Here is a 115343-nt window from a genome sequence, read left to right as displayed (position 1 = left end):
GATATACTTGCTATCTGTAACAGCCTGGCTTGCCTTGACGGTACCGTTTTGCCCGGTAATGGTCAACAGGATAGATGCTGTACGACCTTTGGCCACCACGTCTGCCTGCACACAGAGTACATCATCCTCGATATTTGCCTCGTTGATGGTGATCTCTGGAGCCGGCAACTTATCGTCGTCGTCATCGTCGCAAGCGGTAAAACTGAGAGAGAGAACACACAGGAGAGCCATCATCAGGCTCATATATATATACTTTTTCATAATTGTCTTTTTGTTTTTAATATATTATCATTATTTCAGAACTCCACCCCTATCATCATCGAGAAGTTACGTCCCGGCTCGGGCACGTCTATCAGCCGATAATAGCTGGTGTGGTCGAAGTAACGCTTATTCAACAGGTTGTCTGCATGAAGCGCAATCTTCAGGACACTACCACCCAACGGGAATTGCTTTCCTGCCGAGAAATTAAGTGTCCAATGCCCGTCTGTGGGCTTTTCCGGTGGTACAATCTCATTCTGTTTTCCAACGACGTGGGCGTTCAGACTAGCAAAGCCCTTACCATGGTAGTCGAAGGAATACTTGATGGTGGCATCAGTAGACCATGGTGTAGAGAACGGTAAGGTGTAACCTTTCTTCTCACCCGACTTCTGTTCGGCATACAGATATTCACCTTTCAGCTCCGCCTCCCAATGGGATGTCATCATCCAGTTCATCTGTGCCTCCACACCATAGCGCAGCACCTCGGCCTGCGTGTAGTGATAGAGTTGCAGTCCCTCGACATACTGTGCCGTCGGGTTCAGATAGATGTAGTTAGGGAAGTAGTTCAGATAAGGATCCACCTGCACACACAACACCTCATTATCCCAATGCAAACCCAGGTCGACCTGATACGACTCCTCAGGCGCCAAATCGCTGTTGCCTCGCTCATAGCGGAAGATATGATAGTTGATACCATCGGCGCCCAACTCCTTCGGAATAGGTACTCGGAAACTCTTTCCGATATTCGCTTTGAGCACCCAACCACCGGTGGTGTAGTTCACACCTGCTGACCACGTAACACTATTGAAATGCCGACGGAGGTTGGCTGAACGCTGTACATAGGCCGAATCACCATTGAACGTAGGCGTCAGGAACCAGTCGTTGTAACTATCAATATGTGTATAGGCATGATCATATCGAATACCCGCATTCAACTTCAGATGCTCGTTTACGGTATAACGGTCAAAGGCATAAGCGCCCAGACTCCACGTCGAGAAATCAGGGATGATGAATCCCCAACCAGCACGACGATTATACTGATATTCGCCGTTGATGCCGGTACTCAACTCGTGATGTTCACCTAATGCCAGGCGCAGTCCGAGGTTAGCCGTGTAAGTGCTCTTGTTGAAGCGACGCTCCAACGGACTGTCGGGCTTGGGCATATAACCATGACTGACGGGTTCCGACCGTTCCTCACGCAGGTTATTCTGATACGCGAGTTTGGCCTCTACCATCAGAGACTCACTACGCCATGTCGTATGACTAAGCACCTTCAGATGGTTTACCCATTGATATGGTAGGTCGATATCACGACGATGACGGTCGTAGTCGATATCGCTTAACCGTACTTCCAGTCCATGAGCATTGGCGAAGAAGCCACTCTTCGAATATGAGTCGGATACGCGTAAGTCGGTATGGAAATTATAACCAGCATAGCCCAGCATCACGCTCCCATCACGCTCCAGACCAGCGGTGTTACGCAACCGTCTATCCTTCAGCTTAATATAATAGGAGTAATACTGGATACTATCCGTCGGCACCTGATAGTCGGCATAGTCGATGAGTGTCATGATGGCACGGTAGAACCAGTTGCCGGACCGTCCACCAACCTTCGCCGACATCCCTAACTGTTCGTTATTTGAACGACTGAACAGTTGGACAGCCCCTTCCGTCTTCTTTGTCGGGATATGATTAGCATAGAGGTTCAACACGCCACCGATGGCATCACTACCATAGAGCAGTGCTGCCGGTCCTTTGATGACCTCTGCACGATCCACGGCAAACTGGTCGATCTCCAGTCCGTGGTCGTCGCCCCATTGTTGTCCCTCGTGCTTGATACCGTCCTCGGTAACAGCCAACCGATTGAAGCCCAAGCCACGAATCGTTGGCTTCGACTGTCCGGAACCTATGGCCATCGCCTTGATGCCTGGGACACCCTCAAGTGTCTGCATCAGGCTTCCCGCAAAATTCTGCTGCAGATAATCATGGCTGATCTGCACAGCCGACTGCGACGTACGCATCTGGAAGTCACGCTGCCGTTGACCAGTCACAGTCACCCCGTCAAGGGCGATTGTGCTGTCGGCCGGTGCACAGGTCCACATCGCCGCAGCCAATAAAGCTATGATCATATTGGTTGTTTATTTGAAAAAATGAGATTGTACCTTATTCTTTCAAACAAACGGAGGAGCACGGAGGCTGACCACACCGTACACCCGAGGGGTATATCGGCATATGAAACTGGCAAACGCCTGTTCGCCATACTTATTAATAAACAGCACGACCACCGTTGCAGCAGCCAGCATAGACAATGTCAAGAACTGACAGAGTACGCACTGGTGCATCTGCCCATCATACTGCGTCATGTGTCCGCCGCAGTGATGATGCACGCAAGCAGCACATTTCGTATCTGTGGTCTGAGTGGTCTCGTGAATATGGAGAGACGACAAAACAACCATTGGCAGGAACGCTGCCAACAGTATCCAAGATGCAATATATCGCTTCATCCTTAGATTCACGCTTGCAAAGGTACAAAGAAGCAAGAGAAAAACCAAATTTATTTGTGTTTTTCCGAGCAGGCGTACTTCAAGCGAAGTCCTAAATAACAAAAAGTTGAGCTAAAACAAAGAAACACGTTTCTTTTTTTTGCCGAGACGGAGTATTTATTAATTAATATTACTACCTTTGCAGAAAAATAATGAAATATGCGTAAATGTCTATTTATATTGTTCGGCCCATGCCTCTTCACTGCCTGTCATCATCACGACGACCATCCGGTCGATGAACAGTCAGAGCGTACTGTTCTTGTATATATGGCGGCAGAGAATAATCTCAACTCGTTTGCCGCAAGTGATCTGGAAGAAATGAAAACCGGCTCAAAATCGCTTGACAAACGTCAGAATCTTATCGTCTATGTCGATCAGGCCGAAACAACCCCTCCATATATCGCAAGAATCAAGAATGGTGTTCTAGTCGACTCCGTCAGCATGGAAGAGAGTATCACAGCCGATCCTGCCGTAATGGAGAAAGTTCTGTCTTATACCAGACAAAACTATCCGGCTGCCTCCTACGGACTGGTGCTCTGGGGACATGCATCGGGTTGGCTTGTCAGCAACGACTCCATCCCCTATGCCGCCAGTCGTGCCTACGGCGGAGACACGGGTAGAAATACCTCTTCAAGTTCCGGCAAATACTGGATGAATATCCCGTCGATGAGTCGGGCTATTGCCAGGGCCATGGGCGACAAGGCCTTGAAGTTCGTGTTTGCCGACTGTTGTAATTTCAGTTGTGTAGAAGTGGCCTATGAGTTACGTCATGTGACGGACTATGTGATCGGTTCGCCGGCAGAGATTCCCGACAAGGGGGCTCCATATGACATTATCGTACCCGATCTGTTCAATTCCAATGAACTTTTCTACCGTACTCTAACAGACCATTATTATAATTATTATCTGGAGGAATACAAGAGCCATTCCGATAAGTATTACAACTATATCCCTGGCGACCTGAAAGGCTATAGTGTCCCGCTGTCAACCTTCAAGACGTCCGAATTGGAAGAGTTGGCACAGGCTACGGCGACCATCCTTCATACAATAGCAGACAGACTGGATGTTCAAGAACAGAACCCTCTTGACTTTGAGGGTATGACCTATTATGGCGTCTACAGTAACAACCGCTATGCGTATGACATGCGACAGATGCTGTTAGAGAATACAGCGGATAAAGACTTTAACGTATGGAAAAAGGCCTTCGAGAAGGCCGTCCCCTATGCCATCTTCTCGGCACGTTGGATGACAAACAGTTCCTTGCTGAGTGCGAACATGGAACAATTCGATATAAAAGCATCTGAGAATGGATGCGTCAGCATGTTTTTCCCAAGAAATACCTACCGATTGACCTCTCCTATATGGAACACCACCATCCAGAGCTATCAATGGAACAATGTCATCAGGTGGCAACAGTACGGATGGTAGACTATAGAAAGACTACGCTTCTGCTGAATCGTGGATAATGACTTTCACCTTTGAGATACGATGACCATCGAGTTCCGTTACCTCAAAGGTGAAATTCTTATAATCTATACGCTCATGAAGGTCCGGGAAATCACCTTTGATCTCCAGAAGCAATCCTGCTAGCGAGTCGGCATCACCCTCCACCTCCTCGAAAGTCTCATCGTCAATATCCAAGATCTTAAATAGATCACTCAGCAACGTCTTACCTTCAAAAATATAGGTATTGGCATTCAACCGTACATAACTTTTCTCCTCGTCATCGTACTCGTCATTGATCTCACCGACGATTTCTTCAAGTACATCCTCAAGGGTGATGATACCACTGGTACCACCAAACTCATCGACCACAATAGCAATGTGCACCTTGTTTTCCTGAAACTCACGGAGCAAGTCATCGATCTTCTTCGTCTCAGGAACAAAATAAGGCGGTCTGATGAGCGACTGCCAACGGAAAGAGGCAGGTTTCGACAGATGAGGCAATAGATCCTTAATATATAAGATTCCACGGATATTATCGATGGAGCCCTGATAGACAGGGATTCGGGAGTAATTGTTCTCCACGATACATTTCAGTACATCAGAAAAAGAAGACCGGAAATCCAAGTCCACGACATCCTGACGACTAGTCATCACCTCTTTGGCTGTCTCGTCACCAAAGCGAACAATACCCTCAAGCATATTCTTCTCTCCTCTCAATTCATTCTCATCGGTCAACTCGAGTGCTTGCTCCAAATCGTCGACACTCAACACATGACTCTCCTTCTGAACCACTTTCTCTGCCAACATACCCGAGCGAATCAGTATTGATGATAAAGGATAGAATAGTTTGCGAAGATGAATAATCCCACTAGCAGAGAAACGACAGAATGCCAAAGCATGCTGACCGGCATAGACCTTCGGCATAATCTCACCGAAAAGCAAGAGAAGGAATGTCAATAGGACCGTTATCACCAGGAACTGCAACCAATAGGCAATACCAAAATCAATGACATGATCAAAGAAATAGTTACAGAGCATGATGATGGTAACATTGACCAAATTGTTGGTAATGAGAATGGTAGCTAGTGTACGCTCTGAATCTGCGCGCAGAGCGCTAATCTGCTTATCATGCTCATTTTTCTCCTCGTCAAGGTCGTTTAGATCCTTTGGAGATAATGAAAAGAAGGCAATCTCTGAACCAGAGGCATAACCTGAGAATACGAGAAGCAGACAGGCCAACAACCCTGCCACGACTGCTCCCATGGTGGGGTCTAGAAAATGAACGTCACTGAGTATCTGTTGAAGATAATCCATGCTTAGAATGGCAGATCCTTCTCAGGATGATTGTCAGGCTGGGGCGCCTCCATAGACTCATTCACCGTGGCACCTGTTGCTGTGGCAGGTTTCGGACTTAACAACTCAATATTGTCGGCCCATATCTCAGTCACGAAACGACGCTGCCCCTGCTTATCATCATACGAAGTGTAGCGAACACGACCCTCAACATAAAGTTTGTCTCCTTTATGTACATATTTCTCAACAATCTCAGCCAGCCGACGCCACAGAATCACATTATGCCAGTCGGTATGATCCGGCACTTGCGTTCCGTTCTGAAGTGTATAACCACGCTCCGTCGTTGCCAAACGCAAACGGGCAACAGCGACCCCCTGATCAACATAACGTACTTCAGGATCCTGGCCAACATTACCAATAAGCATTACCTTATTCATAGACTCCTCCTTTCTTAATTATGCTCGTGCCTTTCCAAGATAACGGAACTTGAAATTCTTTCCTTTCGCAGAAGGGAACTGACTACGTTCGTCGACACGGTCACGAAGATGCTCGATGATACGCTCATAGCAGTCCATGCCAGAATTGGCCTTCAGTTGAGCGACAAATTGCGTATCACGGTACTGAAACTTACCTGTTCCAGGTATCAAAAGTACACGCTTGAAATCGAGCATGCCTTCATACCATCCCGGTCTGATCTCATTCAGTCGTGCCACTGCTGACGTCACAGGTTTCGCTGGTACACCATCACTGGCAGAATGCACAGCCTTCTTATCTTTGAAATCCTGCATGGTAGCAGCCTCCGTCTTTATAATGATAAAATAGACACGGGGATGAATCTTATATCTTTTAGGATAGAACACATCACTCGCAGCATATTCACGGATATCTGCCTCTAACATGGGGTCCATTTCTATCTCGTCAATGGAACGTAGGAAATCGATAGCTTCATCAACTGTGGAAACTAACGTTTCACGGTCAAAATATCTTAAATATAAATTCATCTAAAATTGTTGTTTTCCTAATATAAGAGCGGAAAACGGGACTCGGACCCGCGACCCCAACCTTGGCAAGGTTGTGCTCTACCAACTGAGCTATTTCCGCCTGTCTGCGACAGTCAAGATTTTCGGCGGCACCTCTGTATAAAAGTAAGTTCTATACGGTCGGCTTGCGCGAAAATTCTGCTATGTGAAGAGGAGGAGACTCGAACTCCCACGTCGCAATTGACACTACCCCCTCAAAGTAGCGCGTCTACCAATTCCGCCACCTCTCCAACAAACACGTTGAATAAAAAGAGTGCCCAGAACAGGACTCGAACCTGCACGCCTCGCGGCACACGCACCTGAAACGTGCGCGTCTACCAATTCCGCCACCTGGGCATTTTTACATTAAAGCCAATCTCTAATGCCTCTTTTTGTTCAAGATGTGAGCGGAAAACGGGACTCGGACCCGCGACCCCAACCTTGGCAAGGTTGTGCTCTACCAACTGAGCTATTTCCGCTTATTTTCTTCTGAAAACAATCAGCATTCTCAACAGCGCTTCAGCATAAAAACTTATTGTTCTGCTCTCGGCTTGCGGGAGAATTCCGCGCTTTCTAAAAGGCATTTCTCTAAATGCGAGTGCAAAGGTAATGCTTTTTTCGGAACTGGCAAAACTTTTCAGACATTTTTTTCTAAAAAAGTTCTAATCCATCCGATTTTTGTAATCCTGATAGCCAAACTCACGCAAAATCTCCAACTTCCCGTCCATATGAAGCATAGCAATGGCCGGATGAGAAATGCCATTAAACATATTTGTCTTCACCGTTGTATAATGAATCATATCTTCAAATATCACCTCTTCACCGATCTGCAACTCATGATTAAACTGCCAGAATCCCATATAGTCGCCACTCAGACAACTGTTGCCACCTAATCTATAGAGATGGCGGTTGGCTGTCGATGATAGTGTATTGTCATCAACGTGGATGGCATAGCGGACATCAGGGAAATAAGGCATCTCGAGACAGTCGGGCATATGACAAGTGAAACTGACATCCAAAATGGCGGTCCTGATACCTTTATCCTCCACGACATCCACCACATGAGATACCAGAGGTCCGGTCTGCCATGCGAAAGCACTGCCAGGTTCCAGTATCACCTTCAGCCACGGATAGCGTTCATGGAAACCGCGCATCAAAGAGATTAACCGTTCCACATCATAATCCCGACGTGTCATCAGGTGGCCACCTCCGAAATTAATCCATTTCAACTGAGGGAACCAACGCGAGAACTTCTCTTCGATATGTACCAGCGTGCGCTCGAATACATCTGCCCCACTCTCACAATGGCAGTGACAATGAAACCCATCAATGTCCGTCGGTAGACGCTCAGGCAACTTATCCGCGGTAACACCGAAACGTGTCCCAGGTGCACAGGGATTATACAACATGGTGCCCACTTCAGAATACTCTGGGTTAATACGGAGACCAAGCGACACATCCTTGACACGGTGATGGTAGCGCTCATACTGTGAGAGCGAATTGAAAGTCAGATGCGAAGAGCGACGTGCAATCTCATCAATCTCATCATCCGTATAAGCTGGCGAAAAGGTATGAGCAGGTGCCCCGAATTCCTCATATGCCAAACGAGCTTCCGAGAGTGAGCTTGCCGTGGTGGCATGAATATACTCACGAATAATTGGGAACGTCTTCCACAAGGCAAAAGCCTTAAAGGCTAGGATAATCTCTATATCTGCTTTCGCCGCAACACCAGCGATAAGCTTGAGATTGCGGCGAAGTTTCGTTTCTTCTATTATATAAATAGGTGTGGACATTATTCTTTCTTTAGTGGGATAAGAACATTGAACGTACTCCCCTGTCCTTCGACGGATTCTACTGTACACATACCACCATTCTTCTGGGCAAAGTCCTGACACAACAGAAGTCCGAGACCGGACCCCTCCTCACCACCGGTACCATAGGTTGTCTCACCCTTACGGAAAATCGAATCAAGACGGTTAGCTGCGATACCAACACCATGATCCCGTACGCTCACCTTGGCATAATCACCTTCCTGCCGAACTACGATGTCGATAGAAGAGTCCTCTGGGGAGAACTTAATAGCATTGGAAATAAAATTCCGGACTACGGTCTTCAACATATCATTGTCGGCCCTGACCACCAGATGTGTGTCCGACCCTTGCAGGTTCAGTTTGATTCGCTTGGTTTGTGCGATTATCTCGAAGATATCGACAACTCCAGGAATGATGTCGTTTAAGTCAAGATCTTGTTCAACAACGTTCAGTCGACCGGTCTGACTCTTCGTCCACTTCAGAAGGTTATCCAAGAGATCATGCACCTCCTCCGACTCTCTATTGGCCTTGTCCAGCAACTCATACAATTCCGGTCCAACAAGTTCCGGTGTCGTGGAGGCAACTACCAAGTTCAGTACCATACGTATACTGGCCATAGGTGAACGTAGATCATGCGCAATGACAGAATACATCTTATCACGGTTGTTAAGCGTAGCACGAAGTTCTTCGTTCTGATGTTCGATGATACGCTTTGCAGCCACAAGTGATATCTGCTGTGTGACACGCATGACCAGCTCCTCCTTATTGAACGGCTTTGTCAGAAAGTCACTTGCACCCACCTGGAAACCATGCACAAGGTCTGTCGGCGTGTTCAGTGCCGTCAGGAAGATAATAGGTATATCCTTAGTTTCCTCGTCTTTCTTCAGGATAACAGCAGTATCAAAACCACTGATGTCTGGCATCATCACATCCAGAAGAATCAAGTCCGGATGCTCTTTCTTGGCCATCTCAATGCACATGTTTCCATTATTGGCCGTACAGACTTGGAATTTCTCATTCGTCAATAGGATCTTTAGCAGCAGCACGTTACTGACTACATCGTCGACGATAAGTATTTTATACTCACTACGGTTGATTTTAGACTCTAAGCTTTCTCCAGCATCCATTTTGGGTCAGTATTACATATGTGTTTGCAAAAATAATGCAATAATTTGACATAGCCAAATTATTGCACTATTTTTTCGTCTTTTGTATACCTGCTATTTATACTCAGCCCACGACTTGATGCCGATTTCGTCAAGATTAATAGTACAGAATGCATTGATGAACGCGCTGGCCAGTCGACTGTTTGTAATCAACGGAACATTCAGGTCGATAGCAGCACGACGGATCTTGTATCCATTCGTTAACTCACCTTCCGATAGGTTCTTCGGAACATTGACCACCATGTCGATCTCGTGTTGATGAAGCATATCCAGCGCCTGTGGCTGTTTGTCGGGCTCTGAAGGCCAGAACACCATGGTATTCTCTACACCATTATCCGACAGGTACCTCGATGTACCACCTGTAGCATAAAGCTTATAGCCATGAGCCACCAGCATCCGTGCAGCGTCAAGCATATCGGCTTTCTGTTTGGCTGTTCCTGTAGAAAGGAGGACGCTCTTCTTAGGGATACGATGCCCGACAGACAGCATGGCCTTCAACAAGGCCGTGCTTGAGTTATCACCCAAGCAACCCACCTCACCCGTCGAGGCCATGTCCACACCCAACACAGGGTCGGCCTTTTGCAGACGGTTGAACGAGAACTGACTTGCCTTGATACCCACATAGTCGAGGTCAAACAGGTTCTTATGAGGCTTCTCCACCGGCAGTCCCAGCATCACCTTCGTGGCCAAGTCAATCAGATTGAGTTTCAACACCTTCGAAACAAAGGGGAAGGATCGTGAGGCACGGAGATTACACTCGATAACCAGGATATCGTTCTCCCTTGCCATATATTGGATATTGAAAGGACCGTTGATATGGAGTGCCTTAGCAATCTGACGACTGATACGTTTAATGCGGCGTACCGTCTCCACATAGAGTTTCTGCGGAGGGAACTGGATGGTGGCATCACCGGAATGGACACCGGCAAACTCAATATGTTCGGAGATGGCATAGGCCAGAATCTCGCCATCCTTTGCCACAGCGTCCATCTCGATCTCCTTGGCATTCTCAATGAACTTCGACACCACGACTGGATGATCTTCCGAGACATTGGCTGCCAGTTGCAGGAAATGTCCCAGTTCTTCTTTGTTCGAACAGACATTCATGGCGGCGCCGGAGAGCACGTACGACGGACGAACCAGCACCGGGAAGCCCACTCTGTTTACAAACTGGTCGATATCCTCCATGGAGGTCAATGCACTCCACTCTGGTTGATTGACCCCAATCTCATTGAGCATCTGCGAGAATTTAGCACGATCCTCGGCACCGTCAATATCCTGCGCACTCGTACCAAGGATGGGCACATGCTGCTCATCAAGATACATCGCGAGGTTATTGGGAATCTGACCACCTGTCGAAACAATCACACCATACGGCTCTTCCATATCGATGATATCCAGCACCCTCTCAAAGGTAAGCTCATCGAAATACAGGCGGTCACACATATCATAGTCGGTAGAGACTGTCTCCGGATTATAGTTAATCATGACAGAGCGCCAGCCTTCTCTTCTGATGGTGTTAAGAGCCTGCACCCCACACCAGTCGAACTCTACCGAGGAACCGATACGATAGGCACCGCTTCCCAACACAATAATACTCTTCTTGTCTTTCTCATACTGAATATCGCTGTCCACACCTGAATAAGTGACATACAGATAGTTTGTCTGTGCCGGATATTCGGCTGCCAGAGTATCGATCTGCTTCACGACGGGCAGGATTCCATACTGTTTTCTACGGTTACGCACCAGTAACGACGCATGGTGCATGTTTTCAATCTCTTTCTCCAGACCGATGGCACGTGCAATCTGGAAGTCCGTAAAGCCATAGACCTTCGCCTCATGGAGCAGATCTTTCTCAAGCGTGTTGATATTCTGTTTCTTCAGTTGCTCATCGATATCAATGATATGTTTTAACTTCTGCAGGAACCACTTGTCGATCTTCGTCAATTCATGAATCTTATCGATATCATATTCCGGCAGGTGCATAGCCTTCGAGATGATAAACACACGCTTATCTGTCGGCTCACGCAAGGCCGCATCAATATCCGGTATCTGCAACTCTTTATTCTCCACAAAACCATGCATACCCTGTCCAATCATACGGAGACCTTTTTGTATAGCTTCCTCAAAAGTTCTGCCGATAGCCATCACCTCACCGACCGACTTCATGGATGAACCGAGCTCCTTGTCTACACCACGAAACTTTGAAAGATCCCAACGTGGGATCTTACACACCACATAGTCGAGGGCGGGTTCGAAGAAGGCCGTCGTCGTCTTCGTCACGGAGTTCTTCAACTCAAAGAGTCCGTATCCCATACCAAGTTTGGCAGCTACGAAAGCCAGAGGATAGCCTGTCGCCTTCGATGCCAACGCAGAAGAGCGCGACAGACGGGCGTTGACCTCAATGACACGGTAGTCCTCCGAACTTGGGTCGAAGGCATACTGTACATTACATTCTCCGACGATACCGATATGACGGATGATCTTGATGGCCAAGGCACGAAGCTTATGATATTCAGAATTGGTCAGCGTCTGCGACGGAGCCACCACGATCGACTCACCAGTATGGATGCCGAGTGGGTCGAAGTTCTCCATGTTACAAACGGTGATACAGTTGTCGTAACGGTCACGAACCACCTCATATTCGATTTCCTTCCAACCCTTCAGCGATTTCTCCACAAGCACCTGCGGCGAGAAAGCAAAGGCTTTCTCAGCCAGACGATTCAATTCTTCTTCGTTGTCGCAGAATCCACTACCAAGTCCGCCGAGGGCATAAGCCGCACGAAGGATCACAGGATAACCGAGTTCCTTGGCTGCCTTGCGTGCCTGTTCGATCGTCTCACAAGCCTCACTCTTAATGGTCTTCACCCCTATCTCATCGAGTTTTTTCACGAAGAGTTCACGGTCCTCCGTATCCATAATGGCCTGTACTGGTGTTCCCAACACCTTTACACCGTACTTCTCCAATACCCCACTCTTATACAGTTCTACACCACAGTTCAAAGCCGTCTGTCCACCGAACGCCAGCAGGATGCCGTCGGGACGCTCCTTCTGGATGACACGTTCCACGAAGTAGGGCTGTACCGGGAGGAAATAGATCTCGTCGGCTACTCCTTCCGAGGTCTGCACGGTGGCGATGTTCGGATTAATGAGAACCGTTTTTACGCCCTCCTCTCTCAATGCTTTCAGTGCTTGTGATCCGGAGTAGTCGAACTCACCAGCCTCACCGATCTTCAATGCGCCTGAGCCAAGCAACAGGACTTTCTGTATATTCTCGTATCTCATAATGTTTCAATAAAACGGTCGAACATAAATTCTGTATCTACGGGACCCGAACAAGCCTCGGGGTGGAACTGACTGGAGAACCAAGGATGCGACAAATGGCGTATTCCCTCGTTACTACCGTCGTTCATATTCACGAAGAGTTCTCTCCAGTCGTTACCAAGTGTCGATGCATCAACGGCATAACCATGATTCTGTGAGGTGACATAGCAGCGGTTCGTGCCCACCTCACGCACAGGTTGGTTATGTGAACGATGACCATATTTCAGTTTGTATATCGTGGCACCACCAGCCTTAGCAAGCAATTGATTTCCCATGCAGATACCACAGATAGGTTTACGTGAGAGAGACATCTGTTTCTTCAGTATATCCACGGCCTCGACACACATATCAGGGTCACCAGGACCGTTGGCGAGGAACAGACCGTCGAAGTCCATGTCGGTATAGTCGTAGTTCCATGGCACGCGGATCACCTCAACACCGCGGTTGATCAGACAACGGATGATGTTGTTCTTCACACCGCAGTCAACAAGCACCACTTTCCGACCGGCTCCCTCGTTATACCGGATGATATCCTTGCACGACACACGCTCCACCCAGTTGATGCTGCCGTAGTCAGTGAAATCCTGAGTCTCTGGCATATCGTCAAACACCAGACGTCCCATCATCACACCATGCTCCCTGAGCACCTTCGTCAACTGTCGGGTGTCTATGCCCGTGATGCCAGGCACCTTCTCCCGTTTCAGCCAGTCGGCCAGACTCTCCGAGGCATTCCAGTGTGAATACTCCTCGCTATAATCGCTCACGATGATAGCAGAAGCATAGATTCTGTCGCTCTCCATGAAGGTGGCGATACCGTTAGGCTCTGTGGTAAACGGGGGCACACCGTAGTTACCTACCAACGGATAGGTGAGCGTCATCAGCTGTCCTGCATAACTGGGATCCGTCAGACTTTCAGGATAGCCCATCATCGCCGTGTTAAACACCACCTCTCCAGATACGGGCGCCTCAAAGCCGAAGCTCTTCCCGTGAAATTTTGTTCCGTCCGACAGGACGAGTGTTACATCTCTCATAACGTAAGTATCATTTTCTATAAAAAAGGCGAAACGTTAAAAAACGAATCGCCCTTGTTTCTATTCTACTGTCACCGACTTTGCCAGATTTCTTGGTTGGTCGACATCTTTTCCTTTACAAACAGCAACATGATATGCCAACAACTGTAGGGGGATTGTAGCCACCAACGGTTCTAGACATTCCAGGACGTCGGGTAGTTCTATAACCTCGTCGGCAATCTTGGAGATGGTATCGTCGCCCTTCGACACAAGGGCGATAACCCTACCCTGACGAGCCTTGATCTCCTGAATGTTCGACAGTACCTTCTCGTACATTGCATTATGTGTGGCTATCACAACCACCGGCATATCCGAATCGATCAGCGCAATCGGTCCATGCTTCATCTCTGCAGCGGGATAGCCCTCCGCATGGATATAGGAAATCTCTTTCAGCTTCAACGCTCCTTCCAATGCCACCGGATAACTGAATCCGCGTCCGAGATAGAGGAAATTATGCGCATAAGTAAAGGTACGCGCAAGATCTGCCACCTTCTCGTTGGTCTTCAGAACCTCCCGTATCTTATCAGGAATCTCACTAAGTCCCTTGACAATCTTCAGGTATTCCTCACGCTTAACCGTCCCCTTAGCCTCTGCCAAAGCCAGAGCAATCATCGTCAGGACAGTCACCTGTCCCGTGAAGGCCTTTGTCGATGCGACACCGATTTCTGGTCCCACGTGTATATAGGTACCCGTATCTGTTGCCCTTGGGATAGAAGAGCCGATAGCATTACATACGCCATAAATGAAAGCACCCCTCTCCTTGGCAAGCTGCACGGCCGCCAATGTATCAGCCGTCTCACCGCTCTGTGAGATTGCAATTACCACATCATCTTTATTAACAACCGGATTCCTGTATCTGAATTCACTGGCATACTCCACCTCCACGGGGATACGCACCAGCGTCTCAAACATCTGCTTGCCAATCAGTCCTGCATGCCATGAAGTACCGCAGGCCACTATCACTACACGTTTTGCGTTCAACAACTGACGACGATAATCGATTAGTGCGGATAATGTTACATGATTTGCCTCAACATTAACACGACCTCTCATACAGTTCGTCAAGCACTCCGGCTGCTCGAAGATCTCTTTCAGCATAAAATGCGGATAACCACCTTTCTCTATCTGCCCGAGATCAATATCAACCGTCTTCACGGTCAATTCTTGTTCTTCACCAAGAATACTGACAACATGCAATTCCTCGCCACGACGTATCATCGCGATATTACCGTCCTCGAGATATACTACCTTATCAGTATATTCAACGATCGGACTGGCATCTGAACCGAGGAAGAATTCATCATCGCCGATACCAACCACCAGTGGGCTCTGTTTCCGAGCAGCAATAATCTGATCAGGATCACGTTTGTCGAGAATGGCGATGGCATAGGCGCCAATCACCTGATAGAGAGCCACTTGGACGGCAGTAAGCAAATCCAATTGCTTATGTTCCTTGATATACTCGATCAGTTGCACAAGCACCTCTGTGTCAGTATCCGAAACAAACTGAACACCCTTGGCCTTCAACTTCTCTTTCAGTTCGGCATAGTTTTCGATGATGCCATTATGAATGATGGCTAAGTTATGACTCTCTGAATAGTGTGGATGAGCGTTGACAGAAGAAGGCTCACCATGAGTAGCCCAACGAGTATGAGCAATACCGACAGTACCACTCACATTCTTATCACTACAATATTCAACTAAAGCATCGACTTTTCCTTTCGTCTTACAGACATTCAGTTTACCGTCGTTATTGATCAGCGCCACACCGGCACTATCGTAGCCGCGATATTCTAATCTCCTAAGACCTTTAATCAATATAGGAAAGGCATCCTTCTTCCCGATGTATCCTACGATTCCACACATAATATCACTCTAACAATATGCTGTTTGTGTTATTTTGGCTGCAAAATTACAAAAAATGTCGCACAAACGCAAACTTTTATAGACTTTTGTTAGTAAAAACACGAAAAAAGTAACAAAACGCCATCAGACAGACAAAAAGAAAGACTCATCTGGCAAACCAGATGAGTCTTTGCGGTGCGTACGAGATTCGAACTCGTGACCTCCTGCGTGACAGGCAGGCATTCTAACCTACTGAACTAACGCACCAGAGTGCTATGTTCTTATTTTGAAAAGTGCGGTGCGTACGAGATTCGAACTCGTGACCTCCTGCGTGACAGGCAGGCATTCTAACCTACTGAACTAACGCACCAGAAAGCACTCTTTCTTATTAGCGGGTGCAAAGGTATGAATAAAATCCGAATTGACAAAACATTTTTCGGATTTTTTTCTCTTTCATCCGGAAAAAAACTAAAAAACGAGCTGCATCATCTTAGCATCGCTGTATTCCGTCCCATCGTACAGCCAGTCACGTATCACGACCGATGCCTGATAGCCCATTTTCTGGAACAGACAGAGCGAGGCATCGTTTCTCACATCAACGAAGGCGAACAACTGGTGCAGATGGAGTACCTTCAGGGCATAATCAGAGATCTGGCGCAGCGTACTAGCAGCATAGCCCTGTCGACGGTGGGCATTAAGAATGATCAGTCCCACCTCTGCCCGTCGGTTGGCAGGATCGAAGTTGACGATATCCACGATACCGACCACCTCACCATTCTCATTCTCGATCATCATCCTCACCTGCCGGTCCACATAGATATCGTCCGAGGCGTTAGCCACGTAGTCGTGCAGTGTATATCTTGAATACGGCACATTACTGGTGCCCACATTCCATAGTCTCACATCATTCTCTATCCGGTAGAGCAGATCCAGGTCTTCTGGTTCGATAGCCCGCAGGCGGATGGTCGGTTCTTTGCAGTTCATAAATGGAGTTTTTTACGGAGTATATCGGTCAGTGCGATAGCCGCACGGAAATAGATGGCAGTCTTCACAGGGACGGTATAGAAGACACTGAGATGGCCGTAGTGTTTGCGGAAGAAGATGAGCATGGCCTGATAGAAGATATGCACGTAGCGGAAGTCGGTCTTCTGGGTCGATTTCCCTTTAAAGTGGATGATATCATACGGCAGATACCAATTCTCCCAACCACCCTTCAGCAGACGGTACGACAGATCAATATCCTCGCCATACATGAAGAAGTCTTCGTCGAGCAGTCCCACCGCGTCGAGGGCTTGTCGGCGCAGCATACAGAAAGCGCCGCTGATCACCTCAATCCGCCCCGGTTCATCCCACGACAGATCACTCATATAATAACGCCTCGTCAATCCCAACATCTTCAGGCATGCCACCCAGGGCGTCGGTAAGGCACGTCGTGATTCCGGGGCGACCGTTCCGTCTCCAAGACGCATCCTCACCCCTGCTCCACCAGCTTTCGGGTGACTGTCCATGAAGTTGATGACACCCTGCAGTGTACCATCTCCGACGACGGTGTCAGGATTCAGCAACAGGACATACTCCCCAACAGTCTGACGAATGGCGATATTATTCGCTTTCGAGAAACCTAAGTTCTCCGTGTTCGTAATCAGTCGCACCCACGGATAGTCTTTCCGTATCATCTCCACGCTATCGTCCTGCGAAGCGTTATCGACGACAAACACCTCACCACCAATCTCCTCAAGAGACCGTCGTATACTATCCAGACTCTGCCTGAGATAGTCGCGCACGTTATAGTTGACGATGACGACGCTCAGTTTCATTCCTCGGTCTCAGCGATGCAGCGGTTCATGCTGGGATAGATAAACGGCAGGCAGAGTAACTGGATGATGGCCATATAACCGAATGCCGGGTTCATGAACATATAATAGAAAAAGGTATTAGAGACCATCGGCAACTCCAACAGTGCCAGTCGCATCAGTCCCCACTTGAGGAGAGCAGGTGCCTTCTGTGTCACCAGCTCGTTATGGATGCACTTGAACTTAAACAGTCGTAATGCAAGCACCACACCGGCCAGCGAAGCCAACTCCAGGATGGTCAGAGCGAAGAACTCATCCTGTTTCTTGTCAGCCATCTTACCGGCCTCCATGATATCATTCTCATAGAGCACCACCAAAAGCAGTGCCATAGTCAGGATGGCGATGAACACCACCATCAGGATCCTCTGGGTCTTTTTCATGTCTATTTCTCTTCAAATAATATACGGTTGGTAATAGAGCGCCCGAGCGTGACCTCATCGGTATATTCCAGTTCGTTGCCCACAGAAACGCCTCGTGCGATCACACTGATCTTCACGTCATAGGCGGCCAACTTACGGTACAGGTAGAAGTTGGTGGTGTCACCCTCCATCGTCGGACTCAATGCCAGAATCACCTCCTGCACACCACCGTCCTTCACCCGTTGTACCAGCGACTCCACCTCAATATCACTCGGTCCGATGCCATCCATCGGTGAGATAATACCTCCCAGCACATGGTATAAGCCATTGAATTGTTGGGTGTTCTCTATGGCCATCACATCCTGAATATTCTCTACGACACAGATGAGCGATGCATCACGACGCGGATCAGAACAGATTGGACAGGTATCCGTATCACTGATATTATGACAAGTGTGGCAGTATTTCACCTCCCGTTTCAGAAGTCTGACGGCCTCGGCGAACTGTTCCACGTCGGCATCGTCCTGACGGAGCATCCACAACACCAGCCGGAGCGCAGTCTTGCGCCCGATACCGGGTAGTTTGGAAAATTCCGATACTGCCCTCTCTAACAATTGCGACGGATATTGTTGTTGTATCATTTCTTTATTAATTTTGCTTAGACAAGCCTGACATACGCACAGCCCTCACGGTCCCTGAGCCTGTCGAAGGGTTATTTCTCTATCTCACTCAGTTCCAGCCACCGCATAGACTTCTCGTCGAGCTCGTCCTTCAGCAGTGGCAGCCGTTTGCTTTTCTCTGTCAGCTCCTCTACAGAGAGCGTCCCACTACAGAGCGCCTCTTCCAACTGATGCTGTTCTTTCTCCAAGGCAGCTATCTCCTTCTCGAGCTGTTCGAACTCCCGTTTCTCCTTGAAACTCATCTTACGTCTTTCCTGGACCTGACCGTCTCTGCGCCCCTTCTGTTCCTTGACAGGAGTCGAAACTTTCTGCTGTGCCATCTCCTGAGGTTGAAGGACCTGCCACTGGCGGTATTGAGTATAGTTGCCGGGGAAATCCTGGATGTCGCCTTCACCTTTGAACACCAGCAGATGATCCACCACCTTATCCATGAAATAACGGTCATGACTGACCACGATCACACAACCGGGGAAGTCCTGCAGATATTCCTCCAGTATCTGAAGCGTCACGATATCAAGATCGTTCGTCGGCTCGTCAAGCACCAGGAAGTTCGGGTTTCTCATCAGCACCGTACAGAGATAGAGCTTGCGCCTTTCACCGCCCGAGAGCTTATAGACGTAATTATGCTGTTGTTCGGGAGTGAACAGGAAATACTGCAAGAACTGCGACGCCGTCAGGTGCTTGCCGCCTCCCATGTCTATGTATTCGGCAATATCCTTCACGACATCGATCACCTTCTGCTCGTTGTCGAACTGCAATCCTTCCTGTGAGAAATAGCCGAACCGTACGGTATCGCCTATATCGAACTTACCGCTGTCGGGCGGAACCATTCCCAGAAGCATTTTGATAAATGTCGACTTTCCCGTGCCGTTGTTGCCGATGATGCCCATCTTCTCAAAGCGCGAGAAATTATAGTAGAAATCCTTCAGGATTACCAGCGGCTCCCCCTGTCCCTCTTTGTCAGGACGAGGCGGGAAAATCTTACTCACATATTGGCACTCAAAGATCTTCGAACCAATATAAACGTTACGTGATTTCAGTCGCAGCTGTCTTTCCTCCATCCGTTGCTTAGCCACCTTCTCTAGTTCGTAGAAGGCCTCCTCACGGTAACGCGCCTTATGCCCTCGGGCCTGCGGCATACGTCGCATCCACTCCAATTCCGTGCGATACAGGTTGTTGGCCCGGGCAATCTCCGCCCGACGGTTGTCGATACGCTCCTGTCGTTTCTCCAGATAATAGCTGTAGTTACCGCGATAGGTATAGATGGTGCGGTCGTCGAGTTCGAGGATCACCGAACAGACCCTGTCCAGGAAGAAACGGTCGTGGGTCACCATCAGCAGAGTCTTATTGCCCCGATTCAGAAAACCCTCCAACCACTCAATCATCTCTAGATCCAGATGGTTGGTCGGCTCGTCAAGGATGAGCAGGTCGGGCTCGGTGATAAGCACGTTGGCTAGTGCCACACGTTTCTGCTGGCCGCCACTAAGCTGTCCCATTGGCTGTTGCAGGTCACGGATCTTCAGTTGTGTCAGAATCTGTTTGGCCTTCAGCACCTTCTCCGGATCACCCTGATGATTGAAGCAGGCATCGAGCACGCTCTCTGTCGGGTCGAAGGCAGGTGTCTGTTCCAACATACCCACCTTCAAGTCGCGCCGGAAGATGATCTCGCCCGAGTCATAACCTTCCTTACCGGAAAGTATGGAGAGGAGTGTCGACTTTCCCGTACCGTTTTTCGCTATCAGTCCCACTTTCTGTCCCTCGGCAACGGAAAAACTGATGTTCTCAAAAAGCACCAGCGAGCCGAACGACTTCGTCAACTGTTGTACGTCAAGGTATGGTGTATCTTTCGCCATATTCTCTGCATCGGCAGTTCTTCGACAAGTTCAGACACCCGTATTCCGGAGATACTATCTGAGCTTGTCGAAGGACTACCCCTTCAATTCTTTATTAATGTTTTCAATATAATCCAGGATCTCGTCGCGTCCTTGTTTCTTCTCTGCCGACGTAACGAACATCGGAGGCATCTCCTCCCAAGTCTCGCTCAGCACCTTTTTATAGGCTTCCACGTTCTGACTCACCTTCGTTGCCGACAACTTGTCGGCCTTCGTGAAGACAATAGCGAAAGGAACGCTACTAGCCCCAAGCCACTGTATGAAATCCAAGTCAATCTTCTGTGCCTCCAATCGGATGTCCACCAACAGGAACACGTTCACCAACTGTTCCCGTTGCAAGATATAACCATTGATCATCTGATCTAGTTTCTGCACATCTTTCTTCGATCGTTTGGCATATCCATAACCAGGCAGGTCGACGAGATACCACTCATTATTAATAATGAAATGATTAATCAGCATGGTCTTACCAGGAGTGGCCGAGGTCTTAGCCAACTTCTTGTTGTTTGTCAACATATTAATCAGGCTCGACTTCCCCACATTCGACCGACCGATAAACGCGTACTCAGGCTTCGTGTCCTTAGGACACATCGACTCCATGGGAGCACTCAGTGTGAATTCGGCTTTCTTGATTTCCATACTCCTTATATTTTTGCCGACAAAGGTACGAATAAGTGAGCGAAATGCAAAAGGAAAACTTGTTTTTCTTTTCATTTCCGAACGGAAGTACTTTAGACATGGAGTGTCAAAGGTACGAATAAGTGAGCGAAATGCAAAAGGAAAACTTGTTTTTCTTTTCATTTCCGAACGGAAGTACTTTAGACATGGAGTGTCAGAGGTACGAATAAGTGAGCGAAATGCAATTTTTTAAAAGAAAATTTGGTGAATTCGGAAATAATCCGTACCTTTGCATCGTTTTCAAAACAAATGTTTCCGTCCGTGAAGCATTTCCCAATCACAACATTTAAATTCCCAATCAGAATTTATACCCATTTTAGTATATGTATACGAAAGAAGAATTAGAATCAATGGAGATACCCCAGTTGATGGATATCGCCAACCAATTAGGTATTAAAGTATCACAGGACAGCGCGTTGGATGATGTCATCTATGCCATCATCGACAAGGCCGCTGAAAACAGCGCCAGCTCTGAGCCTGCAGAAGACTCTCCCAAGAGGAAGAGAACCCGTATTGTCAAGAAAGACTCCAATCATGTATATTCCGTGAAAGGTAAGGACGGTGAGAATCTGGATGCCAAGAACAAACGCATCCCGAAGAAGACCGAGAGTCCCTCATTGTTCAGCGATGCCCCCGTCAGCGCCCCCGCTCCTGAGGCAGCCGCTAAGGCCACAGAAGAGGAGCCCGCCAAGACCCCTAAGCGTCGTGGCAGAAAGTCAAAGGCAGAACTTGAAAAGGAGGCAGCCGCTAAGGCTGCTATAGAGGCCGTATCTCCGGATACAGCCACCGGCACAGCAGAGATCGGTGGAATCACCGACGTGGTTCCCGAGGCTGCTGATTTCGCTGCCGGCGAGCAGGAGGATCCAGAGACCGCCAACCGCATTGCCGAGTTGCAGGAGAAGATGAGCCATCATGAGGAACTGCCGAAGTCGGATGCCATGGAATATAGCGACGATGACATCTGGGAAGGTGATCCGGGCGACGGCACCGATTTCATCACCGTGCTCGACATCCCCATCGAGGATCAGGCTGCCATCCCGACGCTCGACATGTTCGACCGTCCCGTCGTTCAGCAGCAGAACGACGACCCCATTATCTCTAAGTCACAGAGCGCTCCGAAGTACGACTTCTCCGATATCATCACTGGTAACGGTGTACTCGAGTGCCTGTCCGACGGCTATGGTTTCCTCCGTAGCTCCGACTACAACTATCTGTCGTCGCCCGACGATATCTATGTGTCTCAGCAGCAGATTAAGAAATACGGTCTGAAGACCGGTGACGTGGTAGAATGCACCGTCCGTCCTCCTCACGACAGTGAGAAGTATTTCGCCCTCTCTACGGTGAAACTCATCAACGGCCGTGAGCCGTCTGAAGTGCGCGACCGTGTGGCCTTCGAGCACCTCACCCCACTCTTCCCCGACGAGAAGTTCACCCTCTGTGGCGATAAGGGTACCACCAATCCGAGCGTACGTATTGTCGACCTCTTCTCACCGATCGGTAAAGGTCAGCGTGCCCTGATCGTGGCCCAGCCCAAGACCGGTAAGACCATCCTCATGAAGGATATCGCCAATGCCATCGCTGCCAACCATCCCGAGGCTTATATCATGATGCTGCTCATTGACGAGCGTCCTGAGGAGGTTACCGACATGGCCCGCACCGTCGATGCCGAGGTTATCGCCTCTACCTTCGACGAGCCAGCCGACCGTCATGTGAAGATCGCCGGTATCGTACTCGAGAAAGCCAAGCGCATGGTAGAGTGCGGTCACGATGTGGTCATCTTCCTCGACTCTATCACTCGTCTGGCCCGCGCCTATAACACCGTGGCCCCTGCCTCTGGTAAGGTGCTCACCGGTGGTGTCGACGCCAACGCCCTACAGAAGCCCAAGCGCTTCTTCGGTGCTGCCCGTAATATCGAGGGAGGCGGTTCGCTCACGATCATCGCCACTGCCCTGGTAGATACCGGTTCTAAGATGGACGAGGTGATCTTCGAGGAGTTCAAGGGTACAGGTAACTCCGAGATCCAGCTCAACCGTTCACTCTCCAACAAGCGTATCTTCCCGGCTATCGACCTGGTACAGTCGTCTACACGTCGCGACGATCTGTTGCACGACGACACCACGCTCAACCGCATGTGGATCATCCGCAAGTTCATTGCCGAGATGAACCCCATCGAGGCCATGAACACCATCCGCGACCGACTGGTCACCACGCGGAACAACGAGGAGTTCCTCCTCTCGATGAACGGATAATCAATATAAAAAGTCACATCTCACAAGATGTGACTTTTTTCTTTCCTTACCTTTCCCCTTACTTCCTTTCTATAGCACGAGATTCGAGGAACTGACGGAAAGCCTGCAAGTAACCGTCAGGCACATGTATCACCTCGTCACCGATATAGATACAGTCGTTACGGTCTACCTTGCGGATCTTATCGACAGCGACGATATACGACCGGTGAACACGGAGGAATTTGTCTTTAGGTAACATGTCCTCTACGGCTTTCATCGTCAGATGAGTGACCAGCGGTCTGGGCAGGTTGTCGAGACAGAAAAGCACATAGTCTTTCATCCCATTCACATAGACGATCTGCTCTATAGGAATGTTCCTCCATTCACCATCCACACGGATGAAGATGGTATTGGGATGCTGGGGCGTGGACAGAGCCGTTGCCTGAGACATATCGAGTGCCTTTCGTGCCTTTTCGACCGAGGCCAGGAATTTATTGTATCTGACAGGCTTCAACAGGAAGTCGAGCGCATTCACCTCGTAGCTCTCAAAGGCATATTCCTTGAAAGCGGTAGTAAACACCACACGAGTATCCTCTGGCAGGATATGAGCCAGTTCCATACCGTCGATGTTAGGCATCTGAATATCGAGGAACAACAATTCCGGTTTCTGTGCCTTGATGGCGTTGATGGCAGTGATGGAGTCTGTATACGAAGCCATCAGTTGCAGCTCAGGCGTCCTCTCTACGTAAGACTCCAGCAGGCGCACTGCCAAGGGCTCGTCATCGACAATCATGCAGGTTATAGGTCTCATAGTTGCAGAGTGATCTTTACATGATAGATATTCTCCGGCGTGATGGTCTGTTCCCACTGGTAGTGCCCCTGATACAGCAGCTCCAGACGACGACGGGTGTTCTCCAGTCCGATACCCGAACCACTACGGTCTTTGGTTGGCTTGGGATTGTTGGTGTTATCGCAGGAGAAGACCAGCGTGTCGCCTTTCTGTACCAGACTGATCTTGATGACCGCCGGTGCATTACTGTTCATGCCATGCTTGAAAGCGTTCTCGACAAGTGAGATGAAGAGCAGCGGAGCCACCTCCAGGCTGCCATCCTCCATCTCTATTTCTTCGCCGACAGTCGTCATCTCATTGGTGCGTAGCTTCATCAGGTCGATATAATTACGCATAAACTCCACCTCCCCCTCCAGCGGCACCTTCGGCTTATTGGTCTCATACATCGCATAGCGCAGCAGGTCGCTCAGCTGCATCACGGCATCCTGGGCCTCATCGGCATCGATATGCGTCAGACTAGAGATGTTATTGAGGGTATTAAAGAGGAAATGCGGATTGATCTGGTTCTTCAGCCATGCCAGCTCAGACTCCACAGCCTTTTGCTTCTTTTCGGTCTGTCGTATCACATAATGGATAGTCAGGGCCATGAATATAGCCAGCAGATTGATCAGCAATGATATGATCATAAACGAGATAAAGCCAGCACGTGCGATCTCGGGCAGGTTGCTGATATCATAGAACAGAATCGGCGAGTTGAGGACAACCACCAACAGCACGTTGGCAAGACCAAATAGCAAGTAGTGCTGGCGGAACCAGAGCCATCGAGAAAACAGATAGAAATTCACCAGGTAGACAACCACGATAGGAGCCAGGAAGTAGAACGAGATCGAAAGCGCGTCGAACACCTGCTTAGAGTCCCTGCTAGTGATGAAGCTGACAAGCCCTGGCGATAGCACGATCAGCGAAAGCAGCAGGACCTGCGCCATAAACAGCCATATGTCTTTCTTCTGTATTCTTCTCATTTGTCTGCAAAGATAATTATTCTTTCCGAATTACCAAAATCTCTCCCACATATTCTTTACGTAGGAGAGACGAAAAAACTTAAGTATGAATCCATTAGGATCATTGTGGCATTATCTGCATCTCCTGCACCCGCACCATCGTATTCTTCGCTGTCAGATCGAACATCTTCTCGTACTTCTCATACTGCTTCTCAGTCAACAACTGCTTCATCGTCTCCTTATGCTTAGCTTCAATCTTCTCCCATGCCCCTGTAGGATCCTGCGCCTGGAAGAGCGATGCCAATGAGACTCTAAGTTGTTCGATGGCTGTCATCACGGGCTTAATCTGATCTGTTGTGAGCTCGAGATAAGAAGCCATGCGGTCAAAGACCTCCGGACTTTCGTGACTGAACTGCTGTTGTGCACTGGCACTCATTGCCATCATAACCATTGCCACGAGGGCTAAAATCTTCTTTTTCATATTCTCCTTTGCTTTATAAGTTAATAACATGTTTTCGTCTTCCGACCTGTTATTGTCTTCCGACGATGCAAAGGTATGAAGTACATCTTCTGCCACAAAATCAGTTTCGACGTTTGCCCCTCTGCGTTTCGACGTTTAAGTTCCGCCGCCGACACCTATCACCTTGATGATGCCCTGCATGGTATCTTTTACAGAGCCAAAATCCAACAGCTTATTTTGATCTTCTCCCATACTTCATGAGTTTGCCGACAAAGGTACGAAACAAATTCCAATCCTCAAAATCTTCGCAAGGCTTGTGAGAGTTGAAAAAAAACTTTCAGTCTATGATTACAAGTTTTTGTCATGAAAAAGTGCCTAAAAAAGTGAAGGGATAAAGGTATGAAAGAGAGAAGACGGAGGGGATGAAAAAGGCCTTTTTAGCCTGGTTTTGACAGGGAAAAGGGCCAGGTACGACATACCTTGGCCTTATCGTCGACAGACCCGGCATCTTACGGTTAAAGAGATTATCTCCACGACTGTAAGGAATGGCACTTACGAGTGAAAGGGATGATCTCTATACCCTATAAGGGATTATCTCTTTCACTCGTAAAGCCTATCTGAATGACTCATAGGGCCTATCTCTTCGAACGAAAGATGCCACCTCTTTCATACACCACCTTAACACGCTTATTATCAGATAAATACAAAAATACGTCAAAACTCACGTATATGAGGGTCGATTGGCGGTTCCTGACTGCCACGAGAGTTATGAGAGGTCGTTTGTCAAAATAAAACAAACCAGCGAAAAGAGATATTTCCCCAAATGTGACCGTTGTTTGAAAAGAAAATGGTATCTTTGCAACCGACAAGAAGTAACTGTACGACCATGATATTCTATTTCTCCGGTACTGGTAATACACGATGGGTGGCCGAGCAGATCGGCCAGGCTCTGAAAGAAGAACTGTTGTTTATCCCGGACATGATCCGTGAGCAACGGTATTCGTTCACGCTCCACGAGGGTGAGCGTATCGGCTTCTGTTTCCCGACACACGGTTGGCAGCCACCAAGGATCGTGCGCGACTTCATCAGGAGCCTGCGCTTCAGCGAGAGACCGTCGGCCGATGCCCATTTCTGTTGGGCACTGACGACATGCGGCGACAATATGGGTGAGGCGATGACCATCCTGAACAAGGAACTGGCTGCGAACCCTCATCTGCGTGATGCCGAGGGCCGGTCGCTCACGGCCGAGACACAGTTCTCTGTGATCATGCCGGAATCGTATGTCTGTCTGCCGTTCATGTATACCGACACCGAGGAGAAAGAGGCCATGAAGATCGAGAACGCCCAGCGACAGCTGCACCATATCATCAGCATACTGAAAGACCAGAAGCGCGGCATCGTGGAGCTGGAGAAAGGGGCCACTCCCCGACTCTACTCGTACGTGATCGGCGGTTACTTCAACCAACGGATGATCACGGACAGGAAGTTCACCGTGGATGCCGACAAGTGCATCGGCTGCGGCAAGTGCAAGAAGGTGTGTCCTGTGGACAATATAGAAGGTACACCCCCCGTATGGCTACATAACGGAAAGTGTACCTGTTGTCTGGCATGCTACCACCACTGTCCCGTGCATGCCGTCAACTACGGCAAGATCACCAGGAAGCGGGGCCAGTATTTCTTTGGCCATTAGCCTTTAATAGACCCGGGGACCGAAGATCGTGGTGCCGATACGCACCATCGTACTACGGGTGTCCAGGGCAATGAGATAGTCGTCGCTCATGCCCCATGAGCGTTCACAGAAGGCCTCGTCATCCGCAAAATATTTCGCTTTGACCTCGTCGAAGAAGTCGGCGGCCGTCTGCATCTCACGACGTATCTGCTGCTGGTCGTCCACGAACGAGGCCATCATCATCAGTCCACAGATCTGCACATGCTTCATCTCGCGCCACTCACCGTCTTCGAGCAGCTCGCGACAAGCGTCGAGGGTGAGTCCGTACTTCGTGGACTCCTCGGCGATATGCAGTTCCAGAAGTACCTTGATGACCCGGTCGCAACGCTCCGCCTGACGGTTAATCTCTTTCAGGAGCTTCAATGAGTCAACAGCCTCGACCATTGACACATACGGTGCGATATATTTCACCTTATTGGTCTGCAGATGACCGATAAAATGCCACTCGATATCCTGGGGCAACTGTTCGTGCTTCTGACGGAGTTCCTGTTCATGGCTCTCGCCGAAAACACGCTGTCCCTCCTCATAAGCCGCCTCAATATATTCGTTGGGGTGGTACTTGGAAATTGCCACAAGGCGTACACCCTGTGGCAATGTGTCTAGAATCTGATGCAAATGACCTTTTACGTCGTAGTCCATCTTATTGCTCGTATTCCGGTTTGTCGTCTTTTTTATCAGTCTTCTTATACTCGAAGACATCCATCAGCGTGGTCTCAGCCACCGAAGCAATGACATAGTCGATCATCGTGCCACCCATCACCTCGTCGATATTCTTCACAGCCCCGTTGAACGAGCCTGCCTGCACCAGATAGGTGACGCTGGAGCGCTTCTCCTTCTCGGTCTTCTCGTCGATGGTGATAAACTGTATCTTGGCCTTGTACCATTTGTCGGCCATATCGGAGTCGTCGAAGAAGATCTCCTTATAGGCAGCCTTCTTGATATCGGCCACGTCGAACTCTCCGCTGATATATGAGGACATCTCCTCGATAATACGCTCTTCGGCCTCACTGAAGCTCAGGGCGTCAACCACATAACTCTCGTTTACTTTTTTCTGCAAGCCGTCTTCCATCACCTTCTCGTAACGGATCTTGCACTCAAACCAATTTGCTGTTCTGCTTCTCATTTTGTAATTGATGTTTTTCTCTATTCTTTGAATCTCTATTTCTTGTTATCACCGGGCACTCTCCTGGCAGACGACTCCTGTTCGTCTTTCTGCTTCTTGATACCCATATAATCCTTGTCGAGCGCCTCACGCTTCTTCTGCGTGATCTGCTCGATGATCTCTGAGGCCACACGCTGTGTATGCTCGGAACTGAGTCCTGAGAGCTCCATCAGCTCCTTCTGTTTCTTCGCGAGCTCCTCCGTCATCCACGAGTTTTTGGCGGCAAAGGCATTGGCTGAGCCACTCATGTTCGACGGGGTATATACACTTGAGATGATGGCGTCGGCAGCCTTGGAGAACTGCTTACGGAAGATGGCCTCCGCCTTGGCATTATACTCACGCATCTTTCCTTCGCTATAACCCAGTGAGTCGTTCTTAAGCTGTTCCTTCACGACGATACCCGCCAGGGCTGCCGAGTCGGCATCGGCACCAATACCCAACAGGGCCTCCATGTCCTCCTCGAGCATCTCGTCGGGAATGGGTTCATCGACAGGCTGCACGTACTCCACCGGATCGGGACTTGGCAATAGGTAGAAGAACAAGCCCACGATAATCAGGGCGACAGTCAGGGCGACAGCCGCCATCACACCGGAGCGACGCATGTTACGACGGGCGTTGATGGCATGGCGCATGGCCTCGACAGTGGCATAGCGCTTCTCGGGATCCTCTGCCGTGGCTTTCTCCACGACGCCCTTCAGTTCCATGGGCAGGCCCGACGACTCATAGAGCCAGGCGATGAACTTTCCAAGGGAATACACATCGGTACGTGCATCGATGGCACCACCCTCGAACACCTCGGGGGCCACATAATCCTCGACACCGTCGTACAGCACATCCTGATCCAGTCGCTGGTAGAACGAACCGTGACAGAGCAAGCACACCTGTTGGTCTTTCTTCCGTACCAGGATATTCGACGGGGCGTAACAGACATGATAGATCTCCTGCTCATGCAAAAGGGCAGTCAAATCAAACAGGTCGCGCAGCGTACCACTGATAAAGTCTTTTCTGGCGACGACCGAGGGCTCCTCGTTCAACAGTTGCTCCATGGTGATGAAATGACCCACCTCGACGGCAATGGCATAGATGCCACCCTCACCGACGTTCGGCGTAAAACGGAGCTGTCCTGCATGGGCGATCTTCTCCACAGCCTCACACTCACGCTTCACACAACTGCTGAAAGCGATGTTGTCAGCCACATCATCATGAAACTCCACGAAATTAGAATACTTCCCGTCGATAAGACGCTTGTAGAAATAGCCATAGGGCAAGCGCACCTTCGTGGTCTTACGAATGTCACGTGTGTTTAATAATTCCTCGAAATTCATCGTACAGAATTGTCTTTTGTTTGATTTTGTCGGGCAAAAGTACATATAAAATCTGAGAAACACAAATTTTTGAAGACAGATTGCAGAGATTTACGATAAATTGTGTTACCTTTGCAGCGACTTTTACATATAAGATAAAAGCTAGAAGCGAAATAAAAACTAAAGAAGATGCCTGAAATTTCAGTACGCGGCCTTGAGATGCCCGAGTCACCTATCAGGAAACTCGCCCCTCTGGCCGTTGCCGCCAAGAAAAGAGGAACAAAGGTGTATCACCTGAACATCGGTCAACCAGACCTGCCCACACCGCAGGTAGGACTTGATGCACTCAAGCAGATCGACCGTGAGATTCTGGAATACTCACCGTCGCAAGGCTATCAGAGCTACCGCGAGAAACTGGTGGACTATTACGCCAAGTACAATATCAATGTCACCGCTGATGACATCATCATCACCTCAGGAGGAAGTGAGGCGGTACTCTTCGCCTTCCTGTCCTGTCTGAACCCGGGCGATGAGATCATCGTGCCAGAACCAGCATATGCCAACTATATGGCTTTCGCCATCTCGGCGGGCGCCAAGATCCGTACCATCGCCACCACCATCGAGGAAGGTTTCTCGTTGCCGAAGGTGGAGAAGTTCGAGGAGCTGATCAACGAGCGCACCCGTGCCATCATGATCTGCAACCCGAACAACCCGACAGGTTATCTCTATACCCGCCGCGAGATGAACCAGATCCGTGACCTGGTCAAGAAATACGATCTGTACCTCTTCTCCGATGAGGTGTACCGCGAATATATCTACACAGGATCGCCCTATATCTCGGCCTGCCATCTGGAAGGTATCGAGCAGAACGTGATCCTGATCGACTCCGTATCGAAACGCTATTCTGAGTGCGGCATCCGCATCGGTGCGCTGATCACGAAGAACGCAGAGGTCAGAAAGGCCGTGATGAAGTTCTGTCAGGCCCGTCTCTCTCCTCCCCTCATCGGACAGATTGTCGCTGAGGCCTCTTTGGATGCTCCGGAGGAGTATTACCGTGACGTGTACGATGAGTATGTGGAGCGTCGTAAATGTCTGATCGATGGTCTGAACCGCATCCCCGGTGTCTACTCACCAATTCCCATGGGTGCCTTCTATACCGTAGCGAAGCTGCCCGTCGACGATGCCGAGGCTTTCTGCCGCTGGTGTCTGTCGGAGTTCGAGTACGAGGGCGAGACGGTGATGATGGCTCCTGCCGCAGGCTTCTATACCACTCCCGGTGCCGGCATCAATCAGGTACGTATCGCCTACGTGCTGAAGAAGAAAGATCTGGAGCGGGCACTCGTCGTTCTGCGGAAGGCACTGGAGGCCTATCCGGGAAGAACAGAGGATGCTGGTTATTAGTCTTTGCTGATGACCGTTAGCTGTTCGACATGAACCTACCCTTATTCATAGCCAGGCGCATATACAGTGACGAGGGCGACAAGCGGAAAGTGAGTCGTCCGGCTATCCGTATCGCTACCGTCGGTGTAGCCATCGGACTGGCCGTCATGATCGTCACGGTATCCGTCATCCTGGGCTTCAAGCATACCATACGCGACAAAGTGGTAGGGTTCGGCGGTCATATACAGGTACATAATATCCTCAGCTACAACACATCCGATCCTTATGTCATCTGTGCCGACGACAGTGTCATGAACGTCCTTCAGCATATTGAAGGTGTCAGGCATGCTGAGCGGTACTCTTATACACAAGGACTTCTGAAGACCGACGACGACTTCCTGGGTATCGTGTTCAAGGGCATCGGACAAGAATACGACACACAGTTCCTGAAATCCAATCTGGTATCGGGCGACATCCCACAGTTCAGCGACTCTACCAGCCGCTACCAACTGCTTCTCTCAAAGATGATTGCCGACAAGCTGAGGCTGAAGAGCGGAGATAAGGTGTTTGCCTATTTCTTCGACGGCGATGATGTGAGGACGCGCAGATACACGGTATGTGGCATCTACCAGACCAACATGACGCGCTTCGATGAGAACCTGTGCTTCACGGACCTACATACTGTCAACCGCATCAACGGTTGGGAGAAAGACATCTGCTCGGGCATCGAGGTCAGCGTGGACAATCTGGAGACGCTGGACCAGACAGAAGACCGATTCATCGAACAGGTGAACCGTAGCAGCGACCGCATCGGTAACACCTTCACCACACAAACCATCTACGAGGTGTACCCTCAGGTATTCTCTTGGCTTGAACTGCTCGACATCAACGTCTGGATCATCCTGTTCCTGATGGTATGCGTGGCAGGCTTCACGATGATCAGCGGTTTGCTCATCATCATCCTCGAACGCACGCAGATGATCGGTATCCTCAAGGCGGTAGGTGCCAGGAACGACACCATCAGACATACCTTCCTCTGGTTCTCCGTCTTCATCATCGGACAGGGGTTGTTCTGGGGTAATATAATAGGTGTCGGCATCGTACTGTTACAAAACTATACAGGCATCATCGCCCTGGATCCGCAGACCTATTATGTCAGTAAGGCGCCCATGGAACTGAACATCCTTCTGATATTGCTCATCAACGTCGCCACCCTACTGATATGCGTGTTCGTGCTCATCGCTCCGAGCTATCTGATCTCTCATATCCACCCGGCCAAATCGATGAGGTACGAATAATAGCTGTCCGATTCATCACCTATATTGTTTTTTTTCTCCTACCGACTAAAATATTGCACATTTTTTTTTGAAATGTGCAGATAATTGTATACCTTTGCACAAAATTTCAAAATTTGTGCAATTTCAATGGAAAACTTTAGCAGTTTTAATGCATATATACAAAGAGCAATCATAGACAACTGGAATCAGGATGCGTTGACAGACTACCAGGGTATTACCCTCCAATTTCACGATGTAGCACGTAAAATCGAAAAATTACATATTCTCTTTGAGAACAGCGGTGTTCAGAAAGGTGATAAGATCGCTCTCTGCGGACGTAACTCAGCCCATTGGGCCGTCGCCTTCCTTGCCACACTCACCTATGGCGCCGTCGCCGTGCCGATCCTGCACGAGTTCAACGGAGAACAAATCCAGAATATCGTCAACCATTCCGAGTCAAAGTTATTGTTCATTGGCGACTTTGCCGTGAAGACCATCGATCCAGAAGCGATGCCGGCATTGGAGGCTATCATCAATATCCCCGACTTCTCACTGATGATCTCTCGCTCGGAGAAGGTCACCTATGCCCGTGAACATCTGAACATGATGTTCGGCAGTAAGTACCCGAGAGCCTTCCGTGCAGAGCATGTGAGCTACCATGTGGATGAGGCCGAGGAACTGGCACTGATCAACTATACCAGTGGTACCACAGGCTTCTCGAAGGGTGTCATGCTGCCTTATCGCACACTGTGGGGAAACATCGAGTTTGTGATACGTGTGCTGGGCAAGAACGTGAAGCGGGGCGATAACATGCTCAGCATCCTGCCCATGGCTCACATGTATGGTATGGCCATCGAGTTCCTGTTCGGATTCTGCAACGGCTGTCACCTGTTCTTCCTGACCCGTCTGCCGTCACCGGCCATCATCGCAGAGGCCTTTGCCACGGTGAAGCCATCGGTCATCATCACCGTGCCACTGATCATCGAGAAGATCATCCGTAAAAAGGTGTTCCCGAAGATACAAGACAACCGCGTCAGACTGCTGCTTGCCATGCCGGTGGTCAGCAAGAAAGTCAAGAAACATATCTGTCAGGAGGTGTATAATGCCTTCGGCGGCAACCTCTATGAGGTCATCGTCGGTGGTGCGCCCTTATCAAAAGAGGTGGAGGAGTTCCTCCTCTCCATCGGCTTCCCCATCACCGTCGGTTACGGTACGACCGAATGTGCGCCTCTGATCTCGTTCAGCGACTATAAGGAATTCATCAGCGGTTCATGCGGTACACCTGTTGACCGTATGGAGGTGCGCATCCTAAGCAACGATCCACAGAACATTCCCGGTGAGATTGTTACCCGAGGTACGAACCTCATGACTGGCTACTTCAAGAACCAGGAGGCTACGGATGCCGCCATCGACGAAGAGGGCTGGTATCACACCGGTGACCTCGGAACGATGTCGGAAGACGGACATATCTTCATCCGGGGACGTATCAAGAACATGCTGCTCGGCGCCAATGGACAGAACGTGTATCCCGAGGAGATCGAGGATAAGCTCAACGCGATGGTCATGGTATCTGAGAGTCTTGTCATACAGCGTGGCGACAAGCTAGTGGCACTGGTCTATCCCGACAAAGACGAGGTGGTCAGCTTCAGCAAGAAGGAACTGGCGAACATCATGGAGCAGAACCGTCAGGAGCTGAACAATACGCTACCTGTCTACAGCCGTATCTCTGCTATTGAACTCCAAGAACAGGAGTTTGAGAAGACACCAAAGAAGAGTATCAAACGCTACCTATATAAGAATAACTAATCACATATGGAACAAATACCTAGCTTCAACGCTCTCATCCAGAAGAGTATCATCGACAATTGGGATCGTGACGCACTGACCGACTTCAAAGGACAGACGCTACAGTTCCATGATGTAGCAAGAAAAATCGAGAAACTACACATTCTCTTTGAAAACAGTGGCATCCAGAAGGGCGACAAGATCGCGCTCTGCGGCCGTAACTCCTCACAATGGGCTGTGGCCTTCATCGCCACGCTCACCTATGGAGCCGTGGCTGTGCCTATCCTACATGAGTTCAATGCCGAGCAGATTCATAATATCGTGAACCACTCGGAGGCCAGACTGCTGTTCGTGGGCGACCATGTGGCGACGATCATCGATCCGCAGGCCATGCCGACCCTGGAGGGTATCATCAACAACCCCGACTACTCACTGATGATCAGTCGTACGGATAAGTTGACTTATGCACGTGAGCATCTGAACGAACTCTATGGAAAGAAATTCCCGAAATATTTCCGTAAGCAGCATGTCAGCTATTACGTAGAACAGAGTCCCGAGGAACTGGCGGTGATCAACTACACCTCCGGTACTACCGGGTTCTCCAAGGGTGTGATGATTCCATACCGTGCCCTCTGGTCGAACTATGCCTTCGCTGTCAACGTACTTGGGAAGCAGCTCAAGCCTGGTGACCGTATCATATCCATGCTGCCGATGGCTCACATGTACGGCATGGCTTTCGAGTTCCTCTTCGAGTTCAACTACGGTTGTCATGTCTACTACCTGAACCGTATCCCCTCGCCTGCCATCATTGCACAGGCACTGGCAGAGATCAAGCCGGTCATCGTCATCGCCGTACCGCTGATCATTGAGAAGATCATCCGCAAGAAGGTGTTCCCGAAGATCCAGAACAACCGCATGCGCCTGCTGCTGCAGATGCCGGTTATCTCCAAGAAGGTGCGCGAGAAGATCTGTCAAGAAGTGCTCAAGGCCTTTGGCGGAAGACTGTATGAGGTCATCATCGGCGGCGCTGCCCTGAACCAAGAGGTGGAACAGTTCTTGAAACGGATAGACTTCCCCTATACCGTCGGTTACGGTGCTACGGAGTGTGCTCCGATCATCTGCTACCGTGACTGGAAGACCTTTGCGCCCGGCTCTTGCGGGCGTGCAGCCCTGCATCAGGAGGTGAAGATCGCATCGCCCGACCCACAGCGTGTGCCCGGTGAGATCCTGACGAAAGGACCGAACGTGATGCTGGGTTATTACAAGAACCCGGAAGCTACGGCCGAGACCATCGATCGTGACGGATGGTACCACACGGGAGATCTTGGCACCATGGATGCCGACGGAAACGTGTTCATCAACGGTCGGTCGAAGAACATGCTCCTTGGTCCAAACGGCCAGAACATCTATCCCGAGGAGATCGAGGATAAGCTGAACTCGATGACCATGGTCGTAGAGAGCATCGTCGTACAGAGAGACAACAAACTGGTGGCTCTCGTACATCCTGACATGGAAGAAGCCAAGAATATGGGATTCTCAGAGGAAGATCTCAAGAATATTATGGAACAGAACCGTAATGGATTGAACGAGATGATTCCCGCCTACGAGAAGATCACCGAGATCGAGATTCACGAACAGGAGTTTGAAAAGACACCGAAGAGGTCTATCAAACGTTACCTCTACAAGTAAAGACAAGCACTTTCAATACATGAATAAATGCCTTCCGAATGGAGGGCATTTATTATTCGTACCAATAATAATACCAATAGGTACCGCGGTAGTGCTCTTCAACCTTCCCCTTCCGCTCTGTCTGGTTTGGATAACCTTTCTCCAGTTCCTGGAGATTGTCGTAGTCTTCATCCATCACAGGATGGTGGTAGACCACCACCGGCTTGGAACGCAGACGGGAATAAAGGATCAGCGCCTCACGGTAATGCTTAGGAAGACTGTCGTTGACCGTATAATAGTCTTGAATATCCTTGGCAAAACGGTCCAGGTCCTTGTCAATCAGATCGCCACAAAGGAGATAATCGGCCAGCACCTTCCGAGGGACGGCGTCTCTCCGCTGCAACAGTTTCAGATAGCGTACCGGCTCTATCTGTCCAACAGGACGAGCCCCCAAGAACCGATAGAGACTGTCGACAGGACAGACCAACATCTTGGTTTTCCCATTAGAAGGGAGCATCAGACTGCTACTGCCTGCGACCGGATACTCAAAGAGATGCTCTCCCAAACCATCTGTCCGTGCCAGCGCATACATACGGAGCATGAACAGATGATCGTCGCTCTCCAACGATTTCTTCCCCACAGCCAAGGCGTGCCCATAGTTGCCCTGAGACAGGAGGTTCTCCATCTTCATACGATAATGGAACACAGCATCGGTATTCCCGATCCATGCCACCCACATCATCATCAACGACATCGTCAGCATGTTGATCCACATCGGACGGGAGAACAGAGCGTAAGGAGTATCATCTTCAAACTCTTGCAACTTAAGGGCGATACAGACAATGAAGACCCATACGATAAAGGCAACCAGCATCACATGCCACGATGCCACGATATCAACACCGGTATCCAACTTCTGTCCGATATCGGTCAACATCGATAATAACAGCACCGACGGCCCATAGGTCAACGCATGGCCAAGGCGCTTCAGGTGAGCTATTCTGTATACCAGAAGCTGCACGAGATAGAGCGTTATGGTAATGATAACCGCTCCCCAGAAACGATGATAATGTGTCAGACCACCACTCAGCACATGTTGGGTCATCGTCAGGATGTCGGCCTGAAAGAAGTAAAGCCAGACAAACGAGAAGATGATGAAGACCACCGCACACATCACACGGACGGAGATGGGGTTACTGCCTTTCGAAGAGCGATTATAATTCATAGATTTCAAACAGATATTACACCTTCTTCAATACCACGGCAGAGCGTGCCGGAATATAGAGCTTCAGCCACTCCTTATGCTCGTTCACATAAAGAGGATCATAGTTCGTGAAGTGGGTGATCGTGTCATCAGCGAACCCATTGCCTCCAAACGCCTTGGCATCGGTGTTCAGAACCACCTCGTACGATCCTGTCGGGACCAGGAAGCCATAGTCGGTATAGGAACGCGTGGGTGAGAAGTTGAAAACAAAAACAAGATCGCCACGCATGAAGCAGAGCACCTGATCGCCATCGTCGTGCCAGATCTCTGCCACAGGCTTATCCTGGAAATTACGGACAGACTTGATGACCTTCAGCATCTCACGGTCGAAATCGCCAAGCCAGTGATAACAGAGATCCTTGTTATCCACGAGGTTCCACTGCCGACGGGCATACTTATGCGACCAGCCATTGCCTTCACGCGGGAAGTCTATCCATTCCGGATGACCGAACTCATTACCCATGAAGTTCAGATATCCGCCATTGATGGCGGCCACCGTCACCAATCGGATCATCTTATGCAGGGCGATGCCGCGCTGGGCGATATCATTCACATCCTTCTTTGCAAAGTGCCAGTACATATCGGCATCAACCAGTCGGAAGATAATCGTCTTATCACCCACAAGGGCCTGATCATGACTCTCGCAGTATGAGATGGTCTTCTCGTCGGGACGACGGTTCTTAACCTCCCAGAAGATGGAGCATACGTTGATATCCTCATCGCGCACCTCCTTGATGGTCTTAATCCAGTAGTCTGGGATATTCATGGCCATACGGTAGTCAAAACCATAACCGCCATCCTCAAACTTGGCGGCCAGTCCGGGCATACCCGATACCTCCTCCGCAATCGTGATGGCATGAGGGTTCACCTCATGGATGAGTTTGTTGGCCAATGTCAGATAACAGATGGCGTTATCGTCTTCATGACCGTTGAAATAGTCGCCATAGCCCCCGAAAGCCTCACCAAGTCCATGCGAGTAGTAAAGCATGGAGGTGACACCGTCGAAGCGGAAGCCATCGAACTTAAACTCGTCGAGCCAGTACTTGCAGTTGGATAGCAGGAAATGGAGCACCTCATCCTTACCGTAGTCGAAACAGAGCGAGTCCCAGGCGGGATGCTCATGACGGTCACCGGGATAAAAGAACTGGTTCGGATCACCGGCCAGGTTTCCGAGTCCCTCAACCTCGTTCTTCACAGCATGGGAGTGAACGATGTCCATGATGACAGCAATACCGTTCTTATGAGCTGTATCAATAAGTTCCTTCAGCTCCTCTGGTGTACCGAAACGGCTGGATGGAGCGAAGAACGACGAGACATGATAGCCGAACGACCCGTAATAGGGATGTTCCTGAATGGCCATCACCTGGATACAGTTATAACCATCCTTGATGATTCGCGGCAGTACGTTGTCCTTGAACTCGGTATATGTGCCTACCTTCTCGGCATCCTGTCCCATTCCGACATGACACTCGTAAATGAGCAGCGGGTTCTTCTTGGGCTTGAAATTCTGTTTCTTGAACTCATATCTTTTCTCAGGATTCCAGACCTGAGCAGAGAAGATCTTCGTTTGCTCATCCTGTACCACACGACGGCACCAGGCCGGGATACGCTCGCCTTCACCTCCGTTCCACCTGACCTTCATCTTATAAAGATCACCGTGCTTCAGTGCTTTCTCCGAGAGTTTCAATTCCCAGTTTCCTGTACCCTCGATACGCTTACAACGGTATTTCTCGTCCTCTGCCCAGTTGTTGAAGTCACCAATCAGGTAGATATCCGTCGCATTCGGTGCCCACTCACGGAATACCCAACCTCTTGACAATTTATGAAGTCCATAATAAAGATGTCCTGTAGCAAAGTCGGAGATCTTCTTCTTACCATTCTGCGTCAACTGGTTCAGTTTCCATAACGCATGGTCATGACGACCGCGGATGGCCTCTTCATACGGTTCCAGCCAGGGGTCGTTCTCCACGAGACCGATATGTGCGAGTTCCTTGACGACAGTCTTTTTAGCTTTCTCTTTCTTCGTAGCCATAGTCAATAAGTTTTTACCTTAAAGATTGCTTTCTTGATCTCTGCATTCTCAGAGATACAGGGAGCATGACCGTCCTGGGGAAAGAAGATAACCATCTGTCCTGGTTTCAGCGTCACATACGTCTGAGGCTTCACCTCCCCATATAAGACAAGATCCTTTTCCGCATGATACTCCCTCTCTGGCAGATCCTGAAGCGGAGAATAGCCGTAGGTCTCCTCGCATGAGAGTGGAATCTGGATATCTATCATCTCCACATGCGTCTCTAATACAGCAGCCTCCTCTGTCCTTCCACTCGCAACAGCAAGATTCAGGAACAGATCATCACCTTTGATCGGGTACTTTCCCGCCTCAAGGGCATGGAGATCATGTGTCTTAAGAAAATCTATCACATCGGCAAACAACGGGTTCAATACCACATATTTGCCCAGATTGTCAAGCGTATCAATGATCATAACGAAAGATATTTAGTAGTTTATCGAAGCTGACGATGCCCACGGGTATAAGAGCCCTGAGCCGTGATATTTCCATTGCGGTCTTTCTCAACGAAGTTGCCATCACGTTTATCGTCAACATATGTTCCCTCGAAACGGTTACCGTCCTTATCCTCCTCAATAGCAGCGCCATGACGCTTGCCATCCTTATACTGGCCCTTAAACTTCGAGCCGTCAGAGAAACGGATCACACACTCACCATGGGGCTGTCCTTTCCGGAACGAGCCTTCAATCACGTCACCGCCTTTCTTGGTGAGTTTACCCTTTCCTTCCTGTTTGTCTGCCTTCCACTGGCCGACATAGGTATCGCCATTCTTCCAAGCGAAGGTGCCTTGTCCTTGTTTGTCACCTTTATAGAACTGTCCGGTATACTTGTCGCCATTGGCATACTTAAAGACACCAGTACCAGTACGTGCGCCATGCTCGTAGTCGCCCTCATATACATCACCGTTCTGGAACTTGTATACGCCACGACCGTTCATCTCGTCATTAAGCCATTGACCAACATACACATCGCCGTCGGCATATTTGAATGTCCCCTTTCCCGAGCGCATATTATCTTTCCAGTCGCCGTCATAGGAAGAGCCATCCCCCCAGTCGTAGAAACCTCGACCGTTCTTCTTATCGTTCAGCCAATCGCCTTTATAGTAAGCGCCGCTAGCGAATGTATACTGACCCTTTCCCGAACGCTGATCCTGTCGCCAGTCTCCCTCATATCTATCGCCATTGAAGTAGTACATCACCCCATGACCATGCTGATAATCACGAAACCAAAGACCATCATACTTGTTATTGTTGGAAAAATAATATACACCTCTGCCGTGCTGTTGATCCTGGAACCATTCACCTTCATATTTCTCTCCATCAAAAAAGGTGTAGATGCCATAACCCTGACGTTTGCCTTTCACATACTCGCCCTCATAGCAATTGCCATCCTTATAAACTGCCTTGCCCTTACCATGAGGCTTACCCATTACCATCTCTCCTTGATACTGTCCTCCGTCCTTCGTTACAGCCGAGCCGAGCGTAATCTTCTGAGCTCCTGCAACTACGGGCAACACCATCATATATATACAGATAATACTCTTTTTCACAACCACAGAATCCATATTAATCATTTTGCAAATTTATGTATTTTTTCGGAGACCGCCAAATTTCATTGTTGATTATTAACGTTTATTGCCGAATATTTATTACCTTTGCCGACGTTATGAAATTTATCGCAATTATCCCTGCCCGCTACGCCTCGACGCGCTTCCCGGGCAAACCGCTTGCCATGTTGGGCGGTAAGACTGTGATACAGAGAGTATACGAGCAAGTAAAGAACGTGCTCGATGATGCTTATGTGGCCACTGATGACGAACGGATATATGCCGCTGTAGAGTCCTTCGGAGGAAAGGTGGTCATGACAAGAACAGACCATCAAAGCGGTACCGACCGTATTCAAGAGGCAGTAGAGAAGATTACCTCACCAGAATATATGGGAGAGGCAGGGAAGCAGAATGTGCCTGATGTCATCATTAATGTACAAGGGGACGAGCCCTTCATCCAGCCCTCACAGATAGAGACCCTGATGCGCCTCTTCGATGAACCGGAGACACAGATCGGTACATTAGGAAAGCCCTTTGAATCGATAGAGGCTGTTGAGAACCCGAACTCTCCGAAGATTATTACAGACAACCGTGGTTTCGCCCTATACTTCAGTAGAAGTGTTATTCCATACATCAGGGGTAAGGAACGCGAGGAGTGGCTCGGACAGTATCCATTCTTGAAACATCTCGGCATCTATGCCTACCGGCGTGAGGTACTGGCAGAGATTACGAAACTGCCCCAGAGCAGTCTGGAGAAAGCAGAGAGTCTGGAGCAGTTGCGCTGGCTTCAAAATGGTTATCGTATCCGCGTAGGACTAACAGACGTCGAGACCGTCGGCATTGACACGCCCGAAGATCTGCGTCGTGCAGAGGCCTTTATCTAAATCAGGCATTGCGCATCTGTCGAAGTAGCTCCTTCTGTCGCTCGGAAAGCTGTTGCGGTAGTTTCACCTGATAGGTTATAATCAAGTCGCCAAAGGTACCATCTCCCCGGTCATACCCCTTGCCACGAAGACGGACCTTTGTACCCGGCTGCGTCTCGGGTTTGATTTTCATCTTCACCTTCTGTCCATTTGACAGGGTTATCACCACCTCACCGCCCAACAGAGCTGTATAGAGGTCGATGGAGACCGTCGCGTTCATCTCACCGGAGTGGGCACGATGGCTACCTCCTCCTGAGAAGCCTGAGAAGGCATTTCCGCCACCTCCAGAAAAGCCCTGGAAGCCACCGAAACCGCCTCCCTGCTGTCCTTTCCGACCAAAGAGCGTCTCAAAAAAATCGCTGAAACCTCCTCCGCCAGAGAAACTGGAGAAGTCAAAACCTCCAAACGGATTACCGCCACCGGCACCACCGCCATAGCCACCAAACTGCTCAGCCTCTTTCCACTGCTGACCATACTGGTCGTATTTGGCACGTTTTGCCGGATCACCGATGACATCATAGGCCTCCGCCAAAGCCTGGAACTTCGCCTTTGCCTTAGGATCATCGGGATGCAGATCCGGATGAAACTGCTTGGCACGCTTCAGATATGCCTTCTTGACATCCTTCTGCGGGATATTCTTGTCAACACCTAATATCTTGTAATAATCAATAAATGCCATGTCTCTTTTCTCCTTCTCAATTTTACTCTATACAGCAAACAGCAAAAAGTATGCCTAAAAAGAATATTTTATTTGGCGATATCGGATTTCTTTCGTAATTTTGCAACTAAATTTATGAGTATGAAGAAAGTCTTATTGATAGCCGCCATGGTTGCATCCGTACTTCCCACCCTGGGACAAGCAACGAAGACCGTTCGTCTGAAAGTTGTTGAGACCAGTGATGTCCACGGTCATTTTTTCCCTTATGACTTCATGGAGAGAAAAGCACTTAAAGGGACTCTAGTACGGGTGAACACCTATGTAGAGAAACAGCGTAAGCAATACGGGAAAGACCACTTGTTACTGATTGATAACGGTGATATCCTCCAAGGACAGCCATGCGTCTATTGGTCGAACTACGTGATGCCGGAGAACGTGAACCTTGCCGCACGAGTCATCAACTACATGCAATATGATGCTGAGACCGTCGGCAACCATGACATTGAACCTGGTCACAAGGTCTACGACAAGTGGATTCGTGAGGTACGCTGTCCACTGTTGGGAGCGAACATCATCAAGACCGGCTCTGATAAGAGTGCTAATCCCAAAAACATCTATAATGGGCTACAGCCCTACTCCATTCATTACGTTGACGGTGTAAAGATTGCCGTCATCGGTATGCTGACACCGGCCATCCCGAACTGGTTGAATGAGAGCACATACAAAGGAATTGAATTCGAGGAGATGGTCTCTTGTGCCAAGAAATGGGTCAAATACCTGAAGTATGTTGAACGCCCAGACCTTATCTTCGGTCTTTTCCATTCTGGTAAGGATGGTGGCATCGTAACGCCAGACTATGAGGAGAATGCGACGGCTGCCGTTGCCCGTGAGGTCCCCGGCTTTGACATCATCTTCTTCGGGCACGACCATCAGGTACACAACGAGTGGATCACCAATAAAGAAGGCCAACAGGTTCTTATCATTGACCCCTCTTGTTGGGCACAGAATATTGCGGAAGCGGACATTGAACTAACATATGAGAAAGGCAGACTTGTCAAGAAGAACATTTCCGGGGAGATTGTCAGCGTCAGAGACGAGGAAGTAGATGAACAGATGGTTGACTATTTCCAGAAAGATATCGATGCCGTGAAGGATTACGTCAGTCAGAAAATCGGCTCATTTGAGACACCAGTCTATACGCGCGACTGTTACTTCGGCAACTCGGCCTTTACCGACCTGATTCATAACTTGCAGTTACAGATCACCAAGGCTGACATATCGTTCAATGCTCCACTCTCATTTGACACGACCATCAAGGCTGGTGAAGTTACCATGGCAGATATGTTTAAATTGTATCGTTTCGAGAATCTTCTTTTCGTGCTCAAGATGACGGGAGAAGAGATACGCAAACATCTGGAGTACAGCTATGACATGTGGACAAATACCATGAAGAGTCCTGATGATCATGCGCTCCGTCTCAACGATGCATCAAAGGACGATCAGCAGCGCACAGGGTTCCAGTACTACACCTTCAACTTCGATTCCGCCTGCGGAATCGACTATGAGGTTGATCTGACCAAACCCGACGGAGAGAAGGTTCGTATCCTTCGTATGTCGAACGGCGAGCCCTTTGACGAGAAGAAATGGTATCGCGTAGCCATGAACAGTTACCGTGCCAACGGCGGTGGAGAACTACTAACCCACGGAGCGGGTATTCCCAGAGACTCCATCGGGGCACGTGTTATCTATCATTCTGACCGTGACCAGCGCCATTATCTCACAGAGGAGATCAGACGGATGGGAAATGTCAATCCCAAACCAAACCACAACTGGAAATTCGTACCAGAGGAATGGGTGAAGCCCGCCTTAGAGCGTGACCGTATCATCCTTTTCGGAAAATAACAAATATCACCAACGATGGAGAAACTTTATTTCGTATTCTGTAAAGACGAACTCTTACTAAAGAAAACAGTAGACAATTCCTATACAATCCCTCGTGGCGAAGAACCACCAACGGATGTAAAGCCATGGACAAACACACTTAGCATCACTCCCATGAGTGACGGTACAGAGGTGATGACCTATCGTATCGAGGAACCTGTCACAGACAAGGAAGGCTACGAGATGTGCGGTCTTCGAAAGAGTTTCTATAAGCTCCCCAAAGAATTATACCTAAAGGCCGGAAAATGCCAGGAGCTGCTTTATTGGGATCAGAACACTAAATTCTGTGGCGTATGCGGGGCTCCGATGAAGATGGCCACGGATATCTCGAAGAAATGTACAGAATGCGGAAAAGAAGTGTGGCCGCAACTGGCCACTGCGGTTATCGTACTGATACATCGAGGCGATGAGGTCCTTCTCGTCAGAGCCAAGAACTTCAGAACAGACTTCTATGGTCTGGTAGCAGGCTTCGTGGAGACAGGTGAGACATTGGAAGAGGCTGTCGCCCGGGAAGCATTCGAGGAGACTGGCGTCACAATCTCTAATATCCGTTATTTTGCCTCGCAACCATGGCCATATCCCTGTGGACTCATGGTAGGCTTCAACGCTGACTATGTCGGTGGGGAGATTCACCTGCAAGAGAGTGAGATTGCCAAAGGAGGATGGTTCAGAAAAGACAACCTGCCCACGATTCCTGAAAAGCTATCTATAGCCCGTAGGCTTCTGGACGCCTGGATTGAAGGGAAATAAACAAAAAAATAAGAAAGGAGAGCCTGACCGCTCTCCTTTTTTAATATTCTACTGTGCGCATCGTCATCTGACCCATGTAATTGACAAGCGTCTCTATCATATAACAACTTGCCCCATCCGGAATACAGAGAGTGGCATAGAAATGAAGTCCTTTGGCATCTGCATGGCCATACTCCATCTTACCAAGTATCGCTTCCTTTAAGAAACTCGCCGGCACCATCTTGCTATACATCTGTTTACGGAAATCCTGTGAGAAGAGTTTCCTTGTACCCTGGAATACGCTGACATGCATGATGTTGTCATAATAGACGTTCTCCACCTCCATACCATCGTCGTTAAAGACATGTCTCGTCACCTTATATTTTGTCGGATTAACAGCAATATACCAGTGGTATCGTTCACCATTAAACACAACCACTGAGTCTGTCTTAACCTGATGCGTATAGATCATAGCTTCCGGAGTGTCGTGTACAAACTCAGAAACATCTGTCTGATTCTCACTCTTTCTGAGCTTCATCACGTCACCGTTCTGATTGACAAACCAGAACACGTTCGGGGTTTGTTTCACGATACCGTATTTCGTTCCGGATGCAAGTTCCAGCGAATCACCAACAATCCGGAAATAGGCCGGCATACTTGTCGAGTCTGCATAAAAGATCGTGTCACCTTTCACTCGAAAAGAAAGGTCCTCACTCTCCTCTTCGACCCAGATGCCCTGCAACAAGGCCTTCGCCTCCTGGTCTTCCGGAACAGAACCAGACTTTCCACCCTGACGACCACAAGCCGTCATAAAGGCTACCAATACTAATATGATAATCTGTCTGTTCATTTTCCAATACAATGGTACTCGAAACCATTCTCCTCAAGCTCTTCCGTGTCAAAGATGTTTCTACCATCGATGACAAGCGGGCGTCTCATCGCTTTCTTGATGACACCCCATCCCGGCAGGCGGAATTCCTTCCACTCTGTGAGCAACAATAAAGCATCAGCATCAAGGACGACATCATACATATCGGCGGAATATGTCACGACATCGCCAATACGACGCCTGCACTCATTCATGGCGATAGGATCATAGACGCGGACCTTACAACCTGCATCCAACAACTTTCCTATCATCACCAAGGCAGTTGACTCACGCATATCGTCGGTCTCTGGTTTGAACGAGAGTCCCCACATGGCTATGGTCTTACCTTTAAGGGCCTCCTCACTTCCGAAAGCCTTCACAAGCTTTTCATAAAGCACGCCCTTCTGCCGCTCATTGACACGTTCAACAGCCTTGAGAACTTCCATGGAATAGCCATTCTGATCGGCCGTCTTGATAAGTGCCTTCACATCTTTCGGGAAACAACTGCCACCATAGCCACAGCCTGCATACAGGAATTTCCGTCCAATACGAGTATCAGAGCCAATACCGGCACGTACCATATTCACATCCGCCCCCACCCGTTCGCAGAGATTCGCAATATCATTCATAAACGAGATACGTGTAGCCAACATAGAGTTCGCTGCATACTTGGTCATCTCGGCAGAAGGGATATCCATGAATATCACACGGAAATTGTTGATCAGGAACGGCTTATAGAGCTTTGAAAGCACTTTCTTGGCATGTTCACTCTCCACACCTACCACCACACGATCGGGCGACATGAAATCCTTGATGGCATTTCCCTCTTTTAAGAACTCTGGATTAGAAGCAACGTCAAACTCGATATTCATGCCACGTTTCTTCAACTCGTCCTCAATAGTCTGACGCACCTTCTTGGCTGTACCAACCGGCACCGTCGACTTAGTGACCACCACCACATATTTTTTCAGGTTCTCTCCTATAGTCTTGGCTACCTGTAACACATATTTCAAATCGGCACTTCCATCTTCGTCTGGAGGTGTACCAACAGCAGAGAAGACAATCTCCACGTCATCAAGCACAGACGCCAAGTCTGTCGTGAACTTCAGACGTCCTGCTACTACATTCTTCTTAACAAGTTCATCCAGTCCTGGTTCGTAGATAGGAATATCTCCGTTCTTCAGTCGCTCAATCTTCTGCTCGTCGACATCAACACAGGTAACATTCGCACCCGTATCCGCAAAACATGTTCCAGATACCAGTCCGACATAACCAGTCCCTACAATTGCTATATTCATCTTGTCAACAAATAGTTGTCAGTCAAACATTTCTGCATCTTTAAACGAGGGAAGCTTTAAATCCTTCTCACTCGTGATAACCTTCATCTGGGCAACGGGCCATTCTATGTTCAGATCCGTATCATCCCATCTGACTCCGGCCTCTGTCTGGGGAGAATAAGGAGCATCCACCTTATATACAAAGATGGCCTCATCACTTAAAACCAGGAAGCCATGCGCGAAGCCACGAGGTATAAACAGCTGACGTTTATTCTCTTCACTCAACTCAACCATGACATGGCGACCGAACGTAGGACTTGATCGTCGAAGATCTACCGCGACATCTATCACTTTACCTTTGACTACACGCACCAGTTTTGCCTGAGAAGTAGTCCCTTTCTGATAGTGAAGACCACGAAGAACACCGTATGATGATTTCGACTCATTCTCCTGTATAAAGTCTACCTTTCCTACATATTTATTGAACTCCTCCTGCTTCCATGCCTCCATAAAATAGCCGCGGCCATCCTTAATTACCATCGGCTCTATGATACAGACATCCTTAATCTCCGTATTAATGTATTTCATGAGTTCGTATTTTGCTGCAAAGATAATGGAAAAAAATTATTTTGCACACATTTTAAGTTTCTTTTATTTGTTTATATCACAAAAAACGCGTATCTTTGCACTCGTGATAGAGCTAGAAAGGCATATTGAAATACTTCTGCTGAATAACGACTGTGTCATCGTTCCCAACCTCGGAGGATTCATGACACATCATATTGATGCACGCTATGACGAAGGAGACTACACGTTTCTTCCGCCATTACGTACGCTTGGATTCAACCCACAGCTGAAGATCAACGATTCCCTATTGGCGCAGTCCTATGTTGAAGCATACGACATCAGCTATCCTGAAGCATTACAGCGCATTGAAGACGAGGTCAACGAATTAAGAATGCATCTTCAAAACGAGGGAACATACGAGCTGAATGATATTGGTACGCTCTCTCTCAATGAAGATGGGAAATACATGTTTACCCCTTGTGAGGCCGGCATTCTGACTCCGACCCTTTACGGCCTGGGAGCTTTTGAATTCCACAAAATAGGGGAAAGTACGCCAAATATTGTTCCGTCTCTTGAACAGCAGATCGGAAAAGATGAACCTGCGAGCCATGAAACGACAGCAAGAATCATTCCCGTTGACAGCCTACAAGAAACAGTGGCCGAGGAGGATGATAGCGAAGATGTGGTAAAGATCAAATTCTCATGGATACGCAATGCGGTGGCTATTGCCGCTGTTCTGATTGCCGTTTTTCTGGTTGCACTACCCACAGGCAAGACAGAGATGATGACGCGCACCATTAGCAATCTGAATAACAGTCTGCTTTTTGGCATGATGACAAAGGACACAAACACCAGTTCTATCGAAATCAAGAAGTCCGACATCATAAAGCCCACAACGAAAACGGGGACTTGTTCCAACAGCACTTCCATAAGACCTGACGCAAAGACAGAATGCGACAACAAAGAGGTCGTTAGTGAAAAGAAAACCGGTTATTGTATTGTATTGGCCAGCTGCGTTACACAGCAGAACGCTAAAATCTTTGTAGAAGAATTACAGAAAAAAGGCTATAACGATACAGAAGTATATACCCATCGCAATATAACTCGCGTTATTCTGGGGCATTACGACACACAAAACGAGGCTTATAATGCCCTAAAGAGAATCCACAAGAACGAAGAACTTGCGGAGGCTTGGGTATACAAATTCCAGGAGAGGCCATGAAACGAGTACGCTGTCCGAAATGTGACCATTACATTACTTTCGATGAGAGTAAGTATTCGAGTGGACAATCCTTGGTTTTCAAGTGTCCAGAATGCGGAAAGGAATTCGGCATTCGAATCGGCGTATCCAAGCTTCGTGACCGTCAAAAGGACGAACAGCCTGATGAGCAGGCCAACGAGGAAGGCTGCGGTTCTATTGTCATTATTGAGAATGTTTTCCATTTCAAACAAGTCATCCCACTCCACATGGGAAGCAATGTTATTGGAAGATATCAAAAGGGGAACCGTGCCAATGCCGTTTTCGAGACTGTAGACCCCAGCGTTGACCTCAACCACTGCACCATTACTGTCGGACGCAACAAAAAAGGGAAGCTAACATATACCCTACAAGACAACAACAGCAATACTGGTACCTTTGTCGATAATGTTGAACTTGCTCCGCGTGAGCGACGCGTCATCGAAGACGGATGCTTATTCACAATCGGCGCCACCAGCATCATTTTACGAGGCGCAGACAGCAAAGACGAATAAAAATACACTATTTCCGAAGAAATTAAACCTTTAGTTGCAATTTCTTCCATTTATGTCACGTTTTACCATTATTTTTCGTAACTTTGCGCCTTGATATTTCAATGAACAAAGATATAGATGGAAACGACTGCGATTTTGCTGCTTCATTGCCCTGACCAACAGGGTATCATCACTGAGGTGACCAAGTTTATTACAGACAACAAGGGTAATATCGTATACCTGGATCAGTATGTTGACAAGCAGGACGGCATGTTCTTCATGCGTATAGAATGGGAGCTGGAAGGCTTCATGATTCCACGTGACAAGATATATGATTATATCACCACGCTCTATGCGCAGCGCTACAAGATGAAGTTCAGTCTATATTACAGTGACAAACGGCCACGCATGGCCATCTTTGTCAGTAAAATGAGCCACTGTCTATACGATCTGCTGGCACGATGGAAAGCCGGAGAGTTTGCCTGTGATATTCCGTGCATCATATCAAATCATGAGGACCTGCGGTATGTGGCGGATCAGTTTGGTATTCCTTATTATGTCTGGAGCATCAAGAAAGACCATTCCAACAAAGCCGAAGTGGAAAAAGCAGAAATGGACCTCCTGAAGAAGGAAGACATCTCGTTTATTGTCCTGGCTCGTTATATGCAGATTATCTCGGATGATATGATTGCGGCATATCCACACCACATCATCAACATCCATCACTCGTTCCTACCCGCCTTCATCGGTGCAAAACCCTACCATCAGGCATGGGAACGTGGTGTAAAGATTATCGGAGCAACAAGCCACTACGTGACGGCTGAACTTGATGCCGGGCCCATCATCGAACAAGATGTGACACGCATCACACACAAAGATACCCCAGAAAGCCTTGTTCTGAAAGGTAAGGATCTGGAGAAGATCGTGTTGTCGCACGCTGTATCAAAACATATCCAACGTAAGATCCTCACTTATAAGAACAAAACCATTATCTTCAGTTGATCGTCCATAATCATGCAGGTAGCAATCGTAAAATATAATGCAGGAAACATCTATTCTGTGGTGAATGCTCTCCGCAGAATGGGTATCGAACCTGTACTCACTGACGACGCAGAAGCCCTCAAGAAAGCCGACCGGGTACTGTTCCCTGGACAAGGACACGCGGCAGAGGCAATGGAGTACTTGAGAGCAAGGCATCTTGACAAAGTCATCCGAGATCTTAAGCAACCTGTCTTTGGCATCTGCGTTGGACAACAGTTGCTTTGCAAGCACTCGGAAGAAGGAGACGTAGACTGTATCGGAATCTTTGATGCTGAGGTCAAGCGATTCAAGCCTCAGAAACATGAAGAAAAAGTTCCTTGTATGGGTTGGAACTGTCTGAGTCTTCCTCAAGCCTTTCAAGAGAAAAACGATGTGGATCCGCTATATAAAGGCATACTTTCACCTGTCTCGTTTAAGGAACACGAGAACGCCCCGTATGTCTATTTCGTTCACAGCTATTATGTACCGTTGTGTCATGAAACCATTGCGGTAGCAGACTACATCCAACCCTATAGTGCTTCCATGCACAAGGACAATTTCTACACCTGCCAATTCCATCCCGAGAAAAGTGGTGTTGTGGGTGAACGGATACTGAGGAATTTCCTCGAGATAAATGATGAACGTAAATAGTCTTTTTAGAAGAATGAACGCGATAGAACTGATACCCGCCATAGATATCATCAACGGACAATGCGTCCGACTGACGAAAGGCGACTACGATCAAAAGACCATCTATCACAACTCTCCTGCTGAGGTTGCCAAAGAATTTGAGGGTCTGGGATTCAAGCGCCTGCATGTGGTCGACCTTGATGGAGCCAAATCGAAGCATGTCGTTAACGATGGGGTACTGAAAGCCATCACGACAGAGACTCAGATGACCGTAGATTTTGGAGGAGGTATTAAAACCGATGAGGATATCCAGAAAGCGTTCGCATCGGGCGCTTCAATGGTGACCATCGGCTCCATCGCCGTCACTCAGCCAGATCTGTTCATGGGTTGGTTGGAGAGATACGGATCAGAACATATCATACTGGGAGCTGATGTACGCCATGGTAAGGTAAGCATTAACGGTTGGAAAGAGGATTCTGACGAGGATCTACTTCCCTTCCTCCAGAAATATGTTGATGCAGGTATACGAAACGTATTGTGTACGGAGATTTCCAAAGACGGAACGTTGACCGGACCAGCAATCGACCTGTATAAGCAAGTCATGGACGCATACCCACAACTACATCTGATAGCTAGTGGCGGTGTTTCTTCTATCAATGACATCAAAGCCCTCCATGCGGCCGGCATCCCTGCCGTCGTCTTTGGAAAGGCCATTTATGAAGGTAAGATAAATCTCAGGGAACTATGGGACTGGCAAAACGAATCATACCCTGTTTAGACGTAAAGGACGGAGAGACTGTCAAAGGCACGAACTTCGTGAACCTGCGCTCAGCTGGTGATCCTGTTGAGCTCGGGAAGGCCTATAGTGAGCAAGGAGCCGACGAACTGGTCTTCCTTGACATTACGGCCTCTTTCGAGGGACGCAAGACCTTTACAGAGATGGTGACTCGTGTAGCACAGGAGATAAATATTCCTTTCACTGTCGGCGGAGGCATTAATGAATTGGAAGATGTCGAGCGGCTGCTATATGCCGGTGCTGATAAAGTAAGCGTCAACAGCGCAGCTATCCGTCAACCACAACTCATTGACAAGATAACCAACCGATTCGGGTCACAAGTCTGCGTCTGCGCTATTGACGCAAGATACGACGAAGACGGTTGGCATTGCTACCTTAAAGGGGGGCGTGAACGTACAGAACGAGGTCTCTTTGAATGGGCACATGAGGTCCAGGAGCGCGGCGCAGGAGAGATTCTCTTTACAAGTATGGATCATGATGGTGTCAAGGCCGGTTATGCCAATCAGGCACTCCGGGAGTTGGCCGACAACCTCTCTATTCCCATCATTGCCAGTGGTGGTGCCGGAAAGAAAGAACATTTCCGTGAAACATTCATTGAGGGGCATTCCGATGCTGCTCTTGCTGCTAGTGTCTTCCATTTCGGGGAAATCCCCATCCCAGAACTTAAATTATATCTAAGAAACGAAGGAATAAACGTACGTATATGATAATAGATTTTGAAAAAAGCGGTGGACTGGTCCCCGCCATCATACAAGATGCCGTCACCAAGAATGTGCTGATGCTTGGTTACATGAACCAAGAGGCCTATGAGAAGACGATGGCCACAAAGAAAGTGACGTTCTGGAGCCGTTCACGTAACTGTCTGTGGACAAAAGGTGAAACCAGCGGCAACTTTCTGAACCTCGTGAGCGTAAATGTAGACTGTGACAACGATACCCTCCTTGTAAAAGTGATTCCGGATGGGCCGACCTGTCATACAGGTACAGATACCTGCTGGGGGGAGGAGAATACCAGTAATCCCCTACTCTTCCTTACGGAGCTACAGGATTTCATCAACCGTCGCCACGAAGAAATGCCAGAAGGCAGTTACACGACCAAGCTCTTTAAAGATGGCATCAAACGTATATCACAGAAGGTCGGTGAAGAAGCGCTGGAAGCAGTCATCGAAGCCTGCACAGGCACAAATGAGCAGTTGAGCTATGAGGTGTCAGACATGCTCTATCACCTGATTGTACTCCTGACCAGTAAAGGCATGCGCATCGAGGATATCGCGGCAGAACTCCAGAAGCGCCATGATCCTAACTGGGATAAGAAACGTCGTGAGGCTAAGGCCCAAGGAACGATGAAATAAAGACCGTAAACCGGATTGTGTAATGTGAATGCAAGACAGATATGCTGATCAGTTATAAGAACGTAAATATCTACCAGCACCAGGGCGTCCAAGTGCTGAGCAACGTGAACCTACAGGTAGACAACGGTGAGTTTGTCTACATCATTGGACGTGTAGGGTCAGGTAAAAGCACATTACTTAATACGTTGTACTGCGAACTTGACATTGACGAAGCAGAAGAAGCAACAGTGCTTGACTATGACCTAAAGACGATTCGCCGTAAGGAGATACCTGCACTGCGCAAAGATCTCGGTATCGTTTTTCAGGACTTTCAGCTATTAAGTGACCGTACGATATATAAGAACCTCCATTTCGTACTAAAAGCTACGGGATGGAAAGACAAAGAAGAGATTGACCAGCGTATTCATGAGGTGTTGACAGAGATAGGGCTTTCAGATAAACATGATAAGATGCCCAATGAATTATCCGGCGGAGAACAACAACGCATTGCCATTGCCCGTGCTATTCTCAATCGTCCAAAACTCATTATCGCTGATGAGCCAACCGGGAATCTGGACAAAGACACTGCAGATGACATCATGCAGTTACTCTATAACATCTCAAAAAGTGGCACTGCTGTTGTCATGTCAACACATAATATCTCACTCTTGAGCAAATACCCTGGAAAAGCTTTCCAGTGCCAGGATGGCAGAATGGAACAGGTGACCATAAGAAAGGCGTAGAATTCAATTAAAAAATCAAAGCATATGAAAGTGATGAAATTCGGCGGAACATCCGTCGGCACCCCACAAAGGATGAAAGAAGTGACCGAACTGGTCACAAAGTCTGGCGACCCCGTTTTCGTGGTACTCTCCGCCATGTCGGGCACCACTAACTCTCTCGTTGAGATCTCCGACTATCTTTACAAAAAGAATCCTGATGGAGCCAATGAGGTTATCAACCGTCTTGAGCAGAAATATGCCAAGCATGTAGACGAACTCTACAGCAAAGAAGAAACAAAGACCGTGACACGCGAGTTCCTACGTGGTGAGTTCGACTATCTTCGTTCGTTCACGAAAGAGCTCTTCACCAGCTTCGAGGAGAAAAGCATCATTGCACAGGGTGAGATGATGTCGACAAACATGGTCGTGAACTACATGAAAGAGCAAGGAATCAATGCCGTACTGCTTAATGCTCTTGATTTTATGCGTACAGACAAGAATTCCGAGCCAGATCCTGTTTATATCAAAGAGAAGCTCAATGCCATTCTTGAAGAGAACGACGGTGCACAAGTATACCTGACACAAGGCTTCATTTGTCGTAATGCATATGGAGAGGTTGACAACCTGCAGCGTGGAGGTAGCGATTACACGGCATCACTTATCGGTGCAGCCATTAATGCCGAAGAGATCCAGATATGGACTGATATTGACGGTATGCATAATAATGATCCACGTGTGGTTGACAAAACCGAGCCTGTTCATCAGCTTCATTTTGAAGAGGCTGCTGAGTTGGCTTACTTCGGCGCAAAGATCCTTCACCCCACCTGTGTTCAACCAGCCAAATATGCAGGTATTCCCGTACGTCTGCTTAACACCATGGATCCAGATGCAGAAGGAACGACCATCAGTAACGCTACAGAATACGGAAAGATCAAGGCTGTTGCCGCCAAGGACAACATCACAGCGATAAAAATCAAGTCGTCGCGTATGTTGCTTGCCACTGGCTTCCTTCGTAAGGTCTTTGAGATTTTCGAGAGCTACCAAACCCCTATTGACATGGTTTGTACATCTGAGGTCGGTGTATCCATGAGCATAGACAACTCAGCCCATCTGGGAGAGATTGTTGACGAACTGAAGAAATACGGAACAGTGACCGTAGACACCAATATGTGCATCATCTGTGTCGTAGGAGATCTCGATTGGTCAAACATCGGCTTCGAGGCATTAGCTCTTGATGCGATGAAAGACGTCCCCGTCCGTATGGTCAGCTATGGAGGATCTAATTACAACATCTCATTCCTGATCCGCGAAGAAGATAAGAAACGTGCTTTGCAGAACTTAAGCGACACGATTTTCAACAAATAACATTCCACACAACCAAACACAAAACGAACAGAGAGGAAAAGAATATGGCAAAAGGTATATTTCCCGTAGAAAAAATGCAGTCGGTCGAGACGCCTTTCTACTATTACGACACGGAAGTGTTGCGTCAGACATTGCGCGCCATTAACGAGGAAGCCAACAAACATAAGGGATTCGTTGTACACTACGCTATAAAGGCAAACGCGAACCCTAAGATTCTCCGCTTCATCCGTGAAGCCGGACTGGGAGCAGATTGCGTCAGTGGCGGTGAGATCGTTGCCTCTATCAAATCCGGATTTCCCAGTAACAAGATTGTTTTTGCCGGTGTAGGTAAGAGCGACTGGGAGATAAACATAGGTCTCGACAATGATATCTTCTGCTTTAATGTAGAGAGTATTCCGGAGTTGGAAGTCATCAACTCGTTAGCTGCCGCAAAAGGAAAGATCGCGCCCGTAGCCTTCAGACTCAATCCGAATGTTGGAGCACACACCCATGCGAACATCACGACAGGTCTGGCAGAGAACAAGTTCGGTATTGCCATGCGAGACATGGAAACGGTAATCGCAGAAGCCGAGAAACTGAGTAATGTCAAGTTCGTCGGCCTACACTTCCATATTGGATCACAGATTCTGGACATGGGTGATTTCGAGGCCCTCTGCAACCGTATAAATGAGTTACAGGACCAATTGGAAAACCACCACATTCATGTTGAGCATATCAATGTCGGAGGAGGGCTTGGTGTCGACTACGCACACCCGAACCGTGTTCCCATTCCCGACTTCAAGGCATATTTCGATACATATGCCAAGAAACTGAAACTCCGTTCGTGGCAAACACTACACTTTGAATTGGGGCGTGCCGTGGTTGCACAATGTGGCTCACTTATCACGCGCACCTTATATATTAAGGAAGGCGCCACCAAGAAGTTTGCGATCGTCGATGCCGGTTTCACAGACCTCATCCGTCCTGCGCTATATCAGGCATATCACAAAATAGAGAATATAACCAGTAATGAGCCCATGAGCAGCTATGACGTTGTTGGCCCCATCTGTGAGTCAACCGACGTTTTTGCCAAACAAATAGACTTAAACCAGACAAAACGTGGAGATCTGTTGGCAATTCGCTCTGCTGGAGCATATGGAGAAATCATGGCATCACAGTACAATTGTCGTAGACTACCTATAGGATACACTAGTGACGAGTTGTAAGAACAAGATAATAATACAGACAAAATGAGTCGTTGTTTCTCCATTATAATGACTGTCTATGACCAGGCTTATGAACTGGAAGAGAACCTGCCTGCCTTTCTCACGCAGGTCTACGAGCCAGGATATGAAGTGATCGTTGTCGACGAGTCGTCGACCGACAATACCGAGGATGTATTGAAGCTCGCGAAGAACAACTATCCACAGCTCTACACCACCTTCCTTCCACGTCCTAACAGGCTCGTGTCTCGCCCGAAGCTGTCCTTTACTATTGGCGTAAAAGCCGCTAAGAACGAATGGATTATCATTGCCGACATCAAGAAGAAGCCAGCGGCACCTGACGTGCTTCAGGCCATCGAGAACTCGATGAGCGACAATGCCGTACTATATCTCGGCTACCTTACAGGCAAAGGATTGCGGCTACAACCATTTGATGATGTAACAGAAGTTCATCGACAGATTGTCAAAGCGGAGCGTAAGAAGAGTAACGGTCACCAGGGGAAGCGTATGAGATATATACGGGGCAAATACGACTTTATCATTGTGCACAAGGACTACGCGCATGATCTTCTGAAATTTTTTGAAGAAAGACCTAGTCGTCTTCAACTCTTAGGACTACGCTTAGGTATTCTGTGGCAGAACCTCTGCAAGCGATCCTCGACAACCCTTCTCACAATAGAGTGAATATTATCAAGGGAGGAAGGATAGAACATGAAAATCCTGCACGTCTATCAAAAAAACGAAGAACTCATTCAGCGGCATGTTACTATGCTGACAGACGGCATGCAGCAGAATGTGGACGTACGAGTTGCAGACAATTTTCCAACCTTCCGGCAGATGCTTCATGAGATACATCCCGACATCGTACATGTTCATGGTTGTTGGCAAGGATTCTTGTTACGCGCAGCAAATCGTGCATACCGTTCCGGGGCCCGTATCGTCATAACACTCCACGGCCAACTGGAATCCTGGAATGTCAGTCAGCAGAAGCTGCAGGATAAAATGGGAAGGGCTCTTTTCGAACAGAGAAAAACAATTGAACGAGCCTATGCCGTTATCTGTTTAGGGAAGCTTGAACACTCCTACTTTGAGAAACTGGAGTGGAATCACCGCATTGAAGATATCCGTAATGCTGTTATCACAAATTCCATCACCCCTGCGGAAATGTGTGCAAAGACTTATGCTGTCTATCAGAAGGTCATCGACTCCAACACGTTGGAACAGATGGATGACATGAGTATCAAGGCATTGCATACCATTATCAAAACGGGCATTATGGGTGATCGTCGATGGTACAGTAAAAACGATACCATCATTCATCCAGAGAGTATAGACTGGCGTCGTCTGCTTATCTATGCTGAGCATGAGAATATCCGCAACTACGTCGACTATGGCATAAGTATTCTCGGTCTTTCGATACCCATTATTGACACTACGAACATCTGCGCCTACTTTCCTGAAGGCTACACACGCCCACAAAGCATAAAACAGATCATCGGTGACTATCAAGGTGACGAAAATGATTATTTGATACGAATGATCAGACAGATAGAAAGGAAGCCACAACTTCTCCACCTGATTGAGATAACCCGTGAATTATATCGCGATACCATCAACGATGACCGACTCGTCCAAGCCCTCGAGGAAAAAGACTTAAAAGAAGCCACAGGTAGTCTGATGCAGATATTAAGTGAACAGACAGGCCTTGACGAGGGCTATATGCCACTTCCTCCAGTGAATAACCGGAAGACCAGACAAATCCGTCAACTAATAGCCTATCATCTGAAAATATGAAGAGTACTATATTGAACAGACTTTGGGTTAAGATCAATACTCGGATGATGTCCGTGGTATTCTTGTTACTTCCATTCCTTGCAATGGCAGAGAACAGGATTTATGTTCCACAAGTTAAATCCCTGCAAGCAGTAGTCAATCAGGATTGGCTTTCGCCTGCCGTCATGCGGCTTCACAGCGATGACCAATTACATGTAAGTTTTGACGAGTTGTCGCACGATCACCACCGGTATCTCTATCGTATTGAACGATGTGAAGCCGACTGGTCGGCAGCAGAAGAGGTGTTTGAGAGCGACTGGCTCGAGGGATTTAACGACAATATCGTTGAAGACTATCAACACTCTATCAACACCGTTGTTCCCTATACCCATTATAGCATCATCTTCCCCAACGAGAGATGTCAGTTAAAGATGAGCGGCAACTATCGTATACATGTCTATGAAGAAGATGAAGAGGAGGACATCCTGACTGTTGAGTTTATGGTAACCGAACAATCGATGTCTCTCTCCCTTCATGCCACAACCAACACGGACATCGATGTCAATCAAACCCATCAACAATTGACTATGGGATTGAGATTTTGTGATTTAGTGGTGTCGAATCCCGAGGAACAACTGCAGATGGTCATCACACAAAACGGACAGAGATTCAATAAACGTCAGAATATAAGACCAACATCAGTCAATCATCATGGACTAGAATGGCAGCATTGCAGGGATCTTATTTTCGATGCCGGCAATGAGTACCGCAAATATGAGATCCTAGACACCAGTCACCCGACCATGGGCATCGAGCACATCACGTGGGACGGGACGCACTATCAGGCATTCCCATTCATAGATGAACCCAGGCCATATTACATCTACGACCAAGATGCGGACGGTGCTTTCTATATCCGTAACAGCGACAACAGGGAGAATGACATCACAAGTGACTATGTATGGGTTAACTATCGCCTGAAAAGCAACCTACCGTCAAAAGACGGTTGTATTATCATTGATGGACATTGGACAACAGAGGATCCGGAGACATACATCATGGACTATGACGAGAGTAGTGACACATACACCGCGCAAATCATGCAGAAACAGGGATACTATTCCTATCATTATCTCTGGATGACAAATAACGGCGATACGCAACTCCTTCCTTCAGAAGGCAGTTTCTACCAAACAGAGAACCGCTACTGTGCTTATATATACTATAAGGGGACAGGAGAGCGCACGTGGCGGTTGGTTGCCTACAGACAACTTATTTCAGACTAACCTATACCTTTCTTATGACGGAACTGGTCTGGTGTCTGTTTCATATGATGGAAGAAAGTAGCTATAAAAAAGTTGACAGAAACGAATCCGCACTCCTCTGAGATATCCGGAATATCCTTACCAGTTGTCTCCAACATCTCTATGGCACGCTGTAGCATCACCTGGACAGCCAGTCCTCTGGGACTCTTATAGATATTTGCAGTGATCAGCTGATAAAACTCCTGCACATCCATCCCTGCTGCGTTACTCAGATCGCGCATCGAGATCTGCGAGCCTTCTTTTGACAGAATCTGTGGCATGATCTTTATCATGGTTTCATTAAACTCTGGCGAGAGTTCATTCTGAGGATTAGTACCATAGCCATACACCTCTTCAGGTGTCGGTTCCAACAACTCACTTCCACGATTACAACACCTCTCGGCAAAGATCCTGATTCGATTGATAATGCCCTGCTCTTCACTATTACGCATCACTCTCATGTTAGCGTTCCTTAGATAGCAGTAGGCATTAATGCCCAACAAGACAAGCAGTAACGAACCCAACAAGACGAACATCCCCGTCGTCCGCCACCATGGCTGGTGGATCCTGACAATCCATTCATCCGGTTTAGTATCCCATTGGTTTGGGAGCATTGAAGCTTGAATTTCAACCACATAGAGTCCCGGGCGGAGTGATTCCAGTAACAGACGCAGTCTACCATTCTTATCTACCTTTCCTTCTGAATCGTAACTGGTGTAGATATGCCATCTGTCATCCAGGCCCTTCACCCTAACCCGATAGTAGGTATGCTGAGGACGGAAATAGTTGAGTGCCGAATAAATTAGCATCAAAGAATTCTGATTGTAGTTAAGATCGATCTCCGATGTACGACTAAGAGCCTTTTCAAGGATAATCTTTCCGTCATGTTCCATCCCAGTCTCAACATTATTACCATTCACAAGCAGTTGGATCAACTTGGGATAGATCTCATACGCGTACTTGCCCTTAAGCGTTTCCATCGACTGAGGATTAAAGACCATCATATGATCAAGCGACTGCATCACGATACGTCCATCAGGCAGGCAGGCAGCCCCCCCGTTAACAAACGCCTCATTCGGCACACAGTCATGCTCATTATAACTGCAGACATAGTCTATCTCACGATCTTTTATAAACACACAGGAGACGCCATATGTAGTACTGACCCATATCCGTTTCTCATGATCCTCCACAATGGCATGAATCACATTATTGAGGAGACCATCATTTTTTGTGATAATCTGCGGCAGATGGTCGGACGTATGACGATAGAGATGCAAGCCCTGGGATGTACCAACCCACGTCCATCCTCGAGAGTCACGATAGGTGCAATTGACAGTCCGTCCTCGAAAGGTCGTAGAAGATTTGGAATACTGTGACATATACCCATAGTATACCATAGCCTGCTTATCATTCCAGTCATAGATGGTAAACGGAGGGTCGAATGGACGAGAATAAAGCAAACCCCGTTTTTCCGTTCCTACCCATAACCCGCCTTGTTTGTCGAAAGCCAGCACATTGATGTCTGTGTTAAGCAACTGTCCATTCTGAAGTAGCAGGTTTTCAACATGGTTGAGATGGCCGTTACTAGCATCATATACCCAATAGCCATACTCTGATGACAGATAGAAGAGAGAGTCTTTCTTCGCCATATTATTCAAGTGATAAGGCGTCTTGAAAATCGTTCTCCATTCTCTTTTGGCAACATCAAAACGCTGGAATATGGCTTGTTTCTTACCATTTCGTATCTGATAGAACAGATTGTGGTCTTTGAGTAATACCGAAGACGATTCATAAGTCTCCTTCTCTGTATTGTTATAGGCGGCACTTAACAAAATTCTCTTTCCTGTTGCCAGATCCACCATATCCATCTGCCCATCCTCGTAGAACAGCAGAAGATATTTATCCTGGCTGGTCTCAACATCCTGCAGGTTATGTCCCTTTCGTAATGGATATAACCGCTTAGATTCAACACTATAGAGTCCGTCTGCGACAGACAACCACACGATACCATCTGCATCGACAAACATGTCTCTCACCTGCTTGTCCATACCAAATTTAGCAAACTCTTCTTTGATAGAAACTGCAAACTTCTCGGTTTGCAGATCCACGCAAGTCACATTATGCGTGTTTTTCAACCACATGTGATGATATCGGTCAAAATATAAATGGTAGTTCCCTGCATAATCTACCAATGGATAAAGGTTCTCTTCTGTTGGATCTATATAGGAAAATTTTTGACCATCAAAGAAATTAATCTGTCCCATCGTTGTGATCACCATACGTCCCTCTTTTGTACAATATATGGTCTGGGCACTGTTATCTGCTAAACCGTCAGAGGCATTATATTTCTCAAAACGACGATCTGAAGTCTCCGCCATCACAAAAGCAGACATAAACGCCAATAGGCTTAGTGTCAATAATCTGGTTATAGATAGCACTTTCATATCATTAGGTTATTAGATGTTTCTGCAAAGATAGGCAGAAAAACGATTAGTTCCAAATATTTCTTGGAAAATATCTGATGATGACTCATAAAAACGGTTCATGAGCCCGTCAAAGGGAGCCAGTACAGCCAATTCTCTTCCCAGACTGACAGATTAGCCGAGGCCCCCTTATACTTAAGCCCCCTAATGGGGGCCAGTATAAAGGGGGACACCTCAAGCTTGTTCTGTCAGGCCGCCGTCGCCAACGGTTATCTCACCAACCAAATGTCTCTGTAAGAACCCTGTCCCTTCTATACCCCTTTGACAGGCTCAGGGACCGCAGAAAGTAAGGGGTCACGGTTGCTGAGCAACCCTCTTGCGGTCCCTGAGCCTGTCGAAGGGTAAACCGCAGGGAATACCGCAGGGCCACTACCTTGCTTCGACAAGCCCTTCGACAGGCTCAGGGACCGCTCAGCAACCGTGACCCTTCTGCGACCAAGTAAGGAAAAGTAAGTCCTTCTGCGTCCTACTACGCCCTACTACGGAAAAACACTCTTTGAAATGTTGTACCTTTGCAAACGATAATGCCAGCGGGCCGAGCACCCCCCAAGTAAGGGTGAAAGAGATAATCCCTTTCGGTGAAAGAGACGTCATCTACGACTCATGGAGATAATCCCTATAGGGGTATAGACCCTATCTCCATGACCCATAGAGCCTATCCGGATAGCTCATAGAAGGCATCTCCTTAAGCCAAAGATCCCCCCTCGGCACCAACGGCCTATGTTTAACTAAATCACTTACACAAATGGCACAAAAGTTGATCAAGACGCAGAACAAGAACCCCGAGTCGGCCGCGATAATGACCATTGCTGATGGTATACTTTTACGTTATCCTCTACAATCATAAACTATCCTAAATGTCGATGCAAAGATGGCGAAAATACTCCGATAATTTGTACCTTTGCCACATTGTTTAAGATAAAAAGTATGGATTATCTACCCAAAGACCCTGCCATTCTAGTTTCGAGCGTCAACATGCTCTTAAGAGACGAGGAGTTTGACACGCTGGAATCGCTATGCTTCGCCTTCAGCAGAACCCCCAAGGATATAAAGGATTATCTCATGAAGTACGGTTTCGTATGGAGTGAGCGGCAGAAACAGTTCAGACCCATCGGCTACGACCAATGATTACGAAAGACAGCGTAGAGACCGCATATAGCTTTCTACATCAGAAACGAAATGTCTATATCCATTCTACCCTCGATTGGCAGATGGATGACATAGAACTGGCCATTGGCAGCTACGTGGATGACATGAGCCAGGAACTTTATGAGGTCATATCCGACGGTAGGGTCGATTTCCTGAGAGACCACAAGCGGTTTAGAGAGGACATGACTCAGGCGGTTGACAAATTAGAAGAAATGCTATAAAGAAAAAGGTATGTTAGAACATCTTGTTGAATTCACGGCTTGGCCGATACTGACAGGCATCCTCATTGGATATGTTGCCAATCGCATCATGAGTGGCAAAGGTAAAGGATGCTGCTTGAACCTTATCATTGGCATCGTTGGTAGCTATGCCGGTACTTTCATCAGCCACTTGCTGAATATAGAACTGCTTGGCAAAGGCTATCTCACCAACTTTGTCTTCTGCGTTGTTGGTGCAGTAACAATATTGTGGCTCTGGAAAAAACTGTTTTGATTGAGTATGAACAGCAAGATGAAACAGTAGTTTTACATATATGACAATAGAAGAGTATTTGAATAAGCCATATTGGGTGATTGACATACTGCCCAAGCAAGTGCCCGCCGATGGCAAAGGACAGTACTTCAGGATAGAGATATGGCAACCCAATAACATATAAGTAATAGCATCCTCAATATGGCAGTGATGGCCGTTGTGGCCTCGCTCTTCTATATCTTCGGCATCGAAGGACCCAAGCATCTGGAAGAACAACAATAAAAAAACCGCTGACTCGTGATGAATCAGCGGCTTTTTAAGAAAGTCGAGGTGACAGGACTCGAACCTGCGACAGCCTGGTCCCAAACCAGGAACGCTACCAACTGCGCTACACCTCGCTGTTTTGCGGCTGCAAAGGTACTAAATAAAAATGAAATAACGAAAGAATGAGAGAATGAAATGACAAACCTTGTCGTTTTTTAACGTTTCAGAGTTCATCCATCATCTTTTCATTCTCTCATTCGCACTTTCTATTATTATTTTATGATACCCTGCTCCTGGAAGATCTTCTTCAAGGCAACTACCGAACGGTCCACTTGTTCCTCGGTATGAGTAGCCATCAATGCATAACGCACCAGTGTATCTTGCGGAGCACATGCCGGTGGGATAACGGGGTTGATGAACACGCCTGCCTTGAAGGCGAGTGCAGTCACCAAGAATGTTTTCTCCACGTCACGCACATAAAGTGGGATAATCGGACTCTCTGTATCGCCAATCTCAAAACCTTCCTCACGGAAACGTTTTAAAGCATAATTAGTCACTTTCCAGAGCTTTTCAATACGCTCGGGTTCCTGCTGGATGATGTGCAGAGCCTCCATCGCTGCTGCCGTTGCCGCAGGGGTGTTGGAAGCAGAGAAGATATACGTACGACATGTATGACGCAGGAAATTGATGGTATCCCAGTCTGATGCAATAAATCCGCCAATACTAGCAAGCGACTTCGAGAAGGTACCCATAATCAGATCCACCTCATCGGTGAGACCAAAATGATCACACACACCACGTCCCTGACGACCAAAGACGCCAAGACCATGAGCCTCATCCACCATAATCGAGCAGTTATATTTATGCTTTAACGCAACAATCTCTGGCAATTTGGCAAGGTCGCCCTCCATAGAGAACACACCATCAACGACAATCAGTTTGATAGCATCATAAGGCAGTTTCTGAAGCACACGCTCCAGATCGTCCATGTCGTTATGCTTGTAATGTAACTGCTTGGCAAAAGAAAGACGTCGACCATCAACGATACTGGCATGGTCACGATCATCACAGATGATATAATCATCCTTTCCAACGACCATAGCAAGTACACCTTGATTCACAGAGAAACCTGTTGAAAAGCACAAACAGTCATCTTTTCCTATAAACTCGGAGATCTCCTTTTCAAGTTGTACATGAAGATCAAGTGTACCATTGAGAAAACGACTTCCTGCGCAGCCTGAACCATACTTGTCAAGCGCAGCCTTTGCGGCATCGATAATGCGCTGATCACCTGTCAGACCTGTATAAGCATTTGAACCGAACATCAGAACCTTATGTCCACCCATCTCAACTTCCGTTCCTTGCTTTCCTTCTATAGCACGGAAATAAGGATAAACGTCAGCCTCCATGAACTTCTGCGGCTCACGATAATTCTTGTATTTTTCCTGTAACTGTCCCATTCTGGTATAGGTAAGTTCTATTAATTTTTATTTTCAGGCTGCAAAGTTACACATTTTTTATCAATTCGTGCAAGTTTTTATCAAGATATTGTCCGTTTTGGATTATTTTGTTATACAAAAGCCCGATTTTTCAGTCTAATTTTGTACTTTTGCATATGAATATGACTAAGAAAAAGGAAATTGTCTTCATCGTAAATCCGATATCAGGTACTCATTCCAAAGATGAGGTACCCTCATTGATTGAGGAGAATCTTGAGAAGGATCACTTTGACTATCAGATATGCTTTACAGAATATGCGGGTCATGCGGCAGAAATTGCCAAAGCCTGCGCAGAACGGCAGACAGACATCGTAGTGGCTGTCGGAGGTGATGGAACAGTCAACGAGGTGGCACGTTCCCTCACCCACTCTTTTACGGCCTTAGGGATTATCCCCTGCGGATCCGGCAACGGACTAGCCAGGCATCTCTGTATTCCACTAGACATCAAGAAGGCCATCCAAATCATCAATGCCTGTAAGATTGAGACTTTCGACTATGGCATGATCAACGAGCTGCCGTTCTTCTGTACCTGTGGAATGGGCTTCGATGCTTTTATTTCGCTGAAGTTCGCAGAAGCTGGCAAACGCGGCCCTATCACCTACGTGGAGAATGTACTCAAGGAGGGGCTGAAATATAAACCAGAGACTTACGAAGTGTCCGATGACACAGGAAAGAAACGCTATAAAGCATTTCTCATCGCTTGTGCGAATGCCTCACAGTACGGCAATAACGCTTATATTGCCCCTGGAGCCACGATGAAAGACGGTGAGATGGACGTTATCATCATGGAACCCTTTGATGCCCTGGAAGCGCCCCAAATTGCAGCAGACCTTTTCATGAAGACGATAACAAACAACTCAAAAATCAAAACCTTCCGCACAAAGAGTCTGCATATCAAACGAAAAGGTCCTGGTGCCATACACTACGATGGCGATCCGATTATGACTGGTGAGGAGATTGAGGTGCATATTGAGCATGAGGGTATCAGGATTCTAACCAATCCTGAGGTCATTGAAGATAGCGGGCAGCCCAATTTCCTGTTGAATGCCTTCAGCGACTTTTTCAATAATATTAATAATGTACGTGAGGATATTGGAAAGACAGGACACAGGATTCTGGTGATTAACAAAGTCCTCCTAAGAAAACTGTCTAAGATCTGACGCGAGTGTACCCATGCAGACTGTTCTTGTCATCCTCATCCTCATCGGCGCTACCTGCTATGGAACATGGTGGGTCTACAACTTGGTTAGACAAGCCTCAGATCCATGCTATGGGTGTAAGGGCTGCGCACTGAAAGAGCTGAAACAAGTACAGAAAAAGAAAAAAGCCGATTGCTGGCATAAAAAATAGGTCAAAAATTTGGTCATGTCGAATAATATGCCTACCTTTGCATCCGCATTCAAGAAAAGGTGCCTTGGATGAGTGGCTTAGTCAACGGTCTGCAAAACCGTCTACGGCGGTTCGAATCCGCCAGGCACCTCCAAAGAAAATCCGGAAACCTCAATAAACAAAAGGTTTCCGGATTCTTTTTATTTATTCATGTGGTTTCGTGCAATTGTCACACGTCCTGTCGTGAACCACTAGAAAAAAGGAGTATCATTGCGACTACTCATCCTCCTTGAAGAGGTCCTTAATCTCGTTGATTTCCTCGTCATCAAACCACTTAGACAACTTGCCTTTAGCCTGTTCGACAATAGCAGGATCAATATCCGTCCATACTTTCTTCAGGACATACAGCAGGACAGCCAAGTCATCAGTGAGTCCCGCAATGGGAATAGCATCTGGTATCACATCCAGTGGACTGATCATGTAACCCAAAGCGCCAATGATGATAGCCTTGTCAGTCTTACTGACATGGTCACTCTGCAGTGTGTAATAGAGTATCAAAGCCGCATAGACCAGTTTCGCACCAGCTCGCTTAGCAATACGCGAAATCTTCTCAACAAATTCAGACTGAGAGAATTTGTTGGCATAGCTCATAAAATCAGGTAATTCCATTTTCATATCGGGTTAAGTTTATTTGTTGATTCTGATAATTCTGATTCCTGTATGGGATGGATGCTTTTGAAGATACTGGTACAGAGTCATCGGCTCCTCCACCACCTTCTTGTGAACTGATGAAGCATTCAGCAGATGGAGTCCATCCTTGCGCCAAACCGCGAACCCCAGATGGGCAATATCCAGTCCCACCTTCTTACTGGTAATAGCAATGATATCACCATCATGAATGGCACGCCGCAAGACTCTGCTGTTCTTCACCTCGCTCTTAGGAATATAACGGAAATGCCCACCTGTGACACGTTCCTCCATCTGCCGGATATCCTCCACATACTCCGGATGCTGCGACAGAGCTTTATAGCTTTCCGGATGCTGACTCATATAGTTTACACAAACAGTCTGCACATGACTAAAAGGAGGATCAGGAGTCTGGATCTCCTTGACCATCTCCGTTGCCGTATTAGCGGTGATCCACTCCGTGAAATAGTGAATGCGACTTGGATAACGATCTATAAGCCCATGGCGGTAACGCATAGCCACCAACGCATTCAGATAGTCATGCCATGAGTACAGATTACGATAGACACAAAGAGTGAGTGCCGTCACGTTCTCAACCAACGTCGTGCAATCCAACTGACGGGTATTCACCACCAGCCGTTCCTCATCGTTAAGGTCTAGTGTATGCGCCACATATGGTTTCCCCAAGAATTTCCGTGCAAAGAACAATGGGAAATTAGTGGTACGAGGCATGTGCCGCGCCTCTTCCAGAAAACGACACACGTCGATGCTATCTGTCGGAAGTGCAGCATACATCGTCTTCCCCTCTGCCTTACAAAGGATACAAGGGAACAGCACCATCATCATTCCAATTATTCCTTTCAATCTATCCATTTCTTTTCCTGTACTTTTTCTTTAACATGAAATTATAGCCGATATAGGCATTGAACGATCCGAAGATATTATTAGCCGTAAAGCGTGACCCCCGATAATTGTTCGTACGCAGGATGGCACTCAATCCGGCATACCATCTCGTATTATTATAGACAAGTCCAAACCGCCCTAGCATATCTACGTTCACTTTTGAGAAATCAAAGCCCTTTTTCTCATTCGACATATCACCATAGCTCGTTTTGTAGGCCAAAGCCAACTGGCCGCTCGCACAGAAGAGCCAATCCTTGGCAAACACCCAGTTATATGCGTAGCCACCCGAGAGACTATAGTCAGTATACTTGATGTGACTGAACATCAGACCGCTGTCGAGTTTCACTTCCTGATCCTTCCCTGCCCTCTCATTGAACAACTCCTCCAACTTCTCGAAATCAAAATCGAGCGTATTTCGCATATACCCTGCTCCTGCCATCCACGAGCCACAACTCACTTTCTGACAGGTACTCTGACTGAAGGCCGCTGGATATGAGAAACGACCGTGATTGAAGATGTAGTAGGCATTCAAGCCTGTTATCCCTACACTGATGCCATCGAACGGCATGTCCTCGAACTCATCACCATTAATGCCATAGCCTAACTTGACATCACGCACCTTATAGTCATGCCCAGTCCGTCTGTAATGCAGATCCACACCCACCTGTGAGGTATAAATACTAAAGTCAAACTCTTTTCTGATACCGTTGCTACCAAATCCAAGATGGCTCAGGTCGAAAGTATAACCGAAAAACACCCATCTCCAGCCGAAATACGGCCCTACCTTCGTCAGCTCGTCTGGCGCCAATAAGATGCTTTGTCCATTACTTCCCAGCATGAAACTCTCATAGGTACGCGTCAACTGCATCATCACCGTAAACTCATAATGCTGAGGCTCTATATACTCATTGTGCAGTTGGTCAAGCCCCCGGATAGTACGTCGGAGCGGACTGAGTTCCTTGGATTTGGGTAGAGAATCTCTCATCACAGAGAGACTATCCATCTCTTCTACACGGTCGGCCATCATAGGCGCAGCCGTCAGCAGGAGCCATATCATCAATAGTCCCTTCAACGTCTTCAGAACTTATTTAAGATACGATCCATGGCCCAGTTTACTGGCGTTGCCGAAACGCTGGTACACGTGCATACACCCAGCCCCTGCAGATGCTCAATCACATTCTTAATGAGTGGATATTGCACATAAGGCGGATTAGGCACTGTGATATTCTCGTCTCCGTCGCTAGTCTGCAGACGAATAGGTTTATAGTCAAAGACGGAGAAGCTGACTTGTCCTTCCGTACCAATAATCTCAATACAGTCCTCCCTTGCACTCTCATGGGCAACATAACACCAAGAACCACTACCAGGCAGGCCGTTCTCAAAACGGAAAGAGGCACTTACCGAGTCCTCCGCCTCATAGTAGCCCCCACGGTTAGCACATATGCCACGAGCTTCCAGGATTACGCCAAACATATCCTGCAGAAGATCCAGCTGATGAGGTGCCATATCATAGAAATAGCCACCACCTGCGATTTCCGGCTGTAGTCGCCACGGCAACGGTTGACCGTTCTTTATGGCTTCCGCATCAGTAGCACGTAATGGTTCTGTATATCTCACCTGTACATTTATGATTTTACCTATTCTTCCGTTGCAGACGATATCCTTCACCTTCTGGAAATAAGGAAGATACCGACGGTAATACGCCACGAAACAAGGCACCCCTGTCTGTTCTGAGATACGATTGATACGTGCACAATCTTCATAACTGGCAGCCAAAGGCTTCTCAACATATACAGGTTTACCGGCTTTCATTGCCATGATAGCATAAGTAGCATGGCTTGACGGTGGAGTAGCCACATAAACAGCATTGACGTCTGGATCATCTATCAGTTCCTGCGCATCAGTATACCATTTTCGGATACCATGCTGGACAGCATAAGTACGGGCCCGTTGCTCCGTACGGCTCATCACCGCCTCTACACTTGAGCCTTCTACCTCACTGAAAGCTGGACCGCTTTTCTTCTCGGTCACCTCGCCACAGCCGATAAATCCCCACTTTAATATTTTCATAAAATGCCTCAATAACTACTAACAATGGTGCAAAGTTACTAAAAAGTCGAGAGCAGAACAAAAGATTTCAATCTTTTTTATGCCGAGACGGAGTAAGTTCGCCATCTCTGATGGCAAAGTTACTAAAAGTAGAGCGCAAAACAAAGAAACTCGTTTCTTTTTTTATGCCATCAGAAAGATTTCGATCTTGGGTCGCATGCTTTTTTGCACGAAAATCATCATCAAAGATGATAAAGTTACGAAAAAATGATGTACCTTTGCACAACATAGTGAAAATATCATTTTATATGGAAAAAGACAAAGACGATGCACTCTTGAAAGTCCGCAGCAGCCGGGTCTGCATAGCAGCCGGATACAAGCTCTATACCGGCAATTTCAGAACCATCTTCCGTCGCACATGGGTGATGGCCTTGCTCTACGCTTTACTCTATGGTTTCTGTACCAGTGTGATGATGAAAGAGTTTCCTCGCTTTTTCATCGCCATAACAACAGGACATTTATATGTTCCAGACTATACCGTCGAGAATGTCTTCGTTTCTATAGCTTTGATTCTCACACTGATCGTAGCCATCTGGCTTTACTCGCAGTTCTTTTCCATGCTATACCAACATCGCACGCAAGGGATTATCGCGGCTGCCCCCCGCTTCTTTTGTATCAATACAGACAAGCGTATCTTGTGCCATACCATTATCTGTGCACTCGCCTGTCTGCTGCTGAATATCATCATCTTCACGATCATCAGCGTAGGAGCGGCATACGCAATCATCAAACAGTCGCTGGCAGGACTAGGTCTTGTGGCCCTGCTCTGTTTGTTCTTCCTAATACTGGCAGTGCCGTTGTCCTACCCGCTTATGCGCTACTTGACCACACGAGACGCTCGTTTCTTAAAAATCCTGAGTCATGACTACCGTGTGGGATTCCGCCAGTGGGGGCTGCTCTTCACTGTAGCCATCATCACCATCATTCTTAGTGTGGCTTTTCTGGCACTGACGACCCTGCCTGCCAACATCCTTCTCCTTGCCAACTTTAAGGCTCTGACAGGTGTACTGATGGGCGACCCGCTGGGGATGCCAGCATACATCACAAAACTGACTTTCCTGGTATTCACACTGGCCAGTTTTATACAAGCATATGTGATTCCCAGTATCTTCTTCCCAGCATACTATGCCGCTGGCTCCATAGAAGCACAAGAAAAAGAACGGCAAAACATAAATGAAAAATCATGAAAAGATTATTATTTATAGATCGTGACGGAACACTCATAGAAGAGCCTGCTGACGAACAGATCGACAGTTTCAGCAAGCTAAAGTTTACACCAGGCGTTTTCCGTAATCTAAGCTTCATCCGCGAAAAACTCGACTTTGAGTTCGTGATGGTTAGCAATCAGGATGGTCTGGGCACCGAATCTTTCCCAGAAGACACCTTCTGGCCTGTACACAACTTCATTCTCCAGACACTAGAGGGCGAAGGCATTCGCTTCGATGACATCCTCATTGACCCGCACTTTCCAGAGGATCATGCGCCGACCCGCAAGCCCAACACAGGACTGGTGGAGAAGTACATGAACAATCCCGAGTACGACATAGCCAATTCGTACGTCATCGGTGATCGAGAAACAGACCGAACCTTTGCTCAAAACATCGGATGCAAGTCGTTGATCCTTAGCGATGAAGGAATCACATGGGAAAAGATTTCAGAGATCCTTTTTGCAGGCGAACGCATCGCAGAAGTCAAGCGGGTTACCAAGGAGACCGACATCCATGTCCGCGTCAATCTCGACGGCACTGGCAAGTGCGATATCAGCACTGGCCTCGGATTCTTTGACCATATGTTGGAGCAAATCGGCAAACACGGCATGATGGACCTTACCATCCACACAAAGGGCGATCTGGAAGTAGATGAGCACCACACCATTGAAGATACCGCTATTGCTCTTGGTGAGTGTATCCTCAATGCCCTTGGCAACAAACGCGGTATCGAGCGCTATGGATACGCTCTGCCCATGGACGATTGCCTGTGCGCCGTCTGCCTCGATTTCGGCGGACGTCCTTGGCTAGTCTGGGATGCGGAATTCAAACGTGAGAAGATTGGGGAGATGCCAACTGAAATGTTCTTACATTTCTTTAAATCGCTGAGTGATGCGGCTAAGATGAACCTGAACATCAAAGCCGAAGGGCAGAATGAACACCATAAGATTGAAGGCATTTTCAAGGCTCTCGCCAGAGCCCTGAAAATGGCAGTACGCCGCGACATCTATCACTACGAGCTTCCTTCAACCAAAGGAACCCTCTGAGCAAACTGGGAGTTTCCTCCGGGGAAAGTGTGGGTTTCCCCTAACTAAACCAGCTATCGGATAACAAAAGAGGAGAAAAGCGGAAAAATCGTTGCAAATCAGGGGATTGGGAAGGAAACTGCGGAATGATGAGAACAGTGGACTGCAACTTGAGTACGGTATGAAGGAAAGATTTAAGTATCTAATTCGTAACTTGTTTCTGAAATTGTGAAAATCGAGGAGAACAGGTTACTTTCAGACACTGAAACGGTTGATATTCAACGAGTTTGAGAAATTGAACCGACTTTGGTACGAGTTGCCGAAATTTGAATAGATTTGCGTAGAAATCGGATGCTCGGCATTGACTAATTTTGCAAACTGAAAGTTAAACGTAAAATTAGTGTAAAAATGAAGAGTACCTACAGTATCATTTTCTACCTCAAGAGGGAGAAGTTAAAGAAGGATGGAACGTACCCCGTAATGGGTCGCATCACAGTGGATGGAACACAGTGCCAGTTCAGTTGCAAGGTGGACTGCAAGCCTGACCTCTGGGAAACCAAAGGCGGTCGTGCCACTGGCAAAAGCGTCATGGCCCGCAATGTCAACATGGAACTTGACAAGATCAAGGCCCGTATCGACAAGTATTACAAGGAGATTGTTGACCGCGACAACTTCGTGACGGCAGAGAAGGTGAAGAATGCCTTCCTCGGTCTGGAGTATCGTCAGCAAACTTTGATGACGATGTTTGCCCAATGGAATGCTGAGTATCAGCGCATGTATGAGGGCGGTCTGCGATCGAAAGCCTCGCTGCACAAGTACCAGGCCGTCTATAAGCATGTCGGGGAGTTCTTGCGCCAACACTATAGAGTGTCGGATATGGCGTTAAAGGAAATCCAACCCTCCTTCGTCTCGGACTTCGAAGTCTATCTGAAAACAGAGAGGAACATCTCGCACAACACCTGCATCCTCTACAACAATGCCATTATGATGCTGATGCACCGTGCCCATGAGAACGGTTGGGTGTCGCGTTATCCATTCAGTGACTACCACATCCAAAAGGAGGAAACCGAAAAGGGATTTCTGACCAAGGAAGAGTTGAACGCCTTAATGAACAATCCGAGGCTCACACCGCGACGTGCCTACATCCGCGACCTCTTCATCTTCTGCTGCTTCACAGGCTTGGCTCATGCCGACTTGAAGAACCTGAAGAACGAGAACATCGTGAAGAATCCCGCTGATGGCAGTTTGTGGATTCACACTCACCGCCAGAAGACAGGCGTGGCTGAGAACGTGAAACTGCTGCCTATCCCGCTGGCAATCCTCAAGAAGTACAAGGGACTATGCACAGACGGGCATGTCTTCGATGTGCCTAACCACAAATCCTGTTGCAAGAGAATCCGTTTTGTTGCCAAGTTGTGTGGAATTACCAAAAATCTGACCTGGCACATGGCCCGTCACACGATGGCAACGGTTGTCTGCCTGTCGAACGGGATGCCTTTGGAGGTCGTCGGCTCCGTATTGGGTCACAAGTGCATCGAGAGCACTCAGGTTTATGCGAAGATTACGCAAGAGAAGTTGGGCTGCGAGATTGATACGCTGGCCACGAAACTGGCAAAGATCCAGCAGTTCTCGCCTAACATCGGTATGGTAATATAAATAAGGTGAAGGGACTGAACTATGATGAAGAGAGACCTCATCGTGTTTGAGCACGAACGCTTTGAGCTGACGGGCTACGACGTCTGGATGACTGCGGGCGAGATAGCCAGTCTGCTCGGCGTCACCATCATGAAGGTGCGTTGCATCATCAACAGGATGCGTAGTCAACTGGCCGTCAACCTCGATTTAATCAGCAAGTACGACCTCCTGGAAAGCGGTTACAAAGACGAACTTTACAACCTTGAGTGCGTCATCGCCATCTCCTACCACGTCCACACCGGGCTCGCCTCCGAGTTCCGCCGTTGGATATGCGACAGGGTGACGAGACGCAAGGAGCGTGCAATGATAGTCTATCTCTGAGAAAGTCGAAGCCTCGGGCGACTCACATCGTTCGGGGCTTCTGAATATCGTATGAACAGATACTTTTTTATTTCCTTCTCAGCGAGATATGTATGTCCTGGTCAATCCGTTCCTCCAGCATGTTCCGCATCCTGCTGAGGAAATACGTGCGGTTGCCGTTCTTCGTGGCCCGCTGCTTGATGTCGATATAGATACGCGAATAGATCCTCGGCTGAAGCCCGAACAGGGGGAATATGCGATTGCCGAGTTCCTCAATGGGCAGTTTCCCGTCGTTCAGGCATTGCATCTCCTGTAGCCCATACATCAGTTCCACAAGGTTCACGATGTCACCAGTCCAGTTCAGCCCCGTCTTGGCCGATTCCGCTATCTCCGAAGCGGGCATCTGCTCCACCACCTTCTGCATCTCGCCGATGAACGTCACAGCCTTTTCCACCATCCGATTCCCCTTGCCCATTGCCTTCAGTTCTATCCCTGCGAACAGCAGAGTGGCAACGGCCGTTGTCTTGCCATTCTTGCAACCGCACACGTCCACAACCCTTTCGATAAACTCACCATAACAGGCAGTCATATCTTCGAGGCTTCCGTTTTGGGCGGCACGGAAGAAAGCCGTTTCAGTCAGAATATTGCATTTCATCTTTTGTCCTTTTTACTTGTTACTAAATGCGTTTGTTTGCGATCGCACTTGTAACATAAGCAGGGGTGCAAGCAAAAAGAATTCGTTTTCAGATCGTAATTTTACAACTATCTGAAAACGAGTGCGATTAAAAGATGTTAATGAAAATAAGACTAAAAATGACTCTAACAATTTGGGCAAATTTTGCCCAAATGCCCAAAATTTGCCCAAGAAATTACCAATTTGAAGATAAAACAGCAGTTCCTTTAACTATCATTGCGATGCTTAGGATTCAAAGAGCTGTAGTACTTCAGTTAATGAGCATCAAGGACATACAGGGGCTCCGCTTTACGAAAGGATGGGCTTCACTTCAAGGGTTCACAGATTAAGCGCGACCTTTCATTCGCTAATATCGTCAGGTATTTGGATGGAAACGCGATGAAAGAACAGAATACCAAGACCGCTTTCAGCAGCAGACAAGGCAGAACCACCAGTATAGACAAGAGCCCAATCCTAGACAGGAAGAGCATCATGAGGAATCACATCACTACCCATCTGAATCATCTATCAATATTTCGTCATTGGGCTTGTTCGACACTTCCAACCTTGTCTATGACCCAGAAGATGAAGCATTCCATCGTCGGTTGCAACAGAAGAAAAAAAGAAACGGGGACAAAGGCTTTAATTCGGAAGCCGTGCTGCAAATTATAAACAAAGCCACAAGTACAACTTGTTATTTACGAGGCTACCGATTGTTAATCTCGGTAGCCTCGTATAGTTTAAAGGAACCAACAATTTCTCTACTCCTTTTTTGTTTGAGAGATTACTTTTATCAGTTCATATTTTACATTTCCTGCATCTTGAGGTGGATTGGCAACTATTATCTTATTCACTAGCAGTTCGTACTCATAGCCGTTCTCAAAAGTAAAGCCTGAGATTTCTTGGAAAGATACACATATCCATTGAGACTCTCCTTTTTCTTTAATTCGCATGCCTTCAACATAATTATTGTCTGGAACATTCTGATAGGTTCCAGTTTCTGCAGAAACATAGAGTATAATTTGCTCAGTTTTATCAATGACCTCGTCATTACTATCACATGCTACAAAAGACAGTAGTGCAAAGAACAAGATTACAATTCTCGCTGTTTTCATTTCCATGTATTTGTGTACTCGAAGTTTTGTTACTAAAAATCATTTGCTATCCTACCATTTGAGGGAGGGGTTGGATTGCCATTGTTGAGTTGGGCTTGAATTTGTAGTATCTGGGCCTGGGTCAGCCTATTGTTGTTGCTGTCATACATTATCGTGTCCAATTCTGCATACGTGTCAGAACGGGCAATATACGGTAGATAGAAATAGTTTGGAAAACGCCGGTCGCCATCACTAAGGCCAATTCTTTGTCCCGTAAACGTAGAGCCGTCCTTTTTTGTCATAGTTGGAATAGTAGGATCTATAGCAAAAGCATCCGAAGAATACAACATGATAGACGAGAAATCAAATGCCCCCATATTGTAATAGTTTGATGTAACCTTATCAAAATTACCTTTCTTGCTGGGTTGTATGTTGCTATAATTAACTGTAATGTAATTGTCTCTGTCATGTCTGGACTGCTCATGATAGAGGCCTATTGCGTGCCCAATCTCATGGGCTGCATTTCCCATTGATGCAAAATAATTCAGATGCAATACTTGTTTTCCGCCTATACGTCCTACACTAGAATTGTTACCTGAGCCGTTGCAGAAATAAATGTAAGGATAATCAAAGTTGTAAGTGTCATCATGTGTTGGTTGTCCCGTCGCATTATAGAATCTAACATTGGTAGTTGCTTCCCAATGTCTCAGAGCAGCTTGGATTGTAGCCTTCGTAGATGGTGCCAGTTGAGTTTCAAAGTCATAGCCATTTGGGGCATATACAAAACGTACCATAGCCCACAGATTTGCGTTTGGATACACCGCACATGATCTTGTTGTAGATTCTTTCTTGCCTCCGCCAAACGCAGCAGGAAGTTCTAATGGCCCATTCTGTGGCTCTGACATAGGCACAAACGGCGAACCAGTTGAAGCCAATAGTTCAAGTTGCTGTTCAGTTAGCAATATGTCCTCCTGCCAAGTGTACTGTTCACCACTGCGAGCAACTGTCGCGCCTGATGGTAGTTCCACCAAAGTCTTGTCAGAGGTCTTAGTCTCTTTGTTCGATGCCACATCAGAGTAATCATCTGATTGACATGAGAAACATACTACAAAGCCAAATAAGTATGGCCGAAAGTTTTGATAAGAACTTAACTGTTTTCATTTTATCAATATTAAATTTTGCATACTCATATAGCTTTTCTGCTTTCGCTCCTGTTTACCAGTTTGGTCTGGATTTGATCTTTTTTGTGCAAAATTATATCATTTCCTTGTTCTGTGCAAATGAATGTTGCACCCTTTAGAACGAAACTAATTGAATAACAGATGGTTATATTGCATTGTGCGTGTTGTTTGCAACAAATTTCTTGACCTCCCGACACAAGTTATTGGAATGAGGCTACAATTACGACCTTGTTTTACTAAGGGTGAATCATTGTCATATTGTGTCACATTCATACTGGAATAACTAGTCTGTTCTATTGTTGTATATTACACGTTTCTTGCGTTTCCATTTGGTGGCATCAAGCATGAAACTGTCGGCACGGCTGATACCTGTGCGCTGATCCTCGAACACCTGCCAGTCGTCGATTTCCTTGAAGAGTCTGCCGAGGTGATTGTGATAGCGGTCTGGATAAACCATCGTATAGACAAACCAAAGTTTGCCCCGACTGACTAATCGCGAATAATAGCTATAGTCATCTATACGACTATCATTTTCGTACTGTGGGCCAGAGAGGATGAAGTAATCGCTGCCGAGTTTGCAGTCTGTCGCATGAAGCACCTGTGCAAGCGAGTCCATCCCGCTTTTGAGCGACTGGCCATAGTTGCGCAGGGCATAACATTCGAGCACGACAGTTGCCCACTCGTTATCATAACTGAATCGGACATGGCCTGTGTATTCATCGAGCGAGTCGGGCTGTACGGCGAAAAACGACGGGTATCTAACCGTGAAGCCCAAATCAGGGTCTTGGTATGTCTGCATCTCAGCAGTATTCAAGCCTTGTTCAAACACGTCTTCATCTGTCCTTTCCGTGGTGAAAGGCCAGATGAAGTCGATGCTTGCCAGGATAACAAGGAGTGCGATAAATAGCAGAGCGGTCTTCTTCATTCGTTTAGAGTCGTTTCATTTCGTCGTTGGCGGCTCCCTCGCCCTTATACTTGCTCTTCTTGGGGTTGAAGATGTAGGAAACGGTGAGCATCAGGCGTCGGGTGTCGGCATCGGAGTCTTTGTAAAGGCTCACGTCCTTGACGTTCATCCACCAGCTTTGGTTGCGGGTGTGAAAGATGTCGTTGGCGGCAAGGGCTATCTGCAAGCGCTTCTGCATGAAGTAGCGGCGCACGGAGAGGTCGATGCCCCACTGTGAGCGCATTTCGTTGGTCATCGTGTGGCCGCGTGTCGAGCCTGTCACGTCAAAGGTCATCATCCAGTTCTTCGAGGGCGTGAAGATGTTCTTCAGCATATAGCGGAAGATGGGCTTGTTGTACTTCTCGCCGTAGAGCGTGAGCCACTGCTGGTCGAAGCCGACGGTGAAGTTGGGCTTCCAGAACTTGACCACGGGGGCGTAAGACAGGTAGGCGTTCAGCGTGTTGATGTCGGCCTGACGGGGACTGAACACGAGCAGGGGCCTTGCATCGGAATAGTGTTCTTTGGTATAGACGTAGGTGTCGGCCAGATGGCTGTAGGTCAGTTCCAGCATCAGGTCTTTCCAGCCGAACATGTAGTTCAGATTGTCGGTCTTGCAGTCGGCCAGCGTGGGATTACCACCCTCCACCTCGTAGGGGCCGACATATAATAGGGAACTGCGCAACTGCTTGTAAGGCGGACGAGTGATGGAGTGCGAATAGTCGAGCGACATGAAGGTGGTCTCGTTGAAGTTGTACGAGAGCGAGAGATTGGGCGACAGACTGTTGTCGGTGCGGCTCACCTCATCGTCACGGATGCCGTCACGCTTGTAGTCGAACTTCACGTATTCGTAGCGCAAACCCAACTGGAGTGACAGGGCATTCCAATCCTTCTGCCATGTGGCGAAGGCTGCGCAATCGGTCTGGCGGCTCTCGTTCTCGGTCGAGGGAATGTAAGTGCCGACGGCAACGTTCTGCATCGTGTACTGTTGATGGTTATAGGTGTAACTGTCCTCAGTGCCAATGTTCAGTTTACCCGTGGCAAATGGAAACTCGTAGTAGAGTTTGCCCGCCCAGAGGTCGGAGTTCATGCCCGTCTGCGAGGGAACAATCTCGCTGGTCGTGGGCGAAACGGTCTGCGTCAGGTTGTTATCGGTGTACCATGTGTGGATGTAGTTGCCGTCGAAGTGCAGGTGCGCCTCGTTCTCGAACGTGTTGTCATAGTAGGCCGACGCCAAATGCTTCTCCTGCTTTGAATCGATGTCGATGAGTTTGCCGATGCTCTGCTCCTTGATGCCCAGCACGTCGTCATCCTCCGTGCCGCGGCTTTTGAAGTGAGTAGGCTGGTTGGTGTACTGGTAGTAGGCACCGAGCGACTGCCCGCCTCTGTTCCAGTTGAAGCCGCCCTTTGCGGTCGTGGCCTCAGACTTGTTGCGCTTCGTAGCCGTGTTTACAAGCTGGTTTTGCTGACCGTTGAAAAGGAAGTCGGTAGTGCTCACGTCATAGTTCTTGCGTCCGCCGTTGTTATACATCACTTGTCCGAACACCTGCCAGTTCGTCCAGTTGTAGCTCAGGTCGGCCATCGCCATTTCCTCCCAGATGCGCTTGGCAGACGTCTGCGAGGTCAATTTTCCGCTCAGTCCCTTGATGAACGGCTGGCGCGTCTGTATCTTGATGACGGCCTTCACGTCCGAAGCGTATTCCGCGCCTGGCGAAGTGATAATCTGGATGTTCTTTATGTTCTCGCTACGGAGCATCTGTAGTTCCGACTCGTCGCGCACGGGGCGATTGTCAATGAACACTGCGGGCTTGCCCTTTCCGACGATGCTGATTTCGTCGCCGTCCATATTGATGAATGGCAGACGCGACAGTACATCATTGGCTGTGCCCAGATTGGCCAGTTCCGTGTTAGCCACCTGTGCAACGAGCGTATTGCCCTTCATCCTGACGATGTGGCGGTGTCCCGTCACGGAGATTTCGCTGAGCATCTTATCCCATGCCACGGAATCGTTCTCCGCTGTAGTCTCATTCTGTGCCTGTGTTATTGTGGTCATCAGGCAAACCATTGAAAATAGAATCAGTCTTCTCATTTTATTTGTTTTGTTTAGAGGTTCCGTTATAGGCATACACATGAAAACGGAAATCGTTCACGTTTTAACATTATTTGCGGCTGCAAAATTACAGCGATTTGACCGTAAACGACGAATTTTTTTCCTGACATTTGTCTGACATTCTTTTATTATGCTATAATTCTCCTTAATTCAATTTGATTAGGAATATTTTCGATGTATGCATCCTCCAATTTCTTCATCACTTGAAGCATCCCCATAAACGAAGGATGCTTCTCCCCGAAACGATCCCAGTCATTGTTGCTAAAACTTGCATATGGCACATATTTTAAGACTTCTTTCCCTTGAATAAAGTTCCCAACAGTTTCTATTGTTAATCTGTCATACAACAAATTCATACTTTCTGCGCTATAACCTTCTTTCTTACATAACAGCATATCGCTAAGTGCAGAGAAAAACAGTTTTTCTTTTGGCGTTCCTGAAAAGTTGTCACTATACTTCTTTATATGAATGTATGCTTTGCTATAATTCTCTGACGCTATATACAATACTCCTTTAATCAAATCTTTGTCATATCGTATAAGAAAGCTATCGGAATCATATTCCATTACTTGCTCTATAAACTTTTTCTCGTTCTCTATATAGGTAGCAAGTGCCTCCATTTCTTCTTTAGAAGCTAAATATAAGTTAAGGGCAGCTGATACTGCCAAAGGTTTTAAATCAGCATGAGCCTTCCTTTGATTATCCTTAATGATATTTCGGAATTCAGTAATACCAGGAACATAGATGCAATAAGAGGGAAATCCGAGAAAAGAAACATCCCTAATAAATATCTCATGGCCTTCTCCTTCAATTAAACGAATGAGTTTTTTCAGGTCTTTATCATCAGAAATACCCCAAGAATCATCAAAACCGAAGAAATTAGAATCTTCTGGTTCATCTAAAATCGTGATGGGATAATGGCCACTCCCCGTTGTACATGTTTTGTAGAATTCTGCATCCATGATATTTGGATCATACAGCATGCCATTCTGAACAGAGTAATCCATATCTAAGATAGCAGCTATTTCTCTGCCTTGGAATATTTCTGTAAGTGAACGTTCTAAGGCGGTTATGGGCGAAGGATCTACTCCTAAATGGAAAAGGTATTTACGTTCTACATGGTTTAGCATTAATATACCAATAGCAGGATATCCTTTGCATAATGAACAGTCTTTTATTTGGAATTTCCAATTCTCGCCATATTTTTCTTTTAACAAATTGATTTTATCCAGTATTTCCGTACCAGAAAAATAGCAATCAGGAATTGTTGGTAAAGAAAGCCCCTTCATATAGATTTCTCTTACAACATACCGTTCAATGATTTCGGAAAGCCCTTGAATAATTGCTTCTTTTGGAGTGTTTCCTGCACACATTCCATTTGAAGTACAATTGTTGAATACAATTTCATAGGGTAAAAGCTCTATAGCTTTTTTTGTAACATTATAAAACGGTAACATACTCAATTTTCTACCCTGATAATTATCAAATAATAGTTTTCTATCTGGAAAACCAATATTTTTTAATATATCTTCATAGTTGTTGGTTGTCACTATAACATATTCCTCGTCAGGAGCATACTGATAATTCAACAACATATTGTTCTTCTTCAAGAATGATATGTATTCTGAATTATCACGTATGAATTTACTATCTTTATACGCTAAAGAATTGGAACGAATTATAGCCAAGTTCTGCATCCTCTCCATAAACTCTCCATGGGCACTTGCCAAGGCATAAGAGAATGTCATTCCTTTGCCATTAGTTCCATAGTCTAAGTCTGAAAGATTGTAATTTCCGATCTTAATCCTTGTAGAGTAAAAGCCACCCTCGCTTTTGAAATCTGCTTCTTCAAGAATGATACCTAACTTTTCGCATAGGATGGTTCGGATGTTTGTAACTGTTTTTTCAGGCAACTCTGCCTTATACTTTTTTATTCTTTTTAATGTTTTCATCTTATTAATTTTTAAATTTCCAAAAAACTTGATCGATTAAATGCATGTAGTTCAAGTGAATTTTCAATTGCATATTTCATTTTTTCTGCCATTGATTTCTTTTCCGGGATACATCCCGCATTTTCGTCAGATGGAGACAATATGCGTTGCATAAAACATTCTCCGTTACATATAGGTAATACTTTACATCTCCTGCATTTGCTATGTTCATCGTATGGGGAATTCTTAAATCCAATAGAGAACTCTTTTATATTAGTAATCTTCATATTACCATCTTTATCGATATATCCAACAGAGTGTCTCTTGTCATAATCAATATACATCGGGCATTTATATAGTAGCAAATCAGGAGATATATAGAATCCTTCTACAGCATTCATGCAGCATCGGAAGGATCTGTTTCCCATTCCACGGTGAAATGAATATTGTAAATCTCTTTCCTTGGCCCATTTCAATAAATGTTCCTCTATCTCTAAGAACTCCGAAGGAGAAAAAAGCTTGGTATTAGGAGTTCTAGCAAGTGAGCACATCACAGGTCTGCAGAATAATTGCACATTATCCCTGTCTAAATGAGTACTTGCAATTTCATCAAAAAGATGAGGAATATTGACAAAATTATTTTTATCAACATTTATTCGTAGATGAATCTTTATTTTTTTTGATGCTTGGCCTATATTTTTCATTATTATTCCAAATGTCCCTTGCCCATTTGATTTAAAGTGCCTAATTTTATCATGAAGAGACGAGTCTCCATCTAGTGTAATTTGTGCAGCCTTAACAGAATATTTCAAGAAATCATCTACTTTGTCATCAGATAATAGGGTTCCATTGGTTATAATGGAGGCAGAGTAATTACAACCACTTTTATTACATTCATCTATTATCTGTTGGGAGATACGTTTTATTTTATTCCAAGAAAGCAAAGGTTCACCACCACTCCATCTTATATTTAACCATTTCTTGTTCCTAACTTCACTTGTAAGGAAGCTAGTGAGTGTCTTTTCTTGATCTAACGACATTAATTCGTTTTTGTCTTTCTCATAACAATAGTGGCAATTCAAATTACAACTAAGGTTTGGAAGAATAATTAACGATGAGAAAGCTGTGTTGACCACATCTGAATCATGAGCCATTTTAAGAAGTCTTTCTTCATGCATAACAGAACTGTATATCATCCTTAATGATAATAACACTTCAATATTGTCACTATCAATAGTTGCAGGCAGAATGCTATTATAGTTTGCATCTATAATCTCTACAGCTGCCCTGTCTGCATTTTGCAGAGTATTGAATACTGCAGGCGGGAACTCTTTATATCTATTACTTATGGTATTATAGATATAATATTTGTTTCCTACCGTTAGATAATAATTATACTTAGATATGTAATACATGTAATTATCATTTTAATGTTCGGGGAATATCTTTAATGGTTATTCCCCGAACGTAATTGTTAGTAATGTTATCCTATTGCATCACAAGCACATGTCTCTTGTTGCAGCTTTGTCTGTTGGACACGAGTGCGTTCGCGACTATCGCTGGCCTCTACAGAATTTGTAACATTACTACCACCAAGAATGGCAACAAGGTCTTCCCGTGTCAATCCTGATTTTTCTTTCAATTTTAAACTTTCCATAATTGAAAAATAGTTATTAATCCTACTCTTATAGCCTTTCGGTTTCCGCTCCTTTTATCCAGTCTGGTCTGTTTTACAGAGTTCCGGAGTCTGTTATATTTTACATATCAATTTTGTTCACATTATAATGTAGAAAGCAACAAAAGCCACAGCAACTAATAAAGTTGCTATTATTGCCGTACCATATCGAATTAATACTGGTGGTTTCTCCATCATGATGTTGCGAACCTTATCGCTACGGATTCCTATGTTCTCCAAATCTTTAGCCATATCTCAACTATTTAATTTCCTAATTCTAAACCACCAATTTCTTATAACTTATTGACTTTCAGCAATGATTAGAGCCAATATCTGGGAGAGGTTACGAATTAGTTACATACAGGAGTCCGAAATTCTCTGCGATTTGCGTAAACATCAATAACTCTTTATTGACCTCAATTGCAGTTACAAAGGTACAGCTTTTTATTGAAGTGAACAAGAAAAAACAATAAAACTATCGAGTCAACAGAAAGAATTAACATTGTAGCCCCACTGTAAGTCGAAAAAGGATTGTTTCAGCCCCCAAAATATTGCTCTTAGGATGTCAGCTATTCTGAAAACAATCACTTTCTCAGGCTATCACGGATACAGGAAATCACAAGTCCCTGACAGCAAAGAGAGGAGCGTATTATAATCTTGTAAAGAATCAGTTAGAATTAGGAAACTCCCAGTCCTCTGGCACACATTTTCACTGAATTGTTTTGAAGTCTCGTTTTTTTTCACTACCTTTGCAGCCCAATTAAAATATAATAAGGTAAAATAGAGATGATTACAGTCACGAATCTGGCAATACAATTCGGAAAAAAGACGCTCTACAAAGACGTCAATCTGAAGTTCACAAGTGGAAATATTTATGGCATCATCGGTGCTAACGGTGCAGGTAAGTCTACCCTGCTTCGTGCTATCAGCGGTGAATTGGAGCCCAATAAGGGCTCTATCGAGATGCACCCCGGTGAGCGCCTGAGTGTCCTGGAACAGGACCACTTCAAATACGACGAGTTCTCCGTGATGGACACCGTACTCATGGGGCATCAGCCCCTTTGGCAGAACATGAAAGAACGCGAAGCACTTTATGCCAAGGAGGAAATGTCAGAAGAAGACGGTGTCTGTGCCGCCGAACTGGAGATGGCTTTTGCAGAGATGAACGGCTGGGAAGCTGAGAGCGAGGCCGCACAATTGCTGCAGAACCTCGGAGTTGTTGAGGGACAGCACTACAAACAGATGTCGGAGATCTCAAACAACGAGAAGGTACGTGTCATGCTTGCCAAGGCGCTGTTCGGTCACCCCGACAACCTGCTGCTCGACGAGCCCACCAACGACCTCGATCTGGACACTGTACAGTGGTTGGAGGAATATCTTTCGAACTTGGAGCAGTGTGTACTTGTGGTCTCTCACGACCGTCACTTCCTCGATGCTGTCTCGACACAGACCGTCGACATCGACTTTGGCAAGGTGACACTGTTCAGTGGAAACTACTCTTTCTGGTATGAATCATCACAGCTTGCCCTACGCCAGGCACAGAACCAGAAGATGAAGGCCGAGGAGAAAAAGAAGCAACTGGAGGAGTTTATCCGCCGCTTCTCTGCCAACGTGGCAAAATCAAAACAGACCACCTCGCGCAAAAAGATGCTGGAGAAGTTGAATGTTGAGGAGATCACCCCTTCAACCCGTAAATATCCGGGTATCATCTTCTCTATGGAGCGCGAACCTGGCACACAGATCCTCGAAGTGGAAGGACTGAAGGCTGTAGATACCGACGGCACCGTTCTGTTCGATAATGTCAGCTTCACGATTGAAAAGGGCCAGAAGACCGTATTCCTTTCACACAATCCGAAAGCCATGACGGCACTCTTCGAAATCATCAACGGCAACCGCGAGGCTCAGGCAGGCACATACAAATGGGGTGTAACCATCACCACTGCCTATCTGCCACTTGACAATACTGAGTACTTCCAGTCAGAGATGAACCTGGTAGACTGGCTTTCACAGTGGGGCCCAGGCAACGAGGTCACCATGAAGTCGTTCTTAGGCAGGATGCTATTCAAAGAAGAGGATATCCTGAAAAAGGTCTGTGTGCTCTCCGGAGGTGAAAAGATGCGTTGTATGATTGCACGTATGCAGTTGAGGAATGCCAACTGCCTCATCCTTGACACACCGACCAACCACCTCGATCTGGAGTCTATTCAGGCGTTTAACAACAATCTCATACAGTTCAAAGGCAACATTTTGTTCGCATCACATGACCACGAATTCATCAATACCGTGGCTGATCGCATCATCGAACTGACTCCGAAAGGAACCATCGACAAACTGATGAGCTACGATGATTATATCTACGACGAGGCTATCAAAGAGCAAAAAGAGAAGATGTACGCCTAATTCGGCACGATTTTTGCAATTAGGAAAGCAGAATTAATAAAACCACGTAGTTATGACAGAAAAAGATATGAACATCGAAGACGAGGATATCCTGAACGAGCAGGTATCTGAGGAGACTGACAAAGAGGCAGAGACCGAAGGAACCGTCAATCCTGAGGATTCCGATATGACCGAGAACGCTGACGAGACCGAGGAGCAAGATCCCATAGAGAAGGCTCAAAAGGAAATCGCAGAGTTGAAGGATAAATGGTTGCGTAGCGTAGCTGAATTCGAGAACTATCGCAAACGAACTCTGAAAGAGCGTACAGAACTGATTCTGAATGGTGGCGAGAAATTCATCACTGCGGTTCTGCCTATTCTCGACGACATGGAGCGTGCCATCGAGAACGGAACCAAAACCGATGATCCAGAGGTGCTTCGCGAAGGAATGACGCTCATCCACCAGAAGTTCATGAAAGTACTTGAAGCCCAAGGTGTTAGTAGAATCGATACAGACAATGCAGACTTCGACACCGATGTTCATGAGGCCGTAGCCATGGTGCCAGGCATGGGTGATGACAAGAAAGGTAAAGTCATCGATTGCCTACAGCAGGGTTATAAACTGAACGACAAGGTAATCCGTCACGCAAAGGTTGCGGTCGGACAATAATGTTTAATATTTAATGTTTTGATTGTTTCATGGCGAAACGCGACTACTATGAAGTACTGGGCGTAGAGAAAGGCGCTTCAGAAGACGAGATCAAGAAAGCATATCGAAAGATAGCTATCAAATATCACCCTGACCGGAATCCTGGCGATAAGGAAGCCGAGGAGAAGTTCAAAGAGGCCGCCGAAGCCTATAATGTGCTTCACGACCCGAAGACCCGTCAGCAGTACGACCAGTTCGGATTTGACGGTCCGATGGGAGGAGGTTTCGGAGGTGGCTTCAGTGGCTTCGGAGGTACCAGCATGAACATGGACGATATATTCTCGATGTTCGGCGATATCTTCGGTGGTCATGGTTTCGGCGGATTTGGCGGACAGCGCCGTCCACAGCAACACCGCGGTAGTGATCTGCGCCTGAAGGTGAAGTTGACGCTTGAGGAAATCAACACTGGCGTGACAAAAAAATTCAAGGTGCGCAAGGATATCCACTGTCCCCACTGTAACGGTAGCGGAGCAGAGGCCGGCAGCGGCAAGGAGACCTGTCAGACTTGTCATGGTAGTGGCGTCATCACTCATACCACACAAAGTATCTTCGGCATGATGCAACAACAGAGCGTATGTCCGGCCTGTGGAGGAGAAGGTCAGGTTATCAAGAACAAATGCCATGAGTGTGGAGGTACTGGTGTAAAGAAAGGCGAGGAAGTCGTTGAAATCAACATTCCTGCAGGTGTGGCCGAAGGCATGGTCGTCAATGTGCCAGGAAAAGGAAATGCCGGCAAGCACAATGGTATCAACGGTGACATACAGGTATTCATTGAAGAAGAAGATCACGACACATTCATCCGCGACGGAAACGATTTGATATACAACTTGTTACTTGATTTCCCGACTGCGGCACTGGGTGGCGAGGTAGAGGTTCCGACCATCGAAGGCTCCAAGTTGAAAATTAAGCTTGATAACGGCACACAACCGGGGAAAACCCTGCGTCTACGCGGAAAAGGTCTACCCGCCGTACAAGGTTATGGCAACGGCAAAGGCGATCTTGTGGTAAACATCAGTGTCTACGTGCCCAAAACCTTAAGCCGGGAAGAGAAACAAGCTATTGATCAGTTCCGTCAAAGCGACAACTTCAAAGGCGACAAGCAAACGAAGGATTCTATCTTCCAACGCTTTAAGAACTATTTCAATTAATTCCGTTTAACCACAATCAGCATATCAGAGATGACGTACCAGGAGACATGTGAATATCTGTACAACCAGATGCCCATGTTTGAAAGACAGGGGGCCAGCGGTTACAAGGAGGGGCTGACGAACACATTAGCCCTGGATGAGCATTTCAAGCATCCACACAAGGCGTATAAGACTATCCATATTGCCGGTACGAACGGGAAAGGGTCATGTGCTCACACACTGTCGGCCATCCTGCAGATGTGTGGATACAAGGTTGGACTCTATACATCTCCGCACCTCGTGGATTTTTCGGAACGCATTCGAGTCAACGGGCAACCCATCGATGAAGATTATGTCGTGGAGTTCGTCGAACAGCAGCGCCCTTTCATAGAACATATACAACCGTCTTTCTTCGAGGTGGTTACGGCCATGGCGTTCAAGTACTTTGCAGAGAAGGAAGTCGACATTGCCGTTATTGAAGTGGGACTAGGCGGCCGTTTAGACTGCACGAATATTATCACGCCAATCCTGTCGATCATCACGAATATCGGAATGGACCACACACAGTTCTTAGGCCATTCATTTGAACAAATCGCCACAGAGAAAGCCGGCATCATCAAGAGTGGCATTCCCGTCGTCATTGGTGAGACCACACATGAGACTCGTCCTGTCTTCGAAGCGAAAGCAAAAGAGGTAAAGGCACCCATTATCTTTGCAGAGGACCAGCAGGAAATTAAAACATTCTCTCCATCCGACAATGGTATGAAATACCAGACCCAGCACTTCGGAATTCTGGAGGGACAGCTTGGCGGTATCTATCAGGCCAAAAACGCCAACACCATTCTTTGCGCTGTCAAGGAACTGGAGAAGATGGGATATATGCATGCATGTTCATGTCAAGAGGATGCCATATGCCAAAACAGAGAAGTAAGAGAAGGCTTTCTAAACGTATGTCAACTGACATCCTTAAAAGGTCGTTGGCAGGTTGTTGACGAAGCGCCACTCACCATCTGTGATACCGGACACAACGTGGCTGGCTGGCAATACCTCAGCGAGCAACTGAAAACGGTTAAATGTCATCAGATGCATATTGTGTTTGGAATGGTTGAAGACAAAGACATCGAAGGAGTTATCGCCCTGTTGCCGAAAGACGCGATCTATTATTTCACAAAAGCGAACAACAAGCGTTCCGTATCAGAGAACGTACTGAAGTTATACGCTAAAAGCCAAGATCTGAAAGGAGAGAGCTACCCGGATGTCATCTCGGCCTACAAAGCTGCCAAGAATGCTGCGACCGAAAAAGACTTTGTGTTTATCGGAGGTAGCAGTTATGTCGTGGCCGATTTTCTCAAGAACCGCATTTAGAGTTTTTTAATATATCAAAAACATTTTTTTCGTTGTTTCCTTCGTTTGTTTGGTTTTTTTTCTGTTCCTTTGCAGAAAGATAACGTAACTAAAAACATAGGAATATGGCGAACACAGCAGAAACAGCGAATCTGTGTGGTCTGAAGAGAGAAAACTTCCAGACCACAATCCATGGTAAGAAAACCGATTTGTACATCTTAAGGAACCGTAAAGGATATGAAGTGGCTATCACCAATTATGGTGGTGCCATTTGTGCTATTATGGTGCCAGACAAAGATGGAAAAGTGGCAAACGTCATCCAGGGACATGATAGCATCGAGAATGTTATTAACAGCCCTGAGCCTTATCTCTCCACTCTCATCGGCCGCTTTGGAAACCGTATTTGCAAGGGACAGTTCACCCTTAACGGCAAGGAGTATCAGTTGGCCATCAACAACGGACCCAACGCCCTGCATGGAGGTCCGACAGGTTTCCATGCGAAAGTATGGGATGCTCGTCAGATGGGCCCCCGTTCACTGGCATTGCACCGCATCTCTTCTTATGGAGAAGAGGGATTTACTGGTGAGTTGGACGTTACTGTGGAGTTCACCTTTACCGACCAGAACGAGTTGGTAATCGAATATCTTGCTACAACCAACAAGAAGACCATCGTCAACCTGACTCATCATGCATTCTTCAGTCTTGCAGGAACAGCAGACCCGACACCGACTATCGATGATCTGATCTGTGAAATCAATGCGGATTTCTACATCCCCACGGATGAAACATCCATCCCTACGGGCGAGATCCGCAAAGTGGAAGGTACACCGTTCGATTTCCGCACACCGAAACCTGTTGGAAAGGACATCGATGCCGATGACGAGCAGATCAAGAACGGTGCTGGATATGACCACTGCTATGTGTTGAACAAGCAGGAAGAGGGCGAGCTGAGTTTTGCTGCAAGAATCACCGATCCGAACAGCGGTCGTACGATGGAATGCTATACTACCGAACCTGGTGTGCAGCTCTATAGCGACAACTGGGCTACTGGCTATAAGGGTGCCAATGGTGCCACATTTCCCCGCCGCAGTGCCGTATGCTTCGAATGCCAGCACTTCCCCGATTCACCCAACCGTCCGTATTTCCCCAGTGTCATACTGAATCCCGGGCAGCGCTATAAGCAGAAGACCATATATCGTTTCGGAGTTGTTGAGTAATGAATATAACCATAAACAATTAAATAAAAGGAAAAAACTAATATGAGTACTCAAAAACAAAATGGAAGCATCATCGCCATCATCACGATGATGTTCCTCTATGCGATGATTTCGTTTGTCACTAACCTCGGTGCCCCCATCGGAGTCATCTGGAAAAGCCAGCCGGAAATCGGAGGTTCAAATGTGCTTGGCATCATGGGTAACTTCATGAACTTCTTTGCCTATCTGTTCATGGGTATCCCTGCAGGAAAGATGCTGACCAAAGTGGGATATAAGAAAACGGCTCTCATCGGTATTGCTGTAGGCTTTATCGGTGTGCTGATACAGTTCCTCTCCGGATTCTCAGGAGGTATCTCAGGATTCTGCGTATACTTGTTTGGCGCCTTTATCTCTGGTTTCTCAGTATGTATTCTGAACACCGTCGTCAACCCGATGTTGAACCTGCTTGGTGGCGGAGGTAACCGTGGTAATCAGCTGAACATGATTGGTGGAACACTGAACTCATTGTCAGGAACATTAACCCCCATGCTGGTAGGTGCCCTCATTGGTACTGTGACAGCGTCAACACAGATGGCCGATGTCAATCTGGTCATGTATATTGCCATGACCGTCTTTGCAGCCGCCTTCGTTGCCCTGCTCTTTATCCCCATTCAGGATCCTGAAATGGGTAAGGTGACTGCCGACACAAAATTCGAGCACTCACCGTGGGCTTTCCGCCACTGTCTGCTCGGTGTCATCGCGATCTTCGTGTATGTAGGTGTTGAGGTAGGTATCCCTGGTGGTCTGAATTTCTATCTGTCCGATACGTCTGACAAGGGTGCTGGTCTTTTGGCTGATGCCGCCACTATCGGTGGATCTGTCGCTGCCATGTACTGGTTGCTCATGCTGGTTGGCCGACTGATATCCAGTGCTATTGCTGCCAAGGTCTCTTCACGACAGATGATGCTTTTCACAACCTCTGTAGGAATGGTCTTGATACTCGCAGCCATGCTGACACCGAAAAGCGTTACCGTCACCATGCCGTTGGTAAAGATTCTGGAAGGAACCGTTGAAATGACCACTGTCCCGATGAGTGCAATGCTTCTGGTCTTGGTTGGTCTCTGCACTTCAGTGATGTGGGCTTCCATCTTTAACCTCGCAACAGAGGGCCTCGGTAAATATACAGCTCAGGCATCTGGAATCTTTATGATGATGGTTGTCGGCGGTGGCGTACTGCCAGTGGTTCAGAATTTCTTCGCAGATATCATGGGATATATGCCTAGTTATTTCATCTATCTGCTGGGTGTAGCCTACATGTTCTATTATGCGCTCATCGGCTGCAAGAACGTGAATAAGGACATTCCTGTCGATTGATTTTTATAAACCTCTAATTTTTTCATTATGGATATTGAATTTGTAAGAAGTCGGTTCATCAAGCATTTTGATGGAAAGACTGGTAATGTATATGCATCTCCCGGACGTATCAACCTGATTGGTGAACATACCGACTATAATGGTGGATTCGTATTCCCTGGAGCTGTTGACAAAGGCATCATGGCCGAGATGCGTCCCAATGGTACGGAAGACACTGTGATGGCATATGCTATCGATTTGAAAGACCGTGTCGACTTCAAGCTTTCCGATCCTAAAGGTCCAAAAGCATCCTGGGCTCGATATATTTACGGCATCTCACTGGAAATGAAAAAGTTGGGAGTTCCTGTCAAAGGCTATAACATTGCCTTTGCTGGTGATGTCCCCCTTGGAGCTGGTATGTCCTCGTCGGCAGCTATGGAGAGCTGCTTCGCATACGGTCTGAACGACCTTTTCGGGGAGAACAAGGTCTCACAGTGGGACATGGTTTTGGCTGGTCAGGCTACAGAACATAACTATTGCGGTGTGAACTGTGGTATTATGGATCAGTTTGCTTCCGTCTTCGGTAAAGCAGGTTGTCTGATGCGTCTCGACTGCCGCAGTCGTGAGTTTGAGTATTTCCCCTTCAAGCCCGACGGATATCGTCTGGTACTGCTCGACTCTGTTGTCAAGCACCAATTGGCAGGCTCTCCCTACAATGATCGTCGCAACTCTTGTGAGAACGTGGTCAAGCATATTCAGGCTAAGCATCCAGAAGGTAAATTCGAGACCCTGCGAGACTGCACATGGGAGCAACTCGAGGAGGTCAAGGATGAAGTGGGTTCTGAAGACTACAAGCGCGCCAAGTTCGTTCTCGGTGAAAAAGACCGTGTATTGGCAGTCTGCGATGCCCTGAACGAAGGCGATTACGAAAAGGTAGGAGAATTGATGTATAAGACACACGAAGGTCTGTCAAAAGACTATGAGGTGTCATGCGAGGAACTTGATTTCTTGAACGACATCGCCAAGGAGAACGGTGTTACTGGATCTCGTATTATGGGCGGTGGTTTTGGTGGTTGCACCATCAATCTCGTACGCAATGATCTTTATAAGAAGTTCATCGATGATGCGAAGAAAAAGTTCAATGCAAAATACGGACATGAGCCTAAGGTCTACGACGTTGTTATAGGCGATGGCTCACGTAAAATTTGTTAGTTTCTACTTGACATAAACACAGTATCTTGTGTTTATAAAAGTTAAATACACGCGGTAAGGTGTAGCAATTACACTTTACCGCTATTTTTTTTCTTTTTTCTGTTGCTAGTTCAAAAATATATTGTAATTTTACACCCAAAAATAAACACTGTAACATAAACAACTTAAAACACGTAAATGATGAAAGCACTAAAAGAAACGATGATGGGAATCAGCGTCATTGCGCTGATGCTCTCTGCATGTGCAGGTAGCCAACAGGCTTCAAAGCTCACAGTATCCGGTCTTGATCCTGCTAGATTTGACACAACGATCCAGGATAAGCCTGTGAAACTCTACACGTTGAAGAATGACAACGGAATGGAAGTATGTATCACGAACTATGGCGGGCGTGTAGTTTCTCTCTGCGTTCCTGATAAAGACGGTAAGCCTACCGATGTTGTTTTAGGTTTTGATAATATTGCCCAATATGCTGACACCATCAACACGCCTTCAGACTACGGATCAAGTGTTGGTCGTTACGCTAACCGTATCAAAGATGGAAAATTCACTCTCGACGGAATCGTATATCAACTTAAGAAGAACGATGGTCCCAACTGTCTGCATGGCGGTGGAAACACAGGTTGGATGCATCAGGTCTACGATGCAGAACAGATTGGAGACTCAATCCTTAAGTTGACCATTGTGGCTGCAGACAAAGAAAATGGCTTCCCTGGTAAGGTGATGGCTATCACAACTTACAAACTCACTGCTGATAATACCCTTGATATGACTTGGGAGGCAGAAACGGACAAGCCGACGATTATTAACCAAACGAATCATAATTATTATAATCTGAGTGGTGACTTCACTCAACCCGGATATGATATGATTCTCTATGTAAATGCAGACAATTTCACTCCAAGTGACAAGCTTTATATCCCGACAAGTGAGATCAAGTCTGTGGAAGGAACTCCCATGGACTTCCGTACACCGCATGCCATTGGCGACAGTATCCAGTCTCAGTATGACCAGATTCAGAATGCCACAGGTTACGACCACAACTTCTGTCTGAACACTTATAAGGACGGTAAAGGGGATGACAAACAGGTTTGCGCCAGCCTCTACTCTCCAAAGACAGGCATCTTCATGGAGATGTTCACAAACGAACCAGGTGTTCAGGTTTATTCTGGAAACTTTCAGGGTGTAGGTCCTGATGCCAAGATTGCTCGTAAGCACGGACTCACCTACCCCAAACACGTGAGTGTATGTCTGGAGAGTCAGAAATACCCCAACTCACCCAACCAACCTACATGGGTACAGCCTACACTGAACCCGGGAGAGAAGTATTACAGTCATGCTGCATATAAATTCAGTATCAAATAAAAACCTAAAATCATTAAAATAACAAACAATTATGGCATTATTAGATTGGATTGTCATTGGCGTCTTCTGCTGTGCGCTGATAGGCATTGTACTTTGGGTCGTCAGCCAGAAAAACGACAACTCGGCAGACTATTTCCTTGGTGGTAAGGATGCTACATGGATTGCCATTGGTGCATCTATCTTTGCGTCAAACATCGGCTCAGAACACCTGATTGGCCTCGCAGGAGCAGGAGCATCCTCGGGTATGGCCATGGCCCACTGGGAGATCCAAGGATGGATGATCCTAATCCTGGGATGGGTGTTTGTTCCTTTCTATACACGAAGCATGGTTTATACCATGCCTGAGTTCTTGGAGCGCCGCTACAATACACAGAGCCGCACTATTCTCTCCGTCATCTCATTGATAAGCTATGTTCTGACAAAAGTGGCCGTGACGGTTTATGCAGGTGGACTTGTGTTCCAACAGGTTTTTGGTATTGAAGAACTCTGGGGTATTGATTTCTTCTGGATTGCCGCTATCGGACTAGTACTTATCACCGCCATCTACACTATTTTCGGTGGTATGAAGAGCGTACTCTACACCTCCGTACTGCAGACCCCGATCCTTCTGTTAGGTTCGCTGATTATCCTTGTCTTGGGTATGAAAGCCCTCGGTAGTTGGGATCAGATGCTCCAGCTCTGTGATGTTAAACCTAACTACGAAGGTGCCACAGGTACAATGGTCCATCTGATGCGTTCCAACAGCGACCCGCAGTATCCATGGCTGGGCGCCCTAATCGGATCTGCTGTCATCGGTTTCTGGTACTGGTGTACTGACCAATATATTGTTCAGCGTGTCCTTTCTGGAAAGAATGAAACTGAGGCCCGTCGCGGTACCATCTTTGGAGCCTACCTGAAGTTGTTGCCCGTATTCCTGTTCCTTATCCCTGGTATGATTGCTTTTGCACTCCATCAGAAATATGCAGGCGACGGTGGTTTCCTGCCTCTGCTCGCCGACGGTACACCTAATGCCGATGCAGCCTTCCCCACCCTTGTGGCTAAGATTCTGCCTGCAGGTGTGAAGGGTCTTGTGGTCTGCGGTATTCTTGCAGCCCTGATGTCATCATTAGCTTCGCTGTTCAATTCTTCAGCCATGCTGTTTACCATTGACTTCTGGAAGCGTTTGAAACCCGAGACCTCAGAAAAAAGTCTCGTACGTATTGGACAGACGGCTACTGTCGTTATCGTAATTCTTGGTATCCTGTGGATTCCTATCATGCGTTCCGTAGGTAATGTGCTTTATAACTATCTGCAGGATGTCCAATCTGTATTGGCTCCTGGTATTGCAGCAGCCTTCCTGTTAGGTATCTGTTGGAAACGTGCATCTGCCAAGGGTGGTATGTGGGGTTTGCTTTCAGGTATCATTATCGGTCTGACACGTCTGGGCGCAAAGGTATACTACAGCAATGCGTCAGATGCCGCTGACACCTGGTTCAAAGCCGTGTTCTACGACTTCAACTGGTTGTTCTTCTGCGGTGTAATGCTGATTGTCTGCTGCCTGATTGTTATTATCGTATCTCTCTGCACTGCCGCTCCTGATGAGCAGAAGATCCGAGGACTTGTCTTCGGAACCAGCACACCAGAGCAGCGCGCAGCTACACGAGCCAGTTGGAATCACTGGGATATTATCCACACTGTGATTATCCTTGGCTTCACTGTTGCATTCTACATCTATTTCTGGTAATCAACGAGCAATATGACCACTTTCTACGGTGAACATTCAAAAGTTTGGGTATCGGTTGACTGCATTATCTTCGGCTTTGACGAAGGAAAGTTACGCATACTGATTGGAAAACGTAAGATGGATCCCGGACGCGGCGAATGGAGCCTCTACGGAGGCTTCGTTCGTCACGACGAAAGCATCGACGAGGCCGCCAACCGTGTGCTCTTTGACCTTACCGGACTCCGAAATCTCTATATGCGACAGGTAGGAGCCTTCGGTAGCGTAGACCGCGACCCTGGCGAACGAGTCATCTCCATCGCCTATTACGCCCTCATCAACGTTAACGACTATGACGACCGTCTGCGTCGAGAGCATAGCGTAGAATGGGTAAATATCGACGAGATTCCCCATCTTTACTCCGACCACAATGAGATGGTACGTAAGGCACGAAAGATGATGCAACAGAAATTGGCACATGAGCCTGTAGGCTTCCGACTTCTGCCCAGTCTGTTTACGCTCACCCAACTACAAAAATTGTATGAGGCAGTAAATGGTTCTGAACTCGACAAGCGCAATTTCAGAAAACGTATCAAAGAAATGGACTTCATCGAGAAAACAGAACTGATTGACAAGACAGGCTCCAAACGAGGAGCCTATCTCTATCGTTTCAACAAAAGAGCCTATAACGAAGACCCAAATTTTAAATTGTGACAACAGATAGAAAGAATTATATAGAATATGTTAGAAGAACTGAAAGAAAAAGTATTCAAGGCAAACCTCGATCTCGTAAAGCACAATCTCGTGATCTTCACATGGGGTAATGTGTCAGGAATCGACCGTGAGAACGGACTAGTAGTCATCAAGCCTTCTGGTGTTGATTACGATGTGATGAAAGCATCAGACATGGTTGTGGTAGACCTCAAGACAGGCGAGGTCGTAGACGGTGAACTGAACCCGTCATCCGACACCCCGACACACCTCGTCTTGTACAGGGCTTTCCCAGAACTAGGCGGTATCGTCCACACCCACTCTACCTATGCCACGGCATGGGCACAAGCAGGTAAGGACATCCCCAATATCGGCACAACACATGCAGACTATTTCCACGATGCCATTCCATGCACAGACGACATGACAGAAGCAGAGGTGAAAGGCGACTATGAGTTAGAAACAGGTAATGTGATCGTAAAACGTATTCATGCAGATAACATCAATCCTGTTCACACGCCTGGTGTACTGGTTAAGAACCATGGCCCATTCTCGTGGGGTAAGGATCCTGACAACGCTGTTTATAACGCCGTTGTTATGGAACAGGTTGCCAAGATGGCTTTCGTATCGTTCTCTGTGAACCCGCAGACCACGATGAACCCGCTTCTTATTGAGAAGCACTTCTCACGCAAGCACGGACCCAATGCCTACTACGGTCAGAAGAAAAAGAAATAACATTAATAATAACTATTGACCCAAGCCCCAGATATGGTCATCCTTTCTATAAAGGGATAAGAGGGGGTATCTATTTATGATCAAAGCATTTGATAATTATGAGATTTGGTGGGTAACTGGTGCACAGCTTCTGTATGGAGGCGATGCAGTGGTTGCTGTAGACGGACACTCAAAGGAGATGGTTGCCGGACTAAATGAAAGCGGTAACATCCCCGTGAAGATTGTATATAAGGGCACAGCCAACAGTTCTAAGGAAGTAGAGCAAGTGATGTTGGCTGCCAATAATGATGAGAAGTGCGTGGGTATCATCACCTGGATGCATACTTTCAGTCCTGCCAAGATGTGGATCAAAGGTCTGCAGCAGTTGCAGAAGCCCCTGCTCCACTTCCACACACAGTACAACGCAGAGATTCCCTGGAGTGAGATAGACATGGACTTCATGAACCTGAACCAAAGTGCTCACGGTGATATCGAGTTCGGACACATCTGCACCCGTATGCGTATTGCCCGCAAAGTAGTGTGCGGCTACTGGAAGGATGAGAAGGCTCAGAAACAGATTGCCGTTTGGGCACGTGTGGCAGCAGGTGTGGCTGATGCCAAGAATGTTCGCTGCTTGATGTTCGGTATGAACATGAACAACGTTGCCGTAACTGATGGCGACCGCGTAGAGTTCGAACAGCGTCTGGGTTATCACGTAGACTACTACCCTGTCAGCTCTCTCATGGAATATTTCAAGAAGGTGACTGATGCAGAGGCCGATGCGCTCGTTGAGGAATACAAAAAGCTCTACACGATCAAGATCGACGAGAGCGGCGAACAGGTTTACTGGGAGAAGGTTAAGAACAGTGCCAAGGCAGAGATTGCTCTGCGCCGTGTACTGAAGGATGAAGGTGCTACAGCCTTCACCACCAACTTCGACGATCTGGGCGATGCCGATATCGATGCACCAGACTTCTGCGGTTTCGACCAGATTCCTGGTCTGGCTTCACAGCGTCTGATGGAAGAGGGCTACGGCTTCGGTGCCGAGGGTGACTGGAAGACAGCTTGTCTCTATCGTACCCTTTGGGTTATCCAGCAGGGCATGCCTACTGGTTGCTCATTCCTCGAGGACTACACATTAAACTTTGCCGGCGACCGTTCATCTTGTCTGCAGAGCCACATGCTCGAAATCTGTCCGCTGATTGCAACAGATAAGCCCAAACTTGAGGTTCATTTCCTCGGCATCGGTATCCGCAAGCAGCAGACAGCCCGTCTGGTATTCACCTCCAAGACTGGCCGTGGTATCAAGGCAACCGTTGTTGACCTTGGCAATCGCTTCCGTCTGATCTCTCAGGAAGTCGAGTGCATCGAGCCGAAGCCCATGCCTCATCTGCCTGTTGCTTCTGCTCTTTGGATTCCTCAGCCCACCTTCGAGATTGGTGCTGCAGCATGGATTCTAGCAGGTGGTACGCATCACAGCGCATTCTCTTACGACATTAACGAGGAATACTGGGAAGACTTTGCCGAGATGACAGGCATCGAGTATGTCCGCATCAACAAGCAGACCAACATCGCCGACTTCAAGCAGACGCTCCGCAATAACGAGGTATATTATATGCTGAATAAGGCGCTGAAATAATCATCTTAACACAGAGGTACAGAGACTTCCATAGAAGCAACTCTGTATCTCTGTGTTGATAAAAAAACGACTATGACAGCAAAAGAAACTATTCAGGCTGGAAAAGCCATACTGGGAATCGAATTCGGTTCCACGAGAATCAAGGCTGTTCTCATCGACGAGGATAATAAACCCATCGCACAAGGCTCACACGAGTGGGAGAATCAACTCGTAGACGGCCTTTGGACCTATTCTACCGAAGCCGTATGGTACGGACTGCAGGATTGCTATGCCGAGTTACGCAAAGATGTGCAGAAGCAATATGACTGTGAGATCGAGACGCTCGCTGCTATCGGATTCTCTGCAATGATGCATGGTTATATGGCCTTCAACGAAAAACAAGAGATCCTCGTACCCTTCCGTACCTGGCGTAATACCAACACAGGCAAGGCTGCAGCAGAACTCTCCAAGCTTTTCAACTACAACATCCCCCTCCGTTGGAGCATTAGTCACCTCTATCAGTGTATCCTCGACAACGAGGAGCATGTTTCCGACATCAAATACCTAACCACACTGGCAGGTTATGTACACTGGCAGGTGACAGGACAGTTTGTCCTTGGTGTCGGCGACGCATCAGGTATGATTCCTGTTGACCCCAAGACCAAGACTTACGATGCCACAATGGTTGAGAAGTTCGATAAACTCATCGCTCCGAAAGGTTTCTCTTGGAAGCTGCTCGACATTCTTCCTAAGTCACTTAACGCAGGCGAGAGTGCAGGTTTTCTCACTCCAGAGGGTGCTAAGAAACTCGATGCTTCTGGCCACCTGAAAGCAGGCATCCCCGTATGTCCTCCTGAGGGTGACGCAGGTACAGGAATGGTGGCTACCAACGCCGTGAAACAGCGCACAGGAAACGTCTCTGCAGGAACTTCATCGTTTTCGATGATCGTGCTCGAGAAGGAACTCTCAAAACCTTACGAGATGATTGACATGGTAACCACTCCCGATGGATCACTTGTGGCTATGGTTCACTGTAACAACTGCACCAGCGACCTCAATGCATGGGTAAACCTCTTTAAGGAATATCAGCAACTACTTGGTGTTCCAGTAGATATGAATGAGGTATTCGGAAAACTCTACAATAACGCATTGAACGGTGATGCCGACTGTGGCGGACTCGTATCCTACAACTATATCAGTGGTGAGCCTGTCACTGGACTTGCTGAGGGCCGCCCCTTGTTCGTGCGTTCTGCCAACGATAAGTTCAACCTTGCCAACTTCATGCGTGCTCACCTGTATGCCTCTGTCGGCGTACTGAAGATCGGCAACGACATACTGTTCAAGGAAGAAAAGATCAAGGTTGACCGTATTACCGGACACGGTGGTCTTTTCAAGACCAAAGGTGTTGGTCAGCGTGTTCTCGCTGCCGCCATCAACAGTCCGATATCCGTCATGGAGACTGCCGGCGAAGGTGGCGCATGGGGTATCGCCCTACTGGCCGGCTATATGGTAAGCAATCCCAACAAGCTTTCTCTCGCCGATTATCTGGAAGAGGTGGTCTTTGCGGGAAATACAGGAACATCCATTGCTCCAACCCCAGAAGACGTCAGCGGATTCGAGAAATACATAGAGAATTACAAGCGTGGTCTTGCCATTGAGCAGTGCGCTGTAGACAATAAGAAGTAAGGATAAGTGTGGGGAAAATTCCCCACCTATCCGTATTATAATATAAATATGGTATACAAAGTATGAAGAAACAGTTCCTTTTATTGATGATAGCTGCATTCTCCATGCCTGTAATGGCGGCAGACAATGTGAAGGCTACGGTTCATGCCGATCAGGGCGGAGCCAAGATTAACCGTGAGATTTACGGACAATTTTCAGAGCACCTTGGATCATGCATCTACGGCGGTCTTTGGGTGGGCGAAAACTCACAGATTCCCAATATCAATGGCTACCGCAAAGACGTATTCGAGGCTTTGAAGGCCTTGAAAGTGCCCGTACTCCGCTGGCCTGGCGGCTGTTTCGCAGACGACTATCACTGGATGGACGGAATCGGTCCAAAGGATCAGCGTCCCTCCCTGCGTAACAACAACTGGGGCGGTACCATCGAGGACAACTCTTTCGGAACCCATGAGTTCCTGAATCTCTGTGAGATGCTCGACTGCGAGCCCTATATCAGCGGTAACGTTGGTTCCGGAACTGTGAAGGAGATGGCTCAGTGGGTGGAGTATATGACCAGTGATGGTGATACGCCGATGGCCCGTCTACGCCGTCAGAACGGTCGCGACAAAGCCTGGAAGGTGAAGTACTTCGGTATTGGCAACGAGGCCTGGGGCTGTGGTGGAAACATGCGTCCTGAGTATTATTCTAACGAGTATCGTAAATTCAACACCTACCTGCGCGATCAGGGCAACAACAAGCTTTACCGTATTGCCAGTGGTGCCTCAGACTACGACTACAACTGGACCACGGTCTTGATGGAGAATATTGGTCGTCAGATGCAAGGTATTTCTCTGCACTACTACACCTGCACAGGATGGAACGGTCCTAAAGGCTCAGCTACGCAGTTTGATACCGATCAGTACTACTGGGCTTTGGGCAAGTGCCTGGAGATCGAAGAGGTCATTAAGAAACACAAGGCCATCATGGACGAGAAAGACCCCCAAAATACGATTGGCTTGCTCGTTGATGAGTGGGGAACATGGTGGGACGAGGAGCCTGGTACCATTCCTGGACACCTATACCAACAGAATGCCCTACGCGATGCTTTCGTGGCTGCACTGTCGCTCAACGTGTTCCATAAGTACACCGATCGTGTGAAGATGGCTAACATCGCCCAGATAGTGAACGTGCTCCAGTCAATGATCCTCACCGATCAGGAGGGTACGGGTCATATGGTGCTCACCCCGACTTACCATGTGTTCGAGATGTACACCCCGTTCCAGGAGGCCACCTTCCTCCCACTCGATCTGGAGAGTGAGACCGTCCAGTGCAGCAAGGAGTACTTCAAGGAGAAGGCAAAGACTGCCGACAACTCTACTCGTCCTTGTCCGCTACTCTCAGGCTCAGCCGCCAAGACCACTGATGGCAGCATCGTGCTGGCTCTGACCAATGTCAGCCTCGACAAAGACCAAACCATCGATGTCAATATCGACGGCTACAAGGCCAAGGCTGTTAGCGGCCGTATCCTCACTTCTAAGAATGTTGCCGACTATAACGACTTCCAGCATCCTAACACAATTGCTCCCAAGGAGTTTAAGGATGCGAAGCTGAAAAATGGTATTCTGACGGTGAAGGTACCTGCAAAATCGATTATCGTATTAAATATCAAATAACACTCATTATGAACGACAACAAGATTATGAACAAGGCAGCGGACAATATCCGTATTCTCGCTGCCTCCATGGTTGAGAAAGCCAAGTCCGGACACCCCGGTGGTGCCATGGGCGGTGCCGACTTTATCAACACTCTGTACAGTGAGTTCCTCGTCTATGACCCCGAGAATCCCGCATGGGAGGGTCGCGATCGTTTCTTCCTTGATCCAGGTCATATGGCTCCAATGCTCTACAGTCAGCTCGCCCTTATCGGCAAGTTCACTCTGGAGGATTTGAAGAACCTGCGTCAATGGGGTTCGGTAACTCCTGGTCACCCTGAGCGTGAGATTGAGCGTGGCATCGAGAACACCTCTGGTCCTCTCGGACAGGGTCATTGTTTTGCTGTTGGCGCTGCCATTGCCGCTAAGTTCCTGAAGGCTCGTCTGGGCAATGTCATGAACCAGACCATCTACGCCTACATCAGTGATGGTGGTGTGCAGGAGGAGATCTCACAGGGTGCTGGTCGTATTGCTGGTAACCTTGGACTCGACAACCTGATCATGTTCTACGACGCCAACGATATTCAGCTTTCTACCCGTACTGAGGTGGTGACCTGTGAGGATACCGCTAAGAAGTATGAGGCATGGGGATGGTTTGTTCAGAAGATCAACGGTAACGATGTTGACCAGATTCGTGAGGCCATTAAAAAGGCTCAGGCAGAGAAGGAACGTCCTTCACTCATTATCGGCCACTGCGTGATGGGTAAGGGTGCTCGTAAGGCCGACAACAGCAGCTACGAGAGTAACTGTGCTACTCATGGTGCGCCTCTCGGTGGCGATGCTTATATCAACACGATGAAGAATCTGGGTGCCGATCCTGAGAATCCGTTCCAAATCTTCCCTGAGGTACAGGAGTTGTACGCTAAGCGTGCCGAGGAATTGAAGAAGATTGTGGCTGAGCGCTATGCCGAAAAGGCTGAGTGGGCCAAGGGTCATCCCGTACAGGCCAAACAGCTCGAGGAATGGTTCAGTGGTAAGGCTCCGAAGATTGACTGGAGTAAGGTTGAGCAGAAGGCAGGAAGTGCAACCCGTAGTGCCAGTGCTGCCGTTCTGGGTCAACTCGCTGAGCAGGTTCCCAACATGATCTGTGCATCTGCAGACCTCTCTAACTCAGATAACACTAACGGCTTCCTGAAGAAGACTAAGGATATGGTGAAGGGCGATTTCAGTGGTGCCTTCTTCGAGGCTGGTGTCGCTGAGCTCACGATGGCATGCTGTTGTATCGGTATGGCACTGCATGGTGGTGTGATCCCCGCCTGCGGAACCTTCTTCGTATTCTCTGATTACATGAAGCCCGCCGTTCGTATGGCAGCCCTGATGGAGTTGCCCGTGAAGTTCATCTGGACGCACGACGCCTTCCGTGTAGGTGAGGACGGTCCTACCCACGAGCCCGTTGAGCAGGAGGCACAGATTCGTCTGATGGAGAAACTGAAGAACCACAGCGGCAAGAACTCCGTACTCGTTGTTCGTCCTGCCGATGCCGAGGAGACCACCGTCTGCTGGCGCATGGCTATGGAGAATGTCGACACACCTACCGCTCTTATTTTCTCTCGTCAGAACATTGAGATGCTGCCCGAGGGCAACGACTACAACCAGGCTACCAAGGGTGCCTATGTTGTTGCAGGTAGTGACGAGAACTACGACGTGATCCTGTTGGCTTCAGGTTCTGAGGTTTCTACCCTGGAGGCTGGTGCTAAGCTGCTCCGCGAGGATGGTGTGAAGGTACGTATCGTGAGCGTTCCTTCTGAGGGCTTGTTCCGCAGTCAGTCGAAGGAGTATCAGCAGAGTGTTCTGCCCGCAGGCAAGAAGAAGTTCGGTCTCACCGCAGGTCTACCCGTAAACCTCGAAGGTCTGGTAGGTGCCGACGGTACTGTATGGGGTCTTGAGAGCTTCGGTTTCTCTGCTCCCTACAAGGTGCTCGACGAGAAGCTCGGCTTCACAGGAGAGAATGTTTATAAGCAGGTAAAGGCTCTGCTGGGATAAATATTTAGACACAGAGGTACAGAGACACAGAGTAAGATGATCTCTGTATATCTGTATCTCTGTGTTGATTATTACATAAGACTATGGAAATAAAGACAGTAGGAGTTGCCTGCGACCATGCAGGCTTCGCATTAAAGAAATTCGTTCTCCAGTATCTGGAGGAGAAAGGCTACCCTTACAAGGACTATGGCACATGGAGCGATGCCTCCGTCGACTATCCCGACTTTGGTCACGCGCTGGCCGAGGGTATCGAGAGTGGTGAGGTCTATCCTGGCATTGCCATCTGTGGTAGTGGCGAGGGAATCTCAATTACGCTCAACAAGCACCAGCAGGTGCGTGCAGGTCTGTGCTGGATTCCTGAGATTGCCCATCTGATCCGTCAGCATAACGACGCGAATGTTCTTGTGATGCCAGGTCGTTTCATCGACAACAATATGGCTCGCAAGATCATGGACGAGTTCTTCACCGCAACCTTCGAAGGTGGCCGTCATCAGAAGCGCGTGGACAAGATTGCGATTAAGTGAGCAAAATGAAAATTCATTTTCATTTTCGAACGTGAGCAATCTCGACCAACGGTCAAGTTGCGATTAAGTGAGCAAAATGAAAGTTTGCTTCCATTTTCGAACGTGAGCAATCTCGACCATAGGTCAAATTGCGATTAAGTGAGTAAAATGAATGTCTACTTTCATTTTCGAACGTGAGCAATCTCGGCCATAGGCCAAATTGCGATTAAGTGAGTAAAATGAAAGAGGCAAATAATGTTCTGGCGGATTCGGAAATCCGCCAGAACATTTTATTATATATCATACTTGTTCTTACGTTTATCAGCCTTACGAGGCTGAGAAGGATGGAACCCCATGTGAGGTGTTTTCACCCCTTGATAGCCAGCATGCCGCTGACGGATCTTTGAGACATAGTCGACGGTCTCACTTCCCCGCATATAACCATATTTCACCAACGGATCATTATAATACTGTGGTGAGGCCAGTTTCAGGACATACGTTGACACGTCAGCCCAGCGATGAGGATTACGTCCATCTCGCTTGGCCAACTCCATCGCATCACGGATATGATGGGTACCTCCATTATAGCTGGCCAACACAAAGTTGGTACGCTCATAGTGATCGCGTATGTCTGCGAAAGCTTTTTGCAGCTCCGCGATATACTTAACAGCAGCTGCAATATTTGTCTCTGGATCATAGAGCTTACTTCGAGGAACACCCAGATGATCCGCTGTGCCAGGCATGATCTGCATCAGTCCCTTCGCACCAGCGAACGATACCGCTCGTGGATCGAAAGTCGACTCCTGATAGCATTGGGCGGCCAGCAAGCGCCAGTCCCAACGGATATCGCGGCTATATGTCATGAAATAATGGTCGTAATGAGAGACGATGCCACCTTTGGCATCAAGCATCGGCGAGAACACACGTCGACGTACCTTCTTGGTGGTGAGCAATGCCGTCTCTTCCTTTCTCACCTCTTCGATCAGTGAGGGGCGATACCAGCCTTTGAACTCCTCTGACAACTCTTGTTTCTCCTTTCCGACTTGTATATGGCCTGGTGTAGCCCATGCCACGAGATCCACTTCGTCCTCCTCAAGCCTACGGGCCAGTTCGATACTGTCACGACACACCTCCACCCGCAGACGCACACCGAGAGAGTCGGCAAAATGCTGACAAATCAGATATTGCGTGCCAAGCTGCTTCCCATGATAGTCGTAATAGGTCTGCGGCCCACTGAGCGTAGCCATAATCAGTTCACCGCTCGTCTGGATATCAGGCAGATCGAACTCCTCAGTGACAGTGACGGAGTCGAGTACCGAGCCATAGGGCGTGACCACCCGCTCCCGTTTAGACGAGCAGGAGGCAAGCATAAAAAGCACCCCTAAAACTGCAAGAATATTCAAAAACCTCATCATCCGTCAAGAATATCTATCAAAAACGCTGCAAAAGTACGGATTTTCTTGCACATTCACACATTTTTGAGTAAATTTGCACACATTTTAATCAGACTTTAACGATATGTTACGTATTGCAGTACAATCCAAGGGACGTCTTTTCGACGATACCATGAATCTGCTGAGTGAGGCAGACATCAAGGTCAGTGCATCGAAGCGTACCCTTCTGGTCCAGTCATCAAATTTCCCGTTGGAGGTGCTATACCTTCGCGATGATGATATCCCTCAGAGTGTAGCCAGCGGTGTGGCAGACATCGGTGTGGTAGGCGAGAACGAGTTCGTAGAGCGCGGCGAGGATGCCGACATCATCTCACGACTCGGCTTCTCCAAATGTCGTCTGTCGCTTGCCATTCCCAAAGAGATCGACTATAAAGGTGTGGAGTGGTTCAATGGCAAGAAGATTGCCACCTCCTATCCTGGCATCCTCAAGCAGTTCATGCAGGAGAAAGGAATCAATGCCGAAATTCACGTCATCACAGGTAGTGTAGAAATCAGCCCAGGCATTGGTCTGGCCGATGGTATCTTCGATATCGTCAGCAGTGGTTCTACCCTTGTCAGCAACAACCTCCGCGAGGTTGAGGTGGTGATGCGTAGCGAGGCGTTGCTCATTGGCAACAAGAACCTCTCCGACGAGAAGCGTTCCATTCTGGAGCAAATGCTCTTCCGTTTCAAAGCCGTGAAGGATGCTGAAGACAAGAAATATGTGCGCATGAATGCGCCCAAGGCTCGTCTGCAAGAGATTATCGACGTGCTGCCAGGTCTGAAGAGTCCCACCATCATCCCTCTGGCCGATGAGGAATGGTGCTCTGTTCACACCGTACTCGACCAGAAACAGTTCTGGGAGATTATCGGCAAGCTGAAGGAGATGGGCGCACAGGGCATCCTCGTGACCCCGATTGAGAAAATGATATTATAAGCATTACACAGACCAAGAAGATGAATATCATCAGATATCCAGAGAAAAGTGAGTGGAGCAAACTTGTGGAACGTCCGCATCTGGATGTGTCGCAGTTGAACGAGACAGTAGCCGCAGTACTCGCCGACATCAAGAAGCGTGGCGATGATGCCGTCAAAGGCTATGAATTGAAGTTCGACCATGTCGACCTGCCCTCAATCGTCGTCACAGACGAAGAGATGCAAGAGGCGGAGACGATAGTCAGTCAGGAACTGAAAGAAGCCATCCAACTGGCCCATGACAATATTCTGGCTTTCCACGAGTCACAGCGTTTCAGAGGAAAGAAGGTGGAGACCCGTGCTGGCGTGACCTGCTGGCAGAAAAGTGTCGCTATCGAGAAGGTTGGTCTCTATATCCCAGGAGGTACAGCCCCACTCTTCTCTACTGTTCTGATGCTGGCCACTCCAGCAAAGATCGCAGGCTGCAAGGATATCGTACTGTGTACGCCTCCCAACCGCGAGGGCAAGGTGAATCCCGCCATTCTTGTGGCTGCCCGTATCGCAGGTGTGAATAAGATCTTCAAGGCTGGTGGTGTGCAGGCTATCGGAGCGATGGCCTACGGCACAGAGTCAGTACCAAAGGTATACAAGATTTTCGGACCAGGCAACCAGTATGTCATGGCAGCCAAGCAGCAGGTCAGCCTGCACGATGTGGCTATCGATATGCCTGCAGGTCCGTCAGAGGTCTGTGTCATCGCCGATGAGACCGCCAACATCGAGTTCATCGCCGCCGACCTGCTGTCACAGGCAGAGCATGGCATCGATTCACAGGTGTTCCTCATCACGACATCCGAGCAGGTCATCCTCGACGTCCAGGCTGAGGTGAACCGTCAACTCGAACTGCTCCCACGCAAGGAGATTGCCGCCAAGGCCTTGGAGAACAGCCGACTGGTTCTGGTACACGACCGTAAGGAGGCCATTGAACTATCCAACGCCTATGCACCTGAGCACCTGATCATCCAGACGGCCGATTATGAAAAGCTGGCAGAGAAGGTAATCAATGCAGGCAGTGTGTTCCTCGGCGAATATGCCTGTGAGAGTGCTGGCGACTATGCCAGTGGCACGAACCATACCCTTCCCACACACGGATATGCGACCGCCTACAGTGGGGTAAACCTCGACAGCTATTGTCGTAAGGTAACCTTCCAACACCTCACGGCAGAAGGTATCCAGAACATAGGAAGAGCCGTTGAACTGATGGCAGCCGCCGAACAGCTCGATGCACACAAGAACGCGATGACCGTAAGAATAAACAGTTTGAAATGAAACCTTTACAAGAACTAGTTCGACCAAACATATGGGCACTGGCACCCTATAGCTCTGCCCGCAATGAGTATGCAGGGCGCGAGGCACGCGTGTTCCTCGATGCCAACGAGAACCCCTACAACCAGCCTTTCAACCGCTACCCCGATCCGCTCCAACTGGAGTTGAAGGAGGCCCTCTCTAAGGTAAAAGGCGTACCTGCCGAGAACATCTTCCTCGGCAATGGTAGTGACGAGCCCATCGACCTGGCATACCGTTGCTTCTGTCAACCAGGTATCGACAATGTCGTCGCCATCGAACCAACCTATGGTATGTACAAGGTCTGTGCAGACATCAACGATACAGAGTACCGTCCCATCCTGTTAGACGAGCACTACCAGATAACGGCCGAAAAGCTGTTGGCTGCCGTCGACGAGCACACGAAGATCATCTGGCTTTGCTCTCCCAACAACCCCACAGGCAACAGTCTGCGACGTGAGGAGATCGTCAAGGTGATTGAAGGCTTCGAGGGAATCGTCATTGTCGACGAGGCATATAGCGATTTCTCGGCAGTAACGCCATTACGCTCAGAACTGTCCCAATATCCCAACCTGATTGTGCTGAACACCATGTCTAAGGCATGGGGATGTGCAGCCATCCGACTCGGTATGGCTTTCGCCTCAAAGGAGATTATCGCCATTTATAACAAGGTGAAATACCCCTACAACATCAACCAGCTCACACAGAAACAGGCATTGGAGGCACTGAAAGACCCCTACGAGGTAGACAACTGGGTGAAGATTCTCCTACAGGAGCGAGGCAGAATGGTCGACGCTTTCGCACTGCTTCCCATCTGCGAGAAGGTATACCCCACAGATGCCAACTTCTTCCTGGCCAAGATGACAGATGCCCAGAAGATCTACGACTACCTTGTCGATCGGGGTATCATCATCAGGAACCGCAACCGTGTACAGCTTTGTAAGGACTGTCTGCGAATTACCATTGGAACGAAAACGGAGAACAACGAACTCCTCGCTGCCCTCCGTCAGTATTAATACAGAGTCCCCTCCCATTCAGAGGGGATTCTTCTATTTCTTCGCTTTCTTAGCCAACTTCTCCGCTCTCAGTTGGGCCTTCGTGGCCTTCACCTGAGCTTTCTCGGCAGCAAGACGCGCCTTGTCTGAACCATCAATAGCAGCCTTCTCTGCAGCCTTCTGCGATCTGGCAATAGCTTTCTCCGCATCCTTCTGAGCCTTGTTGGCAGCCTTCACCGCATCATTGTGCTTCTTGATGGCACGCTCCTTTTTCTTGGCCTCTTTCTCGGCCTTCTTCTGAGCCTTTTCTTTCTTCTCAATAGCTTTCTGCTGCTTCTTAGCGGCCTTCTCTGCCTGGAGGGCAGCCTGCTGCTCCTGCTGCTGCACCGGATTAGTAATCACATCCTGAGCATATGCAACTGTGCACCAGCTCGTCATGGCCAAAACAACCATCATCATCAAAATCTTTTTCATAAGTCAAATCAATTTAATGGTTCTAATATACTACTATTTATATCCAGAAACGACTTGCTTCAACTCGTTTCCAAGTGCAAAGATAATGAAATCCATGCATAGAACAAAGAGATTTTGTTCTTTTTATGATGTTCCTCTTAGAAAACTTTTACTTTCCTCGGAGGAAAGTCAGACTTTCCTCCGAGGAAACTGTCATTTTGCTCCGACCCTTTTTGACAACGACACAGATACGGGAGCCATTGCGAACAAAGAACAATTCCTGATGCTGCATTTGTCCAATTGTCCAATTGTCCAATCAAGGCTGAAAAAATTCAAAAACCACCACGAATTATTCGTATCTCTCGGTTATTTTCCGTACTTTTGCACTCGTAAAAAGAATGAAGAAGATTATCTTGTATATCACCCTGCCCTTCATCGGGCTGATGATTGCCAATCTGTATATCCGCAAGCCTGCCTATACGGGCATGCGCCTGAGCACAGACATCGCATCGCACATGCTGTTCGACAGTACGCTGACGGTGCCATCGGCCATCGACGATGAATTGCGCTATTACTTCGAGCGGCATAACGTGGAGGACGAGGGCTATGAGATGGTTGTGGCATTTGCCAATGGCAGACGGCACCTCGTAGAGGTCAGCTCCTACGTGCCCGTGCGAAACATCGGCACCTGGAGAGATTACCAACGTGAGGGGTCGGCACTCCTCCTCGACGCTGAAGGAAGAACTATCATAGGAACCTGCCATGCCGACACCGTAGAGACAGGTGTCCGTATCGACTCCATAGGTACCTACATGGGCGATTTCAGTCAGACAAAGGCTCACGGACATGGTGCCTACTATCGTCCCAACGGAGACTATGCCGAGGGGCACTGGGAAAACGACCGTCAGCACGGCTTCGGACTGGAACTGTTGCAGCCTGACGACGGGGAGCCTCATCTGCGCGTGGGCGACTGGACCGCAGGACGGTTCATGGGCGAGCGCATGAGATATACCACCGAGCGTATCTATGGCATCGACATTGCGCGCTATCAGCACGGCAAGGGGCGCAAGGTGTTTCCCATCCGTTGGGATCAGATGCGTATCACCTGGCTCGGCAAGAAAGGCAGTCGTAACGTGAGCGGCACCGCCGACTACCCCGTATCGTTCTTGTATATCAAGTCGACCGAGGGTACCACCATCCGCAACAGATACTATGCTGGCGACTACGTGCAAGCACGGAAACACGGCATCCGTACGGGTGCCTATCACTTCTGGTCAGTACGCACCAGCGGTGCAGATCAGGCACGCTTTTTCCTGCAGAACACACGTTTCAGCAAGGGCGACCTGCCGCCTGTGCTCGATGTGGAGCCCAGCGACGCGCAGATACAGCAGATGGGCGGCATCGATAGGATGTTTCAGCATATCCGCATATGGATGACCATGGTACAGCGCAAAACGGGTGTACGCCCCATCTTATACATCAATCAGATGTTCGTGAACAAGTACCTCTCACTGGCTCCAGACATCAAGCGCGACTATCGCGTGTGGATAGCCCGTTATGGGGAGTACAAGCCTGATGTGCGACTGACCTACTGGCAGCTCTGTCCTGACGGCAGGGTGGCTGGCATCCATGGCGAAGTGGACATCAATGTGTTCAACGGCTACAAAAGTCAGTTCGAGAAATTTATTGAAGAAGAAACAATAAAATAAACACGAAAAATATGTATTTTACAGGTATCACCATCGCACTCATGACTTTCCTGACTATCGGCATCTGGCATCCGATTGTCATCAAGACCGAATATTATTGGGGCACTCGTCCGTGGGTGGTCTATCTGCTAGTGGGCATTGCCTGCTGCGCCACCGCCCTGTTTGTAGAGAATGTCTATGTATCGTCGTTCCTCGGCGTGTTTGGCGCCTCTGCTCTCTGGGGCATCGGCGAACTGTTTGCCCAGAAACGACGCGTAGAAAAAGGCTGGTTCCCCATGAACCCGAAACGTAAGGACCAATACCCCCAGAAAGATGAAGACCCTACTGATACTCGTGGGTAAGACCACCGACAAGCATTTCCAGGCAGGCATCAGTGACTATGTGGAGCGCATTGGTCACTATATGCCTTTCGAGATCGTGACCATCCCGGAGTTGAAGAACACGAAGAGTCTGTCGGAGGAACAGCAGAAGACGGCCGAGGGTGATCTGATACTCAAGCAGACGCAGCCGTCTGACACGGTGGTACTGCTCGACGAGCACGGCAAGGAGTTCCGTAGCATCGAGTTCGCCCAGTGGCTCGAGCGGAAACGGAACACGGCACGACGTCTTGTCTTCGTCGTGGGAGGTCCCTACGGTTTCTCCCCTGCTGTCTATGCCCGTGCCAACGAACAACTGTCGCTGTCGAAGATGACCTTCTCGCACCAGATGATACGACTCGTGTTTACGGAACAGATATACCGTGCCTGCACGATCATCAAGGGTGAGCCCTATCATCATGAATAAACATTCAACAAAACAGACAAAAAGCACAGTTTTTTACGATTTTATTTTGTTATTCACGCAATTTGCACTACCTTTGCAGCGCTGAGGGAACAAGACCCCACTTGTCAAGGGGTACCGTCAGTAAGATAAATTGCATAGGAATATGAAAGTAATGAAATTCGGCGGAACGTCCGTAGGTTCCGTAAAAAGCATTCTTAGCTTGAAAAAAATTGTGGAGACAGAGGCTCGGACGCAACCTGTCGTAGTAGTAGTAAGTGCACTTGACGGCATCACCGACAAACTGATCGCCACATCGAAGATGGCCAAGCAGGGCGATGAGCACTATCGTGAGGAATTCGACGCGATGGTGACGCGCCACCACCAGATGATCGAGGCCATCATCTCTGATGACAAAAAGCGCATAGACTTATTCAACAATGTAGATCAGCTCTTCGACCAATTGAAGAGTATCTTCTACGGTGTGTACCTGATCCACGACCTGTCGAAGAAGACCGAGGACACCATCGTATCATACGGTGAGCGCCTCAGCTCGCATATCGTGGCGGCGATGATCAAGAACGGTGTGCGCATGAACAGCCGTGACTTTATCCGCACGGAGAAGAAACAAGGTAAGCACGTGCTCGACACAGAGCTGACGACACAGTTGGTGAAGGAGACATTCAAGAATCTCAACGACAAAACGGTGTATGTCGTGCCTGGCTTTATCGCCAGAGACCGCGACAGCCACGAGACCACCAATCTGGGACGTGGCGGCTCGGACTATACGGCTTCAATCATTGCCGCTGTGCTGAACGCTGATGTGCTGGAGATCTGGACGGATGTCGACGGCTTCATGACAGCCGACCCGAAGGTCATCAAGAGTGCATATACTATCAACGAACTGTCGTATGTAGAGGCGATGGAGCTCTGTAACTTCGGTGCCAAGGTCATCTATCCACCGACCATCTATCCCGTCTGCATCAAAAATATACCCATCAAGGTGAAGAACACCTTCAACCCAGAGCACCCAGGTACACTGATCAAGGATCATATTGAGAACGATCAGAAGCCCATCAAAGGTATCTCAAGCATTAAGGGCACCACACTGATCACTGTGACGGGTCTGTCGATGGTGGGCGTGATTGGTGTAAACCGCCGTATCTTCACCACCCTGGCCAACAAGGGGATCTCTGTGTTCATGGTGTCACAGGCCTCTTCAGAAAACTCAACCTCTATCGGTGTGCGCGACGAGGATGCCGCCGCTGCCGCAGAGGTGCTGAACGCAGAGTTCGCCAAGGAGATTGAGACAGGTGCAATGTTCCCCATGCAGGTGGAGAGCGGTTTGGCCACCATCGCCATCGTAGGCGAGAACATGAAGCAGACACCAGGTATCGCTGGTAAGCTGTTCGGCACACTGGGCCGCTCAGGTATCTCCGTGATTGCCTGTGCCCAAGGCGCCTCCGAGACGAACATCTCGTTCGTAGTAGACGGCAAGTTCCTGCGTAAGTCACTCAACGTACTCCACGACTCGTTCTTCCTGTCAGAATACAAGGTGCTCAACATCTTCATCTGTGGTATCGGTACCGTAGGTGGCATGCTGCTTGAACAGATCCGTACCCAACAGCAGTTCCTCATGCAGTCACGTCGACTGAAGCTGAACGTTGTGGGTATCTCGGATGTCGATAACTTTGTGCTCGACCGCGACGGTATCGACCTCGACAATTACGAGAAAATCCTACGTGCAGGCTATCCTGCCAATACAGACCATATGCGCGACGCGATCGTGAAGATGAATATCTTCAACTCGGTCTTCGTAGACTGTACCGCCAGCAAACAGATTGCTACGCTCTACCAGACATTCCTGGAGCATAACATATCCGTGGTGGCTGCCAACAAGATTGCCGCATCAAGCGACTATGACAGTTACATGAAACTGAAGCAGACGGCCCGTGACCGTGGCGTATGGTTCCGCTATGAGACGAACG

The 115343-nt window shown here is 47.8% G+C and carries 103 protein-coding genes, 8 tRNA genes and 1 pseudogene (2 of these 112 cut by a window edge); 57 read left to right on the top strand and 55 right to left on the bottom strand.

The features are described 5' to 3' along the window. The 3 genes in view from BMY63_RS01030 to BMY63_RS01020 are tightly spaced (at most 42 nt apart) and all read right to left on the bottom strand, a layout consistent with a single transcriptional unit that may run on beyond the window. Positions 1 to 261 carry the 5' portion of a hypothetical protein gene (locus tag BMY63_RS01030; protein WP_091914171.1) on the bottom strand. The gene continues 159 nt to the left of window position 1, outside the view, so 261 of the gene's 420 nt are visible here — the first part of the coding sequence; the start codon lies at positions 259 to 261; its stop codon lies off the left edge, out of view. Positions 262 to 296: 35 nt separating this feature from the next. Beyond that, positions 297 to 2387, bottom strand: a complete 2091-nt coding sequence (locus BMY63_RS01025; protein WP_091914169.1) for a TonB-dependent receptor — start codon at positions 2385 to 2387, stop codon at positions 297 to 299. A 42-nt stretch (positions 2388 to 2429) separates the two neighbouring features. Further along, positions 2430 to 2762, bottom strand: a complete 333-nt coding sequence (locus BMY63_RS01020; RefSeq protein WP_091914168.1) for a hypothetical protein — start codon at positions 2760 to 2762, stop codon at positions 2430 to 2432. Positions 2763 to 2960: 198 nt separating this feature from the next. On the opposite strand from BMY63_RS01020, the gene BMY63_RS01015 reads away from it, so the two are divergent. Further along, a complete protein-coding gene (locus tag BMY63_RS01015) occupies positions 2961 to 4229 on the top strand; it encodes a clostripain-related cysteine peptidase (protein WP_091914166.1) in 1269 nt (422 codons plus the stop codon). A gap of 12 nt (positions 4230 to 4241) precedes the next feature. On the opposite strand, the gene gldE is transcribed toward BMY63_RS01015, so the two are convergent. The 20 genes from gldE to yihA form a co-directional block, all read right to left on the bottom strand. Continuing rightward, positions 4242 to 5561, bottom strand: coding sequence for a gliding motility-associated protein GldE (gldE, locus tag BMY63_RS01010; protein ID WP_091914164.1), 1320 nt, complete (start codon positions 5559 to 5561; stop codon positions 4242 to 4244). A gap of 2 nt (positions 5562 to 5563) precedes the next feature. After that, positions 5564 to 5977 carry a single-stranded DNA-binding protein gene (locus tag BMY63_RS01005; RefSeq protein ID WP_091899320.1) on the bottom strand — a complete coding sequence of 138 codons (414 nt, stop codon included), beginning with the start codon at positions 5975 to 5977 and terminating at the stop codon, positions 5564 to 5566. An 18-nt stretch (positions 5978 to 5995) separates the two neighbouring features. After that, positions 5996 to 6541, bottom strand: coding sequence for a hypothetical protein (locus BMY63_RS01000; RefSeq protein WP_091899319.1), 546 nt, complete (start codon positions 6539 to 6541; stop codon positions 5996 to 5998). Between the two features lie 27 nt (positions 6542 to 6568). Next, positions 6569 to 6641, bottom strand: a tRNA-Gly gene (locus tag BMY63_RS00995). Between the two features lie 85 nt (positions 6642 to 6726). Further along, positions 6727 to 6810, bottom strand: a tRNA-Leu gene (locus BMY63_RS00990). Positions 6811 to 6834: 24 nt separating this feature from the next. Then, a tRNA-Leu gene (locus BMY63_RS00985) sits at positions 6835 to 6916 on the bottom strand. A 49-nt stretch (positions 6917 to 6965) separates the two neighbouring features. Next, a tRNA-Gly gene (locus BMY63_RS00980) sits at positions 6966 to 7038 on the bottom strand. Between the two features lie 183 nt (positions 7039 to 7221). Next, positions 7222 to 8409: a carboxynorspermidine decarboxylase gene (nspC, locus tag BMY63_RS00975; RefSeq protein WP_176771031.1), complete on the bottom strand. Its 1188-nt coding sequence runs from the start codon at positions 8407 to 8409 to the stop codon at positions 7222 to 7224. Then, on the bottom strand, positions 8352 to 9497 hold the full coding sequence (locus tag BMY63_RS00970; protein ID WP_091899317.1) for a hybrid sensor histidine kinase/response regulator: 1146 nt from the start codon (positions 9495 to 9497) through the stop codon (positions 8352 to 8354). Before BMY63_RS00970 ends, nspC begins: the two co-directional genes overlap by 58 nt. Before the next feature lie 93 nt (positions 9498 to 9590). Continuing rightward, positions 9591 to 12821 carry a carbamoyl-phosphate synthase (glutamine-hydrolyzing) large subunit gene (gene carB / locus BMY63_RS00965; RefSeq protein ID WP_091914162.1) on the bottom strand — a complete coding sequence of 1077 codons (3231 nt, stop codon included), beginning with the start codon at positions 12819 to 12821 and terminating at the stop codon, positions 9591 to 9593. Continuing rightward, on the bottom strand, positions 12818 to 13891 hold the full coding sequence (carA, locus tag BMY63_RS00960) for a glutamine-hydrolyzing carbamoyl-phosphate synthase small subunit (protein ID WP_091914160.1): 1074 nt from the start codon (positions 13889 to 13891) through the stop codon (positions 12818 to 12820). The genes carB and carA overlap by 4 nt, the downstream gene beginning before the upstream one ends. 60 nt (positions 13892 to 13951) lie before the next feature. Next, a complete protein-coding gene (gene glmS, locus BMY63_RS00955; RefSeq protein ID WP_091914158.1) occupies positions 13952 to 15796 on the bottom strand; it encodes a glutamine--fructose-6-phosphate transaminase (isomerizing) in 1845 nt (614 codons plus the stop codon). A 172-nt stretch (positions 15797 to 15968) separates the two neighbouring features. After that, positions 15969 to 16042 (bottom strand) — tRNA-Asp (locus BMY63_RS00950). A 29-nt stretch (positions 16043 to 16071) separates the two neighbouring features. Then, positions 16072 to 16145 (bottom strand) — tRNA-Asp (locus tag BMY63_RS00945). A 98-nt stretch (positions 16146 to 16243) separates the two neighbouring features. Next, positions 16244 to 16759: a GNAT family N-acetyltransferase gene (locus BMY63_RS00940; protein WP_091914156.1), complete on the bottom strand. Its 516-nt coding sequence runs from the start codon at positions 16757 to 16759 to the stop codon at positions 16244 to 16246. After that, positions 16756 to 17592 (bottom strand): glycosyltransferase family 2 protein, encoded by an 837-nt coding sequence (locus tag BMY63_RS00935; protein ID WP_091914154.1) that lies wholly within the window; start codon positions 17590 to 17592, stop codon positions 16756 to 16758. The genes BMY63_RS00940 and BMY63_RS00935 overlap by 4 nt, the downstream gene beginning before the upstream one ends. Next, the gene (locus BMY63_RS00930; protein WP_256218889.1) at positions 17589 to 18008 is read right to left on the bottom strand and encodes a hypothetical protein; all 420 of its coding nucleotides are present in this window, start codon (positions 18006 to 18008) and stop codon (positions 17589 to 17591) included. Before BMY63_RS00930 ends, BMY63_RS00935 begins: the two co-directional genes overlap by 4 nt. 2 nt (positions 18009 to 18010) lie before the next feature. Then, complete coding sequence (gene recR, locus BMY63_RS00925) at positions 18011 to 18625, bottom strand: recombination mediator RecR (protein WP_091914912.1); 615 nt, start codon at positions 18623 to 18625, stop codon at positions 18011 to 18013. 74 nt (positions 18626 to 18699) lie between these two features. After that, a complete protein-coding gene (gene abc-f / locus BMY63_RS00920; protein ID WP_091914152.1) occupies positions 18700 to 20520 on the bottom strand; it encodes a ribosomal protection-like ABC-F family protein in 1821 nt (606 codons plus the stop codon). Positions 20521 to 20595: 75 nt separating this feature from the next. Beyond that, positions 20596 to 21198 (bottom strand): ribosome biogenesis GTP-binding protein YihA/YsxC, encoded by a 603-nt coding sequence (yihA, locus tag BMY63_RS00915; RefSeq protein WP_091914150.1) that lies wholly within the window; start codon positions 21196 to 21198, stop codon positions 20596 to 20598. 362 nt (positions 21199 to 21560) lie between these two features. Between yihA and rho the strand changes: the two genes are divergently transcribed. Then, entirely contained in the window at positions 21561 to 23486 is a 1926-nt protein-coding gene (gene rho, locus BMY63_RS00910) for a transcription termination factor Rho (RefSeq protein ID WP_091914148.1), read from the top strand. 58 nt (positions 23487 to 23544) lie between these two features. Here rho and BMY63_RS00905 read toward each other — a convergent pair whose 3' ends face one another. The 3 genes from BMY63_RS00905 to BMY63_RS00895 form a co-directional block, all read right to left on the bottom strand. Continuing rightward, positions 23545 to 24276 carry a LytR/AlgR family response regulator transcription factor gene (locus BMY63_RS00905; protein ID WP_091914146.1) on the bottom strand — a complete coding sequence of 244 codons (732 nt, stop codon included), beginning with the start codon at positions 24274 to 24276 and terminating at the stop codon, positions 23545 to 23547. After that, the gene (locus BMY63_RS00900; RefSeq protein WP_091914144.1) at positions 24273 to 25277 is read right to left on the bottom strand and encodes a sensor histidine kinase; all 1005 of its coding nucleotides are present in this window, start codon (positions 25275 to 25277) and stop codon (positions 24273 to 24275) included. Before BMY63_RS00900 ends, BMY63_RS00905 begins: the two co-directional genes overlap by 4 nt. A gap of 100 nt (positions 25278 to 25377) precedes the next feature. Further along, positions 25378 to 25737 carry a hypothetical protein gene (locus BMY63_RS00895; protein WP_091899306.1) on the bottom strand — a complete coding sequence of 120 codons (360 nt, stop codon included), beginning with the start codon at positions 25735 to 25737 and terminating at the stop codon, positions 25378 to 25380. Between the two features lie 826 nt (positions 25738 to 26563). Between BMY63_RS00895 and BMY63_RS00890 the strand changes: the two genes are divergently transcribed. Further along, positions 26564 to 27406: an EFR1 family ferrodoxin gene (locus tag BMY63_RS00890; RefSeq protein WP_091914142.1), complete on the top strand. Its 843-nt coding sequence runs from the start codon at positions 26564 to 26566 to the stop codon at positions 27404 to 27406. A 3-nt stretch (positions 27407 to 27409) separates the two neighbouring features. Here the strand turns inward: BMY63_RS00890 and BMY63_RS00885 are convergent, their stop codons facing one another. The 3 genes from BMY63_RS00885 to BMY63_RS00875 are packed head-to-tail and all read right to left on the bottom strand — an operon-like array spanning position 27410 to position 29932. Then, positions 27410 to 28084 carry a YggS family pyridoxal phosphate-dependent enzyme gene (locus BMY63_RS00885; protein WP_091914139.1) on the bottom strand — a complete coding sequence of 225 codons (675 nt, stop codon included), beginning with the start codon at positions 28082 to 28084 and terminating at the stop codon, positions 27410 to 27412. A gap of 1 nt (position 28085) precedes the next feature. Beyond that, on the bottom strand, positions 28086 to 28568 hold the full coding sequence (locus tag BMY63_RS00880) for a DUF4494 domain-containing protein (RefSeq protein ID WP_091914137.1): 483 nt from the start codon (positions 28566 to 28568) through the stop codon (positions 28086 to 28088). 35 nt (positions 28569 to 28603) lie between these two features. After that, entirely contained in the window at positions 28604 to 29932 is a 1329-nt protein-coding gene (locus tag BMY63_RS00875; RefSeq protein WP_091914135.1) for a serine/threonine-protein kinase, read from the bottom strand. Positions 29933 to 30100: 168 nt separating this feature from the next. Between BMY63_RS00875 and BMY63_RS00870 the strand changes: the two genes are divergently transcribed. The 4 genes from BMY63_RS00870 to BMY63_RS00855 all read left to right on the top strand — a co-directional run bounded on the left by BMY63_RS00870 (position 30101) and on the right by BMY63_RS00855 (position 36042). Next, positions 30101 to 31312 carry a pyridoxal phosphate-dependent aminotransferase gene (locus BMY63_RS00870; protein WP_091899300.1) on the top strand — a complete coding sequence of 404 codons (1212 nt, stop codon included), beginning with the start codon at positions 30101 to 30103 and terminating at the stop codon, positions 31310 to 31312. Between the two features lie 29 nt (positions 31313 to 31341). After that, positions 31342 to 32589 (top strand): ABC transporter permease, encoded by a 1248-nt coding sequence (locus BMY63_RS00865; protein ID WP_091914133.1) that lies wholly within the window; start codon positions 31342 to 31344, stop codon positions 32587 to 32589. Between the two features lie 126 nt (positions 32590 to 32715). Then, positions 32716 to 34374, top strand: coding sequence for an AMP-binding protein (locus BMY63_RS00860; RefSeq protein ID WP_091914131.1), 1659 nt, complete (start codon positions 32716 to 32718; stop codon positions 34372 to 34374). A gap of 6 nt (positions 34375 to 34380) precedes the next feature. Further along, a complete protein-coding gene (locus BMY63_RS00855) occupies positions 34381 to 36042 on the top strand; it encodes an AMP-binding protein (RefSeq protein WP_091914129.1) in 1662 nt (553 codons plus the stop codon). Between the two features lie 52 nt (positions 36043 to 36094). On the opposite strand, the gene BMY63_RS00850 is transcribed toward BMY63_RS00855, so the two are convergent. Genes BMY63_RS00850 through BMY63_RS00835 form a run of 4 tightly spaced genes read right to left on the bottom strand, consistent with a single transcriptional unit; the run spans position 36095 to position 40917 of the window. Continuing rightward, entirely contained in the window at positions 36095 to 37246 is a 1152-nt protein-coding gene (locus BMY63_RS00850; RefSeq protein ID WP_091914127.1) for a DUF6057 family protein, read from the bottom strand. A gap of 16 nt (positions 37247 to 37262) precedes the next feature. Continuing rightward, positions 37263 to 39317 carry an alpha amylase C-terminal domain-containing protein gene (locus BMY63_RS00845; RefSeq protein ID WP_091914125.1) on the bottom strand — a complete coding sequence of 685 codons (2055 nt, stop codon included), beginning with the start codon at positions 39315 to 39317 and terminating at the stop codon, positions 37263 to 37265. 2 nt (positions 39318 to 39319) lie between these two features. Beyond that, positions 39320 to 39769: a NanQ anomerase/TabA/YiaL family protein gene (locus tag BMY63_RS00840; RefSeq protein WP_091914123.1), complete on the bottom strand. Its 450-nt coding sequence runs from the start codon at positions 39767 to 39769 to the stop codon at positions 39320 to 39322. Between the two features lie 20 nt (positions 39770 to 39789). After that, positions 39790 to 40917, bottom strand: coding sequence for an MORN repeat-containing protein (locus BMY63_RS00835; protein ID WP_091899904.1), 1128 nt, complete (start codon positions 40915 to 40917; stop codon positions 39790 to 39792). A 101-nt stretch (positions 40918 to 41018) separates the two neighbouring features. On the opposite strand from BMY63_RS00835, the gene kdsB reads away from it, so the two are divergent. After that, positions 41019 to 41783 (top strand): 3-deoxy-manno-octulosonate cytidylyltransferase, encoded by a 765-nt coding sequence (gene kdsB / locus BMY63_RS00830; protein WP_091914121.1) that lies wholly within the window; start codon positions 41019 to 41021, stop codon positions 41781 to 41783. A gap of 1 nt (position 41784) precedes the next feature. On the opposite strand, the gene BMY63_RS00825 is transcribed toward kdsB, so the two are convergent. Continuing rightward, complete coding sequence (locus tag BMY63_RS00825) at positions 41785 to 42501, bottom strand: DnaJ domain-containing protein (protein WP_091914119.1); 717 nt, start codon at positions 42499 to 42501, stop codon at positions 41785 to 41787. Between the two features lie 120 nt (positions 42502 to 42621). On the opposite strand from BMY63_RS00825, the gene BMY63_RS00820 reads away from it, so the two are divergent. Both BMY63_RS00820 and nudC read left to right on the top strand, forming a co-directional pair. After that, the gene (locus BMY63_RS00820; protein WP_091914910.1) at positions 42622 to 44382 is read left to right on the top strand and encodes a bifunctional metallophosphatase/5'-nucleotidase; all 1761 of its coding nucleotides are present in this window, start codon (positions 42622 to 42624) and stop codon (positions 44380 to 44382) included. Between the two features lie 15 nt (positions 44383 to 44397). Further along, a complete protein-coding gene (nudC, locus tag BMY63_RS00815) occupies positions 44398 to 45171 on the top strand; it encodes an NAD(+) diphosphatase (RefSeq protein ID WP_091914117.1) in 774 nt (257 codons plus the stop codon). 40 nt (positions 45172 to 45211) lie between these two features. Here the strand turns inward: nudC and BMY63_RS00810 are convergent, their stop codons facing one another. From BMY63_RS00810 to rfbC, 3 genes are read right to left on the bottom strand one after another with little or no spacing between them, the layout of a single operon-like run. Next, the gene (locus BMY63_RS00810) at positions 45212 to 46000 is read right to left on the bottom strand and encodes a DUF4738 domain-containing protein (protein WP_091914115.1); all 789 of its coding nucleotides are present in this window, start codon (positions 45998 to 46000) and stop codon (positions 45212 to 45214) included. Next, complete coding sequence (locus BMY63_RS00805; protein ID WP_091914113.1) at positions 45997 to 47316, bottom strand: UDP-glucose dehydrogenase family protein; 1320 nt, start codon at positions 47314 to 47316, stop codon at positions 45997 to 45999. Before BMY63_RS00805 ends, BMY63_RS00810 begins: the two co-directional genes overlap by 4 nt. A gap of 18 nt (positions 47317 to 47334) precedes the next feature. After that, entirely contained in the window at positions 47335 to 47883 is a 549-nt protein-coding gene (gene rfbC, locus BMY63_RS00800; protein WP_091899288.1) for a dTDP-4-dehydrorhamnose 3,5-epimerase, read from the bottom strand. 103 nt (positions 47884 to 47986) lie between these two features. Between rfbC and BMY63_RS00795 the strand changes: the two genes are divergently transcribed. The 13 genes from BMY63_RS00795 to BMY63_RS00735 all read left to right on the top strand — a co-directional run bounded on the left by BMY63_RS00795 (position 47987) and on the right by BMY63_RS00735 (position 59717). Next, a complete protein-coding gene (locus tag BMY63_RS00795) occupies positions 47987 to 49084 on the top strand; it encodes an HU domain-containing protein (protein WP_442512583.1) in 1098 nt (365 codons plus the stop codon). Further along, entirely contained in the window at positions 49081 to 49614 is a 534-nt protein-coding gene (locus BMY63_RS00790; RefSeq protein WP_091899287.1) for an FHA domain-containing protein, read from the top strand. Before BMY63_RS00795 ends, BMY63_RS00790 begins: the two co-directional genes overlap by 4 nt. A 117-nt stretch (positions 49615 to 49731) precedes the next feature. Then, a complete protein-coding gene (gene purU / locus BMY63_RS00785) occupies positions 49732 to 50595 on the top strand; it encodes a formyltetrahydrofolate deformylase (RefSeq protein ID WP_091899286.1) in 864 nt (287 codons plus the stop codon). 12 nt (positions 50596 to 50607) lie between these two features. Beyond that, complete coding sequence (hisH, locus tag BMY63_RS00780; RefSeq protein ID WP_091914111.1) at positions 50608 to 51264, top strand: imidazole glycerol phosphate synthase subunit HisH; 657 nt, start codon at positions 50608 to 50610, stop codon at positions 51262 to 51264. A gap of 13 nt (positions 51265 to 51277) precedes the next feature. Beyond that, on the top strand, positions 51278 to 52021 hold the full coding sequence (gene hisA, locus BMY63_RS00775) for a 1-(5-phosphoribosyl)-5-[(5-phosphoribosylamino)methylideneamino]imidazole-4-carboxamide isomerase (RefSeq protein ID WP_091914109.1): 744 nt from the start codon (positions 51278 to 51280) through the stop codon (positions 52019 to 52021). After that, the gene (gene hisF, locus BMY63_RS00770; protein ID WP_091914107.1) at positions 51988 to 52746 is read left to right on the top strand and encodes an imidazole glycerol phosphate synthase subunit HisF; all 759 of its coding nucleotides are present in this window, start codon (positions 51988 to 51990) and stop codon (positions 52744 to 52746) included. The genes hisA and hisF overlap by 34 nt, the downstream gene beginning before the upstream one ends. Further along, a complete protein-coding gene (gene hisIE / locus BMY63_RS00765; protein ID WP_091914105.1) occupies positions 52743 to 53390 on the top strand; it encodes a bifunctional phosphoribosyl-AMP cyclohydrolase/phosphoribosyl-ATP diphosphatase HisIE in 648 nt (215 codons plus the stop codon). Before hisF ends, hisIE begins: the two co-directional genes overlap by 4 nt. Positions 53391 to 53431: 41 nt before the next feature. After that, positions 53432 to 54112 carry a cell division ATP-binding protein FtsE gene (locus tag BMY63_RS00760; protein WP_091914103.1) on the top strand — a complete coding sequence of 227 codons (681 nt, stop codon included), beginning with the start codon at positions 53432 to 53434 and terminating at the stop codon, positions 54110 to 54112. A gap of 24 nt (positions 54113 to 54136) precedes the next feature. Next, positions 54137 to 55456 (top strand): aspartate kinase, encoded by a 1320-nt coding sequence (locus tag BMY63_RS00755; protein ID WP_091899280.1) that lies wholly within the window; start codon positions 54137 to 54139, stop codon positions 55454 to 55456. Between the two features lie 44 nt (positions 55457 to 55500). Beyond that, entirely contained in the window at positions 55501 to 56661 is a 1161-nt protein-coding gene (gene lysA / locus BMY63_RS00750) for a diaminopimelate decarboxylase (RefSeq protein ID WP_091914102.1), read from the top strand. A 24-nt stretch (positions 56662 to 56685) separates the two neighbouring features. Further along, positions 56686 to 57342 (top strand): glycosyltransferase family 2 protein, encoded by a 657-nt coding sequence (locus BMY63_RS00745; protein WP_091914101.1) that lies wholly within the window; start codon positions 56686 to 56688, stop codon positions 57340 to 57342. A gap of 27 nt (positions 57343 to 57369) precedes the next feature. After that, positions 57370 to 58452 carry a glycosyltransferase gene (locus BMY63_RS00740; protein ID WP_091914099.1) on the top strand — a complete coding sequence of 361 codons (1083 nt, stop codon included), beginning with the start codon at positions 57370 to 57372 and terminating at the stop codon, positions 58450 to 58452. Further along, positions 58449 to 59717: a type IX secretion system plug protein gene (locus tag BMY63_RS00735; protein ID WP_256218888.1), complete on the top strand. Its 1269-nt coding sequence runs from the start codon at positions 58449 to 58451 to the stop codon at positions 59715 to 59717. Before BMY63_RS00740 ends, BMY63_RS00735 begins: the two co-directional genes overlap by 4 nt. Here the strand turns inward: BMY63_RS00735 and BMY63_RS00730 are convergent. Beyond that, positions 59714 to 62182: a helix-turn-helix domain-containing protein gene (locus BMY63_RS00730; RefSeq protein WP_091914095.1), complete on the bottom strand. Its 2469-nt coding sequence runs from the start codon at positions 62180 to 62182 to the stop codon at positions 59714 to 59716. The two genes, BMY63_RS00735 and BMY63_RS00730, sit on opposite strands and share 4 nt — an antisense overlap. A 966-nt stretch (positions 62183 to 63148) precedes the next feature. Between BMY63_RS00730 and BMY63_RS00725 the strand changes: the two genes are divergently transcribed. Genes BMY63_RS00725 through BMY63_RS00715 form a run of 3 tightly spaced genes read left to right on the top strand, consistent with a single transcriptional unit; the run spans position 63149 to position 63862 of the window. Continuing rightward, entirely contained in the window at positions 63149 to 63349 is a 201-nt protein-coding gene (locus tag BMY63_RS00725; protein ID WP_091914093.1) for a DUF4250 domain-containing protein, read from the top strand. Beyond that, positions 63346 to 63591 (top strand): hypothetical protein, encoded by a 246-nt coding sequence (locus tag BMY63_RS00720; protein ID WP_091914091.1) that lies wholly within the window; start codon positions 63346 to 63348, stop codon positions 63589 to 63591. Before BMY63_RS00725 ends, BMY63_RS00720 begins: the two co-directional genes overlap by 4 nt. Before the next feature lie 10 nt (positions 63592 to 63601). Then, complete coding sequence (locus BMY63_RS00715; RefSeq protein WP_091914089.1) at positions 63602 to 63862, top strand: GlsB/YeaQ/YmgE family stress response membrane protein; 261 nt, start codon at positions 63602 to 63604, stop codon at positions 63860 to 63862. Positions 63863 to 64166: 304 nt separating this feature from the next. Here BMY63_RS00715 and BMY63_RS00710 read toward each other — a convergent pair. Together BMY63_RS00710 and spt are read right to left on the bottom strand one after the other, a co-directional pair. After that, a tRNA-Pro gene (locus BMY63_RS00710) sits at positions 64167 to 64239 on the bottom strand. Positions 64240 to 64377: 138 nt separating this feature from the next. Further along, the gene (spt, locus tag BMY63_RS00705; RefSeq protein WP_091899267.1) at positions 64378 to 65565 is read right to left on the bottom strand and encodes a serine palmitoyltransferase; all 1188 of its coding nucleotides are present in this window, start codon (positions 65563 to 65565) and stop codon (positions 64378 to 64380) included. 161 nt (positions 65566 to 65726) lie between these two features. Between spt and BMY63_RS00700 the strand changes: the two genes are divergently transcribed. Both BMY63_RS00700 and BMY63_RS00695 read left to right on the top strand, forming a co-directional pair. Next, entirely contained in the window at positions 65727 to 66764 is a 1038-nt protein-coding gene (locus BMY63_RS00700; RefSeq protein ID WP_091914906.1) for a diacylglycerol/lipid kinase family protein, read from the top strand. A gap of 248 nt (positions 66765 to 67012) precedes the next feature. Next, a tRNA-Cys gene (locus BMY63_RS00695) sits at positions 67013 to 67087 on the top strand. Positions 67088 to 67209: 122 nt separating this feature from the next. Here BMY63_RS00695 and BMY63_RS00690 read toward each other — a convergent pair. The 4 genes from BMY63_RS00690 to BMY63_RS00675 are packed head-to-tail and all read right to left on the bottom strand — an operon-like array spanning position 67210 to position 70593. After that, the gene (locus BMY63_RS00690) at positions 67210 to 67602 is read right to left on the bottom strand and encodes a YkvA family protein (protein WP_091914087.1); all 393 of its coding nucleotides are present in this window, start codon (positions 67600 to 67602) and stop codon (positions 67210 to 67212) included. Positions 67603 to 67620: 18 nt separating this feature from the next. Continuing rightward, complete coding sequence (locus BMY63_RS00685) at positions 67621 to 68493, bottom strand: N-acetylmuramoyl-L-alanine amidase-like domain-containing protein (protein WP_256218887.1); 873 nt, start codon at positions 68491 to 68493, stop codon at positions 67621 to 67623. Then, a complete protein-coding gene (locus tag BMY63_RS00680; RefSeq protein ID WP_255397395.1) occupies positions 68486 to 69595 on the bottom strand; it encodes a DUF4421 domain-containing protein in 1110 nt (369 codons plus the stop codon). Before BMY63_RS00680 ends, BMY63_RS00685 begins: the two co-directional genes overlap by 8 nt. Positions 69596 to 69600: 5 nt before the next feature. Next, complete coding sequence (locus BMY63_RS00675) at positions 69601 to 70593, bottom strand: Gfo/Idh/MocA family protein (RefSeq protein ID WP_091914083.1); 993 nt, start codon at positions 70591 to 70593, stop codon at positions 69601 to 69603. A gap of 287 nt (positions 70594 to 70880) precedes the next feature. Here BMY63_RS00675 and BMY63_RS00670 point away from each other — a divergent pair, with 287 nt between their 5' ends. The 4 genes from BMY63_RS00670 to BMY63_RS00655 all read left to right on the top strand — a co-directional run bounded on the left by BMY63_RS00670 (position 70881) and on the right by BMY63_RS00655 (position 74881). Beyond that, a complete protein-coding gene (locus BMY63_RS00670) occupies positions 70881 to 71819 on the top strand; it encodes a hypothetical protein (RefSeq protein ID WP_091914081.1) in 939 nt (312 codons plus the stop codon). Further along, complete coding sequence (gene hisB, locus BMY63_RS00665; RefSeq protein ID WP_091914079.1) at positions 71816 to 72886, top strand: bifunctional histidinol-phosphatase/imidazoleglycerol-phosphate dehydratase HisB; 1071 nt, start codon at positions 71816 to 71818, stop codon at positions 72884 to 72886. The genes BMY63_RS00670 and hisB overlap by 4 nt, the downstream gene beginning before the upstream one ends. Positions 72887 to 73273: 387 nt before the next feature. Then, positions 73274 to 74521 carry a site-specific integrase gene (locus tag BMY63_RS00660; protein WP_091914077.1) on the top strand — a complete coding sequence of 416 codons (1248 nt, stop codon included), beginning with the start codon at positions 73274 to 73276 and terminating at the stop codon, positions 74519 to 74521. 21 nt (positions 74522 to 74542) lie between these two features. After that, entirely contained in the window at positions 74543 to 74881 is a 339-nt protein-coding gene (locus BMY63_RS00655; protein WP_091914075.1) for a hypothetical protein, read from the top strand. Between the two features lie 67 nt (positions 74882 to 74948). Here BMY63_RS00655 and BMY63_RS00650 read toward each other — a convergent pair whose 3' ends face one another. Continuing rightward, a complete protein-coding gene (locus BMY63_RS00650; protein WP_091914073.1) occupies positions 74949 to 75515 on the bottom strand; it encodes an RteC domain-containing protein in 567 nt (188 codons plus the stop codon). 140 nt (positions 75516 to 75655) lie between these two features. Between BMY63_RS00650 and BMY63_RS00645 the strand changes: the two genes are divergently transcribed. Further along, complete coding sequence (locus tag BMY63_RS00645; RefSeq protein WP_143065682.1) at positions 75656 to 75883, top strand: hypothetical protein; 228 nt, start codon at positions 75656 to 75658, stop codon at positions 75881 to 75883. A 411-nt stretch (positions 75884 to 76294) separates the two neighbouring features. On the opposite strand, the gene BMY63_RS00640 is transcribed toward BMY63_RS00645, so the two are convergent. From BMY63_RS00640 to BMY63_RS12235, 8 genes are all read right to left on the bottom strand, one after another. Next, positions 76295 to 76648: a DUF4377 domain-containing protein gene (locus BMY63_RS00640; RefSeq protein ID WP_177178350.1), complete on the bottom strand. Its 354-nt coding sequence runs from the start codon at positions 76646 to 76648 to the stop codon at positions 76295 to 76297. Positions 76649 to 76680: 32 nt separating this feature from the next. Further along, entirely contained in the window at positions 76681 to 77697 is a 1017-nt protein-coding gene (locus tag BMY63_RS00635) for a M12 family metallopeptidase (RefSeq protein ID WP_091914067.1), read from the bottom strand. 394 nt (positions 77698 to 78091) lie between these two features. After that, positions 78092 to 78733: a hypothetical protein gene (locus BMY63_RS00630; protein WP_091914065.1), complete on the bottom strand. Its 642-nt coding sequence runs from the start codon at positions 78731 to 78733 to the stop codon at positions 78092 to 78094. 4 nt (positions 78734 to 78737) lie between these two features. Further along, the gene (locus tag BMY63_RS00625) at positions 78738 to 80837 is read right to left on the bottom strand and encodes an outer membrane beta-barrel family protein (RefSeq protein WP_177178349.1); all 2100 of its coding nucleotides are present in this window, start codon (positions 80835 to 80837) and stop codon (positions 78738 to 78740) included. Positions 80838 to 80986: 149 nt separating this feature from the next. Beyond that, positions 80987 to 82810 (bottom strand): YcaO-like family protein, encoded by a 1824-nt coding sequence (locus tag BMY63_RS00620; protein ID WP_091914061.1) that lies wholly within the window; start codon positions 82808 to 82810, stop codon positions 80987 to 80989. An 11-nt stretch (positions 82811 to 82821) separates the two neighbouring features. After that, positions 82822 to 84204 carry a radical SAM/SPASM domain-containing protein gene (locus tag BMY63_RS00615; RefSeq protein ID WP_091914059.1) on the bottom strand — a complete coding sequence of 461 codons (1383 nt, stop codon included), beginning with the start codon at positions 84202 to 84204 and terminating at the stop codon, positions 82822 to 82824. A 68-nt stretch (positions 84205 to 84272) separates the two neighbouring features. After that, entirely contained in the window at positions 84273 to 84446 is a 174-nt protein-coding gene (locus BMY63_RS12240) for a hypothetical protein (RefSeq protein ID WP_177178348.1), read from the bottom strand. Positions 84447 to 84563: 117 nt separating this feature from the next. Then, positions 84564 to 84716, bottom strand: coding sequence for a hypothetical protein (locus BMY63_RS12235; protein ID WP_177178347.1), 153 nt, complete (start codon positions 84714 to 84716; stop codon positions 84564 to 84566). Positions 84717 to 85343: 627 nt separating this feature from the next. Between BMY63_RS12235 and BMY63_RS12495 the strand changes: the two are divergent. From BMY63_RS12495 to rpiB, 17 genes and pseudogenes are all read left to right on the top strand, one after another. Then, positions 85344 to 85742: pseudogene (locus BMY63_RS12495) on the top strand (ATP-binding cassette domain-containing protein); the annotation flags it as partial. After that, positions 85743 to 86864, top strand: a complete 1122-nt coding sequence (locus tag BMY63_RS00610) for an ABC-F family ATP-binding cassette domain-containing protein (protein ID WP_371113569.1) — start codon at positions 85743 to 85745, stop codon at positions 86862 to 86864. Between the two features lie 67 nt (positions 86865 to 86931). After that, positions 86932 to 87513 (top strand): nucleotide exchange factor GrpE, encoded by a 582-nt coding sequence (locus tag BMY63_RS00605; protein ID WP_256218886.1) that lies wholly within the window; start codon positions 86932 to 86934, stop codon positions 87511 to 87513. Positions 87514 to 87542: 29 nt separating this feature from the next. Beyond that, positions 87543 to 88700, top strand: coding sequence for a molecular chaperone DnaJ (dnaJ, locus tag BMY63_RS00600; RefSeq protein WP_091914053.1), 1158 nt, complete (start codon positions 87543 to 87545; stop codon positions 88698 to 88700). A gap of 30 nt (positions 88701 to 88730) precedes the next feature. Next, positions 88731 to 90044 carry a bifunctional folylpolyglutamate synthase/dihydrofolate synthase gene (locus tag BMY63_RS00595; protein WP_091914051.1) on the top strand — a complete coding sequence of 438 codons (1314 nt, stop codon included), beginning with the start codon at positions 88731 to 88733 and terminating at the stop codon, positions 90042 to 90044. Positions 90045 to 90148: 104 nt separating this feature from the next. Next, entirely contained in the window at positions 90149 to 91240 is a 1092-nt protein-coding gene (locus BMY63_RS00590) for an aldose epimerase family protein (RefSeq protein ID WP_091914049.1), read from the top strand. A 42-nt stretch (positions 91241 to 91282) separates the two neighbouring features. Beyond that, positions 91283 to 92593 (top strand): MFS transporter, encoded by a 1311-nt coding sequence (locus BMY63_RS00585; RefSeq protein WP_091914047.1) that lies wholly within the window; start codon positions 91283 to 91285, stop codon positions 92591 to 92593. A 27-nt stretch (positions 92594 to 92620) separates the two neighbouring features. Continuing rightward, the gene (gene galK / locus BMY63_RS00580; protein ID WP_091899255.1) at positions 92621 to 93784 is read left to right on the top strand and encodes a galactokinase; all 1164 of its coding nucleotides are present in this window, start codon (positions 92621 to 92623) and stop codon (positions 93782 to 93784) included. Positions 93785 to 93964: 180 nt separating this feature from the next. Beyond that, positions 93965 to 95146, top strand: coding sequence for an aldose epimerase family protein (locus tag BMY63_RS00575; RefSeq protein ID WP_091914904.1), 1182 nt, complete (start codon positions 93965 to 93967; stop codon positions 95144 to 95146). 31 nt (positions 95147 to 95177) lie between these two features. Further along, positions 95178 to 96869 carry a sodium:solute symporter gene (locus BMY63_RS00570; protein WP_091899254.1) on the top strand — a complete coding sequence of 564 codons (1692 nt, stop codon included), beginning with the start codon at positions 95178 to 95180 and terminating at the stop codon, positions 96867 to 96869. A gap of 12 nt (positions 96870 to 96881) precedes the next feature. Then, positions 96882 to 97559 carry an NUDIX hydrolase gene (locus BMY63_RS00565; protein WP_091899253.1) on the top strand — a complete coding sequence of 226 codons (678 nt, stop codon included), beginning with the start codon at positions 96882 to 96884 and terminating at the stop codon, positions 97557 to 97559. A gap of 27 nt (positions 97560 to 97586) precedes the next feature. Then, entirely contained in the window at positions 97587 to 98291 is a 705-nt protein-coding gene (locus tag BMY63_RS00560) for an L-ribulose-5-phosphate 4-epimerase (protein ID WP_091899252.1), read from the top strand. A 76-nt stretch (positions 98292 to 98367) separates the two neighbouring features. Beyond that, positions 98368 to 99909 carry an L-arabinose isomerase gene (gene araA / locus BMY63_RS00555; RefSeq protein WP_091899251.1) on the top strand — a complete coding sequence of 514 codons (1542 nt, stop codon included), beginning with the start codon at positions 98368 to 98370 and terminating at the stop codon, positions 99907 to 99909. Positions 99910 to 99981: 72 nt separating this feature from the next. Then, on the top strand, positions 99982 to 101574 hold the full coding sequence (locus BMY63_RS00550) for a xylulokinase (RefSeq protein WP_091914045.1): 1593 nt from the start codon (positions 99982 to 99984) through the stop codon (positions 101572 to 101574). A 62-nt stretch (positions 101575 to 101636) separates the two neighbouring features. Further along, positions 101637 to 103226 (top strand): alpha-N-arabinofuranosidase, encoded by a 1590-nt coding sequence (locus BMY63_RS00545; protein ID WP_091914043.1) that lies wholly within the window; start codon positions 101637 to 101639, stop codon positions 103224 to 103226. 8 nt (positions 103227 to 103234) lie between these two features. Further along, positions 103235 to 105247 (top strand): transketolase family protein, encoded by a 2013-nt coding sequence (locus BMY63_RS00540; protein WP_091899248.1) that lies wholly within the window; start codon positions 103235 to 103237, stop codon positions 105245 to 105247. 83 nt (positions 105248 to 105330) lie between these two features. Next, positions 105331 to 105771: a ribose 5-phosphate isomerase B gene (gene rpiB, locus BMY63_RS00535; RefSeq protein ID WP_091899247.1), complete on the top strand. Its 441-nt coding sequence runs from the start codon at positions 105331 to 105333 to the stop codon at positions 105769 to 105771. 272 nt (positions 105772 to 106043) lie between these two features. Here the strand turns inward: rpiB and BMY63_RS12480 are convergent, their stop codons facing one another. After that, positions 106044 to 107165 carry an MltF family protein gene (locus tag BMY63_RS12480; protein ID WP_305729031.1) on the bottom strand — a complete coding sequence of 374 codons (1122 nt, stop codon included), beginning with the start codon at positions 107163 to 107165 and terminating at the stop codon, positions 106044 to 106046. Between the two features lie 103 nt (positions 107166 to 107268). On the opposite strand from BMY63_RS12480, the gene hisG reads away from it, so the two are divergent. From hisG to hisC, 3 genes are read left to right on the top strand one after another with little or no spacing between them, the layout of a single operon-like run. Beyond that, the gene (gene hisG, locus BMY63_RS00525; RefSeq protein WP_091914041.1) at positions 107269 to 108120 is read left to right on the top strand and encodes an ATP phosphoribosyltransferase; all 852 of its coding nucleotides are present in this window, start codon (positions 107269 to 107271) and stop codon (positions 108118 to 108120) included. Positions 108121 to 108140: 20 nt separating this feature from the next. Beyond that, positions 108141 to 109424 carry a histidinol dehydrogenase gene (hisD, locus tag BMY63_RS00520; RefSeq protein ID WP_091914039.1) on the top strand — a complete coding sequence of 428 codons (1284 nt, stop codon included), beginning with the start codon at positions 108141 to 108143 and terminating at the stop codon, positions 109422 to 109424. Beyond that, the gene (hisC, locus tag BMY63_RS00515) at positions 109421 to 110455 is read left to right on the top strand and encodes a histidinol-phosphate transaminase (protein ID WP_091914037.1); all 1035 of its coding nucleotides are present in this window, start codon (positions 109421 to 109423) and stop codon (positions 110453 to 110455) included. Before hisD ends, hisC begins: the two co-directional genes overlap by 4 nt. Before the next feature lie 33 nt (positions 110456 to 110488). Here the strand turns inward: hisC and BMY63_RS00510 are convergent, their stop codons facing one another. Further along, the gene (locus BMY63_RS00510) at positions 110489 to 110908 is read right to left on the bottom strand and encodes a hypothetical protein (protein ID WP_091899242.1); all 420 of its coding nucleotides are present in this window, start codon (positions 110906 to 110908) and stop codon (positions 110489 to 110491) included. Positions 110909 to 111285: 377 nt separating this feature from the next. On the opposite strand from BMY63_RS00510, the gene BMY63_RS00505 reads away from it, so the two are divergent. The 4 genes from BMY63_RS00505 to thrA form a co-directional block, all read left to right on the top strand. Next, positions 111286 to 112596, top strand: coding sequence for a GH25 family lysozyme (locus tag BMY63_RS00505; RefSeq protein ID WP_091914035.1), 1311 nt, complete (start codon positions 111286 to 111288; stop codon positions 112594 to 112596). Between the two features lie 11 nt (positions 112597 to 112607). After that, positions 112608 to 112937 (top strand): DUF4491 family protein, encoded by a 330-nt coding sequence (locus BMY63_RS00500; protein ID WP_091914032.1) that lies wholly within the window; start codon positions 112608 to 112610, stop codon positions 112935 to 112937. After that, positions 112909 to 113379, top strand: coding sequence for a 23S rRNA (pseudouridine(1915)-N(3))-methyltransferase RlmH (rlmH, locus tag BMY63_RS00495; protein ID WP_091899239.1), 471 nt, complete (start codon positions 112909 to 112911; stop codon positions 113377 to 113379). The genes BMY63_RS00500 and rlmH overlap by 29 nt, the downstream gene beginning before the upstream one ends. Positions 113380 to 113521: 142 nt before the next feature. Then, positions 113522 to 115343 carry the 5' portion of a bifunctional aspartate kinase/homoserine dehydrogenase I gene (gene thrA / locus BMY63_RS00490; RefSeq protein ID WP_091914030.1) on the top strand. Its footprint extends 620 nt past the window's final position, so 1822 of the gene's 2442 nt are visible here — the first part of the coding sequence; its start codon is at positions 113522 to 113524; its stop codon lies beyond the right edge, outside the window.

Origin of the sequence: Prevotella aff. ruminicola Tc2-24 (assembly GCF_900110895.1) — a bacterium.
Lineage (GTDB): Bacteria > Bacteroidota > Bacteroidia > Bacteroidales > Bacteroidaceae > Prevotella.
The sequence above is the reverse complement of the archived record's forward strand: the minus strand, read 5'-3'. Positions and strand labels throughout refer to the sequence as shown.

What these genes read in the sequence shown, in the direction of transcription:
- BMY63_RS01025 (WP_091914169.1), bottom strand. Translation starts at nt 2,387, where the DNA reads ATGATCATAGCTTTATTGGCTGCGGCGATGTGGACCTGTGCACCGGCC.
- BMY63_RS01020 (WP_091914168.1), bottom strand. Translation starts at nt 2,762, where the DNA reads ATGAAGCGATATATTGCATCTTGGATACTGTTGGCAGCGTTCCTGCCA.
- BMY63_RS01015 (WP_091914166.1), top strand. Translation starts at nt 2,961, where the DNA reads ATGCGTAAATGTCTATTTATATTGTTCGGCCCATGCCTCTTCACTGCC.
- gldE (WP_091914164.1), bottom strand. Translation starts at nt 5,561, where the DNA reads ATGGATTATCTTCAACAGATACTCAGTGACGTTCATTTTCTAGACCCC.
- BMY63_RS01005 (WP_091899320.1), bottom strand. Translation starts at nt 5,977, where the DNA reads ATGAATAAGGTAATGCTTATTGGTAATGTTGGCCAGGATCCTGAAGTA.
- BMY63_RS01000 (WP_091899319.1), bottom strand. Translation starts at nt 6,541, where the DNA reads ATGAATTTATATTTAAGATATTTTGACCGTGAAACGTTAGTTTCCACA.
- BMY63_RS00970 (WP_091899317.1), bottom strand. Translation starts at nt 9,497, where the DNA reads ATGGATGCTGGAGAAAGCTTAGAGTCTAAAATCAACCGTAGTGAGTAT.
- carB (WP_091914162.1), bottom strand. Translation starts at nt 12,821, where the DNA reads ATGAGATACGAGAATATACAGAAAGTCCTGTTGCTTGGCTCAGGCGCA.
- carA (WP_091914160.1), bottom strand. Translation starts at nt 13,891, where the DNA reads ATGAGAGATGTAACACTCGTCCTGTCGGACGGAACAAAATTTCACGGG.
- glmS (WP_091914158.1), bottom strand. Translation starts at nt 15,796, where the DNA reads ATGTGTGGAATCGTAGGATACATCGGGAAGAAGGATGCCTTTCCTATA.
- BMY63_RS00940 (WP_091914156.1), bottom strand. Translation starts at nt 16,759, where the DNA reads ATGAACTGCAAAGAACCGACCATCCGCCTGCGGGCTATCGAACCAGAA.
- BMY63_RS00935 (WP_091914154.1), bottom strand. Translation starts at nt 17,592, where the DNA reads ATGAAACTGAGCGTCGTCATCGTCAACTATAACGTGCGCGACTATCTC.
- BMY63_RS00930 (WP_256218889.1), bottom strand. Translation starts at nt 18,008, where the DNA reads ATGAAAAAGACCCAGAGGATCCTGATGGTGGTGTTCATCGCCATCCTG.
- abc-f (WP_091914152.1), bottom strand. Translation starts at nt 20,520, where the DNA reads ATGGCGAAAGATACACCATACCTTGACGTACAACAGTTGACGAAGTCG.
- yihA (WP_091914150.1), bottom strand. Translation starts at nt 21,198, where the DNA reads ATGGAAATCAAGAAAGCCGAATTCACACTGAGTGCTCCCATGGAGTCG.
- rho (WP_091914148.1), top strand. Translation starts at nt 21,561, where the DNA reads ATGTATACGAAAGAAGAATTAGAATCAATGGAGATACCCCAGTTGATG.
- BMY63_RS00905 (WP_091914146.1), bottom strand. Translation starts at nt 24,276, where the DNA reads ATGAGACCTATAACCTGCATGATTGTCGATGACGAGCCCTTGGCAGTG.
- BMY63_RS00900 (WP_091914144.1), bottom strand. Translation starts at nt 25,277, where the DNA reads ATGAGAAGAATACAGAAGAAAGACATATGGCTGTTTATGGCGCAGGTC.
- BMY63_RS00895 (WP_091899306.1), bottom strand. Translation starts at nt 25,737, where the DNA reads ATGAAAAAGAAGATTTTAGCCCTCGTGGCAATGGTTATGATGGCAATG.
- BMY63_RS00890 (WP_091914142.1), top strand. Translation starts at nt 26,564, where the DNA reads ATGGTATCTTTGCAACCGACAAGAAGTAACTGTACGACCATGATATTC.
- BMY63_RS00885 (WP_091914139.1), bottom strand. Translation starts at nt 28,084, where the DNA reads ATGGACTACGACGTAAAAGGTCATTTGCATCAGATTCTAGACACATTG.
- BMY63_RS00880 (WP_091914137.1), bottom strand. Translation starts at nt 28,568, where the DNA reads ATGAGAAGCAGAACAGCAAATTGGTTTGAGTGCAAGATCCGTTACGAG.
- BMY63_RS00875 (WP_091914135.1), bottom strand. Translation starts at nt 29,932, where the DNA reads ATGAATTTCGAGGAATTATTAAACACACGTGACATTCGTAAGACCACG.
- BMY63_RS00870 (WP_091899300.1), top strand. Translation starts at nt 30,101, where the DNA reads ATGCCTGAAATTTCAGTACGCGGCCTTGAGATGCCCGAGTCACCTATC.
- BMY63_RS00865 (WP_091914133.1), top strand. Translation starts at nt 31,342, where the DNA reads ATGAACCTACCCTTATTCATAGCCAGGCGCATATACAGTGACGAGGGC.
- BMY63_RS00860 (WP_091914131.1), top strand. Translation starts at nt 32,716, where the DNA reads ATGGAAAACTTTAGCAGTTTTAATGCATATATACAAAGAGCAATCATA.
- BMY63_RS00855 (WP_091914129.1), top strand. Translation starts at nt 34,381, where the DNA reads ATGGAACAAATACCTAGCTTCAACGCTCTCATCCAGAAGAGTATCATC.
- BMY63_RS00850 (WP_091914127.1), bottom strand. Translation starts at nt 37,246, where the DNA reads ATGAATTATAATCGCTCTTCGAAAGGCAGTAACCCCATCTCCGTCCGT.
- BMY63_RS00845 (WP_091914125.1), bottom strand. Translation starts at nt 39,317, where the DNA reads ATGGCTACGAAGAAAGAGAAAGCTAAAAAGACTGTCGTCAAGGAACTC.
- BMY63_RS00840 (WP_091914123.1), bottom strand. Translation starts at nt 39,769, where the DNA reads ATGATCATTGATACGCTTGACAATCTGGGCAAATATGTGGTATTGAAC.
- BMY63_RS00835 (WP_091899904.1), bottom strand. Translation starts at nt 40,917, where the DNA reads ATGGATTCTGTGGTTGTGAAAAAGAGTATTATCTGTATATATATGATG.
- kdsB (WP_091914121.1), top strand. Translation starts at nt 41,019, where the DNA reads ATGAAATTTATCGCAATTATCCCTGCCCGCTACGCCTCGACGCGCTTC.
- BMY63_RS00825 (WP_091914119.1), bottom strand. Translation starts at nt 42,501, where the DNA reads ATGGCATTTATTGATTATTACAAGATATTAGGTGTTGACAAGAATATC.
- BMY63_RS00820 (WP_091914910.1), top strand. Translation starts at nt 42,622, where the DNA reads ATGAAGAAAGTCTTATTGATAGCCGCCATGGTTGCATCCGTACTTCCC.
- nudC (WP_091914117.1), top strand. Translation starts at nt 44,398, where the DNA reads ATGGAGAAACTTTATTTCGTATTCTGTAAAGACGAACTCTTACTAAAG.
- BMY63_RS00810 (WP_091914115.1), bottom strand. Translation starts at nt 46,000, where the DNA reads ATGAACAGACAGATTATCATATTAGTATTGGTAGCCTTTATGACGGCT.
- BMY63_RS00805 (WP_091914113.1), bottom strand. Translation starts at nt 47,316, where the DNA reads ATGAATATAGCAATTGTAGGGACTGGTTATGTCGGACTGGTATCTGGA.
- rfbC (WP_091899288.1), bottom strand. Translation starts at nt 47,883, where the DNA reads ATGAAATACATTAATACGGAGATTAAGGATGTCTGTATCATAGAGCCG.
- BMY63_RS00790 (WP_091899287.1), top strand. Translation starts at nt 49,081, where the DNA reads ATGAAACGAGTACGCTGTCCGAAATGTGACCATTACATTACTTTCGAT.
- purU (WP_091899286.1), top strand. Translation starts at nt 49,732, where the DNA reads ATGGAAACGACTGCGATTTTGCTGCTTCATTGCCCTGACCAACAGGGT.
- hisH (WP_091914111.1), top strand. Translation starts at nt 50,608, where the DNA reads ATGCAGGTAGCAATCGTAAAATATAATGCAGGAAACATCTATTCTGTG.
- hisA (WP_091914109.1), top strand. Translation starts at nt 51,278, where the DNA reads ATGAACGCGATAGAACTGATACCCGCCATAGATATCATCAACGGACAA.
- hisF (WP_091914107.1), top strand. Translation starts at nt 51,988, where the DNA reads ATGGGACTGGCAAAACGAATCATACCCTGTTTAGACGTAAAGGACGGA.
- hisIE (WP_091914105.1), top strand. Translation starts at nt 52,743, where the DNA reads ATGATAATAGATTTTGAAAAAAGCGGTGGACTGGTCCCCGCCATCATA.
- BMY63_RS00760 (WP_091914103.1), top strand. Translation starts at nt 53,432, where the DNA reads ATGCTGATCAGTTATAAGAACGTAAATATCTACCAGCACCAGGGCGTC.
- BMY63_RS00755 (WP_091899280.1), top strand. Translation starts at nt 54,137, where the DNA reads ATGAAAGTGATGAAATTCGGCGGAACATCCGTCGGCACCCCACAAAGG.
- lysA (WP_091914102.1), top strand. Translation starts at nt 55,501, where the DNA reads ATGGCAAAAGGTATATTTCCCGTAGAAAAAATGCAGTCGGTCGAGACG.
- BMY63_RS00745 (WP_091914101.1), top strand. Translation starts at nt 56,686, where the DNA reads ATGAGTCGTTGTTTCTCCATTATAATGACTGTCTATGACCAGGCTTAT.
- BMY63_RS00740 (WP_091914099.1), top strand. Translation starts at nt 57,370, where the DNA reads ATGAAAATCCTGCACGTCTATCAAAAAAACGAAGAACTCATTCAGCGG.
- BMY63_RS00735 (WP_256218888.1), top strand. Translation starts at nt 58,449, where the DNA reads ATGAAGAGTACTATATTGAACAGACTTTGGGTTAAGATCAATACTCGG.
- BMY63_RS00730 (WP_091914095.1), bottom strand. Translation starts at nt 62,182, where the DNA reads ATGAAAGTGCTATCTATAACCAGATTATTGACACTAAGCCTATTGGCG.
- BMY63_RS00725 (WP_091914093.1), top strand. Translation starts at nt 63,149, where the DNA reads ATGGATTATCTACCCAAAGACCCTGCCATTCTAGTTTCGAGCGTCAAC.
- BMY63_RS00720 (WP_091914091.1), top strand. Translation starts at nt 63,346, where the DNA reads ATGATTACGAAAGACAGCGTAGAGACCGCATATAGCTTTCTACATCAG.
- BMY63_RS00715 (WP_091914089.1), top strand. Translation starts at nt 63,602, where the DNA reads ATGTTAGAACATCTTGTTGAATTCACGGCTTGGCCGATACTGACAGGC.
- spt (WP_091899267.1), bottom strand. Translation starts at nt 65,565, where the DNA reads ATGGGACAGTTACAGGAAAAATACAAGAATTATCGTGAGCCGCAGAAG.
- BMY63_RS00700 (WP_091914906.1), top strand. Translation starts at nt 65,727, where the DNA reads ATGACTAAGAAAAAGGAAATTGTCTTCATCGTAAATCCGATATCAGGT.
- BMY63_RS00690 (WP_091914087.1), bottom strand. Translation starts at nt 67,602, where the DNA reads ATGGAATTACCTGATTTTATGAGCTATGCCAACAAATTCTCTCAGTCT.
- BMY63_RS00685 (WP_256218887.1), bottom strand. Translation starts at nt 68,493, where the DNA reads ATGGATAGATTGAAAGGAATAATTGGAATGATGATGGTGCTGTTCCCT.
- BMY63_RS00675 (WP_091914083.1), bottom strand. Translation starts at nt 70,593, where the DNA reads ATGAAAATATTAAAGTGGGGATTTATCGGCTGTGGCGAGGTGACCGAG.
- BMY63_RS00670 (WP_091914081.1), top strand. Translation starts at nt 70,881, where the DNA reads ATGGAAAAAGACAAAGACGATGCACTCTTGAAAGTCCGCAGCAGCCGG.
- hisB (WP_091914079.1), top strand. Translation starts at nt 71,816, where the DNA reads ATGAAAAGATTATTATTTATAGATCGTGACGGAACACTCATAGAAGAG.
- BMY63_RS00660 (WP_091914077.1), top strand. Translation starts at nt 73,274, where the DNA reads ATGAAGAGTACCTACAGTATCATTTTCTACCTCAAGAGGGAGAAGTTA.
- BMY63_RS00655 (WP_091914075.1), top strand. Translation starts at nt 74,543, where the DNA reads ATGATGAAGAGAGACCTCATCGTGTTTGAGCACGAACGCTTTGAGCTG.
- BMY63_RS00650 (WP_091914073.1), bottom strand. Translation starts at nt 75,515, where the DNA reads ATGAAATGCAATATTCTGACTGAAACGGCTTTCTTCCGTGCCGCCCAA.
- BMY63_RS00645 (WP_143065682.1), top strand. Translation starts at nt 75,656, where the DNA reads ATGAAAATAAGACTAAAAATGACTCTAACAATTTGGGCAAATTTTGCC.
- BMY63_RS00640 (WP_177178350.1), bottom strand. Translation starts at nt 76,648, where the DNA reads ATGAAAACAGCGAGAATTGTAATCTTGTTCTTTGCACTACTGTCTTTT.
- BMY63_RS00630 (WP_091914065.1), bottom strand. Translation starts at nt 78,733, where the DNA reads ATGAAGAAGACCGCTCTGCTATTTATCGCACTCCTTGTTATCCTGGCA.
- BMY63_RS00625 (WP_177178349.1), bottom strand. Translation starts at nt 80,837, where the DNA reads ATGAGAAGACTGATTCTATTTTCAATGGTTTGCCTGATGACCACAATA.
- BMY63_RS00620 (WP_091914061.1), bottom strand. Translation starts at nt 82,810, where the DNA reads ATGAAAACATTAAAAAGAATAAAAAAGTATAAGGCAGAGTTGCCTGAA.
- BMY63_RS00615 (WP_091914059.1), bottom strand. Translation starts at nt 84,204, where the DNA reads ATGTATTACATATCTAAGTATAATTATTATCTAACGGTAGGAAACAAA.
- BMY63_RS12240 (WP_177178348.1), bottom strand. Translation starts at nt 84,446, where the DNA reads ATGGAAAGTTTAAAATTGAAAGAAAAATCAGGATTGACACGGGAAGAC.
- BMY63_RS12235 (WP_177178347.1), bottom strand. Translation starts at nt 84,716, where the DNA reads ATGGCTAAAGATTTGGAGAACATAGGAATCCGTAGCGATAAGGTTCGC.
- BMY63_RS00610 (WP_371113569.1), top strand. Translation starts at nt 85,743, where the DNA reads ATGCTTGCCAAGGCGCTGTTCGGTCACCCCGACAACCTGCTGCTCGAC.
- BMY63_RS00605 (WP_256218886.1), top strand. Translation starts at nt 86,932, where the DNA reads ATGAACATCGAAGACGAGGATATCCTGAACGAGCAGGTATCTGAGGAG.
- dnaJ (WP_091914053.1), top strand. Translation starts at nt 87,543, where the DNA reads ATGGCGAAACGCGACTACTATGAAGTACTGGGCGTAGAGAAAGGCGCT.
- BMY63_RS00595 (WP_091914051.1), top strand. Translation starts at nt 88,731, where the DNA reads ATGACGTACCAGGAGACATGTGAATATCTGTACAACCAGATGCCCATG.
- BMY63_RS00590 (WP_091914049.1), top strand. Translation starts at nt 90,149, where the DNA reads ATGGCGAACACAGCAGAAACAGCGAATCTGTGTGGTCTGAAGAGAGAA.
- BMY63_RS00585 (WP_091914047.1), top strand. Translation starts at nt 91,283, where the DNA reads ATGAGTACTCAAAAACAAAATGGAAGCATCATCGCCATCATCACGATG.
- galK (WP_091899255.1), top strand. Translation starts at nt 92,621, where the DNA reads ATGGATATTGAATTTGTAAGAAGTCGGTTCATCAAGCATTTTGATGGA.
- BMY63_RS00575 (WP_091914904.1), top strand. Translation starts at nt 93,965, where the DNA reads ATGAAAGCACTAAAAGAAACGATGATGGGAATCAGCGTCATTGCGCTG.
- BMY63_RS00570 (WP_091899254.1), top strand. Translation starts at nt 95,178, where the DNA reads ATGGCATTATTAGATTGGATTGTCATTGGCGTCTTCTGCTGTGCGCTG.
- BMY63_RS00565 (WP_091899253.1), top strand. Translation starts at nt 96,882, where the DNA reads ATGACCACTTTCTACGGTGAACATTCAAAAGTTTGGGTATCGGTTGAC.
- BMY63_RS00560 (WP_091899252.1), top strand. Translation starts at nt 97,587, where the DNA reads ATGTTAGAAGAACTGAAAGAAAAAGTATTCAAGGCAAACCTCGATCTC.
- araA (WP_091899251.1), top strand. Translation starts at nt 98,368, where the DNA reads ATGATCAAAGCATTTGATAATTATGAGATTTGGTGGGTAACTGGTGCA.
- BMY63_RS00550 (WP_091914045.1), top strand. Translation starts at nt 99,982, where the DNA reads ATGACAGCAAAAGAAACTATTCAGGCTGGAAAAGCCATACTGGGAATC.
- BMY63_RS00545 (WP_091914043.1), top strand. Translation starts at nt 101,637, where the DNA reads ATGAAGAAACAGTTCCTTTTATTGATGATAGCTGCATTCTCCATGCCT.
- BMY63_RS00540 (WP_091899248.1), top strand. Translation starts at nt 103,235, where the DNA reads ATGAACGACAACAAGATTATGAACAAGGCAGCGGACAATATCCGTATT.
- rpiB (WP_091899247.1), top strand. Translation starts at nt 105,331, where the DNA reads ATGGAAATAAAGACAGTAGGAGTTGCCTGCGACCATGCAGGCTTCGCA.
- BMY63_RS12480 (WP_305729031.1), bottom strand. Translation starts at nt 107,165, where the DNA reads ATGATGAGGTTTTTGAATATTCTTGCAGTTTTAGGGGTGCTTTTTATG.
- hisG (WP_091914041.1), top strand. Translation starts at nt 107,269, where the DNA reads ATGTTACGTATTGCAGTACAATCCAAGGGACGTCTTTTCGACGATACC.
- hisD (WP_091914039.1), top strand. Translation starts at nt 108,141, where the DNA reads ATGAATATCATCAGATATCCAGAGAAAAGTGAGTGGAGCAAACTTGTG.
- hisC (WP_091914037.1), top strand. Translation starts at nt 109,421, where the DNA reads ATGAAACCTTTACAAGAACTAGTTCGACCAAACATATGGGCACTGGCA.
- BMY63_RS00510 (WP_091899242.1), bottom strand. Translation starts at nt 110,908, where the DNA reads ATGAAAAAGATTTTGATGATGATGGTTGTTTTGGCCATGACGAGCTGG.
- BMY63_RS00505 (WP_091914035.1), top strand. Translation starts at nt 111,286, where the DNA reads ATGAAGAAGATTATCTTGTATATCACCCTGCCCTTCATCGGGCTGATG.
- BMY63_RS00500 (WP_091914032.1), top strand. Translation starts at nt 112,608, where the DNA reads ATGTATTTTACAGGTATCACCATCGCACTCATGACTTTCCTGACTATC.
- rlmH (WP_091899239.1), top strand. Translation starts at nt 112,909, where the DNA reads ATGAAGACCCTACTGATACTCGTGGGTAAGACCACCGACAAGCATTTC.